The sequence below is a fragment of the Mucilaginibacter defluvii genome (genome assembly GCF_039543225.1).
GTDB lineage: Bacteria > Bacteroidota > Bacteroidia > Sphingobacteriales > Sphingobacteriaceae > Mucilaginibacter > Mucilaginibacter defluvii.
Window position 1 is genome coordinate 517,595 of record NZ_BAABJI010000004.1, and the last position, 115,343, is coordinate 632,937.

The 115,343-nt window shown below is 44.6% G+C and carries 107 protein-coding genes (2 of these 107 running past the window's edge); 70 read left to right on the plus strand and 37 right to left on the minus strand.

Going from position 1 to position 115,343, the window contains the following annotated elements:
* Positions 1-962, minus strand: partial view of a serine hydrolase gene (locus ABD960_RS19280; protein WP_345333846.1) — the 5' portion only. 568 nt of this gene lie to the left of the window's left edge; 962 of the gene's 1,530 nt are visible here — the first part of the coding sequence; the start codon lies at positions 960-962; the stop codon falls past the left edge of the window.
* 95 nt (positions 963-1,057) lie between these two features.
* Here ABD960_RS19280 and ABD960_RS19285 point away from each other — a divergent pair, with 95 nt between their 5' ends.
* Entirely contained in the window at positions 1,058-3,235 is a 2,178-nt protein-coding gene (locus tag ABD960_RS19285) for a S9 family peptidase (RefSeq protein WP_345333848.1), read from the plus strand.
* 79 nt (positions 3,236-3,314) lie between these two features.
* Here the strand turns inward: ABD960_RS19285 and ABD960_RS19290 are convergent, their stop codons facing one another.
* On the minus strand, positions 3,315-3,743 hold the full coding sequence (locus ABD960_RS19290) for a single-stranded DNA-binding protein (RefSeq protein WP_345333850.1): 429 nt from the start codon (positions 3,741-3,743) through the stop codon (positions 3,315-3,317).
* Between the two features lie 24 nt (positions 3,744-3,767).
* The gene (mutY, locus tag ABD960_RS19295) at positions 3,768-4,859 is read right to left on the minus strand and encodes an A/G-specific adenine glycosylase (protein WP_345333852.1); all 1,092 of its coding nucleotides are present in this window, start codon (positions 4,857-4,859) and stop codon (positions 3,768-3,770) included.
* Positions 4,860-4,979: 120 nt separating this feature from the next.
* Between mutY and ABD960_RS19300 the strand changes: the two genes are divergently transcribed.
* From ABD960_RS19300 to ABD960_RS19330, 6 genes are all read left to right on the plus strand, one after another.
* Positions 4,980-5,282 carry an HU family DNA-binding protein gene (locus ABD960_RS19300; protein WP_345333854.1) on the plus strand — a complete coding sequence of 101 codons (303 nt, stop codon included), beginning with the start codon at positions 4,980-4,982 and terminating at the stop codon, positions 5,280-5,282.
* A 20-nt stretch (positions 5,283-5,302) separates the two neighbouring features.
* On the plus strand, positions 5,303-6,154 hold the full coding sequence (locus ABD960_RS19305) for a tetratricopeptide repeat protein (RefSeq protein WP_345333856.1): 852 nt from the start codon (positions 5,303-5,305) through the stop codon (positions 6,152-6,154).
* Positions 6,155-6,386: 232 nt separating this feature from the next.
* The gene (locus tag ABD960_RS19315) at positions 6,387-7,937 is read left to right on the plus strand and encodes an Rne/Rng family ribonuclease (protein ID WP_345333859.1); all 1,551 of its coding nucleotides are present in this window, start codon (positions 6,387-6,389) and stop codon (positions 7,935-7,937) included.
* A 156-nt stretch (positions 7,938-8,093) separates the two neighbouring features.
* A complete protein-coding gene (gene radA / locus ABD960_RS19320) occupies positions 8,094-9,524 on the plus strand; it encodes a DNA repair protein RadA (RefSeq protein ID WP_345333861.1) in 1,431 nt (476 codons plus the stop codon).
* Between the two features lie 72 nt (positions 9,525-9,596).
* Entirely contained in the window at positions 9,597-10,076 is a 480-nt protein-coding gene (locus tag ABD960_RS19325; RefSeq protein ID WP_345333863.1) for a nuclear transport factor 2 family protein, read from the plus strand.
* Between the two features lie 32 nt (positions 10,077-10,108).
* Entirely contained in the window at positions 10,109-10,567 is a 459-nt protein-coding gene (locus ABD960_RS19330) for a DUF4920 domain-containing protein (protein ID WP_345333865.1), read from the plus strand.
* A 42-nt stretch (positions 10,568-10,609) separates the two neighbouring features.
* Here the strand turns inward: ABD960_RS19330 and ABD960_RS19335 are convergent, their stop codons facing one another.
* The 5 genes from ABD960_RS19335 to panC all read right to left on the minus strand — a co-directional run bounded on the left by ABD960_RS19335 (position 10,610) and on the right by panC (position 16,758).
* Positions 10,610-11,287, minus strand: a complete 678-nt coding sequence (locus ABD960_RS19335) for an acyl carrier protein (protein ID WP_345333867.1) — start codon at positions 11,285-11,287, stop codon at positions 10,610-10,612.
* Positions 11,288-11,323: 36 nt separating this feature from the next.
* Positions 11,324-14,140, minus strand: coding sequence for a carbamoyl-phosphate synthase large subunit (gene carB, locus ABD960_RS19340; protein WP_345333869.1), 2,817 nt, complete (start codon positions 14,138-14,140; stop codon positions 11,324-11,326).
* Between the two features lie 260 nt (positions 14,141-14,400).
* The gene (locus ABD960_RS19345; RefSeq protein ID WP_345333871.1) at positions 14,401-15,459 is read right to left on the minus strand and encodes a TonB family protein; all 1,059 of its coding nucleotides are present in this window, start codon (positions 15,457-15,459) and stop codon (positions 14,401-14,403) included.
* A gap of 29 nt (positions 15,460-15,488) precedes the next feature.
* Positions 15,489-15,839 (minus strand): aspartate 1-decarboxylase, encoded by a 351-nt coding sequence (gene panD / locus ABD960_RS19350; RefSeq protein ID WP_228953053.1) that lies wholly within the window; start codon positions 15,837-15,839, stop codon positions 15,489-15,491.
* An 82-nt stretch (positions 15,840-15,921) separates the two neighbouring features.
* Entirely contained in the window at positions 15,922-16,758 is an 837-nt protein-coding gene (gene panC / locus ABD960_RS19355) for a pantoate--beta-alanine ligase (protein ID WP_345333875.1), read from the minus strand.
* Between the two features lie 159 nt (positions 16,759-16,917).
* On the opposite strand from panC, the gene ABD960_RS19360 reads away from it, so the two are divergent.
* Both ABD960_RS19360 and ABD960_RS19365 read left to right on the plus strand, forming a co-directional pair.
* The gene (locus ABD960_RS19360; protein WP_345333877.1) at positions 16,918-17,742 is read left to right on the plus strand and encodes a glycogen/starch synthase; all 825 of its coding nucleotides are present in this window, start codon (positions 16,918-16,920) and stop codon (positions 17,740-17,742) included.
* 23 nt (positions 17,743-17,765) lie between these two features.
* Positions 17,766-19,127, plus strand: a complete 1,362-nt coding sequence (locus ABD960_RS19365; RefSeq protein WP_345333879.1) for a DUF4270 family protein — start codon at positions 17,766-17,768, stop codon at positions 19,125-19,127.
* A 52-nt stretch (positions 19,128-19,179) separates the two neighbouring features.
* On the opposite strand, the gene ABD960_RS19370 is transcribed toward ABD960_RS19365, so the two are convergent.
* Together ABD960_RS19370 and ABD960_RS19375 are read right to left on the minus strand one after the other, a co-directional pair.
* Complete coding sequence (locus ABD960_RS19370) at positions 19,180-19,908, minus strand: zinc metallopeptidase (RefSeq protein ID WP_345333881.1); 729 nt, start codon at positions 19,906-19,908, stop codon at positions 19,180-19,182.
* Between the two features lie 193 nt (positions 19,909-20,101).
* Positions 20,102-20,287: a CsbD family protein gene (locus ABD960_RS19375; RefSeq protein ID WP_345333883.1), complete on the minus strand. Its 186-nt coding sequence runs from the start codon at positions 20,285-20,287 to the stop codon at positions 20,102-20,104.
* 359 nt (positions 20,288-20,646) lie between these two features.
* On the opposite strand from ABD960_RS19375, the gene ABD960_RS19380 reads away from it, so the two are divergent.
* From ABD960_RS19380 to ABD960_RS19395, 4 genes are all read left to right on the plus strand, one after another.
* Entirely contained in the window at positions 20,647-21,081 is a 435-nt protein-coding gene (locus tag ABD960_RS19380; RefSeq protein WP_345333885.1) for a hypothetical protein, read from the plus strand.
* Between the two features lie 629 nt (positions 21,082-21,710).
* Complete coding sequence (locus ABD960_RS19385; protein WP_345333887.1) at positions 21,711-22,541, plus strand: sensor histidine kinase; 831 nt, start codon at positions 21,711-21,713, stop codon at positions 22,539-22,541.
* Complete coding sequence (locus ABD960_RS19390; RefSeq protein WP_345333889.1) at positions 22,507-23,148, plus strand: response regulator transcription factor; 642 nt, start codon at positions 22,507-22,509, stop codon at positions 23,146-23,148. The genes ABD960_RS19385 and ABD960_RS19390 overlap by 35 nt, the downstream gene beginning before the upstream one ends.
* A 29-nt stretch (positions 23,149-23,177) precedes the next feature.
* The gene (locus ABD960_RS19395) at positions 23,178-24,248 is read left to right on the plus strand and encodes a PA0069 family radical SAM protein (protein WP_345333891.1); all 1,071 of its coding nucleotides are present in this window, start codon (positions 23,178-23,180) and stop codon (positions 24,246-24,248) included.
* 325 nt (positions 24,249-24,573) lie between these two features.
* Here the strand turns inward: ABD960_RS19395 and ABD960_RS19400 are convergent, their stop codons facing one another.
* Together ABD960_RS19400 and ABD960_RS19405 are read right to left on the minus strand one after the other, a co-directional pair.
* Positions 24,574-25,317, minus strand: coding sequence for a zinc ribbon domain-containing protein (locus ABD960_RS19400; RefSeq protein WP_345333893.1), 744 nt, complete (start codon positions 25,315-25,317; stop codon positions 24,574-24,576).
* Positions 25,317-26,414, minus strand: coding sequence for a Nif3-like dinuclear metal center hexameric protein (locus ABD960_RS19405; RefSeq protein ID WP_345333895.1), 1,098 nt, complete (start codon positions 26,412-26,414; stop codon positions 25,317-25,319). Before ABD960_RS19405 ends, ABD960_RS19400 begins: the two co-directional genes overlap by 1 nt.
* A 141-nt stretch (positions 26,415-26,555) precedes the next feature.
* On the opposite strand from ABD960_RS19405, the gene ABD960_RS19410 reads away from it, so the two are divergent.
* Both ABD960_RS19410 and ABD960_RS19415 read left to right on the plus strand, forming a co-directional pair.
* A complete protein-coding gene (locus ABD960_RS19410; RefSeq protein WP_345333897.1) occupies positions 26,556-26,990 on the plus strand; it encodes a MarR family winged helix-turn-helix transcriptional regulator in 435 nt (144 codons plus the stop codon).
* 31 nt (positions 26,991-27,021) lie between these two features.
* Positions 27,022-28,287: an MFS transporter gene (locus tag ABD960_RS19415; RefSeq protein ID WP_345333899.1), complete on the plus strand. Its 1,266-nt coding sequence runs from the start codon at positions 27,022-27,024 to the stop codon at positions 28,285-28,287.
* Here the strand turns inward: ABD960_RS19415 and ABD960_RS19420 are convergent.
* Positions 28,284-29,390 (minus strand): mechanosensitive ion channel family protein, encoded by a 1,107-nt coding sequence (locus ABD960_RS19420; protein ID WP_345333901.1) that lies wholly within the window; start codon positions 29,388-29,390, stop codon positions 28,284-28,286. The genes ABD960_RS19415 and ABD960_RS19420 overlap by 4 nt on opposite strands.
* A 112-nt stretch (positions 29,391-29,502) precedes the next feature.
* Here ABD960_RS19420 and ABD960_RS19425 point away from each other — a divergent pair, with 112 nt between their 5' ends.
* The 9 genes from ABD960_RS19425 (at position 29,503) to ABD960_RS19465 (ending at position 37,857) form a co-directional block, all read left to right on the plus strand.
* Positions 29,503-31,701, plus strand: coding sequence for a bifunctional alpha,alpha-trehalose-phosphate synthase (UDP-forming)/trehalose-phosphatase (locus ABD960_RS19425; RefSeq protein WP_345333903.1), 2,199 nt, complete (start codon positions 29,503-29,505; stop codon positions 31,699-31,701).
* Positions 31,702-31,795: 94 nt separating this feature from the next.
* Positions 31,796-32,437, plus strand: a complete 642-nt coding sequence (locus tag ABD960_RS19430) for a hypothetical protein (RefSeq protein ID WP_345333905.1) — start codon at positions 31,796-31,798, stop codon at positions 32,435-32,437.
* Positions 32,427-32,738 carry a winged helix-turn-helix domain-containing protein gene (locus ABD960_RS19435; protein ID WP_232177831.1) on the plus strand — a complete coding sequence of 104 codons (312 nt, stop codon included), beginning with the start codon at positions 32,427-32,429 and terminating at the stop codon, positions 32,736-32,738. Before ABD960_RS19430 ends, ABD960_RS19435 begins: the two co-directional genes overlap by 11 nt.
* 51 nt (positions 32,739-32,789) lie before the next feature.
* The gene (gene creD / locus ABD960_RS19440) at positions 32,790-34,133 is read left to right on the plus strand and encodes a cell envelope integrity protein CreD (protein ID WP_345333909.1); all 1,344 of its coding nucleotides are present in this window, start codon (positions 32,790-32,792) and stop codon (positions 34,131-34,133) included.
* 93 nt (positions 34,134-34,226) lie between these two features.
* A complete protein-coding gene (locus ABD960_RS19445) occupies positions 34,227-34,961 on the plus strand; it encodes a ferritin-like domain-containing protein (protein WP_345333911.1) in 735 nt (244 codons plus the stop codon).
* A 7-nt stretch (positions 34,962-34,968) separates the two neighbouring features.
* A complete protein-coding gene (locus tag ABD960_RS19450; protein ID WP_345333913.1) occupies positions 34,969-35,400 on the plus strand; it encodes a hypothetical protein in 432 nt (143 codons plus the stop codon).
* A 35-nt stretch (positions 35,401-35,435) separates the two neighbouring features.
* Positions 35,436-36,857, plus strand: coding sequence for a 23S rRNA (uracil(1939)-C(5))-methyltransferase RlmD (gene rlmD / locus ABD960_RS19455; protein WP_345333915.1), 1,422 nt, complete (start codon positions 35,436-35,438; stop codon positions 36,855-36,857).
* Positions 36,858-36,912: 55 nt separating this feature from the next.
* Positions 36,913-37,305, plus strand: coding sequence for a hypothetical protein (locus ABD960_RS19460; RefSeq protein WP_345333917.1), 393 nt, complete (start codon positions 36,913-36,915; stop codon positions 37,303-37,305).
* Positions 37,306-37,347: 42 nt separating this feature from the next.
* Positions 37,348-37,857 (plus strand): phosphoribosyltransferase family protein, encoded by a 510-nt coding sequence (locus ABD960_RS19465; RefSeq protein WP_345333919.1) that lies wholly within the window; start codon positions 37,348-37,350, stop codon positions 37,855-37,857.
* Between the two features lie 242 nt (positions 37,858-38,099).
* Here the strand turns inward: ABD960_RS19465 and ABD960_RS19470 are convergent, their stop codons facing one another.
* Positions 38,100-38,552: a thioredoxin family protein gene (locus tag ABD960_RS19470; protein WP_345333921.1), complete on the minus strand. Its 453-nt coding sequence runs from the start codon at positions 38,550-38,552 to the stop codon at positions 38,100-38,102.
* A gap of 74 nt (positions 38,553-38,626) precedes the next feature.
* Positions 38,627-40,375, minus strand: coding sequence for a DUF6600 domain-containing protein (locus ABD960_RS19475; RefSeq protein WP_345333923.1), 1,749 nt, complete (start codon positions 40,373-40,375; stop codon positions 38,627-38,629).
* Positions 40,376-40,543: 168 nt separating this feature from the next.
* On the opposite strand from ABD960_RS19475, the gene ABD960_RS19480 reads away from it, so the two are divergent.
* From ABD960_RS19480 to ABD960_RS19510, 7 genes are all read left to right on the plus strand, one after another.
* Positions 40,544-41,506: an isopenicillin N synthase family dioxygenase gene (locus ABD960_RS19480; RefSeq protein WP_345333925.1), complete on the plus strand. Its 963-nt coding sequence runs from the start codon at positions 40,544-40,546 to the stop codon at positions 41,504-41,506.
* Between the two features lie 97 nt (positions 41,507-41,603).
* Positions 41,604-42,224 (plus strand): LysE family translocator, encoded by a 621-nt coding sequence (locus ABD960_RS19485; protein WP_345333927.1) that lies wholly within the window; start codon positions 41,604-41,606, stop codon positions 42,222-42,224.
* Between the two features lie 58 nt (positions 42,225-42,282).
* Positions 42,283-42,828 (plus strand): YceI family protein, encoded by a 546-nt coding sequence (locus tag ABD960_RS19490; protein ID WP_345333929.1) that lies wholly within the window; start codon positions 42,283-42,285, stop codon positions 42,826-42,828.
* Between the two features lie 37 nt (positions 42,829-42,865).
* Positions 42,866-43,930 (plus strand): sensor histidine kinase, encoded by a 1,065-nt coding sequence (locus ABD960_RS19495; protein ID WP_345333931.1) that lies wholly within the window; start codon positions 42,866-42,868, stop codon positions 43,928-43,930.
* Positions 43,931-43,978: 48 nt separating this feature from the next.
* Entirely contained in the window at positions 43,979-44,629 is a 651-nt protein-coding gene (locus tag ABD960_RS19500; RefSeq protein ID WP_345333933.1) for a DUF47 domain-containing protein, read from the plus strand.
* A 26-nt stretch (positions 44,630-44,655) separates the two neighbouring features.
* Positions 44,656-45,684, plus strand: a complete 1,029-nt coding sequence (locus ABD960_RS19505; RefSeq protein ID WP_345333935.1) for an inorganic phosphate transporter — start codon at positions 44,656-44,658, stop codon at positions 45,682-45,684.
* A 34-nt stretch (positions 45,685-45,718) separates the two neighbouring features.
* The gene (locus tag ABD960_RS19510) at positions 45,719-46,453 is read left to right on the plus strand and encodes a DUF4197 domain-containing protein (RefSeq protein ID WP_345333937.1); all 735 of its coding nucleotides are present in this window, start codon (positions 45,719-45,721) and stop codon (positions 46,451-46,453) included.
* On the opposite strand, the gene ABD960_RS19515 is transcribed toward ABD960_RS19510, so the two are convergent.
* Positions 46,450-46,842, minus strand: a complete 393-nt coding sequence (locus ABD960_RS19515; protein ID WP_345333939.1) for a hypothetical protein — start codon at positions 46,840-46,842, stop codon at positions 46,450-46,452. The two genes, ABD960_RS19510 and ABD960_RS19515, sit on opposite strands and share 4 nt — an antisense overlap.
* A gap of 64 nt (positions 46,843-46,906) precedes the next feature.
* Positions 46,907-48,724, minus strand: a complete 1,818-nt coding sequence (locus ABD960_RS19520) for a serine hydrolase domain-containing protein (protein WP_345333941.1) — start codon at positions 48,722-48,724, stop codon at positions 46,907-46,909.
* Between the two features lie 128 nt (positions 48,725-48,852).
* Between ABD960_RS19520 and mutL the strand changes: the two genes are divergently transcribed.
* From mutL to ABD960_RS19570, 10 genes are all read left to right on the plus strand, one after another.
* Positions 48,853-50,748, plus strand: a complete 1,896-nt coding sequence (mutL, locus tag ABD960_RS19525) for a DNA mismatch repair endonuclease MutL (RefSeq protein ID WP_345333943.1) — start codon at positions 48,853-48,855, stop codon at positions 50,746-50,748.
* A 40-nt stretch (positions 50,749-50,788) separates the two neighbouring features.
* A complete protein-coding gene (locus ABD960_RS19530) occupies positions 50,789-51,478 on the plus strand; it encodes a rhomboid family intramembrane serine protease (RefSeq protein WP_345333945.1) in 690 nt (229 codons plus the stop codon).
* A gap of 22 nt (positions 51,479-51,500) precedes the next feature.
* Positions 51,501-52,364, plus strand: a complete 864-nt coding sequence (locus tag ABD960_RS19535) for a rhomboid family intramembrane serine protease (protein WP_345333947.1) — start codon at positions 51,501-51,503, stop codon at positions 52,362-52,364.
* A complete protein-coding gene (locus tag ABD960_RS19540) occupies positions 52,354-53,460 on the plus strand; it encodes an endonuclease/exonuclease/phosphatase family protein (RefSeq protein WP_345333949.1) in 1,107 nt (368 codons plus the stop codon). The genes ABD960_RS19535 and ABD960_RS19540 overlap by 11 nt, the downstream gene beginning before the upstream one ends.
* Before the next feature lie 82 nt (positions 53,461-53,542).
* Complete coding sequence (cysS, locus tag ABD960_RS19545; protein ID WP_345333951.1) at positions 53,543-55,003, plus strand: cysteine--tRNA ligase; 1,461 nt, start codon at positions 53,543-53,545, stop codon at positions 55,001-55,003.
* 95 nt (positions 55,004-55,098) lie between these two features.
* Entirely contained in the window at positions 55,099-55,980 is an 882-nt protein-coding gene (locus ABD960_RS19550; RefSeq protein WP_345333953.1) for a DUF4440 domain-containing protein, read from the plus strand.
* A gap of 471 nt (positions 55,981-56,451) precedes the next feature.
* Entirely contained in the window at positions 56,452-57,762 is a 1,311-nt protein-coding gene (locus ABD960_RS19555; RefSeq protein ID WP_345333955.1) for an ammonium transporter, read from the plus strand.
* Between the two features lie 135 nt (positions 57,763-57,897).
* A complete protein-coding gene (gene modA, locus ABD960_RS19560; protein ID WP_345333957.1) occupies positions 57,898-58,617 on the plus strand; it encodes a molybdate ABC transporter substrate-binding protein in 720 nt (239 codons plus the stop codon).
* Positions 58,618-59,289 carry a molybdate ABC transporter permease subunit gene (modB, locus tag ABD960_RS19565; RefSeq protein ID WP_345333959.1) on the plus strand — a complete coding sequence of 224 codons (672 nt, stop codon included), beginning with the start codon at positions 58,618-58,620 and terminating at the stop codon, positions 59,287-59,289.
* Entirely contained in the window at positions 59,286-59,906 is a 621-nt protein-coding gene (locus ABD960_RS19570) for an ATP-binding cassette domain-containing protein (protein ID WP_345333961.1), read from the plus strand. The genes modB and ABD960_RS19570 overlap by 4 nt, the downstream gene beginning before the upstream one ends.
* Here the strand turns inward: ABD960_RS19570 and ABD960_RS19575 are convergent, their stop codons facing one another.
* The 3 genes from ABD960_RS19575 to ABD960_RS19585 form a co-directional block, all read right to left on the minus strand.
* A complete protein-coding gene (locus tag ABD960_RS19575) occupies positions 59,907-60,293 on the minus strand; it encodes a hypothetical protein (RefSeq protein WP_345333963.1) in 387 nt (128 codons plus the stop codon).
* A gap of 507 nt (positions 60,294-60,800) precedes the next feature.
* Entirely contained in the window at positions 60,801-61,781 is a 981-nt protein-coding gene (locus ABD960_RS19580; RefSeq protein ID WP_345333965.1) for a glycoside hydrolase family 43 protein, read from the minus strand.
* Positions 61,778-62,995 carry a DEAD/DEAH box helicase gene (locus ABD960_RS19585; RefSeq protein ID WP_345333967.1) on the minus strand — a complete coding sequence of 406 codons (1,218 nt, stop codon included), beginning with the start codon at positions 62,993-62,995 and terminating at the stop codon, positions 61,778-61,780. The genes ABD960_RS19580 and ABD960_RS19585 overlap by 4 nt, the downstream gene beginning before the upstream one ends.
* Positions 62,996-63,212: 217 nt before the next feature.
* Between ABD960_RS19585 and ABD960_RS19590 the strand changes: the two genes are divergently transcribed.
* The 3 genes from ABD960_RS19590 to ABD960_RS19600 are packed head-to-tail and all read left to right on the plus strand — an operon-like array spanning position 63,213 to position 66,351.
* On the plus strand, positions 63,213-63,899 hold the full coding sequence (locus ABD960_RS19590) for a 3-keto-disaccharide hydrolase (protein WP_345333969.1): 687 nt from the start codon (positions 63,213-63,215) through the stop codon (positions 63,897-63,899).
* A 47-nt stretch (positions 63,900-63,946) separates the two neighbouring features.
* Positions 63,947-65,680, plus strand: a complete 1,734-nt coding sequence (locus ABD960_RS19595; protein ID WP_345333971.1) for a GMC oxidoreductase — start codon at positions 63,947-63,949, stop codon at positions 65,678-65,680.
* Positions 65,681-65,691: 11 nt separating this feature from the next.
* Positions 65,692-66,351 (plus strand): gluconate 2-dehydrogenase subunit 3 family protein, encoded by a 660-nt coding sequence (locus ABD960_RS19600; RefSeq protein ID WP_345333973.1) that lies wholly within the window; start codon positions 65,692-65,694, stop codon positions 66,349-66,351.
* A gap of 4 nt (positions 66,352-66,355) precedes the next feature.
* Here ABD960_RS19600 and ABD960_RS19605 read toward each other — a convergent pair whose 3' ends face one another.
* The 3 genes from ABD960_RS19605 to rsfS all read right to left on the minus strand — a co-directional run bounded on the left by ABD960_RS19605 (position 66,356) and on the right by rsfS (position 69,618).
* Complete coding sequence (locus ABD960_RS19605; RefSeq protein ID WP_345334484.1) at positions 66,356-66,994, minus strand: LutC/YkgG family protein; 639 nt, start codon at positions 66,992-66,994, stop codon at positions 66,356-66,358.
* 60 nt (positions 66,995-67,054) lie between these two features.
* Positions 67,055-69,175 (minus strand): ATP-dependent zinc metalloprotease FtsH, encoded by a 2,121-nt coding sequence (gene ftsH, locus ABD960_RS19610; RefSeq protein WP_345333975.1) that lies wholly within the window; start codon positions 69,173-69,175, stop codon positions 67,055-67,057.
* Between the two features lie 68 nt (positions 69,176-69,243).
* A complete protein-coding gene (gene rsfS / locus ABD960_RS19615; protein WP_345333977.1) occupies positions 69,244-69,618 on the minus strand; it encodes a ribosome silencing factor in 375 nt (124 codons plus the stop codon).
* A 47-nt stretch (positions 69,619-69,665) separates the two neighbouring features.
* On the opposite strand from rsfS, the gene ABD960_RS19620 reads away from it, so the two are divergent.
* From ABD960_RS19620 to pfkA, 4 genes are read left to right on the plus strand one after another with little or no spacing between them, the layout of a single operon-like run.
* Complete coding sequence (locus tag ABD960_RS19620; RefSeq protein ID WP_345333979.1) at positions 69,666-70,442, plus strand: biotin--[acetyl-CoA-carboxylase] ligase; 777 nt, start codon at positions 69,666-69,668, stop codon at positions 70,440-70,442.
* Complete coding sequence (locus ABD960_RS19625) at positions 70,439-70,888, plus strand: protein-disulfide reductase DsbD N-terminal domain-containing protein (RefSeq protein ID WP_345333981.1); 450 nt, start codon at positions 70,439-70,441, stop codon at positions 70,886-70,888. Before ABD960_RS19620 ends, ABD960_RS19625 begins: the two co-directional genes overlap by 4 nt.
* Before the next feature lie 15 nt (positions 70,889-70,903).
* Positions 70,904-72,616 (plus strand): protein-disulfide reductase DsbD family protein, encoded by a 1,713-nt coding sequence (locus ABD960_RS19630; protein ID WP_345333983.1) that lies wholly within the window; start codon positions 70,904-70,906, stop codon positions 72,614-72,616.
* Entirely contained in the window at positions 72,613-73,593 is a 981-nt protein-coding gene (gene pfkA / locus ABD960_RS19635; RefSeq protein ID WP_345333985.1) for a 6-phosphofructokinase, read from the plus strand. The genes ABD960_RS19630 and pfkA overlap by 4 nt, the downstream gene beginning before the upstream one ends.
* Positions 73,594-73,656: 63 nt before the next feature.
* On the opposite strand, the gene ABD960_RS19640 is transcribed toward pfkA, so the two are convergent.
* Positions 73,657-74,187, minus strand: coding sequence for a 5' nucleotidase, NT5C type (locus tag ABD960_RS19640; protein ID WP_345333987.1), 531 nt, complete (start codon positions 74,185-74,187; stop codon positions 73,657-73,659).
* 149 nt (positions 74,188-74,336) lie between these two features.
* Between ABD960_RS19640 and ABD960_RS19645 the strand changes: the two genes are divergently transcribed.
* The 5 genes from ABD960_RS19645 to trmD all read left to right on the plus strand — a co-directional run bounded on the left by ABD960_RS19645 (position 74,337) and on the right by trmD (position 77,069).
* On the plus strand, positions 74,337-74,873 hold the full coding sequence (locus ABD960_RS19645) for a 30S ribosomal protein S16 (protein WP_345333989.1): 537 nt from the start codon (positions 74,337-74,339) through the stop codon (positions 74,871-74,873).
* An 80-nt stretch (positions 74,874-74,953) separates the two neighbouring features.
* Positions 74,954-75,478 (plus strand): ribosome maturation factor RimM, encoded by a 525-nt coding sequence (gene rimM, locus ABD960_RS19650; RefSeq protein ID WP_345333991.1) that lies wholly within the window; start codon positions 74,954-74,956, stop codon positions 75,476-75,478.
* A gap of 66 nt (positions 75,479-75,544) precedes the next feature.
* Positions 75,545-75,979, plus strand: coding sequence for a hypothetical protein (locus ABD960_RS19655; protein ID WP_345333993.1), 435 nt, complete (start codon positions 75,545-75,547; stop codon positions 75,977-75,979).
* 4 nt (positions 75,980-75,983) lie between these two features.
* Positions 75,984-76,184, plus strand: a complete 201-nt coding sequence (locus ABD960_RS19660; protein WP_345333995.1) for a helix-turn-helix transcriptional regulator — start codon at positions 75,984-75,986, stop codon at positions 76,182-76,184.
* A gap of 207 nt (positions 76,185-76,391) precedes the next feature.
* Positions 76,392-77,069 carry a tRNA (guanosine(37)-N1)-methyltransferase TrmD gene (trmD, locus tag ABD960_RS19665; RefSeq protein WP_345333997.1) on the plus strand — a complete coding sequence of 226 codons (678 nt, stop codon included), beginning with the start codon at positions 76,392-76,394 and terminating at the stop codon, positions 77,067-77,069.
* A 22-nt stretch (positions 77,070-77,091) separates the two neighbouring features.
* Here the strand turns inward: trmD and ABD960_RS19670 are convergent, their stop codons facing one another.
* Both ABD960_RS19670 and ABD960_RS19675 read right to left on the minus strand, forming a co-directional pair.
* A complete protein-coding gene (locus ABD960_RS19670; protein WP_345333999.1) occupies positions 77,092-78,747 on the minus strand; it encodes a M1 family metallopeptidase in 1,656 nt (551 codons plus the stop codon).
* A gap of 4 nt (positions 78,748-78,751) precedes the next feature.
* Complete coding sequence (locus ABD960_RS19675) at positions 78,752-80,626, minus strand: CocE/NonD family hydrolase (RefSeq protein WP_345334001.1); 1,875 nt, start codon at positions 80,624-80,626, stop codon at positions 78,752-78,754.
* A gap of 220 nt (positions 80,627-80,846) precedes the next feature.
* Here ABD960_RS19675 and lpdA point away from each other — a divergent pair, with 220 nt between their 5' ends.
* The gene (gene lpdA, locus ABD960_RS19680; protein WP_345334003.1) at positions 80,847-82,250 is read left to right on the plus strand and encodes a dihydrolipoyl dehydrogenase; all 1,404 of its coding nucleotides are present in this window, start codon (positions 80,847-80,849) and stop codon (positions 82,248-82,250) included.
* Positions 82,251-82,481: 231 nt separating this feature from the next.
* Here the strand turns inward: lpdA and acs are convergent, their stop codons facing one another.
* Complete coding sequence (acs, locus tag ABD960_RS19685) at positions 82,482-84,386, minus strand: acetate--CoA ligase (RefSeq protein WP_345334005.1); 1,905 nt, start codon at positions 84,384-84,386, stop codon at positions 82,482-82,484.
* A 201-nt stretch (positions 84,387-84,587) separates the two neighbouring features.
* Here acs and rpmB point away from each other — a divergent pair, with 201 nt between their 5' ends.
* The 6 genes from rpmB to bshC all read left to right on the plus strand — a co-directional run bounded on the left by rpmB (position 84,588) and on the right by bshC (position 89,648).
* Positions 84,588-84,821 (plus strand): 50S ribosomal protein L28, encoded by a 234-nt coding sequence (gene rpmB, locus ABD960_RS19690; protein WP_232177778.1) that lies wholly within the window; start codon positions 84,588-84,590, stop codon positions 84,819-84,821.
* 71 nt (positions 84,822-84,892) lie between these two features.
* Positions 84,893-85,075: a 50S ribosomal protein L33 gene (gene rpmG, locus ABD960_RS19695; RefSeq protein WP_232177777.1), complete on the plus strand. Its 183-nt coding sequence runs from the start codon at positions 84,893-84,895 to the stop codon at positions 85,073-85,075.
* A gap of 59 nt (positions 85,076-85,134) precedes the next feature.
* Positions 85,135-85,296: a DUF4295 domain-containing protein gene (locus ABD960_RS19700; RefSeq protein WP_232177776.1), complete on the plus strand. Its 162-nt coding sequence runs from the start codon at positions 85,135-85,137 to the stop codon at positions 85,294-85,296.
* Between the two features lie 293 nt (positions 85,297-85,589).
* Positions 85,590-86,555 carry a signal recognition particle-docking protein FtsY gene (ftsY, locus tag ABD960_RS19705; protein ID WP_345334008.1) on the plus strand — a complete coding sequence of 322 codons (966 nt, stop codon included), beginning with the start codon at positions 85,590-85,592 and terminating at the stop codon, positions 86,553-86,555.
* A gap of 108 nt (positions 86,556-86,663) precedes the next feature.
* Positions 86,664-88,001, plus strand: a complete 1,338-nt coding sequence (gene rimO / locus ABD960_RS19710; protein WP_345334010.1) for a 30S ribosomal protein S12 methylthiotransferase RimO — start codon at positions 86,664-86,666, stop codon at positions 87,999-88,001.
* Between the two features lie 45 nt (positions 88,002-88,046).
* Positions 88,047-89,648: a bacillithiol biosynthesis cysteine-adding enzyme BshC gene (gene bshC / locus ABD960_RS19715; protein ID WP_345334012.1), complete on the plus strand. Its 1,602-nt coding sequence runs from the start codon at positions 88,047-88,049 to the stop codon at positions 89,646-89,648.
* 10 nt (positions 89,649-89,658) lie between these two features.
* On the opposite strand, the gene ABD960_RS19720 is transcribed toward bshC, so the two are convergent.
* The 5 genes from ABD960_RS19720 to ABD960_RS19740 all read right to left on the minus strand — a co-directional run bounded on the left by ABD960_RS19720 (position 89,659) and on the right by ABD960_RS19740 (position 97,649).
* Positions 89,659-90,339: a hypothetical protein gene (locus tag ABD960_RS19720; protein WP_345334014.1), complete on the minus strand. Its 681-nt coding sequence runs from the start codon at positions 90,337-90,339 to the stop codon at positions 89,659-89,661.
* 109 nt (positions 90,340-90,448) lie between these two features.
* Complete coding sequence (locus ABD960_RS19725) at positions 90,449-91,540, minus strand: acyl-CoA dehydrogenase family protein (RefSeq protein WP_345334016.1); 1,092 nt, start codon at positions 91,538-91,540, stop codon at positions 90,449-90,451.
* Positions 91,541-91,548: 8 nt separating this feature from the next.
* Positions 91,549-92,166, minus strand: coding sequence for a nicotinamide riboside transporter PnuC (gene pnuC / locus ABD960_RS19730; RefSeq protein WP_345334018.1), 618 nt, complete (start codon positions 92,164-92,166; stop codon positions 91,549-91,551).
* 195 nt (positions 92,167-92,361) lie between these two features.
* The gene (locus ABD960_RS19735) at positions 92,362-94,776 is read right to left on the minus strand and encodes a TonB-dependent receptor (protein ID WP_345334020.1); all 2,415 of its coding nucleotides are present in this window, start codon (positions 94,774-94,776) and stop codon (positions 92,362-92,364) included.
* Positions 94,777-95,096: 320 nt separating this feature from the next.
* Entirely contained in the window at positions 95,097-97,649 is a 2,553-nt protein-coding gene (locus tag ABD960_RS19740; RefSeq protein ID WP_345334022.1) for a ligase-associated DNA damage response DEXH box helicase, read from the minus strand.
* A 64-nt stretch (positions 97,650-97,713) separates the two neighbouring features.
* On the opposite strand from ABD960_RS19740, the gene ABD960_RS19745 reads away from it, so the two are divergent.
* On the plus strand, positions 97,714-98,301 hold the full coding sequence (locus ABD960_RS19745; RefSeq protein ID WP_345334024.1) for a hypothetical protein: 588 nt from the start codon (positions 97,714-97,716) through the stop codon (positions 98,299-98,301).
* Positions 98,302-98,356: 55 nt separating this feature from the next.
* On the opposite strand, the gene ABD960_RS19750 is transcribed toward ABD960_RS19745, so the two are convergent.
* Positions 98,357-101,218, minus strand: coding sequence for a M16 family metallopeptidase (locus ABD960_RS19750; RefSeq protein ID WP_345334026.1), 2,862 nt, complete (start codon positions 101,216-101,218; stop codon positions 98,357-98,359).
* 180 nt (positions 101,219-101,398) lie between these two features.
* Between ABD960_RS19750 and ABD960_RS19755 the strand changes: the two genes are divergently transcribed.
* Positions 101,399-101,779, plus strand: coding sequence for a VOC family protein (locus ABD960_RS19755; protein ID WP_345334028.1), 381 nt, complete (start codon positions 101,399-101,401; stop codon positions 101,777-101,779).
* Positions 101,780-101,783: 4 nt separating this feature from the next.
* Here the strand turns inward: ABD960_RS19755 and ABD960_RS19760 are convergent, their stop codons facing one another.
* A complete protein-coding gene (locus ABD960_RS19760; RefSeq protein ID WP_345334030.1) occupies positions 101,784-102,581 on the minus strand; it encodes a carboxylesterase family protein in 798 nt (265 codons plus the stop codon).
* Positions 102,582-102,843: 262 nt separating this feature from the next.
* On the opposite strand from ABD960_RS19760, the gene ku reads away from it, so the two are divergent.
* The 3 genes from ku to ABD960_RS19775 all read left to right on the plus strand — a co-directional run bounded on the left by ku (position 102,844) and on the right by ABD960_RS19775 (position 105,176).
* Positions 102,844-103,614, plus strand: coding sequence for a non-homologous end joining protein Ku (ku, locus tag ABD960_RS19765; protein WP_345334032.1), 771 nt, complete (start codon positions 102,844-102,846; stop codon positions 103,612-103,614).
* Positions 103,615-103,790: 176 nt separating this feature from the next.
* Positions 103,791-104,348, plus strand: coding sequence for a YciE/YciF ferroxidase family protein (locus ABD960_RS19770; protein ID WP_345334034.1), 558 nt, complete (start codon positions 103,791-103,793; stop codon positions 104,346-104,348).
* A 108-nt stretch (positions 104,349-104,456) separates the two neighbouring features.
* On the plus strand, positions 104,457-105,176 hold the full coding sequence (locus ABD960_RS19775) for a DUF4184 family protein (RefSeq protein WP_345334035.1): 720 nt from the start codon (positions 104,457-104,459) through the stop codon (positions 105,174-105,176).
* Positions 105,177-105,239: 63 nt separating this feature from the next.
* Here the strand turns inward: ABD960_RS19775 and ABD960_RS19780 are convergent, their stop codons facing one another.
* Complete coding sequence (locus tag ABD960_RS19780; protein ID WP_345334037.1) at positions 105,240-105,395, minus strand: lmo0937 family membrane protein; 156 nt, start codon at positions 105,393-105,395, stop codon at positions 105,240-105,242.
* Positions 105,396-105,540: 145 nt separating this feature from the next.
* Entirely contained in the window at positions 105,541-107,337 is a 1,797-nt protein-coding gene (locus ABD960_RS19785; protein WP_345334040.1) for a M61 family metallopeptidase, read from the minus strand.
* Positions 107,338-107,513: 176 nt separating this feature from the next.
* Here ABD960_RS19785 and ABD960_RS19790 point away from each other — a divergent pair, with 176 nt between their 5' ends.
* From ABD960_RS19790 to ABD960_RS19810, 5 genes are read left to right on the plus strand one after another with little or no spacing between them, the layout of a single operon-like run.
* Entirely contained in the window at positions 107,514-108,593 is a 1,080-nt protein-coding gene (locus ABD960_RS19790) for an efflux RND transporter periplasmic adaptor subunit (RefSeq protein WP_345334042.1), read from the plus strand.
* A complete protein-coding gene (locus tag ABD960_RS19795) occupies positions 108,590-111,715 on the plus strand; it encodes an efflux RND transporter permease subunit (protein ID WP_345334044.1) in 3,126 nt (1,041 codons plus the stop codon). The genes ABD960_RS19790 and ABD960_RS19795 overlap by 4 nt, the downstream gene beginning before the upstream one ends.
* A gap of 8 nt (positions 111,716-111,723) precedes the next feature.
* A complete protein-coding gene (locus ABD960_RS19800; RefSeq protein ID WP_345334046.1) occupies positions 111,724-113,037 on the plus strand; it encodes a TolC family protein in 1,314 nt (437 codons plus the stop codon).
* Positions 113,038-113,076: 39 nt separating this feature from the next.
* The gene (locus tag ABD960_RS19805; protein ID WP_345334048.1) at positions 113,077-113,457 is read left to right on the plus strand and encodes a response regulator; all 381 of its coding nucleotides are present in this window, start codon (positions 113,077-113,079) and stop codon (positions 113,455-113,457) included.
* Positions 113,454-114,317, plus strand: coding sequence for an N-acetylglucosamine kinase (locus ABD960_RS19810; RefSeq protein ID WP_345334050.1), 864 nt, complete (start codon positions 113,454-113,456; stop codon positions 114,315-114,317). The genes ABD960_RS19805 and ABD960_RS19810 overlap by 4 nt, the downstream gene beginning before the upstream one ends.
* Here the strand turns inward: ABD960_RS19810 and lnt are convergent.
* Positions 114,289-115,343, minus strand: the 3' portion of a protein-coding gene (gene lnt, locus ABD960_RS19815) for an apolipoprotein N-acyltransferase (protein ID WP_345334052.1). The gene runs 589 nt beyond the window's last position; the window shows 1,055 of its 1,644 coding nt (coding positions 590-1,644); its start codon lies beyond the right edge, outside the window — the gene reads right to left on this strand; it ends in the stop codon at positions 114,289-114,291. The two genes, ABD960_RS19810 and lnt, sit on opposite strands and share 29 nt — an antisense overlap.

Genomic DNA, 115,343 nt, shown 5'->3' on the forward strand with positions numbered 1-115,343 from the left:
TCTTGCAAAAACCAGCCTAGGCCGTATAGCTGAAAATTTTTGGTACCGTCCAGGTGTTCGGCAGTGCCCACAATATCCTGTGGCTGGCGGGTGGCATCAATGGCGGCTTTAGCAATTACTTGCTTGCTGCCTACCTTACCATCGTTCAGTAAGGTCATTACCCATTTGCCCATATCAGCGGCTGTCGAACTGATTGCCCCGGCAGGCGCCATATTATCAAGGTTGGCATACGGTATGGCTAACAGCCGGTTATCGGTTATAGTGTGCCCGGCAGCGCGGTTAAAGGCCTTTGTCATGGCTACGCTAAGGCCAAGGGTGTTGCTCATGCCCAGCGGCGCAAATATTTTTTCTTTCAGGTAGATGTCCCAGTTCTGGTCGGCAACCTTAGGGATGATCTCTCCGGCGGTTAAAAAAGCCGAGTTGGTATATCCCCATGTGGTACGGAAGCCGTACGGCGCTTTCATCAGTGTCATCTTGCTCATTACTTCGCCGCGGGTAAGGTTGGTGTTGTAAAATGTAAAATCGCCCTGGAAGGTTTGAAAACCCAGGCGGTGGCAAAGCAAATCGCGTATGGTAAGCAACTCGGTAGCGGCCTTGTTGTCCAGCTTAAAGTCTGGCAGGTATTTGGTCACCTTATCGTTCAGCGAGAGCTTCTTATCCGCAGCCAGCATGGCAAGTGCGGTGGCTGTAAAGGCTTTGGTATTGCTGCCAATCATAAACAGGGTGTTCTCGTCAACCTTATTATTCAATCCCAGCTCCTTGATGCCAAAGCCTTTTACAAGCACAATGCGGTTATCTTTTACAATGCATACGGCCGCGCCCGGTATGCGCCAGTTGGTTAACGCGCGGTTGATGTACGCCTGAAGGCTATCCGCTATAAATTTGCTGCGGTTAGCATTTTGTGCCAGACTGATATTATTTAATAAAAAGAGCGTAATAATTAGGGGGAGTATTTTTTTCATTACAGATATAAGCGGCTTTTTATAAAAACACTAATTTAACGCAAAAATTAAAAGGGCATTACCCGATTTAAATTAATTGACCAAACAAAACTTACATGAAGCGTAAATTTTACTATTTACCCGTTGTGTTTATGGCGTTTATACTGTCGGTAGCATGGCAGGGCGCACAGGCACAATTCGGGAGCGGCACTAACTGGGCTAAGGACGGATACCGTTATTACAAAACTTTTGAGGGTGGCATTGCCGAATTTGACGTGCGTGATGCCAATAAGAAAACGGTAATAGCCACCGCGCAGGACCTTACCCCCGCCGGGCAAAAACCTATCAGCATCCGCCGGTTTAAAATTACTGACGACGGTAAAAAAATACTCATCAACACCAACACCAAACGTGTTTGGCGTTATGATACCCGCGGCGATTACTGGGTGTATGATGTTGCCGCAAAAAGCCTGAAGCAATTAGGCAAGGGTAAACCGGAATCATCATTAATGTTCGCTAAATTCTCTCCGGATGCCAGCAAGGTAGCTTACGTAAGCGGCCATAATGTGTATGTAGAAGACCTGGCTACCAACACCATCAAGGCGCTTACTACTGATGGTACCGACCGTTTGATTAACGGTACTTTTGATTGGGTTTATGAGGAGGAGTTTGACTGCCGGGATGGTTTCCGCTGGTCGCCTGACGGTAAATCAATCGCCTACTGGCAAATTGATGCCCGCAAGATAAAAAACTACCTGATGCTGAACACAACCGACAGTATGGTGTACTCCTATGTAGTGCCCGTTGAATATCCGACGGCGGGTCAGGACCCAAGCTCATGCAAGATAGGTGTGGTTGACATTGCTACCGCGCAAACTAAATGGCTTAACATCCCGGGCGACAACGTGCAGCATTATATTCCGCGTATGGAATACACCAGTAACCCGGATGAAATTATCCTGCAGCAGCTTAACCGCGCTCAAAACGAAAGTAAATTATATGTAGCCAAAGTATCGAGCAACACAGCAAAAGTTATCTATAACGAAACGGACAAAGCCTGGATCAATGCTAAAGAAGAGGCTACCGGCTGGGATTGGCTGAACAAAGGCAAAGAGTTTGTTTGGGCCAGCGAGAAAGATGGCTGGAACCACCTGTACCGTATCGGGCTTGATGGTAAGCAAAAGCTAATTACTAAGGGTAACTATGATGTTATGAGCGTATCGCTTATTGATGAACCGTCAGGCTTTATTTATTTCATTGCTTCGCCTGACAACCCTAACCAGGCTTACCTGTACCGCGTTAAGCTAAGCGGTGGCAAGGCTGAGCGATTAACCCCTGCAGATCAATCTGGCACGCATGGCTATGCCATTTCGCCGAACGGCACCATGGCTATGCACAATTTTTCTAATTCCAACACGCCTTACCAGAGCGAAACCATTAGCCTGCCCGATCATAAGCACTTAACAGGCAATGCTATTAAACCGGTAACCGATGCCAAAAACCCAGTTGAATTCTTCACGGTAAAAACATCTGAGGGCGTTGATATTAAAGGTTGGGTAAAAAAGCCTAATAACTTTGATCCGACTAAAAAATACCCGGTTGTATTTTATGTTTATGGCGAACCGGCTTCACAAACAGCTAAAGATGTGTACGGCGCCGGCCATAATGGTATGTACACCGGTGATATGGCTGCCGACGGCTATGTGTATATCTCAATGGATAACCGTGGTGCACCGGCTCCGCGTGGCCGTGAGTGGCGCAAGGCTATCTATAAAAACATCGGTGTGCTGAATATCCGCGACCAGGCGCTGGCGGCAAAAGAAATATTAAAATGGAACTACATCGACAGCAGCCGCGTGGCTGTTTGGGGATGGAGTGGTGGTGGTTCATCAACATTAAACCTGATGTTCCAGTATCCTGAAATCTATAAAACCGGTATAGCGGTGGCAGCCGTAGGCTACCAACTTACTTATGACAATATTTACCAGGAGCGCTACATGGGCGTTCCAACTGATGATGCCGGCCGTGAGCCGTTTATAAAAGGGTCGCCTATTACCAACGCCAAAAACCTGCAGGGTAATTTATTGTACATTCATGGCACAGGTGATGATAACGTGCACTACAATAACGCTGAGTTGCTGATAAACGAGTTAATTAAATATAACAAGCAATTCCAGCTAATGTCGTACCCTAACCGTACACACTCTATATCAGAAGGGCCAGGTACCGGGTTGCACCTGCGTACGCTATATACCAAATACTTAAAGGAGCATTGCCCTCCGGGTGGCAGATAGTAGCCAGCCTTTTACATAATAAAGCCCGGTTGTGCAATACAGCCGGGCTTTCTCTTTCTAATAATAAGTTTATTGCTGGTCAGAAAGGCAGATCGTCCGTTTCGTCAGCAGTATTGTAATCGGCGGCGCCATCTGTTTTAATTGCGCGTCCGTTGGCCTGGTTGTCCGTTTCAAAATCACTTTTGCGACCAAGCATGGTAAAGTTTTCGGCCACTACCTCAGTAGTGTATTTTTTTATGCCCTCCTTATCCTCAAAAGAGCGGGTACGCAGCTTTCCTTCTATGTAAACCAGCTTGCCCTTTTGCAAATATTTTGCAGCCACGTCGGCAAGGCTTCGCCACATAACAATGTTATGCCACTCTGTTTGTTCAATTTTTTTTCCGTCTTTATTAAAGGTTTCGGAGGTGGCAAGGGGGAAGCTTACTACTGATACACCTCCTTCCAAATATCGTATTTCGGGGTCTTTACCTAAATGCCCAATTAGTATTACTTTGTTTATTCCAGACATGGTTTAAATTAACGCAAAATTCTTCTACAAATTAAAAAAATATTTTAGAAATATAAAAATGATTTTAGGCAGTGCAAGATTGCTCAAATTTTCTACCTCTGTATAAAACCATTTTTGTTCTAATTTAACCTGATAGTCGCTTAATTTTATTAACCTAACAAATAGTTTTTGATGCGTAAGTATATGTTTATTAATTGGCGATACGTATTCCGCTTTAACGTTTTCGCCAAAAGCATATTGTATCTCGGATGAGTTAAGCGCCTCTTCTACAGAAATTAAGCCATTGGTTTCCAGCAACGGCAGGTCATACATATTGGCCCATATGTCATTATCTCCCCGCTTGTTCATCAGCAAAGTTTTGCCATCAGTAACTAAAAAGTAGTTCAGGTAGCGTTCCTTACTTTTAACCGTTTTTAGTTTTACGGGTAAATTGGTTGTTGCGTTGTGCTTAAATGCATAGCAACCAAGCCTTACGGGGCAAATGCCGCATCCGGGGTTTTTAGGTTTGCAAAGCAGCGCGCCGAATTCCATCATGGCCTGATTATGCAGCGCCGGGTTTTTCTTATTAATTAAACTGTCTGCAAGCTCCTGAAAAGTCTTTTTTGATTTGGGCGAATTAACCGGTTCGCTGATGCCAAAGTAGCGGGCGAGCACCCGGTAGACGTTACCATCAACAACAGCACGGTGCTCATTGGCGGAGAACGATGATATGGCCGCCGCGGTATATTCGCCAATGCCTTTGAGTTTGATCAGTGTATTATAATCTGTCGGAAAAACGCCGCCGTATTCCTGCTCAACCTGCTGCGCTGTTTTAAGCATGTTGCGCCCGCGCGAGTAATAGCCAAGCCCTTGCCACAGCTTAAGCACCTCATCCTCGGTTGCCGCGGCAAAGCTGCGCACATCCGGAAAACGCTCTAAAAAACGATGGAAGTAAGGCATGCCTTGCTCTACACGGGTTTGCTGCAATATTATTTCAGATAGCCATATGGTATAAGCGTCGGTTGTGTTGCGCCAGGGCAGGTCGCGCTTGTTTTGCTGGTACCAGTTAAGCAATTCATCGGCAAAATTCATAACCTCAAAAATAGGCAGCAAATGTGGTTGATGCGCTTTTTTCATCACGGTTTTGCAACGAACAAAAAAAATACACTAATTATTTTAGAGTTTGCCAATAAAGCGATACTTTTGCAACCCCAAAACAGTTAAGTATTTATAAAAAATTTTAAAGAAAAATAAGATATGACTAAGGCAGAAATCATAGCTGAAATCTCATCTAAGACAGGTATTGAGAAAGTTGATGTACAGGAAACTGTTGAGGCGTTTTTTAAAGTAGTAAAAGGCTCAATGGTTGCCGGCGAGAATGTTTACGTTAGAGGTTTCGGTAGTTTCGTTGTTAAAAAAAGAGCTAAGAAAACAGCGCGTAATATTTCAAAAAATACTGCCATAATCATTCCTGAGCACTTTGTGCCAAGCTTTAAGCCGGCAAAAACTTTTGTTGAAAAAGTAAAAAGCGGCAACAAAACTGCAAAAGCAAGCAAATAATTCAATAAGCACCCAGCCCAATGAAAAAGCCACAAATAGTTTTAATTATAGCAGTACTCGCTATTGTGGGCTATTTGTACGTACAACCTGTTAAGGGTTTGCAAAAGGCTGAGGATGCCAATCATGCTGATACCAAGGCAGCCGCCCCTGCTGCACAGGCTCAGGCCAATTTTTTGAGCGTTGAGCAGGTGTCAGAAACAGCCAAAAGCGCCATAGGCCAATCGCTTGCAGCCCCGATTACCGAATTGGAAGGCAAGCTTAAAGCCGCTGATGGCGACGCTAAAAAGGATATAGAAAAACAGCTGGCTACCAAGTGGGATGATGTAAACCAACCCGGGCCGGCTGCTTTTTATTATAAATCCGTTGCTGAAAGTGAAAAAACCGCCGATGCCTGGATAACAGCCGGTAACCACTTTAATGATGCATACAAGCTTACCCAGGATACCACTGCTCAGCCAACGTATCTAACAAACGCTGTACAGTGCTTTGAGCAGGCCCGCCAGTTGGCTCCGGACAACCTGGATGCTAAAACCGGTTTGGGTATAGCTTATGTAAACGGTGGTGCGCCCAGCCCTATGGCCGGTATAAGCCTGTTGCTTGAAGTGGTAAAGCAGGACCCAACCAATCGCAGTGCAAATCTAAATCTGGGCGTTTTCTCTATGAAATCAGGCCAGTTTGAAAAAGCGGTTGAGCGTTTTAAAACAGTTATTGCACAAAAGCCCGAGCTTGAACCATATTTTTACCTGGCCGAGAGCTACAAACAGCTTGGCCGTAAAAAAGAGGCTATTGAGGCTTATACCAAGTGTAAAACAATGATGCCTGACCCAGCTTTTGGGCAGCGCATTGATGAGTACATAAAGGAATTAAATTAATTAATCATTTTTAAAAAACATTAAAATTATGCCAAGCGGAAAAAAACGTAAAAGACACAAAATGGCCACCCACAAACGTAAAAAGCGTTTAAGAAAAAACAGGCATAAAAAGAAATAAGCTGTATTAACAGCTTATAGCCCGCCATTGTGCGGGCTGTTTTTATGTGTTGTTTTTTACCTTCTTATTAATCCCGCGGTTATACCATAGCCGCATTAAGAAATGGAGTAGCAATTGATAAAAGAATTAATTATCGATTCGTCCCCCAGCGGAGCTACCATTGCATTATTACAGGATAAACAACTCGTAGAACTTCACAAAGAGCAAACCACCAACAACTATACCGTTGGTGATATTTACCTGGGTAAAATCAAAAAGATAATGCCCGGGCTGAATGCAGCTTTTGTTGATGTTGGATATGAGAAGGATGCCTTTTTGCATTATCTTGATTTGGGGCCACAGGTGCAAAGCCTGTTAAAGCTAACCAAACAGGTACGTAGCGGGGGTTACCAGTCAAAGCTTTTAGATCATCTAAAACTTGAGGCTGACATTAATAAAGGTGGTAAGATATCTGAGATTTTAACAAAGGGGCAATTGCTGCCGGTACAGATTGCTAAGGAGCCAATTTCAACGAAAGGCCCGCGCTTAAGTGCTGATCTGTCAATTGCCGGGCGTTACGTGGTGCTGGTTCCTTTTTCGGAGGTGATATCCATCTCTAAAAAAATAAAAAGCAATACCGAACGCCAGCGTTTACGCAAAATTGTTGAAAGCATTAAACCCAAGCACTTCGGCGTAATTATACGCACAGTGTCTGAGGGTAAGGGTGTAACAGAAATGCAAAAGGACCTGCTTGACCTGATAGCCAAGTGGGAAACGCTGATAACCAAACTCCCTTCGGTTGAGCCGTCCAAAAAAATACTGGGCGAGATAGACCGTACCTCAACGATATTGAGGGACATATTGAACTCTGATTTTCAGAGCATATATGTGAATGATAACGGCATGTACGAAGAAGTAAAATCTTACGTACATGAAATATCTCCGGATCTGGAGAACATTGTTCGCCTGCACAAGCACCGCGACCCGATATTTGAGCATTATGGCATTGAAAAGCAGATTAAGGGGGCTTTTGGTAAAACAGTAAACCTTGCCGGGGGCGCTTACCTGGTTATTGAGCATACCGAGGCGCTGCACGTTATTGACGTGAACAGCGGTAACCGTACGGCCAATAAAGAGAACCAGGAGGAGAATGCCTTACAGGTTAACAAAGAAGCTGCTCGCGAAATAGCCAGGCAATTGCGCCTGCGCGATATGGGTGGTATTGTGGTGATCGATTTTATTGATATGCACAAGCCGCTTAACCGCAAGGAGCTGTTTGATTACCTGCGCGGCGAAATGGCGCATGACAGGGCAAAGCATACCATATTGCCGCCGAGCAAGTTTGGTTTGGTGCAGATTACACGTCAGCGTGTACGCCCCGAAATGAACATTGTTACCAGCGAGGTGTGCCCAACCTGCCACGGCACAGGGGCTATACGCCCAAGCATTTTGCTGTTGGATGATATTGAAAATAATTTCAACTACATCCTGCTTGAGCAAAATGAAAAAGACATTACGCTTTGCGTGCACCCTTACATTGAGGCTTACATTAAAAAAGGCCTTTATACGCGCCAGATGAAATGGTACTTTAAGTACAAACAATGGATTAAAGTTAAAAGCAATCCGGCGTATCAGATCACCGAGTTCCGCTTTTTCTCATCAAAGGATGAGGAAATTAAACTATAACAGCGCCAGGCGCCGATTATAAAATGCAGATGTTTGAAAAAGCATCTGCATTTTTTTTATTATCAAGTTGAATTGCCAAATATTTTAGCATTTTATCGTGCTATCTCAAAACAAATCCGCACATTTGCAAGTCTGTAATCAGCACATCTAAATCAAATGGCTAAAACCAGGATCGCTTACTTTTGCCAGAGCTGTGGCTACGAATCTCCCAAATGGCTGGGTAAATGCCCCTCATGCGGACAGTGGAATACTTTTGCCGAGGAGATATTGGAAAAGAATAATGCCTCGGTACCCGATTGGAAAGCCAACCCTTCAACCAGCCTGCAACGTGCTAACAAGCCGGTGCCGGTGTCAGAGATAACCTTTAGTGAAGAACACCGCCTGCTAACACCGGATGCCGAGTTTAACCGGGTGCTGGGCGGCGGCATCGTAGCCGGATCGCTGGTATTGATAGGCGGCGAGCCCGGCATAGGTAAATCAACCTTGATGTTGCAGCTGGCGCTTAATATGCCTAACCTCAAAGTACTCTATGTATCGGGCGAGGAAAGCGACAGGCAGATAAAAATGCGGGCGGAACGATTGACAGCCCCCCAACCCCCTGAAGGGGGAGCCGCTAATCAGGTGGGTAAGGGCGCTTATATACTGACCGAAACCTCAACTCAAAACATATTTAAGCAGATAGAACAACTGGAACCTGAATTGGTGGTAATTGATTCAATACAAACGCTCCATTCGGCGCATATTGAGTCAACGCCCGGTAGCGTATCGCAAGTACGTGAGTGTACGGCGGAGTTGCTGCGTTTTGCAAAGGAAACCTCTACGCCTGTTTTCCTAATAGGGCATATTACAAAAGACGGCATGATAGCCGGCCCCAAGATACTGGAGCATATGGTTGATACCGTTTTACAGTTTGAAGGCGACAGGCACCATGTATACCGCATTTTGCGAGCGGTTAAAAATCGCTTCGGCTCGGCATCAGAGTTGGGGATATACGAGATGTTGGGCGAAGGTTTGCGTGAAGTTTCAAATCCATCAGAGATACTATTATCACAGCGAGATGAACCCTTGAGCGGTGTAACCATATCAGCCACGCTGGAAGGCATGCGCCCTATGCTGATAGAAACCCAGGCGTTGGTAAGTACATCGCCGTATGGCACACCACAGCGTACCGCCACGGGCTTTGATACCAAACGCATGAATATGCTGCTTGCCGTGCTCGAAAAGCGCTGTGGCTTCCGCTTGGGGGCTAAGGACGTGTTCCTGAACATTACCGGCGGCATACGGGTAGAAGACCCGGCTATTGACCTGGGGCTTGCAGCGGCTATTATATCCTCACATGAGGATATCCCAATAGCTACCAAGGTGTGCTTTGCCGGGGAGATAGGATTGTCGGGCGAGATACGGGCGGTTAACCGGGTAGAGCAGCGTATTGCCGAAGCGCAGAAACTTGGCTTTGAGCAAATATTCATTTCCAAATACAACCTGCCGAAAGCGGGCGATAAAAAGCGTATCGACTTTTCAAGATATACAATTGACGTAAAAACGGTGGGCAATATTGAAGAGGTGTTTACGCTTTTGTTTGGATAAACGCCGTTCAGATTTACAACAACTGCAAACAAACAACGTTGATGAATATTAAATGCTCATTTACATTTAACTATGAAACGCGTTATTTTTTTTACTTTCAGCTTTGTATTTATCCTGATAAATAGCCAATCCATCGCACAATTATCTAAGGCATCGGCCGGGAAAACTTTATACAGCACCATTATCAACCTGGATAAGCAAGTATTTGATGCCTATAACAAATGCGACCTGGAAAAATTTGAGGATTACTTTGACGGCGATGTAGAGTTTTTTAATGACCGTACCGGCTACACATCTTCAAGGCGTGATCTGATGAAGTCAATGAAATCAATGTGTGAAAATGGCGGAATGGAGCGTGTTTTGGTTAGCGCCCAGGTTTATCCGTTGGATTTTTACGGCGCTGTTGAAACCGGTATGAGCAGGTTTTATAAAGTAACCAATGGTGAACGTAAGCTGATCTACACCGCCCGCTTTGTACACATCTGGAAGCAGGATGATGATGACGGATGGAAAATTGCCCGTGTAATTAGTTACGATCATAAAGCCAAATAAAACCATCATTCCCTCGTGTTGTTATCATAAGCATGAAAGCATGGCATTTACTTTTATCGATACTATTGGTTACCGCGGCTTCTCAATCTTTCGCGCAAAAGGTGGCTTTGCCTCATGGTATGGTTTTCGGAATTAAATCAGACACATCCAACGCCATTGAAGCGGATAAACTGCAAAGTTTTATGGGAGAAAAGAAACGGATAACCACCTCTGTTAAGGGTACCGTGGAAAAGGTAACGGAAGAAAAGGGGGGCTGGTTTGTTATACATGCAAGCAATGGAATGCCTATTTACGCGCACTTCAGAGATTTTAACGTTACTTTACCTAAACAAATCAAAGGCCGTGTAGTAATTATAAGCGGCGTAGCCAAGCGAGAATTTACCGCCGATGACCAGCAACACTTCGCGGGTGATGCCATTAATTACAGCACCACCTCAAAAATGAGCAAAGCCATTAATTTTGAAGTTAAAGGCCTGATGGTCTATAAATAAAAGAAGCCCTTGAATCAAATTCAAGGGCTTCTTTTATAGTTATCAGTTAAATGAGGCGCCTGATTTTAATACGGAAGCGTCGAGATCCAGATCATGCTGGAAAAGTTCACGTATTTTTTGATTAACCTCTTTACGGTTAACCGTTGCGGCATCACGGCGGCACTTCAGGTAGTGTTCGCGGGCTATCTTCTCAGCCAGCTGGCCTACCGTTTTAACAGCTAATTGTTTACCGCGTTTTATAGCCATGTATGATCCGGCGGCAAAGGCAGTTAAACCGGCCATGCCTATCTGCCAATTAAAATAGGTAGCAACTAACGATAGTATGAATAAAGCGGCGAGCCCAAATATTACAGCGTCTTTTGGCTGTAATACATTTAAGCGCAAGCCCATTTCCTGCTCTATATCGGCCACAAGCTGTAACCTTTCCTCTTCCGGAAATACATCCTTAAGGCAGGTGTTGGTATTGATGGCGCACCGGTCAATAGTAGTTGACGTGGTGATGGCGTTGCGCAGCATGTAAAAAGCATGCTGGGTGGTACAAGTGTCAAGGTGTTCAAGCTTTAATTTACTATGAACAAGGTTACAAAGATCACCAATGGTACTAACATTTTGAAAATCGTCCGGGTTAAAGGTTATCCCGAACGATCTTTCTATCTTTTGTATAACGTCATGAATATCCTCGCGATCGACGTTTTTTAGTTGTATTAACTTATGATCCATTAATTAAAGAACAAGTCCTAAAATCGGGAGAAACCGTTATTTACTTAAATACATTGATTTCTCTTTATACAAATGCCTGAAGTAAGGGTCTTGCAGATCAGGGATAAAGCGTATCGCCTCACCTGTCGACTTCATTTCAGGGCCAAGCTCTTTAGCCACTTCCGGGAATTTATCGTACGAGAATACCGGCTCTTTAATGGCGTAACCTTTTGGTTTACGAACGATGGTAAAGTCTTTCAGCTTGTTTACCCCCATCATTACTTTAGCGGCGATGTTGATGTACGGCACATCGTAAGCTTTCGCGATGAAAGGCACCGTACGCGACGCACGCGGGTTAGCCTCTATCACGTATACCTTTTCATCCTTAATGGCAAACTGTATGTTCAGCAAGCCGCGCACGTTAAGTGCTTTGGCCAGCTTTTCGGTATAGTCTTCCATTTGTTTGATCACATTGTCTGACAAATCAAACGGTGGCAATACAGCGTATGAATCGCCTGAGTGGATACCGGCAGGCTCAATGTGTTCCATCAAACCAATGATATGTACATCATCGCCATCGCTTATAGAGTCAGACTCTGCTTCGGCAGCACGGTCAAGGAAGTGATCGATCAGTACGCGGTTGCCCGGCAGGTTTTTCAGCAAGCTTACTACCGCTTTTTCCAGATCTTCATCGTTGATTACGATGCTCATGCCCTGGCCGCCTAATACGTAGCTTGGGCGTACCAGTACCGGATAACCAACATGGTGGGCAACTTCAAGCGCTTCCTCAGCACTTTCGGCAACGCCGTATTTCGGATATGGAATATCAAGATCCTTTAACATGTCTGAGAAACGGCCACGGTCCTCAGCAATATCCATGTTATCAAATGAGGTACCGATGATGCGGATGCCGTGCTCGTGCAGCTTTTCAGCCATTTTAAGGGCTGTTTGGCCACCTAGCTGTACAATCACGCCGTAAGGTTGCTCCAAATCGATAATCTCGCGTACGTGCTCCCAGAATACCGGTTCAAAATACAGCTTATCGGCCATGTTGAAGTCGGTTGACACGGTTTCGGGGTTACAGTTAACCATGATAGCCTCAAAACCGGCTTCTTTTGCTGCAAGCAGGCCATGCACGCAGCTATAATCAAACTCGATACCCTGGCCAATTCGGTTAGGGCCTGATCCTAATACAATGATTTTTTTCTTATCGCTCACTACCGACTCATTTTCGCCCTCGTAGGTTGAGTAGTAGTAAGGTGTTTTGGCAGGGAACTCGGCAGCGCAGGTATCAACCATTTTGTATACACGGCGTATACCCAGTTGCTTGCGGCGCTGGTACACATCCTCTTCGGTAGTGTTCGTCAGCACGTAAGCTATTTGCGCGTCTGAGAAGCCTTTTTGTTTCAGCGTGTAAAAGAAATCTTCAGGAATGTTGTTCAGGGAGTAACGGCGCAGCTCATTTTCCATGCTTACTACCTCTTGTATCTGGTTCAGGAACCAGCGGTCAATCTTGGTAGCTTTACGTACCGATTCAATCGGCACGCCGAGGCTTAATGCATCGTATATGTGGAACAGCCTGTCCCAGCTTGGGTGCTCAAGGCTGTGCATAATCTCATCAAGGTTGCGGCTCTGGCGACCGTCGGCACCTAAACCGGCACGACCGATTTCCAAACTTTGACAAGCCTTTTGCAGGGCCTCAATAAAGGTACGGCCGATGCCCATTACCTCGCCTACTGATTTCATTTGCAGGCCGAGTTCGCGGTTAGCACCCTTGAATTTATCAAAGTTCCAGCGCGGTATCTTTACGATCACATAATCCAGCGTTGGCTCAAAGTAGGCCGAAGTAGTTTTGGTGATCTGGTTTTCTATCTCATCCAGATTATAACCGATGGCCAGCTTAGCGGCAATTTTAGCGATTGGGTAACCTGTAGCTTTTGATGCCAGGGCCGATGAACGTGATACACGCGGGTTGATCTCGATGGCGATGATCTCCTCATTAGCCGGGTTAACCGAGAACTGTACGTTACATCCACCGGCAAAGTTGCCAATGGCGCGCATCATTTTGATGGCTTGGTTACGCATCTCCTGGTAGCAGCGGTCGCTAAGCGTCATGGCAGGGGCCACGGTGATGGAGTCGCCGGTGTGGATACCCATAGGGTCAAAGTTCTCGATAGAACAAATGATGATCACGTTGTCGCGGCTGTCGCGCAGCAGCTCCAGCTCATATTCTTTCCAGCCTAACACTGCCTGCTCAACCAAAACCTCGTGAGTTGGTGATGCTTGCAGGCCACGGCTAAGGGCAGCGTCAAAATCTTCCTTTTTGTGTACAAAGCCTGCGCCTTTACCACCCAGGGTATAGCTTGGACGTATTACCAGCGGGAAGCCAATTTGTTGCGCGGCCTCTTTACCCTCTAAAAATGAGTTGGCAATTTTTGAGGTAGCTACGCCTACGCCAATGTCAACCATCAGTTGGCGGAAGGCCTCGCGGTTCTCGGTTTTCTCGATAGCGGCAATATCCACACCAATTATCTTAACATTGTATTTTTCCCAAATGCCTTGTTCGTCGGCATTTATACAAAGGTTAAGCGCGGTTTGGCCACCCATGGTAGGCAGCACGGCATCAATTTGCTGTTCCTGCAAAATCTGCTCAATGCTTTCGCAGGTTAGCGGCAGCAGGTACACATTATCAGCAATAACCTTATCCGTCATGATGGTGGCGGGGTTGCTGTTAATGATGGTTACCTTAATACCTTCTTCTTTTAAAGAAAGTGCGGCTTGTGAGCCTGAGTAATCAAACTCGCAGGCCTGGCCTATAATGATAGGACCTGAACCAATAATCAATACCGATTTGATGGAAGCGTTTTTGGGCATAGGGCTTTTTTAATTCAAAAAGTTAAAGTTATAGCCTTCATCCGTTTAGACTGGATTTCCGGACTGTTTCCTATGCGCTGAAAGCGAGGATAAAACCGACTTCAGCGTCGGGGTGCAAAGATAGAACTTATTGAATTAAATGAGCGACAAAAATTTAAAAAATAATGCACTGTGTTGGAAAGTAAAAAGCTGTTATTTGTTTGGCTTTAACTTATTATTTAATTTTAAGTATCGCTAAAAAACTAAGCCTTAATTTAAATCTAAAATCCCGGTTGATATTGCTCAAACCAGTCATTAGGTGCTTTGGCTTGTCTCACAATTGGCCGGCCTATAAACTTAAGTTTTTCAGGCCCAAAATCTATCGGCACGGTAAGCTTAACTTTGCGATACACTCCCCGCTCTGATGCCGGTTTCCAACCCGGTGCATCAAAAATTACCCGCTCAGCCGCGGCAGACAGGTATTCATTCGGAGATCGCAATGTTCTTACAGAGTCAATCCTTCCGCTAAGGTCAACTGTGAATTCTACAAATACCCGTCCGTTAGTTTTGTTATTTTTTGACTTTGCGGTAGATAATAAGTTTTGCTGAAGATATTTGATGAAAGCCTCATATCCGCCGGTGTAAGAGGGCTGTACCAAATCCTGAGTCGCATAGGTATGCTTTATGCCCAGGTTATCAAAAGACATACCTGAAATAAAAAGGCCGTCTTCATATTTTTCAGTATAACTTACATTCAATGCTGTATCTACACCATTCCAATCGCCCTGGCGCTTACCATTTTTTACAAGCCCGGCTTCTAATAAGCCGTCAAACCGCTCTGTATAAACTTTATATAAACCAAAACCTTCATTTGCTAATGCCGTACCGTCTACATCATTACATATTAAAAGGTTGTAATTATTTATAAATTTTAAGTTGTTTCGGTCAGCATATTCTGTTGGCGTAGTAAAATAGCGGTGAGTGTAAAGTATGCCGTTCGGAAAATATTCATAAAAGTCTCCTGATATTTTGCCGTTCAAAAATTCAATTATATTTTGAATTTTTCCGTTCGAATAATACGTCAGTATTTTTCCCTGCGGAACAAAGCCCTTATCACTTAATGATTTACCAACAAGCTTTTTTTTATTGTCGGTATATAGTTCTGTAATGTTATACAAAACGTCGCCCGAGTCAGGTGCGCTAATAATCCTGATGTAATCAGCACTATCTTTATTATTTACTAACCTACGATCATTTTTAAGAAACCAAACGTTTTGCGCAAAAGTTACTTTGCACAACAGTATTAAAAATGCTATGATTACAGCAGATTTATTATACATGTGATGATTGGTGAAGGTTATTTGTTTAGTTACTTAATCAGCTTATTATCCGTATCCGGAAAAACCAACACCGGCTCATAAGCTTTAGCTTCTTCGCGTTCCATGTAAGCATAGCTCATAATGATCACGATATCACCCACCTGGGCTAAACGCGCCGTGGCGCCGTTAAGGCAAACGGTACCTGTGCCGCGCTCACCACGGATAACGTAGGTTTCAAAGCGTGCGCCGTTATTATTGTTTACTATCTGTACTTTCTCGTTGGCAATTATGTTTGCCGCGTCCATCAAATCCTCATCAATGGTAATACTGCCCACGTAGTTCAGCTCGGCCTGGGTGACCTTTACCCGGTGAATTTTAGATTTTAACACCTCAATAATCATGGCGCAAAGTTAGTGATTTGAATTTTAGTAAATGTTTAATAGTTGGCCGTGCGTTAATTATTTACAATGGGTTGATGCAGCACTAACGTATTATCATGTTATCAATTAAACGGGTAGCGCCCACCCTTGCCGCTACTAATGCAACAATGTTAGTGGTGTTTTGATTGGCCGGATGCAAAGTCTCCGCGTCGGCGATCTCAAAATAATCAAGTAAAACACCGGGCTCGATGCTGACGGCGGTTTCAGCCAGCTGTTTAAGCGTGTTTATATCAGTACTGCTAAAATTATTTTTAACCTGATTCAATGTTTTGGATAGAATGAGCGCACGCTCGCGATCGTTAGCCGTTAAATGCACATTGCGCGAGCTCATGGCCAGGCCATCGCTTTCACGTTCAATAGGGCACATTACAACCTGCACAGGCATCTTCAACATTTCAACCATACGGTTGATAACCAGCACTTGCTGAAAATCCTTCTGCCCGAAGTAAGCCTTATCCGGCTCAACAATGCTAAATAGTTTGTATACCACCTGCGTGACGCCCTGGTAATGCCCCGGGCGCGACTTGCCTTCTAGCAGATGTTCCAGCTCGCCAATATCCAAATGCCATTGCTCATTGCCGGCATACATTTCGGTAACATCGGGGTTAAATAATATATCACATCCGGCCTGCTCAAGTTTTGCTATATCAGCTTCAATAGGGCGAGGATATTTTTCCAGGTCCTTAGGGTCATTAAACTGCGTGGGGTTTACAAATATGCTGCAAATTACCAGGTCACATTCCTGCTTTGCACGCGCTATTAACGATAGGTGCCCTCGATGAAGTGCGCCCATTGTAGGAACAAAGCCTATGGTAGCGCCGGCGACTTTTTGAGCATGTAAATGTTGGCTAAGCAGCTGTTTGGTGGTAAAATTTTTCAATACGTTAAAGTGCTTAAAAAATCCGGCGAAAATGAGTAATTAATTAAAAATATCCAAACTTATGTTGCGCAATTCATTGATAGTTCATATTATATCCGTATATTTGTACTCTCAAAATTTTTTTTGACGTCTTATACTTACTAAATACAAATAATAGAGATGGGTAAATCTAAGCTTTTGTTTATAGCTCATGAAATGTCACCTTTCCTTGAACTCACAAAAATTTCTGAAATAGTACGTAATTTGCCGCAGGCTATGCAGGATAAAGGTTACGAGATTCGTATCCTGATGCCGCGTTTCGGTAATATTAATGAGCGCAGGAACCGACTACATGAAGTGATCCGTTTATCGGGCATGAACATCATTATTAATGATAATGATAACCCGCTGATCATCAAAGTGGCTTCAATACCTTCAGCACGTATGCAGGTATATTTTCTTGATAACGAAGAGTATTTTCAGAGAAAGCACGTGTTTACCGATAAGGACGGCAAGTTTTATGACGATAACGATGAGCGCATGATCTTCTTTTGCAAAGGCGCGCTTGAAACGGTTAAAAAACTTGGCTGGGCGCCTGACATGATCCATTGCCACGGCTGGATGAGCGCATTGGTGCCGGCTTACCTGAAAACCACTTATAAGGACGATCCAACGTTTAAAAATTCTAAGCTGGTTTACTCCATTTATGATAAAGAGTTTGCCGGGCAGTTGAATGCCGACTTTGCACAAAAAGCGGTAATGAACGGCATGACCGAGGCGCACACAGAAGTTTACAAACCTGCAGACAGCGCGGCACTTTACGCAGGCGCCATACACTATGCAGACGGTATCGTGCTTGCTTCCGAAAACATTGAGGAGGAAGTGTTAAATAATGTTAAAAACAGCAATAAACCTGTTTTAGATTACAATTCCACTTCGGATGTGGAAAATTATTACAATTTTTACGACGAAATTGCCACCGAAGAAATGGCACAGGTTGTATAAAGTTGGATAAGATATTTTAACATATGAGATTTTTCAGATTAGACTTATTAACCCTGTTGATAAGTCTTTTTATTTTAAATAGCTGCAAAAACCCCGACGGCGTGGGTTTGGATGTTGACGAGAACAATCAATTGAGCGGCACACTGATAGTTGATACCAATATAACGCTGAATACCGTTTTAGAGGATTCTGTCGCAGTTTCAGATTTGGGCCGCTCAACCCTTGGATATTTCAATGATCCGGAGCTTGGTACAACGGAGTCCGCATTAATTACCGATATTAACCTGCCGGGCGGCACCGCTTACACTAAGCCAACAGGCAATATTGTGGTTGATTCGGCTGTGTTAATGCTTAAATATTCGCCAACCGGTTTTTACGGTGATTCATTAGCGTCAACTTATAAAATTAATGTTTACCAGCTTAATGAAAAACCTTTGGGCGTTACTTACTTTAACAGTAAAACCTGGTCGCGCTCAAGCACGGTTTTAGGTTCAAAAACCTTTTTGGCCCGCCCGCATGATACCATTAGAGTTACCTCGATTGTTGATGGTGGCGCAGATACGGCTATACGTGTTGTTCCGCAGATACGGGTTAAATTAAATACCGAGTTGGTTTACAACTGGTTGAATTCATCGCAAGCCGCACAATCAAATCTTGCTTTTCAAAACCTTTCACGCGGGCTTTATGTGAATATTGACCGCACCGGAAGCACAGGAGCCGGCGGCATTATCGCCTTAACCACCGGTGATTCGATAGCGGTTTACACAACGGTTACCAACGGATCAACAAAAGATACCTCCATTGTAGGTTTGCCTATAAGCCGTTATATTAACGAAATTAAGCACAACTATAACGATAACGTGAAAGCCGCTTTAGCAAATACATCAAACAACCAAACGGCTTATGTTAAAGGCATGGGTGGATTGCGTGTTAAAATAGCCTTTAATAGAATTGCCGAAACACTGCCGAAAGATGTAGTTATAAACCGTGCTGAGTTGGTTATTGTTCCTAAGAATGGTACGTTAACGCCTTATGCCCCGTTGCCTAAATTAACTATGTATAAATCTGACTTGGCTAAACAGCGTACTTATATTGAAGATATGATCAACGGGTCAGCAAATTTCAGCTTGCTTTTTGGCGGAAATTTCGGCATCCCGGTTAAAAACGAATACAGGTTCCTGTTAACTTCTTACCTGCAAAACCTGGTCACCGGCAAGGTAAAAGATTATGGTACTTATATTGCCGCGGCAAATGAATCGCTTAGCACCACAAATACGGCACCGAGCATCGCCGCCACCGCTTATCCAACAGGGCGTACAATATTACTTGGTAAAAATTCACCTTACCGGGTTCAACTCAAAATAATCTATACCAAAATAAAATAAAACGAAAGAGGCTCGCAAAACGCGAGCCTCTTTCGTTTTATTTTATTTTCAATTAGTCTCTTCTGCCAAAAAGAAACTGGGCATAGTATAACAAAGTTGCCAAGGCACTCAATGCGGCTACTACATAGGTCATGGCTGCCCACCACAAAGCATCTTTAGCTTGAGCATGTTCTTCCTGGGTTTGCATTACATTATAATTGTTATTTAGCCAGGCTAACGCGCGGTTACTTGCATCAAACTCGACGGGCAACGTAATAAAGCTGAAAAGCGTAACCAGGGCTAATGCTGCAACACCTATCGCTAGCACCCAAGGAGTTTTCGCGAAAAACAGTAGTAATATACCTATGGTTAACGTCCATTGCGTAAGCGTTGAAGCTACATTAATTACCGGCACCATAGCTGAACGGAAGGTTAACCAGCTATATGCCTTGGCATGTTGCACAGCGTGACCACACTCGTGGGCAGCAATAGCTGCTGCGGCAACGCTACGGCTGTGGTAAACATCAGGGCTCAGGTTAACGGTTTTATCAGCCGGGTTGTAGTGGTCGGTCAACTGCCCTTCAACCGATATAATCCTTACATCGCTTATACCATGGTCACGCAACATGCGCTCAGCTATTTCGGCACCTGAAAGGCCCGACAGCAGGCCGATTTCAGAGTACTGTTTAAATTTGCTCTTAAAACGCCACTGCACAATAAAGCTGATAACGGCAATGGCAAGCATCAAAAATATAGCGGAATTATAAGTTATAAATCCGGTTACAAAAGCTAAACTCATCATCTCTTAAATTTTTATATTGAGGTATATTCAAAAAGCATTCCGTAAAATAATGGGTTATATAACTTGGGCTTTTTACTGGCTTGATAATCGGGATAGATACTGATGTGTCAGTAATTCATGTGTTTAATGCCAAAATAGCAGCCTTTATAATCAATTCCTAATAAAAAGCCCCCGGTAAACGGGGGCTGATATTTTATAAGCTGTTGATCCATTTTACCAGATCCTCCCGGCTTTTGCCGAGCTTTTGCTGTAAACGGCCAAGGGTTTCATCGTCCTTGCCATCCTCGTGCTTTAAATCGTCATCGGTCAGATCGCCGTAGGCTTGTTTTATCTTTCCTTTCAGCTCATTCCAGCCGCCTTTTATTTCCAACTTATCCATAAAATTTTTTATTTAAGATGTACCAGTATAACGTTCGGCAAGTAGAGTTGTTTGTAACGCTGCTCCATCTCTTTCAGCGCAAAAAAAAATCCTCCGTATATACATACGGAGGACGATTTTGTATAAGCAGAAAAAATACCCCTATTTTTTTTTGATACGGACCGGCATGCTGTCGCATATCAAATCTCTGCTGCTACAAATATCCGTTTGAACCCATCAATTGAAAATACCCACTTAACGGTATTTTGTACGCAGATATACCGCTTTAATTACCGTGAAAAAACGGTGCGGACTTTTTTTGTATGCTTTGTAGTTTTATTGCCTTTAAACCCCTTTTATAATTTTATATATTGATATTTATGAGTGAGAATTTTCAAAAGCCTGATGTATCCCGTGCCCAGCTTGAAACCCTGATTAAAACTTACCAGGAAACGGTAAAGCGTATACGCAAAGGTGATGACAGCGGCGTAGCCAGCGATTATGATCCTGACTTTGATTCGAAATCAGTATGGTTTCCGCGCAAGGCGGTCGAGGCATTATTTAATGACAATGATGCTGATGGCGTACGTATTTATTTTGGTGTGCATAATGCTGACGTAATACCAACACCATATGATGACCGTTTAACAGTCGTATTAGTTGCAACAAAGTTGGAAGACGGCAGAAACGTAGATCAGTTAAAAGGTGATGACGATAGTAATGATAACGATGATAAGGACTCCAATGATGATGGAGAGGGCGGACCGGGTTACGGCTTGAATCACGGAAAACTTTGCCCGCCTTATTGCGAATAAAGTACAACAATGTTTCAATATTTATATTTGTTTTTTGAGCTGATGGCGTTAACTTTTGCCGTAGTTCAGTACAAAAAAATGTCGCATACGCGGTATGCGGCATTTTTGCCGTATTTGCTGTTTATATGTTTATATGAATTAGGTTCTCTAAAAAACTTATTTCATATCCATCGCAACAACGCGTGGGTAAGTAATTATGTAATTATTATTGAATTCATTTTTTACAGTTTTTTTATAGCCGGATTACTGCCACCATCCTTAAAACGTACGGTTACGAAAGTCAACTTCGCCGTAATAGCATTTACAGCAATCGATATTGCTTTTATTCAAGGCTTTTGGAACCTCGCTACCGTCGGTATCATTATACAATATATTACATTGATAACGCTGGTGTGTATGTACTTTTACCATTTAATGCAGCAACAAACAGACGAACATATATCGCTTATCAACATGCCCGATTTTTGGGTTAATACAGGCTTACTGTTTTTTTGCTTGCTTGAGTTTTGTTTCTTTTGTGCTTTCTCTTATATGGTATCCCGCAGAAGTTATTATTACTTTGAATTATGGATGGTGATATCTAATATGGCCAATTTTATTTTGTATTCTTGCCTGGCAGTATCTTTCTTATGTTTCAGTCGCAAGAAAATCTCATACTCATCATAGTCGGTACCATTCTGCTTTTGCTGATGGGTATCTTTATCGTCGGCTTTATGTTCTTTTATCAGCGCAAGCATAATGCTTATGTTACCGAGCGCTCACTGATGCGCCTGCAGTTTAACGAGGAAATGCTGAAAGCGCAAGTGGAGGTGCAGGAACAAACGCTTAACCACATCAGTCGTGAGATACATGACAATATTGGCCAGGTGCTGTCATTTGTAAAACTTTCATTATCATCTCTTAAAACCCTGGATGACGAGCAGCGGCATAAAAAAATTGATGATAACCGCGAACTCATTGCCCAGGCGATAAGCGACCTGCGCGATCTTTCAAAAAGCCTGAGCTTTGAAAGAATAAAGGCTATCGGCCTCAAAGATTCTATAAACGCGGAACTTGAGCGATTAGAAAAAAGCGGACTAATCCAAACCGCTTTTAACATCGAGGGAGAGCCTTATACCTTAGGCCCGGAGCGCGAGTTGGTATTATTCCGTATATTTCAGGAAGCGATCAATAACTCTCTCAAGTATTCAAGGGCGCAAAATTTGAATATTGGTTTGAATTATACAACAAATCTGTTTATTTTGAGCATTGAAGACGATGGAGACGGTTTTTTGCTGGCCGAGAAGCTGAATGACAGTGGCGGCTCGGGCTTAAAAAATATCGGGAACAGGGCGGCTATTATAGGCGGCCATGCTGCGCTCGAAAGTAAACCCGGCAACGGTTGCTCTATAAAAATAACGCTTGACCCCTTAGCAGAACAAAAATATGTTAACCGAACCTATCCGGATCGCGCTGGTTGATGACCACAGGCTTTTTAGAAGCGGCATTGTTTCAATGATAAATAACCTGCCGGGCTTTAGCATATTGTTTGAGGCAGGCAACGGTGAAGAACTTACCCGTAAAATATCGCCCAAAAACAAACCCGAGATCGTTCTGCTGGATATCAATATGCCCGTAATGGACGGCATAGAAACTGCCAAGTGGCTGCGTACTAATTATCCGGATGTGTGCGTTATCGTTCTATCTATGTTTGAGGATGCAGAAAAGGTGCTTGCGATGGTAAAATTAGGCGTTAAAGGTTATTTACTGAAAGACGCCGAGCCCGCCGAGTTTGAAACGGCGCTGAAACGTGTTGCCGAAGGTGAGGTTTATTACCCTGATTTTGTTACCAAACACCTAATCAATAACTTTAATGAGGCGGCTGCCAACGTTAAGCTTAACAACCGTGAGCTTGAATTTTTACGCCTGGCAGGTACCGAGTTAACCTACAAGGAAATTGCCGACCAGATGTGCGTGAGTGTACGCACTGTTGATGGCTACCGCGATCAGCTTTTTGAAAAGTTGCAGATTAAGAGCCGCGTAGGGCTTGTATTATACGCCATAAAAAATAAGATGATCGAGTTGTGATTTGCTAATTAAATTAGCAAATTTGTACAATGGCATATCAGGATAATCAGGATTTTTTTAAGGGAAGAGGCGCACAGGTAAACACGCACAACAAATTTTTAAAAAGTAAATACGTACTTGAACATGTTGAAGGGCTTGATGAGCCTTTGCTAGGGAACACGGCGACGCAATTGTACGAGGAAACGCCGAAAAAGATAGTAAGCGAATCAAACAGCCCGGACCTTAGCCACATGCACTCCATTAACCCGTACCAGGGATGCGAACATGGCTGCATATATTGCTACGCGCGCAATAGCCACGAGTATTATGGCTTTAGCGCCGGGCTTGACTTTGAGCGCAAGATCATCGTAAAACGAAATGCGCCTGAATTGCTGGAACAATACTTTAATAAAAAGAATTATGAGCCGGTATGCATTGTATTATCCGGCAATACTGATTGTTACCAACCCATTGAGCGTAGGTTAGGCATAACACGCCGCCTGCTCGAGGTATTCCTAAAGTACCGCAACCCGGTAAGCTTTATCACTAAAAATAATCTGATACTACGCGATATGGATATACTGGCCGAAATGGCCAAGCATAACCTGGTGCATGTTAATGTATCTATCACCTCGCTAAAAGAAGACTTGCGGCAAAAGCTGGAACCACGTACGGTAACCGCCACAGGCAGGCTGGCGGTTATTCAAAAATTATCACAAATAAACGTACCGGTACGGGTAATGGCCGCGCCAATAATTCCGGGGTTAAATAGCAATGAGATACCCAATATTATTAAAGCCGCTGCTGACCGTGGCGCAGTATCTGCCGGGTTTACGGTTGTGCGGCTAAACGGCAGCATTGCTGAGATTTTTACCGATTGGATACAGAAAGCTTTCCCCGACCGTGCCGAAAAGGTGCTGAATATGATTCGCTCCTGCCACGAGGGACAACTGAACGACAGTAACTTTGGCCGCCGTATGAGCGGTGATGGCAAGATAGCTGAATCCATACATCAGATGTTCCGCATGGCCTGCAACCGTTTTATGGCCGGCCGGGAGATGCCGCCTTTTGATTATTCGCTTTTTACACCAAAAAATGGAAAGCAAACGAGTTTGTTTTGAGAATAGCTTAGCACGACTTCATTCCTATCATAAACTTCTTTTGTGCGAACAAAAGAAGCAAAAGTCGCCGGCTACGTCCTGCCCGGTGAAAGTTTATGCTTCGGCAGGGCTTGTGCTACTCCGGGCATTACTGATGCCGGTAATTGAGCTTATTTGCGGTTTGTGCTTGCTATATTGTTGAACGCTGTTTATCTGTATTCCGAACGAGTTCGAGGGGGAACCTATTCTTTGCCAATTATCGCGACAGATTCCTCCTTCGTCGAAAAGACAGAAACAAAAAAAAGCGCCTCGAGGGCGCTTTTCATTTTAATATCTAAACAGCAATTTATGCTTCTTCTGCTTCTAAAGCCATTTGCTCATCAACCAGGATACGGCCGCAATGCTCGCAAACGATGATCTTTTTGCGCTGGCGGATATCAGACTGGCGCTGAGGCGGGATCTGGTTAAAGCAGCCTGAGCATGAATCGCGCTGAATGGTTACCACAGCCAAACCGTTCTTAGCGTTTTTGCGCAGGCGGTTGTAAGCAGTGAGTAAACGCTCTTCAATATTAGGAAGAGCTTTTTCAGCCTGGCTAATCAGTTCGTTCTCTTCTTTTTCAGTTTCGGCGGTAATGGTACCCAGTTCCGCTTTTTTAGCGTCAAGGTCGGCTTTACGTGCCTCAAGGTCGGCAAGTGCTTTCTCGTAAACCTGGGTTTTGTTGCTGATCTCAAAACCAAATTCACGTATTTTTTTCTCGCTTACCTGTATGTCAAGGCCTTGTATCTCGATCTCTTTTGAGATAGCATCATACTCACGGTTGTTCTTAACATCATTAAGTTGCGCTTCGTATTTTTTGATGTTGGCCTGAGCATCTTTGATCAGGTTTTTACGGTTAACGATTTCGTCCTCCACATCATCAAGCTCGTATTTAAGCTTTTGGATGCGGGTTTCCAAACCGGCAACATCATCTTCCAGGTCGGCTACCTCAACAGGTAATTCACCGCGCACCTGGCGTATTCTATCAATTTTAGTATGTATTGTCTGAAGTTCGTATAAAGCTTTCAGCTTTTGTTCAACGGTTTGTTCCATTAAATAAAATATTTGACGGGGTTCGTATTTATCGTTGTTAAACGGACGGCAAAGGTAGCGAATTTTTTCTGAATAATTTCAAACAATAATTGCTGCGTAAATTGCTCACTTTCAAAATGTCCGATATCCGCTATTACTATCTTGCCATCGGCATCAAAAAACTCATGGTATTTATAATCAGCTGTCACAAAAACATCTGCGCCGGCGGCTATGGCCTGTTTTAACAAAAAACCTCCGGATCCACCGCAAACCGCTACCTTTTTAACATCACGACCGCGCAGTTGGGTGTGTTTTATAACGCCGGTAAGCATGTTTTCTTTCAGCATCTTTAAAAAGTCGTGCTCACTCAAAGCCATATCAAGCTCGCCTATCATGCCTGAGCCAATTTGATTGTGCTGATTACTGAGCGTATACAGATCGTACGCCACTTCCTCATAGGGGTGGTTTAAAACCAGGGCCATTAATATTTTGCTTTCCAGGTTGGCGGGGTAAACGGTTTCTATCCGCAACTCAGCTTCATGGTGGCGTGTGCCGGGCGTGCCAACATAAGGGTTAGTATCATCATTACCTTTAAAGGTTCCTGTGCCTTCGGTGCCAAAGCTGCATTCGCTGTAATTGCCGATGTTACCTGCACCCGCGTCAAATAGGGCATTCTTTACGCGCTCGGCGTCGTTAACGGGTACGTAGGTAACCAGCTTTTTAAGCAACCCGTTTTTAGGGGCAAGTATGCGGGTATTCTTTAAACCTAACATTTCGCATATTTTAGCGTTTACGCCCCCGGTTATGTTATCCAGGTTGGTGTGGATAGCGTAAATAGCAATATCGTGTTTAATGGCTTTTTCAACTACACGCTCTACATAGGTTCGGCCGTTAAATTTTTTCAATCCTTTAAACACGATGGGGTGGTGCGATATAATTACCTGGCAATCGGCGCTGATCGCCTCATCAACCACGGCCTCGGTACAATCCAACGATATCAGGGCCTGGTGTACTTCCTTATCCGGCTTGCCTACAATAAGGCCTGCATTGTCATAGTCTTCCTGGTAAGCCAGCGGCGCAAGGCTTTCCAGGTAGTTAGTTAGCTCTGCTAATTTCATTTAACTAAATTACCAATTAATGTAATTGCATGGCCTTGGTGGCATAATTTTTTGTGATCTGTTATGAAATGTACATGACAATAGATTGTTAAACAAGATGTAATTTTGTAAGGTAAACTTACAAGTTAGGCTTATAATTATATGGACAAGAATACTAGGCAACTGGCAGCACAACTGCGCGAAACAACCACCCGATTGGTAAAAAAGCTGCGTAAGCAATCGTCAACAGGCGAAAAGCTGTCGTTGACTGAACGTTCTACCATTGCCTTGCTCGATCAGCATGGACAGTTGCTGCCCAGTAAACTTGCCTCCATGGAAAAGATCACTACGCAATCCATGTCGCAGATATTGAACCACCTTTTTGAGTTGGGATATATTAACCGTGAGCCATCACAAACCGATAAGCGTAAAGTAATTATATCCTTGTCTGATGCCGGGCGTGAGGTGCTTTACCGGGTACGTAACGAGCGGGAGGAGTGGCTGTATACGGCTATAAGTGATTTGTGTACACCAGAAGACCGGGCATCGCTGAACAATGCACTAAGCTTGCTTAAAAAGATTATTGAACACGAATAAAATTAAATAAAACAGAGGCGACGGAAATTAGATGAACATTAGTACTTTCAACGCTTTTAAAAGCCGCAACTACAGGCTTTTCTTTTTTGGCCAATCATTCTCGCTAATTGGTACCTGGATGCAGAAAACGGCTGTAAGCTGGGTAGTATACGCCTTAACACATTCTGAATTTATGCTGGGTGTAACCATGTTCGCCAGCTTGTTCCCCTCATTTATACTCTCCTTTTTAGGCGGTGTTGTAGCCGATAGGTATGACCGTTATAAGGTATTGCTTATTACGCAAATTGCCTCAATGGTGCAGGCCTTGCTGCTTACCCTGCTGGTTTACTTTAAGCAATACGAGGTTTGGCAGATCATCTCATTGAGCGTGGTGCTGGGCATTATAAATGCCTTTGATGTACCTGCCCGGCAATCGCTGGTGTATGAGATGATCGATAATAAAGAACACCTGCCTAATGCTTTGGCGCTCAATTCATCTATGGTAAACCTGTCGCGGTTGATAGGGCCGGGCATTGCAGGTTTGCTGATAGAAAAATTTGGTGAGGATGTTTGTTTTGGCCTTAATACGTTAAGCTTTATAGCCGTAATAGGTTCATTATTAGCTATGCGATTACCTAAATACCAGCCTAAACCGCATGGCAAGGATGTGGTGGCCGATCTGAAGGAAGGCTTTACCTACATTAAAAATACACCATCCATAGGTTTTATACTGCTGATGCTTTGTTTAATGAGTGTTCTGGTGCTGCCTTTCAGTACCCTAATACCGGTTTACGCGCGCGATATTTTTAAAGGGACGGCATCAACCTTTGGCGTTATAGATAGTGTTATCGGGCTGGGAGCATTTGCCGGGGCTATCTTCCTGGCATCATTAAAACCGGGCAGTAATCTAAAATTGATACTGGCTATTAACACATTAGTTTTGGGCGCAGGGCTCGCGCTTTTCTCGCATGAGGAAATTTACCCGGTCGCGCTGGTGTTTGCCATGATCAGCGGCTTCGGTATGATGTCGCAGGTTACCATCAGTAACACGGTGATACAAACTACGGTTAGTCCGGATATGCGGGGCCGCGTGATCAGCTTTTATGCTATGGTTTTATTCGGCCTGCAGCCGATAGGCGGTTTGCTGATCGGTACGGTATCGCAATACATCAACGCGCAAAATACGCTTTTGGCCGAAGGTATTGCCGCCCTGCTGATAGGCGGCCTGCATTTATACTTTTTACGCAAGCGAAATACGGATAAAAACGCGCAGCAATTAAACCCGCCTGTTAAAATGCAGCAGGCGTTAAATACCTAAGCCGGCAGGCCTGTGGTGTCCTTATCCTGTTTAAAATTATCCTCGTGGCTAAGCATTACCCGTTGCAGCGGCAGGCTTTCCGGGTAATTATCTCTTAAAAAGTTGATCAGGTTTTCGCGAATGTAGCAACGCAGGTCAAACGCCTGCGATGAATTGCGCGCACTCATCAAGGCCCGTATCTCGATGGTATTCTCCTTGGCATCGGTAACCTGTATTACTTTAACCCGTTTATCCCAAAGCTTAGTTGCATCAAGCAAACGGTCAAACTCTGCCCTGATGGCATCAACCGGTGTATTATAATCCAGATATAAAAAAACGGTGCCTAATATTTGCGATGTGGTGCGCGTCCAGTTTTGAAAAGGTTTTTCAATAAAATAGTTAATCGGCAAAATCAACCTGCGCTGATCCCAAATGTTTAACACTACATAGGTTAAAGTAATATCCTCTACACGGCCCCATTCGCCCTCTACCACCAGCACGTCGTCAATACGCAGGGGTTGGGTAAAAGCAATTTGAAATCCGGCCAAAAAATTCGCTAATGATTTTTGTGCGGCGAAACCTATAATAATACCACCAATGCCGACACCCGTAAGTAAACCGGCGCCAATTTTACGTACGTTATCAAAACTCAGTAACACCACGGCAACTGCTACCAACACTATAAAAGTCACCAATATTCTCCGTATGAACTGCAGCTGGGTGCGTATTTTACGCTCTTTCAGGTTATCCTCTTTGTTTAAGTCGTATACATGATACATGTAATCTTCAAAAACCTTGATTGAGCTAACCAGCAGCACCGCGAACGAAATAATGAGCGATATCTCTATAAAACGGCTGAACGGTATGTAAAAACGCTTTTGCATATCCATCAGCGGCAGCATAAGGTTGAGTACCAGCAACGGCACAAAGTGGTTCATGGGCCTGCCGGTGTGCACAATAATGCTACGGAAAAGCGAATAATCATTTCGGTTTTTGTAGAAGTTAAGTATTGATTTTATAATCAGCTTTATAATAAGGCCGATGATTACCGCCGTAATAGTTATCAGTATATTCCATAGCCACGAGGGCATGTTATCAGACCAATTTTCTAAAACTTCTTTCATTCTTTTTCCTTTAGTAGTGTATAACTCAACAACGGTTTAATTGTTAGTTACATTTTTAAATGTGGCTAAAAAAGGCTATTTTATGGCTTTTGCACGTTAAAACATACTACTTATGAGTAAAACAATCATTGTTTCAAACAGGTTGCCTGTAAAGATATATGCGGATGATGGCGGCTTTAATATTGTAACAAGCGAGGGTGGCCTTGCCACCGGGTTAGGCTCTGTTTACCGGTCGGGAGATAACGTTTGGCTGGGATGGCCGGGCATTGAAGTGGCCGACGAAGCCCAGCAGGAACAGGTTAAGCAAAAGCTGGCCGAAAAGAGCCTGGTGCCGGTTTTTTTAAGCGCTGACGAGATCTCCGGTTACTACGAGGGTTTTTCGAACGAGATACTCTGGCCGATCTTTCACTACTACGCATCAACTTATTCAAACTACAAGCAAAGCAACTGGGAATATTACAGCGCCGTAAATAAAAAGTTTATGGCTGCCGTAATGCAGATTGCCGAGCCGGGAGATACCATCTGGATACACGATTATCAACTTTTGTTGTTACCCGGTTTGATACGGGCTGAGCAGCCGGACATCTCTATAGGTTTCTTTTTGCATATCCCGTTCCCCTCGTTTGAGATGTTCAGGCTTATACCATGGCGGAGTGAACTGATTGAGGGCATGCTGGGCGCCGACCTCGTGGGCTTTCATACCTTTGATGATGCCAGCCATTTTATTAATGCCGCTACCCGGTTGTTGCCTTATAATTCATCATCAAATATTATTACGGTTGACGACCGCCCGGTAGTGGTAGAATCGTTCCCGATGGGTATTGATGATGAAAAGTATGCCGCGCTAACTACAACCGAGCGTGTTAAGCAGGAAGCCGAACATCTGAAAGAAACTTTTAAGGACAAGAAGCTCATACTTTGTATTGACCGGCTCGACTACAGTAAAGGCATACTGCAGCGCTTGCAAGCATTTGAAATGCTGCTGGAAGCCCATCCAGAATATCGCGAAAAAGTAGTGCTGCACATGATTGTAGTGCCCTCGCGCGATGGCGTGCCACAATACAAAGAATTAAAACAAAATATTGACCGTAAGGTAGGCGATATCAATGCCCGCCACCGTACGATAGACTGGAGCCCGGTGAATTATTTTTATCGTGCCTTCCCTATTGAAACGTTATCGGCATTATACCATACAGCCGATATATGCCTGGTTACGCCTATGCGCGATGGTATGAACCTGGTTAGTAAAGAGTACGTTGCCAGTCGCACGCAGGAAACCGGCGTATTAATTTTAAGCGAAATGGCAGGCGCTTCCAAAGAGCTGATTGATGCCATAATTGTTAATCCAAGCAACATCAATTCAATGGCTAAAGCCATGGTTAAGGCTTTGAATATGCCGGTGTTTGAACAGCGCCGCCGCATGAAACTGATGCGCCAGGTGGTATCGAAATTTAATATTAAACATTGGGTACGCATATTTATGGAAAGTATTAAAGAGGTTAAGCAAATGCAGCAATCCATGCGCTCGCGCCATATTACGGATGTTACTGAGCAGGCCATTAAAAAGATATACAGCAAAACACAAAACCGGGTAATTTTTTTGGATTACGATGGTACGCTGGTTGGCTTTAAATCAGACATTAATGCCGCCAAACCCGATGACGAACTATATGCCCTGCTTGATGACCTGAGTGCCGACCCTGCCAACCATATTGTACTGGTGAGCGGACGGGGTTATGATTGCCTGGAAGAATGGTTTGGCCATACCAGGCTTACCCTGATTGCCGAACATGGCGCCTGGATGAAGAAGAACGGCGAGTGGGAGAGCATACCCGGCCTTAACGACCAATGGAAACAGGACGTATACCCGCTGCTGGAAATGTATGTTGACCGTACGCCGGGCGCGTTTATCGAAGAAAAAAATTACTCGCTGGTATGGCATTATCGCAAGGTAGAAAAAGGCCTGGGCGAATTGCGCACCAACGAGCTGATGAACAACCTGCGTTACCTTATTAACGATCGTGGCTTGCAACTGCTGCCCGGAAACAAGGTGGTGGAGATCAAGAATATGGAAATTAATAAAGGCAAGGCAACATCAGCCATGCTGCATAACAAGGATTACGATTTTATTATGGCCCTTGGCGATGACCATACCGATGAGGACATATTTAAAGCCCTGCCCGATAATTCGCTTACCGTAAAAGTGGGCAGTAATATATCGGCGGCGCGTTTTTACCTGCGTAACCATCACGAGGTAAGGCACCTGCTGCGTAGCCTGGTGCAACCTTTGCCGGTAACTGCCGATAAATAGTATATAGAAGCCTCAAATGGGGCTTTATTTTTTTCTCGAAAAATTTGCAGGGTAAATTATTAATTCTTTACTTTGAAAATAAAAGTACTTTCCAGTGAAAGAAAAGGAATTGCATGATGAGCTGAGCTCTATACGTAGTTTAATGGAGCGATCATCAAAATTTATATCGCTAAGCGGCCTGTCAGGTGTAATGGCGGGAGTGTATGCTTTGATAGGGGCGGCACTCGCTTATTATTACATTGCGTATGCCAACCAAGTTGGTTATTACCAATCTGACTCCCCTGTTGCAGGGTATTTTGCAGATGAAGCAGATTCAGTAATCAGGCCCTTATTTATCGTAGCCATGCTGGTTTTGGCCGCATCTTTATTAACAGGTGCTTATTTAACTAAACGTAAGGCAAAGCGTAAAGGGCAAAAAGCGTGGGGTAAAACCAGCAGAAATTTGCTGATCCATTTAGCGATACCGCTTGTTGCCGGCGGGTTGTTTTGTTTGATACTGCTTAGCAGAGGTTTCATAGGCTTTATAGCACCTGCAACACTAATTTTTTATGGTCTGGCCTTAGTTAGCGCAAGTAATTATACTTTTGGCGACGTAAAATACCTGGGTTTGCTGGAAATTACCCTTGGTTTAATTGCCGCCCTGCTGCCAGGATATGGTTTGTTGTTTTGGGCGATAGGTTTTGGCGTGCTGCATATTATTTACGGCAGCATAATGTATTTTAAGTATGACGGGTAATAATCCTTTCGAGAAACTTGACAAGGCTTTTGAGAACCGCGTAAGGCTGCAGATAATGAGTGTGTTGATGGCTAACGAACGTTATGACTTCAACTCGCTTAAAGAGCTGTTGGGCATTACGGACGGTAATCTGGCATCGCACCTTAAAGCTTTGGAGAAGGACGAATATATATTAGTGAACAAAACCTTCGTAGGCCGAAAGCCAAACACAAATTATGAAGCTACCAAAAAAGGAAAACAAGCATTTGAGCAACATTTAAACGCGCTTGAACAGTTGATCAGGTTGCAAAAAGGGATGTAATTTTTTTTGTGTATCCACTTTGAAATAAAAAGTACTTTTAATTAAAATATCATGAACTCAGAAAATCAATCATTTATGCCGGTATGGCAAAAATTATCCAGCACTATCAAGGCAGTTATTTTGGGTGTACTTACGCTGGTGCTGCTTATCCCGTCAATCTTTGTACAAAACCTTATTGAAGAACGACAGAACCGCAACCAGCAGGTTTTGGATGAAATATCAAACCAATGGTCGGGCAGCCAACTCATTAACGGGCCGGTATTGGTTATTCCTTACCGTTCGTACGAAAAATATGTAGATACCTTTAAACAGGTGAACGTACGCGAAACCATTGGTAAGCTGTATATACTGCCTGAACACCTGAACTATAAGGCAGATACAAAATCACAAAAACTACACAAAGGCATATTTTATGCTGCCGTATATAATGCTGACGTAAATGTAAACGGCGATTTTGGAAAAATTGACCTTACCGGCATGCAGATATCGCCGGCGCAACTATTGCCCGAGCGAGCTTACTTACTGTTTGGGCTTAGTGACACTAAGGGCTTAAAAAGCCTCCCCGAGATTAATATCAATGCTCAAAAAATAACCGCCCGCCCCGCTTTTAACGATACCCTTTTTGAAAACACGATGCAGGCCGCTTTCAATGCAACCGAATTATTAGAAAAGAGCGGAAAGTTCAATTACAACCTGCAGATAAAAGGCAGTAACGAACTTCAATTTCTACCGTTAGGAAAAGCGACTACAGCCCGTATATCGGGTAACTGGAATTCGCCGTCTTTTGATGGTTCGGTTGCTGCGGATAGTCGCAATGTTGATACCAGTGGTTTTACGGCTAGCTGGCATACCCTAAATCTGGGCCAAACCTTTCCGCAGCAATGGATAAACGTTGATAATGTATTTGCCAACAAACAAAAAGTTAGCGAGTCATCATTCGGTGTAAAAATGATCATCCCAGTTGATGATTATCAAAAAACCATGCGTAGCAGTAAATATGCCATCCTGATTATACTGTTAACCTTTGTGGCGCTATTTCTTACCGAAATTATTACACGTACAGTCATCCACACCTTTAATTACTTGTTGGTTGGGGCGGCCATGGTAGTGTTCTATATACTGCTGCTATCATTTGCAGAGCAGGTAGGCTTCAATATTTCATATGCGATAGCGGCAGTAGCTACAGTAGGGTTGATATCCTGGTTTATAGCATCATTATTAAAAAACAGGAAAGTAGCGGGTTTACTAACCTTTATACTCAGCGTGTTTTATGTATTTGTTTTCGTCATCATCCAACTGGAAGACCTTGCCTTACTGGTTGGCAGTGTAACCTTATTTGCCATCATCGCTATACTCATGTATTTCTCGCGCAAAATAAACTGGGATAACCAGTAAACATATCTCAACCTAACCTTATCACTCCGCCCGGCGGCCATTGCCGCCGGGTTTTACAAACAACATCAATCATCCTAACTACAATACAAAAACATGCACACAAGCAATTATTGGGTAGCGCATTTCAGGGCAAACGCCACGCAGCACCGTATTAATTGGGAGCAGCTCCCTTTGATAAGTCTTAAAGAAATTGATCATATACTGCCTTCGCTACAGGCCTGGCAGCTTGGCGAAACGTCTGAAGGCAAACAACTCATAGCCGCCGCAACACGTTATGCCGATAAAACAAATGATCCGGCGTACCTGGAGGCTATCAAACTATTTATTAAAGAAGAACAAAAGCATGGCAATAACCTGGGCAAGTATCTTGATGTGCTCGATCTGCCGCGCATCAAACATAACTGGGGCGACTCGCTTTTTCGCTTCGCGAGGCACCTAAATACCAGCATGGAGATGTGGACGTTGGCGGTTATTACGGTTGAAAGCACCGCGCAAATATTTTATCAGGCATTAAAAAATGCCACCAACTGCCCGCTGTTAAAGGAAATCTGTACCGATATTTTGATTGATGAGGCTTATCATATCACTTTTCAAACCGAGCGGTTGGATATGATATTCGCTAATAAATCAACTTTTTCAAAGGCATGGCGTCCTATAGCATACAAAGTATTTTACTACGCCACTATCATTACGGTTTGGATGGCGCACCGAAAGTTATTCAGGGCAGGCGGCGTAGGCTTTGTAGCTTACTTTAGAAAACTCCGGTATAAATATGCAAAAACCATCAAGAGTATAACCCATACATCAGGCTTTGTACAATTCGCTTAACATCATTATGTTTTACAGTTTAAAATATGCCTCGCAAGTTTGGCTGACCGGAGCGCTGCTCTCGCCAATATTTATACTACTATTCAACATCATGCCGTCAGAAGGCGCATCCGACTTTGTATTTGTTTACCTTATGGGAGCCCTTGCCGGATTGATCTGGTCCATTCCAAGCTTCCTGGTTTTACTGGTTTGCACTGCCGTCCTTTCTCATTACAAAATACGGAGTGTAGTTGCCAAATCGTGGCTTACCATTGCCGGCATTGCATTAACATGCCTGCCATTTTATATTATTGAACCTAATAAACCTGTGGTTCAGGATGAATTATTCAGCAGTATCATTTTAATTTATGCGGCTGTAATTTCCGTATCTATCTGGCTGTATCGCTTTACTATCGGCGGCAGCTTATATATTCAAACTGTGCCCGAGTGTGATATGTAGCTCATTTTAAATAATTGGCTTAACTTTGCAGCCTGATGAGCAGAGGTGCAAAAAAAAGTAAGTTCTTTGAGAACGTAGCTATAATTGATATTGCCGAAGAAGGCAAAGGTGTAGGCAAGGCCGATGATTTTGTGTTGTTTGTGGATAAAGCTATCCCCGGCGATGTGGCCGACGTAACCGTTTTTAAAAGCAAAAAGAATTTTGGCGAGGGTCGTATCACAGCGCTAAAAAAAGCATCCGAACACCGTGTTCAGGCTTTTTGCGAGCACTTTGGCACCTGTGGTGGCTGTAAATGGCAGCACATGACGTATGATGCCCAGCTCACCTTCAAACAAAAATCAGTAGCTGATGCCATTAGTCGTTTAGCTAAGTTGGATGCAAGCGGCATTATGCCTATTGTGGCTTCACCCGCTGATAAATATTACCGCAATAAACTGGAATTCACTTTTTCTAATAAGCGCTGGTTGTACGACGGCGAAAACCGCGACGACCAGCAACTGGATATGAACGCCCTGGGTTTCCACATCCCCGGCCGTTTTGATAAGATACTGGATGTAGAACATTGCTACCTCCAGGCCGAACCATCAAACGCCTTGCGCAATAGCATCCGCGATTTTGTAAAGCAGCATGGTTATAGCTTTTACGATCTGAAACAACACACCGGCGCGTTGCGCAACCTGATCGTGCGCACCTCATCAACCGGCGAGGTGATGGTGGTGGTAGTTTTTGCCTATGCTACTGATGACGAAGTGCAAAAACTGATGGGTTTTATTGATGTAGAATTCCCGCAGATCACCTCGTTGCTGTACATCATCAACCATAAAAAGAACGATACTATTTTTGACCAGGAGGTAGTTGCCTTTAAAGGGCCTGAATATATTTACGAGGAGATGCCATCGCCAAACGGGGTAATAAAGTTCCGCATCGGACCAAAATCATTCTACCAAACCAACTCTATACAGGCATTAAAATTATACGAGATAACCCGCGATTTTGCTGGATTTAAAGGCGACGAACTGGTGTATGACTTGTATACCGGCGCAGGCACCATCGCTAACTTTGTGGCGGGCCATGTGCGCGAGGTGGTTGGTGTTGAGTATGTGCCCTCGGCCATTGAGGATGCTAAGATCAATTCGCAGATAAACAACATCAGCAACACCAAGTTTTATGCAGGTGACATGAAGGATGTGCTATCGGCCGAATTTGTGGCTGAACATGGCAAACCGGAAGTAGTTATAACCGACCCACCACGCGCGGGCATGCACCCGGATGTAGTGGTCCGACTGATGGAAATTGAAGCGCCCAAAATTGTTTATGTAAGCTGCAACGCCGCCACTCAAGCCCGTGACCTGGTGGTGCTTAAGGAAAAGTATGACCTAGCGAAAATTCAACCGGTGGATATGTTTCCGCACACCCAGCACGTAGAGAATGTGGTGTTGTTAAGGTTGAGAGATTAGTGGTTGGTGATGAGTAGTCAGAGATTAGTATTTAGATTTTATAATTTCAAAATATATGAACCCTGAAGATCTGTTGAATGAGAACGGTGCGGAGAAGAAAAAGCAGAGTCCGCTGGTTAGTCTGGAGGTCGATCTGAAATTCTTCAGTGAATCCATACGTGAGGTAGCGGTTGAAATTATGGTTGAAGGCCTGTCGGCTTACCCGATATTTATTGCCCACCAGCACGATGTTAAACTGGGCGAGGTGATACTTGACCGCAATGAGCTTAATTCGGAGTGGACCATCAACGCGTCGACCTTGGAGGAATTTATTGAAAAGGGGGTAATCAAAAAAGAATTAAAGCAGCGTTTTATAGATAGCTTTAAAAACCCGCACGATTTTATGTGCGTTTTTGCCATAGTGCCTGAGGGTGCCAATTTTGTTTTCTTTCCGTATAGTAAGGAGTAAAGCATTTATATTAGCTCCGTAAATCAATAAAAAGCTGCCGCCATGCCCGAAAAAAAATTGCTGATACTAAACAGCCAGCAAATACAGCAGAAGATAGACAGGATTGCCTACCAGGTATTGGAAGATAATTTTGACGAGGAAGAGATCATGATAGCGGGCATTTTACCCCGCGGCAATATTATAGCGGAACGAATAAAAGCCATACTGGACGAAAAGGCGCCTTTTAAAAGCCGTTTGCTGAACATTGATATTGATAAACAAAGCACAACCCTGCAGGCCAAAACAGATTTTGATATAGAGGACTGCCGCGATAAAGTGATCATTATTGTTGATGATGTGCTTAACAGCGGTAAAACCCTGGCTTACGGGTTAGGTGTATTTTTAAATGTGCCTTTAAAGAAGATACGCAGCGTAATTTTAATTGACCGCAACCATAAAAGTTTTCCGGTAACTACTGATTTTTCAGGAATCGCATTATCTACAGTGATAAAAGAGCATGTAGATGTGCGATTAAATGAAACAAATGAGGCGGATGCGGTGTATTTAATATAATATCTTGTCTCCGCTGTTACCGTTTTTCCCATGTGGGGAAAATACTCCTCGCGTATTGGGGTAAAAAATACACGTTAAAACATATTTCGGCGTAAATTAAACTTAATTACATATTGAAATAAGTTCGTCTCCGGCCTTGGCATCACTTTTGGATATATAATAATACCCTTCTCAGAGGGTTTGTTTTTCATAGGTAGATGTAAGGCCGAGATACTGCGAGAGTGTTATCGGCCTTTTTTTATTTACTTGGCTGCCAAAGCCTGTTTGGCGAAACGTAATAACTCACCCGGCTCAATAAATCCAACGGTATGCAAAACGCGTTTGCCTTTTGAATTGAAGATAAGCAATGTAGGATAACCCTCAAGCGCCCATTGCGAACCTAACTCGGGCCCCTGCCCTTTTTCCATATCCATCGCAACATTAATGAAGTTCTTATTAAAAAAGTCGGCTACTTCTTTGTCCTTAAACGTAGTACGTTTAAGCATTTTGCAGGGTCCGCACCAAACGGCGTAAGCATCTACAAAAATATATTTATCCTGCCTGGCCGCTTGTTTTAAAGCTTCGCTCCAGGAGTTTTCAATAAAGTTGATGCTTGTTGCATCATTATCAACGGCGCGTTTGCCCTGGGCATTACATGCCAGGCTTGCACAGCACAGCAGCAATAGCAGTATGTTATATCGTAGGATAGCAATCATGGTATAAAAGTAAGGACAATTACTTTATGCAATTGTCCTTACCATCTAATATTAAGATAACGATTTTGTTATAATCAGTTACGGCCCGGGCGACCGCCGCCCCTGCTGCCGCGTTGTTCATCGCGCTGTTGCTGGCGTTGTTCTTGTTGTTGCTGTCTTTGCTGATCGCGTTGCTGACGCATTTGCTCTTGTTGCTGCTGACGTTGTTGGTCAGCCTGTTGCCGAGCTTGCTCCTGCTGCTGCTGGCGTTGCTGATCGGCTTGCTGACGACGCTGCTCCTCCTGCTGCTGCCTTTGCTGATCGCGTTGCTGGCGCATTTGTTCCTGTTGTTGCTGGCGTTGCTGATCGGCCTGTTGGCGACGCTGTTCGTCTTGTTGTTGCCTTTGCTGATCACGCTGCTGGCGCATTTGTTCCTGTTGTTGCTGGCGTTGCTGATCGGCCTGTTGGCGACGTTGTTCATCTTGTTGCTGGCGCATTTGTTCCTGTTGTTGCTGGCGCATTTGCTCCTGTTGCTGCTGGCGTGATTGATCTGCCTGCTGATCGCGTTGCTGACGTTGCGCATCACGTTGTTGGCGCATTTGCCCTTGTTGCTGCTGGCGTGATTGATCTGCTTGTTGATCACGTTGTTGACGTTGCACATCACGTTGTTGGCGCATTTGCCCTTGTTGCTGCTGGCGTGATTGATCGGCCTGCTGATCGCGTTGCTGACGCTGAACATCACGCTGGCTGCGATCGTTATTGCGTACATCGCCATCACGTTGTGGCCTTACACGTGTGTTATTATCATCGGTGCTTTCACGGCCACCTAATTGCTGGTCGCGGCGGTTTACGTTACTTCTTACAGCATCACCATTGTTGTTATCGTTCGTACGGTTGCGTATCTGTTCGTTACGGCGTGCGGCACGGCTTTCAGTCCTGTTCTCGTTAACCCTAACCAGGTTATTGTCAGGTTTTTCGCTGCGGGCAACCCTTGCCAGGCGGTCGGCGTTACCACGGCTAATGCCTGCTGATCTGTCGGCAATACGCTGATTCGGGTTTTCGCGCTGGTAAGCCGCTCCATCTATAACCCTGGCAGGCCTCGCATTTTCAACCCTGCGAACAGCGGGGCGATAAATATTTACACTATTATCGCGTATACCTGTCCGTTCAGGGCGGCCGCTATTGTTGATGTTATATATACGCACCGGCCTGCCTGTAATACGCTCAACATCATTAGCACGCGGCCCGCTGTAATACCTTCTGTTATTATATACATAGGTATTATTAATATAAGTGGTGCGGTTAATAATAGTTACCCTGCGGTTATAAGGCACGTAATAGTTATAGATATTAGGGCTGGTGATGTAAGCCTGAGGCGCGCATACCCAGTAGTTATCCGGAATATTATAGTTGCCGAATGACACGTTAATGTTTATACCCGGCGATAGCGGGGCCCAGCCATAATAACCACCACCCTGGCGCCATGCTACCCATGCAGGTGCCCATTCATAACCTGGTATCCACACCCAGCCATAGTAATTGTCAAAACGCCAGCGACCGTAGTGGAAAGGCGCCCAGCCCCAGTCATAGTCGGACACCCAGGTGTTGCCGTATGAGGTCATTGCCCAATGGCCGCGTGTAGCGTAAGGCTGAAATCCTTCATCAACATCGGGCACCCAAACGTTACCATAGTCAGGGTCGTACACCCAGGTACCATAAGGCTCAAGGCCATCGTAAAACTCCTGGTCGGTAACGTAACCCTGAGCATAGCTTTTATTTGGTGAGGCAAATGCCAGAATCAGCATCATGATACCTAAGCCCCATATTTTGTTAAACATCTTCATAACTGTATAATTGATAAACGGCTAACGCCTTTGTACTGTTATTGACGATGCAAACCCGAAAACGTTTAAACCGTTATTATTAATTATAAACATACCCGTGTAATAAACGGGCTAAGTGTAATTTTGTAACTTTATATATAGCAAACACAAATAATAAGCATCTGCAATATGAGCATTGTAAATATACCCAGGCTTGACCTGATCAATTATACAAACGGCTCGGCCGAGCAACGCCAGCAATTTTCGCAGGATATTGGCCGCGCCTTTAACGAAACCGGCTTTGTTACCGTAACCAATCACGGCTTGAGCAAACAACTTATTGAGCGCCTGTATGAGCAGGTTAAAGCGCTGTTTGCCATGCCCGACAACGTGAAAGAAAAGTACGAAATACCAGGCCTGGCAGGCCAGCGCGGCTATACCGGCAAGCAGAAAGAAACCGCCAAAGGGTTTACCAAGCCCGACCTGAAGGAATTTTGGCAGATAGGCCAAACCGTTGAAGATAACGACCCGGTGAAAGATATTTATCCTGACAATGTACAGGTGGAGGAATTACCGGAGTTTAACGCCGTAACCCTGGAGATATATAAAAAGCTGGAAGCTATTGGCAAGCAACTGCTGCGTGCTATAGCGGTATATCTAAACCTGCCGGAGAATTATTTTGACGATAAAGTACATAACGGTAACAGCATATTGCGTACGCTGCACTACTTCCCTATTGCTGACCCGGACGCTATACCTGATGATGCGGTACGTGCCGGCGCGCATGAAGATATTAACCTCATTACCCTGCTGATTGGCGCCAGTGCCGACGGATTGGAAGTGCTCACCCGCGAGGGCAGCTGGTACCCGGTAAAGGCACACGGTGAAGACCTGGTAGTAAATGTGGGCGACATGCTGCAAAGGCTAACGAACAACAAACTCAAATCAACCACGCACCGGGTGGTTAACCCGCCGCGTGAATTGATGAAAACGTCACGTTTTTCCGTGCCCTTCTTTCTGCACCCAAAATCAGATATGGACCTGACCAGCCTTGAATCATGCATCGATGCGGAGCACCCTAAGCTGTATACGGATATTACCGCGGGCGAGTACCTGGATGAGCGGTTAAGAGAGATAGGGTTGAAGAAATAAGCCGAAGGCATATTACTTCGTTATTGATGAGACATGTGTCATCTTTAGGTCGGGATTAGTATCTTCGCCGTTATTTCAAAGCAAACCAACGGGACGAATGATATTCCTGACCTTTTTTATCGGGCTGATAGCCAATTTTATCGGTTACATTCCGCCCGGTAACATTAACCTTACCTTAGTACAAATCACCATTAACCGCGGTATGCGGCATGCGCTGCAGTTTATCACAGCATTTTCGGTGGTGGAGTTCTTTTTTACCTTCGTGATCATGCACGGCGCTAAGTGGCTTTCGGAGCAGGCACACCTGGATACTATGATTGATTGGGTGATGGTTGTGCTTTTTGGCACCCTTGGTATTTATACGTGGATGGGGCGCAACAATCCGCCTAAGACAAAATACTCCAACCACGCCAGTATCAGGTACGGTATTATGCTTGGTTTTTTAAACCCCATGCAAATTCCTTTCTGGATGGTTACCGGCACCTACGTTATCACCCATGAGTGGATATTGGATGGGAACTTCGCGCTGGTTATCTTCAGTATCGGCTCGGCTTTGGGTTCGTTTTTGTGCTTGTACCTGTATGCAAAGTTCGCGCAATACATTCAAAGTAAGTTTGCGTTAAGCACACGGGTAATTAACAGCAGTATTGCCTGGCTGTTCTTCGCTTTTGCGGCTTACCACATTTGCAAGCAATTGTATATCATCTTTGTTAAATAACCATCTTTTTACAAACGCAATTGTATTGGGTAACCATTTGTTGCCGTTATTCGCATCATTGAAAACCGCATACACCAACCTGCTTAAAAGTATCGTCATATTATTTATAGCTTTTACCGGCTATAACACGCAAGCGCAAACGGCGATAACTCGCTCGTCACTTACTTACGAGGTAAAAAACCTGGGGATAAACACAACCGGTAAATTCACCGGTGTAAAAGCTAACATCAGTTTCAACCCTGCGCAATTGGGCGGCAGCAGCATTGAAGCCATAGTTGATGTGAATACCGTGAACTCGGATAACGAAACGCGCGACGAGCACCTGAAAGGCACCAAGTTTTTTGATGTCGCTAATTATCCAACTATCAACATTAAATCAACTTCGATACAAAAAAAGGGCAGCGGCTACCTGGGTAAGTTTAACCTTACCATAAAAGGAACCACCAAGCCGGTTGAAATACCATTTACTTATACCACTAACGGCGACAAGGCGCAATACAAAGGCAGCTTTAAAATAAACCGTAAAGATTTTAACGTCGGCGGCAGCAGCATGACTCTGAGCGACGAGGTAACCATCAACATTGATATAGAAACCGCTAAATAAGCCATTAACACCCAGGCAAAAACCGTAACTTTATGCTATGAAATTACGGGTACTGGTTTTTATAAACGCCTTTGCTGTGGCGGTAACCTTGTCAATTGCCAACTATTACTTTCAGCAAAGCTTGCATGCCGTTTTGGTAACCTTTTCGGCTACTTTTATCATCAGCTATATTATTTTCTATTACCTTATAGAAAAGTATATCTACTCCAAAATTAAGCTGATATACAAACAGATACATAACCTGAAGCTTGGCCGCGACCTGCGCGACGCCCTCGGCGAGCATGTATCTGCCGACCCGATAAGCGATGTTCAGCAGGAAGTGAAGGAATGGGCTAACCAAAAAAAAGGCGAGATAGAGGTGTTGCGTGCGCAGGAAAAATTCAGGCGCGAATTTTTATCGAACATATCGCACGAGTTTAAAACCCCGCTGTTTGCCATTCAGGGTTATATTGATGCCATTGAGGATGATGATTTTGAGGACAAGGATATGGCCCGCGAGTTTCTTCAAAAAGCGGCACGCAACGTGGAGCGTTTAAGTTTCCTGATTAAGGATTTGGACGAAATATCAAAGCTGGAGACCGGGCAGATCGCCATTAATTACACCAAATTCAAGATAAATGATCTGATAAAAGAAGTGCTTGAAAACCTGGAGATGAAAGCCAAAAAGCATCACATTAAACTGGTTTTTAAGGAAAAATATGATGAGTCGATCATGGTGAATGCCGACAAGCAGAAGATAACCCAGGTGCTTACCAACCTTATTGATAACTCGCTGAAGTATGGTAAAGAGGGCGGCACTACCGGTATCAGTTTGTTTGAGCTGCATGACCAGGTTTTGGTTGAAATAACCGACGACGGCATCGGCATCGAAGAGAAATACCTGCCCCGCCTGTTCGAGCGCTTTTTCCGTACCGACAGCAGCCGCTCCAGGCAAATTGGCGGTTCAGGCCTGGGTTTAGCCATTGTAAAGCATATTGTAGAAGCGCATGATCAAACCATTAACGTACGGAGCACCGAGGGTTTAGGCTCAACTTTTGGGTTTACATTACAGAAAGCTAAGCAACAAATCAACATCGCCGGCATACCTGTGTTAAAAAGTTAACATTAACTTAACATATCCGGATTACCTTTGCACCATTAATAAGCAACGATGTCATTAAACAGTATCTTCCAGTACTTTGTCCCAAAGGATAAAAAAGTATTTTTCCCTTTATTTGAGCAAGCATCAAGCAACGTGGTTGCTATGGCTACCGTTTTGGTTGAGGCAGTTAATTCGGCTAATTCCAATACCCGCGAAGAGCTGTTCAAGCAGATAGACAAACTTGAGAACAAGGGCGACGAAATTACCCACCAGATTTACCTGGAGCTGGGCAAGAATTTCATTACCCCGTTTGACCGTGAAGATATTCACTCCCTGGCCACCGCTATTGATGACGTTGCCGATTATATACAGGGCGCGGCTAACCGCATGATGTTGTACAACGTTGATAACATCAACGAGCCGATCAAAAAATTATCGGAGCTTATTCTGCAAGCCAGTATAGATTTGGAAAAGGCCGTTAAAGAATTGCGTGACCTGAAGAACGTACGCAACATTGCCGACTCGTGCATCCGCATAAACAGTGTTGAAAACCAGGCCGATTATGTGTTTGACCGTGCCGTGGGCGACTTGTTTTTGTACGAAAAGGACGCGATAAACCTGATTAAGTACAAAGAGATATACGCTGCGCTTGAAACCGCGACAGATATGTGCGAGGATGCGGCCAATGTAATGGAATCCATCTTAGTTAAAAACGCGTAAGCAATATATTTTTATTCCACAGATACATGGTTACCACCCTGCTTGTAGTTGTAATTTGCCTGGCAATTATATTCGATTTTATAAATGGTTTTCATGATGCCGCAAACTCTATTGCTACCATTGTATCAACCAAAGTATTAACGCCTTTTCAGGCGGTGCTTTGGGCGGCTTTGTTTAACTTTCTTGCCTTTATCGCAGTAAGATATTTTGGCTTTCACGGGGGCAACTTTGAAGTAGCCAACACCGTTGCCAAAACCGTACTCGAAGAGTTTATTACCATGAAGGTAGTATTAGCCGGTTTAGTTGCCGCTATTACCTGGAACCTGATTACCTGGTGGTTTGGTATCCCTTCAAGCTCGTCGCACACGCTGATTGGCGGTTTCGCCGGCGCGGGTATGACGAACGCTGCCTTTTTAGGGGTAAACGCTTTTAAGGCAGTTAATACATCCGTCGTGCTTAAAACTGTTGCGTATATATTTTTAGCGCCATTTATAGGTTTATTTATAGCCTATGTTATTACCATTATTATTCTGTACATCTGCAAAAATGCACGCCCTGCCTCTGCCGAACGCTGGTTCAGAACAGGGCAGCTGATATCATCGGCCGCGTTAAGTTTTGCACATGGCGGTAATGATGCGCAAAAGGTAATGGGTATTATTTATGTAGCCCTGTTTTCATCGCAGGTAATACAAAACGGCGACCCAATGCCAACCTGGATCCCGGTAGCCTGTTACAGTGCCATCGCCTTAGGTACGCTGTCGGGTGGTTGGAAAATTGTGAAAACCATGGGTAGTAAAATTACCAAGGTTACCCCGCTTGAGGGTGTAAGTGCTGAAACCGCGGGCGCTGTTACCTTATTTATTACGGAAAACCTGGGCATACCGGTATCAACCACGCATACCATAACCGGTTCTATTATCGGTGTGGGCTTAACCAAACGCGTGTCGGCTGTACGCTGGGGTGTTACGCTTAACCTGGTATGGGCCTGGATCATTACTATCCCTATTTCAGCCCTTATTGCTGCTATCGTATTCACTGCAGTAAAATATATTTAATAAACCTTTTGCCGTTAAGCAGGTTTAATCAGGTATGAAAAAGGTGTTACTTATCATCCCTGCACTTATTGGCATGTCCGTTATATCCGGCTGCGATACTTTGAACCAGGTAGCGCAAACTGCCGGGCAAACAATCGGCAATCCGTCAGCTTTTGAAATAGCTTCGGGACTAAAGCAAGCGCTTGAGCAGGGCACTACCAAGAGTTCTGAAGAGCTATCCGCTCAAAATGGCTTTTTCGGCAACGCGCTAATTAAGCTGGCTTTTCCGCCCGAAGCTCAAAAGGCAGAGAAAACCTTACGCTCGATAGGATTAAATTCGCTTTGCGATAATGTGATACTCTCCCTTAACCGCGCCGCTGAAGACGCTGCGAAAGAAGCGAAGCCCATTTTTATCAACGCTATAAAGCAGCTTACCTTACAGGATGCCACCAATATTTTATTTGGTGAAAAGGATGCGGCTACCCAATACTTTAAGCGCACTACCATTAACCAGCTTGCGGCCAAGTTTAAGCCGGTGATACAAAATAGCCTTACCAAAGTAGGCGCAACCCGCTATTATGGAGATGCGGTTACGGCCTACAATAAAGTTCCGCTGGTTACCAAGCTCAACCCCGACTTGAGCGACTATGTCACCCAAAAAGCTATTGAAGGTTTGTTTGTGGAGATAGCCAAAGAGGAACTGAATATACGCCAAAACCTATCTGCTCGCTCAACTACGCTCATGCAGCGGGTATTTGGTTACGCTGACAGTAAAAAAGCAAAAGGTTAAGCTGTTCGATTATCCGGATGCCTGAACATGATAAAGGCAAACAGCGAAGCCATCACCACATAAATACCGGCCAGTATAAATAAGCCAGCAGGTAGTTGCTGATTGCGTAATACTGATTTAACCAGCATAGCCCCGCCAATAAAGAATTGGGCGAAGTTGGCCATTACTAAAGGCTTGTTATAAATGCCGCCGATTATCGCTCCTTTTGCCATCCAGTTGAGTATAGCAAAACCGAAATAGGTTGCGCCTAATAACTGGGCGGTTATTCTTAATACTTCACTCGGCTCTGCAACAAAAACAGCTATGATATCGTCTGCTGCAAAAATTAATGCGATGCCAATAGCTGCTAAAAAGGCAGCAGATATAGTCATAATCAGTTTAGTATTCATCAGGAGAATAGATTACCCCGCAAACATACATTATTTGCATATCAGCGGGCTAACTATATTGGGTTTATAAACCCTTTTCAATGGCTTTGTAAACCACATCCTGTATACGTGGGCGGATACGCAAGCTGGATAATTTTTCGGTAACCTTTGGATGCACCCGGTTTGACAGGAAGATGTACACCAGGTTATATTTCGGATCAACCCAAACACAAGTGCCGGTATAACCGGTGTGTCCATAAGTTTGATCTGATGCCAGTTCGGATGGATAATGACGGGTTGCGATAGGATCCCAGCGGTCAAAACCCAAGCCCCGTCGACTAACCGCTGATTGCTTAGCCGTGAACTGCTCTACCGTTTCGGGTTTAAAATATTTTACGCCACCGTAAGTTCCTTTGTTCAGCATCATCTGGAACAATATGGCCAGGTCATTCGCGTCAGCAAATAAACCCGCATGGCCTGATACACCGCCGGCTAAAGCCGCACCCTGGTCATGCACATAACCCTCGAGCAGGGTATGCCTGAAATAGGTATCATCCTCGGTAGGTATTATACGGTCAACATTAAACCTGTTGCGTGGCAAAAAGCCCGCGGTTTGCATACCCAGCTTGTTATAAAACTCGGTTTGTACATATTTATTCAGAGGTTCAGCCGTGATAGATTCCACGATCTCCTTCATAAAATACATGCTCAGATCGCTGTACTCATACTGTCCGCGGGTACGTAAACCGGTTTTAAGCATGGTGGGCAGCATGTAATCACTATAAAACCCCTTACGCACGTAATAACCATCAGCCACTTTAGTATTAAATACCGCTGATGAATCGCCACTATGATCCGTAGGCTTTATACGATCATGAAACGGAATGTAAGGCACCAAACCTGCCTGATGCAGCATCAGTTCGCGTACGCGAATGTTGTTCTTATTAGTGGCGCGAGCTATCGGCAAGTAATCGCCCATGGTAGAATCGAGGCTCAGCTTACCCTGCTCGGTAAGGCGCATCACTTCCATGGTGGTCGCAGCAATTTTAGTAACGGATGCCAGGTCAAAAATATCGGCGATTTTATCAGGCTCATCGGCGCTGTAAGTGTGATAGCCGTATGCCTTATTAAAGATCACTTTACCATCCTTGGCCACCAATACCACACACCCCGGCGTTGCCTGCTGGCGCATGGCCTCGGCGGCAATATTATCAATTTCGGTCAGGTTGTTCGAATTTATCCCTGCTGCCTCGGGTATGGTGTATTGTAATCGTGTTTTAAGTGTAGCAAAGCCGCTGTTGGCTACATATTTGGGCGAAAAGGTTTGCTGTAGCTTTTGTGATAGCGGTACGCCGCCAAAAATAGCTTGTGCCACATATCCTGCGGACATTGGTGTTAACCTGCTGCTCCAGATAATAGGGTTTTGCTCATTATTTAATTTAGCCAGCGCGTTGCCGTTGCCGAATAATGCGATGACCACCTTTTTTAGCTTGCGGTTAAGGGCTATAAAATTGATAACCTGCGGATTGTTCAGATCAATATCAGTAAGCTGGATAACGAGGGTATTGTAAAACTTGAGATCCTGGGCCAGGTCATTAATAGTTTTTTGGCCAAGATAGTCTGCACCGTTAAATGAACGCACTTCGGCGTATTTGTTCAGCAGGCTATCAAACTGTGTGGCATATGTGTTTGAGAAATTTACACTGGCAATTTTTATACTATCCAGGTTTTTAAGCGGCACCAATTGGCTTTCGTTGTTAAGCAATACCGTGCTTTGTTCGGTTTGCTTTTCTTCGCTCAGGTAGGTTACGGCGCTCATGGGCGGGTTTTGCGCGCAGGCCGAATTGAACATTATAAACAGTGCTAACATACAGGGCATGGCGCCCCACTGGTTTTTTCTCATATACAATTAGTAACGGTATTTTTTACAGACTGATATTTACAGATACATGTTTTATTACAATCCACAAACCGTAAAGTTATGCCGTCAATTGATTAATTTTACACCCTGAATTTAATTTTTTCTATCTCATGCCCGATATTATACAGCTCTTACCCGATTCCGTTGCCAACCAGATTGCCGCAGGCGAGGTGGTGCAGCGCCCGGCGTCAGCTGTAAAGGAGCTGATAGAGAATGCCATTGATGCCGGGGCAGATAAGATACAGCTTATTTTAAAAGATGCCGGTAAGTCGCTGATCCAGGTGATTGACAATGGCTGTGGTATGAGCATGACCGACGCGCGCATGTGCTTTGAACGCCATGCCACGTCAAAAATCCGTAAGGCTGATGATCTGTTTGCCATTCGCACCATGGGTTTTAGGGGCGAGGCTATGGCATCCATAGCGGCCATTGCGCAGGTAGAACTAAAGAGCCGTCGACATGAGGATGAACTGGGTACGTGCATCACCATTGAAGGATCTGAAGTGATCAGCCAGGAACCCTGCGCTACTGCGACCGGTACATCCATCTCCGTGAAAAACCTGTTTTATAATACACCCGCCCGCCGTAACTTTTTAAAAAGTAACCCGGTGGAGATGCGCCATATTATCGACGAATTTCAACGCGTAGCGCTGGCTAACCCGCAGGTGTTTTTAACACTGCACCATGACGGGCAGGAAGTTTACCATTTGCCCGCGTCAGGCTTAAAACAGCGTATTGTACATTTGTTGGGTAACAACTACAACCAGCGTTTAGTGCCGGTTGAAGAAGACACCACTATTATAAAATTACATGGCTTTGTGGGCAAGCCTGAGTTTGCCCGCAGAACAAGGGGTGAACAATTCTTCTTTGTAAATAACCGCTTTATCCGCGATGCTTACCTTAACCATGCGGTGCTGACCGCTTTTGAGGAGTTGTTACCGGAGGATAGTTTTCCGTTATATGTGTTGTTTATTGATATCGACCCGGCTAAGATTGACATCAACGTGCATCCCACTAAAACTGAGATAAAATATCAGGACGAAAAAGCCATTTACGCCATCATCCGCTCAGCGGTAAAAAGGGCTTTAGGTAAGTATAACATTACGCCTACCATTGATTTTGACCAGGAGAACAGCATCGGCCACCTTATAACCGAAAAGCCGCTGGGCGAAATAGTACCGCCAACCATTACGGTAAATCCCGATTTTAACCCCTTTGCTTCTGAAGTAAGACAACCGGCGCGCGAGGAACACCCTTTTTTGCGCGACAGTAACTTAACCCGGAGCAATGGTAACGGAGGAGGAGGCAGCTACCGCCAGGCGCCCATACCGCAAAACTGGGATACGCTTTACCAGATCAGCAAGCGAGAGCAGGCCGTACAGCAGGATCTGCATACCGAGCAGCTGATAAGCGTTAACGAGCAGGATGTGAACAAGGCCAGCGAACGCCAGTTGTTCCAGGTACATAACCGTTTTATACTGTCGCAAATAAAATCAGGCTTTATGCTGATCAACCAGCAGGCGGCGCATGAGCGGGTTTTATACGAACGTTTTTTGCAGCAACTGGAAAGCCATTCGGGCACCAGCCAGCAAAGTCTTTTCCCGCAATCGGTTACACTAAACAGCAGCGATTTTGAGTTATTAAGGGAGTTGCTGCCTGATATAAAGTCACTGGGTTTTGATATACGTGAGTTCGGCAAAAATACGGTGGTGGTTGAGGGCATACCTGCCGACCTAAACAATGCCAGCGAGCACGAACTTTTAGAGCATTTGCTTGAAGGTTTTAAAAACAACCAGGCAGTTTTAAAGTTAAATAAACGCGATAACCTTGCCCGTTCATTGGCTCGTAACGCTGCCATAAAAGCGGGTACCAAGCTATCGCTCGAGGAAATGAATTTGCTGATCGATCAGCTTTTTGCCTGTCAGATGCCTAACGTGGCTCTGAACGGAAAACCGGTGATCAGCACCTTTACCATGAATGAAATTTTAGAGCGATTTGAAAAGTAACAACTTTTATAATAGCTATATTTATACAAAAAGGCTTAACATGCAATTTAATCTTACCCCGGCGGTAAAAAACCTGCTCATAATTAATGTAATCTTCTTTATAGCAACCATAAGCCTAAAACAATTAGGTTTAGTTGAGCATCTGTCCGCATTTTATTTCGACTCGCCTTTTTTTAAATTTTGGCAACCTATAACGTACTTGTTCATGCATGGGTCATTTGAGCATTTATTGTTCAATATGATAGCTGTTTTTATGTTCGGAACTGTGATTGAGCAAACGTTAGGCATCAAGCGCTTTATAGAGTATTATTTTATTACAGGCTTAGGAGCACTTGCATTACATATGTTTGTACAAGGGCTGGAGGTTTACTCCGTACTCGGATCGTTCACTGCAAATACAGTTAACGCCGGCAATGTTGATGATGTAGCTGGGCTTATAAAAGTAAGAGATATTTATAGCACCCCTGTATTAGGCGCCTCAGGAGCAGTGTTTGGCATATTGCTCGCGTTTGGATATCTGTTTCCTAATGCCGAAGTATTTATTTTCTTTATTCCGATTCCTGTTAAAGCAAAATATGTAGTTACGGGTTATATGCTTATAGAGCTCGTTCTTGGTGTGCGTAATTCTCCGGGCGATTCAGTTGCGCATTTCGCACACATAGGTGGTGCGCTGTTCGGATTTATACTGCTGAAAATATGGGGTTACCGCAGCTCAAGGAATTTCTATTAAAAACATACGGGAGTTATCAACCATGACACTCTGGCAAAATATATCTTATAAGATAAAATATACACAAAGTAAACTGTTCTTGCTGATCGGCATTAACGTGGCGGTTTATTTGCTGATTAACATACCAGCGGTGTTTGAACAGTTGTTTGTATCTGGTTTCGGAAATAGCAGGATTATTGCCTTCAGCCATGAATATTTACAACTGCCTGCCCAGTTCAATGAGTTATTGCATCGTTTTTGGACTCCGGTTACTTACATGTTTATACATGCCGATATTTTCCATATCCTGTTCAACATGCTGTGGCTATACTGGATGGGGCAAATATTTGAAGAATATCTGGGCCATAAGCGTACCATAGGCTTGTATTTGATGGGCGGATTAGCAGGAGCGTTCTTTTTTGTGTTAGCTTTTAATACCATACCGGCCTTTGAGGGCGCAAATGCGAGTGTTGTTGGCGCGTCCGCAGGAGTAATGGCTATTATTATTGCCACAGCCACCTTATTGCCTGATTATACCATCCATCTGTTTTTGTTCGGTCCGGTTAAATTAAAATGGCTGGCTATATTTTATATACTGATAGATTTTTTAAGCATGGCCGGTAGCAACGCAGGCGGTAGCATTGCCCATTTAGGGGGCGCGTTGTTAGGCTTTATCTATATAAAGCGCCTGCAACGTGGCAGCGATTGGGTGGGCAACGTTAACAACCTGTTTAAGCCGAAACCCAAAATGCGCGTGGTTTCAAAAAACCCCGAAAAAACTGCTTCATCCTACCCTGCACAGGACGAAATTGACCGTATATTAGACAAAATTTCACAATCGGGATATGACAACCTTACCCGCCAGGAGAAGGAAGTACTGTTCCGGGCCAGCAAGGATGAACGCTAAAAAAAAGAAAGCCAGTTTTTTTGACCGCATTTTTTTGTGGATAAATATCCTGCTTTGCGCGGCGTTGCTTATTAGCTACCTGGCGCCTATAATTAATCCGGCTAAAAGTTGGGTAATCGCTTTTTTTGGGTTGGCCTACCCTTTTATACTGCTGGTCAACATTCTTATTATCATATACTGGTTATTCCGCCGAAGCCGTTATGCGGTCATATCAATTGTCACTATAGCACTCGGGTATAATATCCTGTTCAATAACATCGGTTTTCGGGCATCAGGCGATAGTAAAGCTACCGCTAACAGCATGCGGGTGCTTACTTATAATGTGCACAATTTTAAGCCATACGGTTTTGAGAACGATTCGGCTACACGGCATGATATTTTGAAACTTTTGGCTGAGCAGCAAGCCGATGTAATTACCTTCCAGGAGTTTTTTACCCGCAAGCGCGGCAAGTATGCCCTTACCGATTCGCTTACAAAGCTGATGCAAAGCAGCCACTATTTTTTTAAACCCATACATTCCAGTCAGCAGGAAGATATCGGCATGGCTATTTTCAGCAAATACCCGGTACTTAATACGGGTTCTATAACCTTTACCAGTCAAAACACTGATAATCAATGCATATATGCGGACCTGGATTATAAAGGTAGAAAGATAAGGATTTACAATGTTCACCTGCAATCGGTAAATTTTGGCCCCGATGATTACCGCTACCTGGATACCGTATCGCAAAAAGGTAAAGCCAGCATGACGGCCAGCCGCCGCCTTGGCGGTAAACTCAAAACCGCTTTTATAAAACGCAGCGAGCAGGTTTTTAAAGTAAAGGAACATGCCTTGGCTTGTCCGCATCCTTATATCATCATGGGCGATTTTAATGATACGCCCACATCATTCGCGGTTAACACCATGGCCAAAGGATTAAAAAATGCTTTCAGGGAAAAGGGGTCGGGCATTGGCCGTACCTACAACGGCAGTTTCCCCAATTACCAGATAGACTACATACTGGCCAGCCCGCAGTTTGATATTGCCGGTTATCGCATCATCGAAAAAAAATTATCTGATCATTATCCGCTCTTTAGCGATGTGGTGCTGAAATAAACGCGCGCCTATCATCATACTTGTATAAAATATAGCAACGTTGGGCATACATTTAGAGGGGGTTTTGTAAGTTTGCGCTTATATGAAACAAAACTTATTTGTTTATAATACTTTAACACGTAAAAAAGAAGAATTTAAACCGCTTAACGCGCCTCACGTAGGCATGTACGTTTGCGGCCCAACTGTTTACAGCGATGTACACATGGGCAACTGCCGTACTTATATATCTTTCGATTTAATTTTCAGGTACCTGCAGCATTTGGGCTATAAAGTACGCTACGTTCGTAATGTTACTGATGCTGGCCACCTGGAGGGCGATGCTGACGAGGGGGAAGACAAAATTACCAAAAAAGCAAAGCTTGAAAAGTTGGAGCCTATGGAAGTGGTGCAGCAATACACGGTTGGCTTCAGAGAGGTAATGAAAACCTTTAACACCCTTCCGCCAAGCATTGAACCTACCGCCACCGGCCACATTATTGAGCAGATTGAGATGGTAAAAGGCATATTAGATAAAGGCCTGGCTTATGAGGTTGACGGATCGGTATATTTTGATGTAGAGAAATACAACAGCAGCCAGGATTACGGCGTACTTAGTGGCCGAAACCTGGAAGATATGCTGAACAATACCCGTACCCTGGGCGGGCAGGACGAAAAACACGGCAAACTTGATTTTGCCTTATGGATAAAAGCTAAACCGGAGCACCTGATGAAATGGCCGTCGCCCTGGAGTGTGGGCTTCCCAGGCTGGCACCTGGAGTGCTCGGCCATGAGCCATAAATACCTGGGCGATCAGTTTGATATCCACGGTGGCGGGTTGGATCTGGTGCCTACACACCATACAAATGAGATAGCGCAAAACATGGCTTGTTGCGGTAAAAATCCGGCGCGCTATTGGGTGCATGCCAATATGCTGACGGTTAACGGGCAAAAAATGTCAAAATCATTAGGTAACAGCTTTTTGCCGCATGAACTATTCTCAGGCAACAACCATATATTGAGCAAGGGCTACAGCCCGATGATGGTGCGCTTTTTTATGTTACAGGCACATTACCGTAGCACGCTCGATTTTGGTAACGAAGCCATGGAAGCATCCGAAAAAGGTTTTAAACGCCTGATGAATGCACTGAGTTTGCTCGACGGATTGAAAGCCAGCCCCTCGACTGAGGTGGAGATACAGCCACTGATTGACCGTTGCTATGATGCTATGAATGATGATTTTAATAGCCCGGTGTTGATTGCCGAGTTGTTTGAGGCATCGCGCATCATTAATTCGGTACATGATAACAAGCTGAAGATCGACACGAAAAATTTAGAGCTGCTTAAAAACATGATGCGCACCTTTGTGTTTGATGTTTTAGGTTTGAAAGACGAGCAAACTGAGAATGACGACCTGCCAAAAATAATGGACTTTATAGTTGACCTGCGTAATGAAGCCAAGGTAAATAAGGACTATGCCACGTCAGACAAAATACGCAACGGCTTGCAGCAAATAGGATTTCAGTTGAAAGACGGTAAGGAAGGTACTACCTGGAGCAAAGCTTAAACTGTTTATAAATTACAGGCAGATATAATTACGTATCATATTATTCGTTAAAGTTACATCTGTCAAATTAATCAACATACACCATACACATATTTATGAAAAAACTACTATTAGCCGCTGGTATTCTGTTTACCTGTAATGGCTTTGTGGCAGCACAAACCGCAAGCGCGCAAAGTGGTGCACCGGCCGAAGTAAAAACCGTTATAGCCGCAGAAAATGCTTTTGAAAAACTGATAGCGCGCAAAGGCATTAAAGATGGCTTTTTAGCCGTTGCCGATCCGGAAGGTATTGTTTTTAAACCTAACGCGGTTAAAATAAGTGAGTTTTATGGCACTATTGCCAAGCAGCCGGGTTTACTTACCTGGCAGCCTAAATTTGCACGTATATCTGCCAGTGGCGACTTAGCCTTTACCGCAGGGCCATACATTTATCAAAACAGTAAAAAGGATGACGATAAAATATATGGCGAATACGTATCCATTTGGCGCAGCGATGCCCAAGGTAAATTAAAATTACTGATTGATCTGGGCATTCAGCACCCAGAACCTACGAAGGAAACTATTGAGGATATAAAAGATCCGGAAGCTGTTAAGGCTTCGGCAAGTAAAGATCCGTTTAAAGGAAAAAATATCATTCTGGCTACTGACAAGCAATTTAACGATGCGCTTTTAAAATCGACCGCCGGCGCTTATAAGGAGTTTTTAAGTCCGGAAGGCCGTTATTATTTCCCGGGCTTTGAAGCCATGACCGGGCAGGATCAGGTTATGCGCTTTGTGCAGAACCAGGCTATATATATTACAGGCACCACTGTTAACGCAGGCCGTTCAGCAAGCAGTGATCTGGCTTACAGCTACGGTACTGCCCGTATAAAAAAAGGCAACATCGTAAGTAACTTTAATTACGTACGCGTTTGGGAGATGGATAAGAGGCACAAGTGGAATATTTTATTAGAGATATTTTCGGCAGTAGAAAACTAAACAGTAAGCCAACCGACATAAAAAGGGGATAAGCAAGAAAAGTTGCTTATCCCCTTTTTTATTCACAGGATTTTAGTTGATGATTACCGGTCGTTTGGGGTGTTGTTACTAGGGTATTTGTTGTTTAGTATTCAAAACGTCGAATTAAATGAGGCTTTTTTCAAAAATGATTGAATAAATTCTTGTATATTTTTAAAAATTTGTTAAAATTGACTGCAATTTTCAATAATTATTATCATATTGCATTATAAAATGTAATTGTCGCTACTTCAAAGAGTGATATTTAGGATATATTGCTATGTTTCGTGTTTTTATAAATAAAACATCGTGCTTGTGTGTAGATGTTCAAGTCCTAAATAATTGTTTTATGGTATTTTTGATTTTTAAAAATTGATTTTGAATGAATAGTAAATTGAATTAACCCCTTTTAAAATATAAATCCGATAAATTAACCCTAACTAAAAAACACAAATGAAAAAAATCTTACCTTTTTTACTGCTGGTGGTAGTTGTGGTGCTCGCACTGCTCTATCCATCTGTTGATGTAACCACTATTGCCGACAGCAAGATTGACAGCGGCGATACCGCATGGCTGTTAGTGAGTACCGCGTTAGTGCTCATCATGACCCCGGGCCTGGCCTTTTTTTACGGCGGTATGGTGAGCAAAAAGAACGTTCTTTCTACCATGATGCAAAGCTTTGTATGTATGGGCATCATTACTATCCTTTGGGTGGTATTTGGTTTCAGCCTTGCTTTCGGTAAAGACATGTTCGGCGGCTTCCTGGGCGACCCTTCAACCTTCTTTATGATGAAGGGAATGCTGGGTAATGACACCTGGCCATTGGCACCAACCATTCCATTGGTATTGTTCGCCATGTTCCAATTGAAATTTGCGGTAATTACCCCGGCGCTTATCACCGGTGCATTTGCCGAGCGTATCCGCTTTAATTCTTATGTAATCTTTCTTTGCCTGTTTATGGTATTCATCTACGCCCCGTTGGCACACGCCACCTGGCACCCGGAGGGTTACTTCTTTAAACTGGGTGTGTTAGATTTTGCCGGTGGTACTGTAGTACACATGTCGGCAGGTTGGGCGGCTTTAGCGTCAGCAATCTACCTTAAACAACGTACGGATAAAGCACATGCGCCTGCCCGTATCAGCTACGTGCTGTTGGGTACCGGTTTGCTATGGTTTGGTTGGTTTGGTTTTAACGCTGGTTCTGCTTTAGGTGCTAACGCACTTGCCGCTACAGCCTTAGGTACTACAACCACAGCATCAGCCGCAGCTGCTATTGCCTGGATATTTTTTGATATGCTGCGCGGTAAAAAGCCATCTGTTGTTGGCGCCTGTATTGGTGCGGTGGTTGGTTTGGTGGCCGTTACGCCTGCAGCCGGTTTTGTTACCATTCCACATTCATTAATTATCGGTATTGTTGCTGCGGTAGTAAGTAACCTGGTAGTGATCTGGCGCAGCAAAACCAGCATTGATGATACGCTGGACGTGTTCCCTTGCCACGGTGTTGGTGGTATGGTAGGTATGCTATTAACCGGTGTATTTGCCCATACTAATGTAAACAGCGCTAACACTACCGGTAATGGCCTGTTTTATGGTGATACCAAACTGTTTGTTACCCACCTTATCGCTTTAGTCGGCGTATCAGCATTCGCATTTGTTGGTTCATTCATCCTGTTGAAAGTTACTGACCTGATCTCAAAACTACGTGTTACCCCTGAAGAGGAAGCTATCGGCCTTGACGTTAGCCAGCACGACGAAGAGTTATAATCAAGATTTTTAATAAATATTAACTGACCATTGTATTTATTTACCGGCTGCGCCCTCCAGGTGCAGCCTTTTTTATTTACAGCCTTTTATATTTGTTGATGTATGATGTTGTATAAAAAGGGCTCTTTGTTACTAATGCTTGTCGCGTTGTCATTAATTGCAATGGCGCAGGATGTTAAGATAGCTGCCGCGGCAAATCTGCAAAGCGTTATAAAACCGCTTGCTGCCGAGTTTAAGAAGCAAACAGGCATCACTGTAACAGCCATACACGGTGCATCGGGTAAACTGACGGCCCAGTCGATGAACGGCGCGCCCTATGACATTTTTCTATCTGCCGATGTGGCCTTTACGCAAACATTATATAATAAGGGTTATTCCATTAACAAACCTATGGTCTATGCCTTGGGTAGCCTTATTTTATGCAGTCAACGGCCCTTTGATACAAAGAGATGGAAAAAATGGCTGACAGATAAATCCACGCAAAAAATCGCAATAGCAAACCCGTCAACTGCTCCTTATGGCAAAGCGGCTATACAGGTATTAAAAGCGGATGCTTTGCTGACAACCTTAAAACCCAGGCTGGTATATGGCGAAAGCATTGCGCAAGTAAATACCTACATTACAACCGGCGTGGTATCAGTAGGTTTTACAACCGAAGCTTTGATTAGAGACCCGCAATTGAAAACCAAACTATACTGGCTTAAAATGGATAACAACAACTATTCACCCATAAAGCAGGCCATGGTACTACTAAAAGCCGGAAAGAATAAAGCAGGTGCCCAAAAATTTTACGAGTTTTTGTTAAGCCCGGCGGCTAAGCGCATTTTTAAACAATACGGTTACCAGGTAAAATAAATGGATGCTGCGCCTATATGGTTATCACTTAAATTAGCAACAATAACAACTATATTGTTGCTGGTCATCTGCCTGCCGCTGGCATGGTGGTTGTCAAAAAAGCGCACTATATTCCGGATGCTGGTTGAGGTGCTGATCACGATGCCACTGGTATTGCCGCCATCGGTGTTGGGTTTCTATCTGCTGCTGGCTTTTAGTCCGCAACAGGGTTTAGGCGAATGGCTGCACGAAGCCTTTGATGTGCAATTGGTTTTTTCTTTCCCTGGTTTGGTATTAGCTTCAGTAATCTACAGCCTGCCGTTTATGGCCGGGCCTGTAAAGTCAGCATTGCAGCAATTGCCTCCCTCGTTAGCTCAGGCATCGTATACGTTAGGTAAATCGCAGTGGCAAACGTTTAAACATATTTTGTTGCCCAATATTAAACCGGCCTTGCTAACGGCCGCGGTATTAACCTTTGCACATACACTCGGTGAATTTGGCGTAGTGCTGATGATTGGCGGCAATATACCCGGTGTTACACGCGTAGCATCCGTAGCGGTATATGATGCCGTTGAGCAAATGGATTTTCTACTTGCCGCCAATTACGCGTTGTTACTGTTCGGCATTACATTTTTATTGCTGACCGGCGTGTTTATCTATAATCGTACACAAATCAAAACTCCGTTGGAATGATTGAGATAGACATCAAAAAAAAACTGAACATCGACAACGGCGGACAATTATTAAAATTTACCGGAAAACTGCCGTTACACACGGTTACTAAAATTACAGGGCCATCCGGTGCAGGCAAAACTACGCTGTTAAAGATAATAGCCGGGTTCATATCACCGGAACTCGGGCGTATTTCCGTCAATGGTTCTATTTGGTTGGATACGGAAGAAAAAATTAATCTATCACCTCAAAAGCGCCTTGCCGGGTTTGTATTCCAGGATTATGCGTTGTTTCCGCACATGACTGTACTTCAGCATTTACAATATGCTACAAAGGGCGCACAATGGATAAACCGGCTGCTGCACATGGCTGAACTAACAGCATTTGCTAATCACAAACCCATGCATCTGTCAGGCGGGCAACAGCAACGCCTTGCGGTTATTCGTGCACTTGCTACAAAGCCAAAGCTGGTTTTGATGGACGAACCATTTTCGGCATTGGATATCAAAACCAAATTGAGGTTTTTGCCGGCATTAAACGGATTGTTTGCCGAAATGCAAACTACCGCAATAATCGTTAGCCATTATCCGCATGAACTGGATGTTTTTGCAGGTAACGGAATCAGTATGGGAGAATGATCAGGGAGCTTTCGCTACTACAATTTTACTCAGGTTGTGCAGATATCGCCTGCCGGTTTTGTAATCTCTTGCAGAAAGCATCTGAATACTTTCAGGCATTACGTTAATATCAACGCCATTTTTTTCAACCAGCATAAATACAGTTTCACCAACAGCGGTGTTATACAACTCGTTCCAGGAGTAAACTACTTTATAACCATCACTTGCCACACAAACCAGGTAAAGCTCACTTAGCAGTTTGGGATTGCTAACATTAAACTTAGTATTGCTTAGTACATCCTTTAACAGAATGCCCTTCAGTTTTTCATCTTTATGCTTAAACGCGCCTGTGTGGCTAGTTGTGTTCAGGCTATCAATATATATGCCTTGTATTTTTGAGCGAGTCAACAGTAATTAATTGTTGTTTAGTTACCTCGCCGCTAATTACAAAGCTTTTGGTTTGTTGCGCGAAGCCTATGGTATGACACATCAGTGAAAGGCATAAAGCAAATAACTTTTTCAGCATCATACCGCTAACTTAATAAATTTACTGTCTTTTTGGAGATGAATTTTTTACCGGGAAAAGTACGTTGAAGAACATATAAAACGTTTTTACAACCAATTTTGCTAAAAGCTTGTTATTAACGGATAATAATATTAAATGAGAAAGTGTTATTATTACAATAATATTGCGCAAATAGAGTTACTTTTGTAGCAATTCAATCGATAACAGTATTGCTGTTTTGATTGTAATAAGTGTTCAGGTGGCGTTGAGTTATCCGTTATCCGAACCAAAATTTAGCTGCTGAATGCAGCATATTGATTTGGCTTTTTTTCAATAAAAAGTATAGTTTAATTTAATTGGTTACCCGCCAGGCGCGAGGCCCAGCGGGTTTTTTTATTTTAAACTGTTGTTTATTTTATCATTCGTGCCGGTACACCTTCGTTTGTTATTTTAACCGGTTTTATTTCTCCATTCTCGTCAAAATAAATACGGTCGATACAGGTTGCACGGTGATTGCCATCGGTTTCGGTAAGCGGGCGGCGGTGATAAATAATATACCACTCATCGGTACCAGGTATGTTTACCATAGCGTGATGGCCTGCGCCGGTAGCTATGGTTGGATCTTGTTTCAGGATAGTATTTATGCGTTTGAACGGCCCTACCGGAGAATCACCGATGGCGTAAGCTACGCGGTAATCAGGGCCTGTCCAGCCGCCTTCACTCCACATAAAGTAATATTTACCCTTGCGTTTAAACATTACCGGTCCTTCCACATAACCTTCAGGTGTTATTAATTTATAAGTTTCACCGTTTTCAAACGGAACTAAACCTGTAAAGTCCTTATTTAACTGGGCAATGTTACATTGCCCCCAGCCGCCGTAAATAATGTAGTACTTCCCATTGTCGTTAAATACGAATTGATCGATAGGCTGAGCTTTGTTGATAATCTTATCAATCAGCGGCTTGCCTAAAAGATCTTTAAACGGCCCGGCTGGATTGTCACTCACAGCTACGCCTATGCCACCATATTCGTTATTGTTCTGGATGTCATTCGCCCCAAAAAACAAATAGTATTTATTACCTTTTTTGGTGATGGCAGGCGCCCATAGCGCGCGCTTAACCCACTTTAAAGCGGAAGTATCAACAATGCTTGGATGCTTGGTCCAATGCACCAAATCCGTTGACGAAAAAGCGTCAAATTTTACCTGTTGATTGTACGGCGCCGAGTAAGTAGGGTATACCCAAAACGTTTTACCAAATATAGCCGCCTCCGGATCTGCGTACCATCCCTCAAATATAGGGTTGCCTGATGTTTCCTTTTTCTCCTGGGCTGATGCCAGTTGCGTTGATGCAGCAAGCACACCCATTAAAAGTATAGTTCTTAATTTCATTGGTTGTTTGTTGGTTTCTTTTTATTACCAAAGCGTTTGTTTTTACGCTTAAAATGGGGCTTCTTTTCTTCCGTTAATACGGGCGCTTCACCCAGCTCGGCAGGTATCGGCTTTTGCTCTATTGTTTTTTCTATGAGCGATTCAATGCTTTTAAAGCGGCGTAGGTCACGCTGATTTACCAGGGTTATGGCCGTACCTGTGGTAGCGGCGCGTGCTGTACGGCCTATGCGGTGTATATAATCTTCCGGATCAGGCGGTACATCATAGTTAATTACGAGGTCTATCCCCTCCACATCAATACCGCGCGAAAGGGCATCGGTACCAATGATAATCGGTAAGCTCTTGTTTTTGAATTCCAATAATATCTGCTCCCGCTCGGCCTGCTCCAAATCGGAGTGAAAGGCGCTGATCTTCAAATTGCTTCTTTTTAGTTCTTTATAAACCTCTTTCACCTTATCCTTGGTTGATGAGAATATGATGATGCTGTTATAGTTGCCATCGCGAAGCAACATTTTTACAAGGCCATTTTTTTGCTGATCGGAAATGTAGTATACCTGCTGATCAACCCCTACGGCAGGCTGCGATACGGCAAGGTTTATTTGCTGCGGATTATGTAGCACCGTTTTGGCCAAAGAGCGTATCCGCGGCGGCATGGTGGCCGAAAACAACAGCGTTTGCTTTTTTTTAGGCAGATAGCTGATGATGCGCGTAATATCGTCCTGAAAACCCATGTCGAGCATACGGTCGGCCTCATCAAGTATCAGGTGGCGTATGTGGTTAAGCTTTAATATGCCCGATGTAAGGTGAGCTATCAGCCTGCCGGGTGTGGCTATAATGATGTTTACGTTGTTTTGTATGCCACGGCGCTGTTGCTCATACACAATACCGTCGCCCCCGCCAAAAACTGCCAGCGAACTGATGCCCGTGAAATAAGCCAGTCCTTCAACCTGCTGATCTATTTGTTGCGCAAGTTCGCGTGTTGGGGCGAGTATAAGCGCTGTGGTGTAATGTTTATGCTCTTCGGTAATAAAATTTAATACGGGTAGTAAAAACGATGCGGTTTTGCCGGTACCTGTTTGGGCACAGGCTATCAGGTCATTACCTTCCATAATAACCGGAATGGCCATTTCCTGTATGGGGGTTGGCTTGGTATACCCCATGCTCAAAACGCCCTCTAATAAATCACTGTTAAAATTAAAATCCTCGAATGTCACGGTCTCTGCTTATGGGTGAGTGCTGCAAGATAACAAAATTTAATTTATACTATTAGCGAGGCTTTTACATACGCGATTTAATAACCTTGCGTTTATAAAATGGTATCTGTTTTTTTACATGCCCGCTTCCAAAATCTAAAGCATCTATTTAAAAAAGCAATATATTTACCGCACCTACACACTTGCACGCACACAAAAAAAACTTATTGAATAAACTATGAAGAAATTATTACCGGGCATTGCTGCTCTATTACTTTGCAACTCAGTACTTGCCCAAACGCCGGCCGCTAAGGATAAGAACGGCTGGACACCCCTGTTTGACGGAAAAACCACCACCGGATGGCACACGTACAATAAAGGCGAAGTAGGCAACGCCTGGACAGTTGTTGACGGCGCTTTAACACTTAACCCTGGTGCCGATGGCCGCGGAGATCTGGTAACTGATAAAGAATACGAAAACTATGAGCTTACCCTGCAATGGAAGATTGCCGAAGGTGGTAACAGCGGTATCATATTCGATGTAAACGAGGATCCTAAATACAGCTACTCATTTTTAACCGGTATTGAAATGCAGGTACTTGATGATGTTAAGGCTGAAGATAACAAAAAAGAAAACCACCTCGCCGGATCGTTATATGACATTATCGCTCCATCAAAAAAAGCAAAACCTGCCGGTGAGTGGAATACCATTAAAATACGCCAAAAGGATGGTCAGCTTACCTTTTGGATGAACGGCAGCAAAACAGTTAATGTTAAACTTTGGGGGCCGGAGTGGAAAGCGTTGGTTGAAAACAGCAAATTCAAATCGTACCCGGCGTTTGCTACCTATCATAAAGGCCACATAGCTTTGCAGGATCACGGTAATACAGTTTACTATCGCGATATTAAGATCAAAGAACTATAATCGGCTTTTTAGCTACTACTATTTATTTATGAGCCGGGAGGACAGGCATGAGTGAATTTCAGATAAAAAAATCGACCGTTGTTTATGACGCTGTGATTGTGGGTTCGGGGGCAGGAGGCGGCATGGCCGGTTATGTATTGGCTCATGCCGGTTTAAAAATATTGATGCTGGAAGCCGGGCCGTTTTACGATCCGGCTAAAAACTCTGATCAGCTGCGTTTCAGCTGGGAATCTCCGCGCCGTGGTGCAGGCACTACCCGCCCTTTTGGTGATTTTGATGCTGCATTTGGCGGTTGGGAACTGGAAGGCGAACCCTATACCACCAAAAACGGAACTGATTTTCAATGGTTTCGCTCACGCATGCTGGGCGGGCGTACCAATCACTGGGGGCGTATATCATTACGTATGGGGCCTAAGGATTTTAAACCTACCGACGGACTTACCGAAGAATGGCCCTTTACCTATAACGAGATTAAGCCTTACTATGATAAAGTTGACCGCCTGATAGGCGTATTCGGCACGGTTGAAAACATTGAGAGTGAACCTGATGGCATATTTCTGCCACCACCCAAGCCAAGGCTGAATGAACTTTTTATAAAAAAAGCAGCAATCAAAGCCGGTGTTACTACTATCCCAAGCCGAGGCTCAGTACTCACCGAAGCATTGCCGGGCAATAAGGACAGGAACGCTTGTTTTTTTTGCGGGCAATGCGGCCGCAGTTGTAAAATTTACGCTGATTTCTCATCATCATCTTGCCTGGTGATACCGGCTTTAAAAACCGGTAACCTGCAGGTTATATCAAACGCAATGGTACGCGAGGTGCTGACGGATAAGAACGGACAGGCCACCGGTGTATCATACGTAAATAAGGATGATATGCTGGAGTACCAAGTAAAGGCGAAGATTGTAATACTGGGTGCCAGCGCCTGCGAGTCGGCAAGGTTGTTGCTAAATTCCAAATCTGCCGCACACCCTAACGGACTGGCTAACGAAAGCAATGTAGTAGGCAAATACCTGCATGATTCAACCGGCTCAAGCGCGTCGGGTTTTTTGCCGCAACTGCTGGACCGTAAGCGCTACAACGAGGATGGTGTGGGCAGTATTCACATTTACTCGCCCTGGTGGCTTGATAATAAGAAACTCGGCTTTCCGCGTGGGTACCATATTGAGTACGGCGGTGGAATGGGTATGCCGTCTTACGGTTTCGGCTCGGGTATGCACTTAAAAAATGGGCTTGTGCCGGGTAAAGACGGTAAAATGAAAGAAGCCGGAGGTTATGGGGCATCATTGAAAAACGATTATCGCAGGTTTTACGGTACCGAGGTGTATATGGCCGGCCGTGGTACCGCCATTGCACGCGCTGATAACTATTGCGAGATTGACCCCGAAGTGGTGGACAAATATGGCATCCCGGTACTGCGTTTCCATTACAAGTGGGCAGTTGATGAGTATAAACAGGCCAAACACATGCAGGAAACCTTTAAGGAGATTATGCACAACATGGGCGCTTTAGGTGCAGAGTTTAAAGGTGTTGATACGGGCTATGGCCTTGAAGCGCCGGGTAAGATTATCCATGAGGTTGGTACGATCCGTATGGGCAACGATCCTAAAAAATCGGCGTTGAATAAATGGTGCCAGGCGCACGATTGCAAGAATCTTTTTGTGGTGGATGCCGCGCCTTTTGTGCAGCAGGGCGACAAAAACGCTACCTGGACCATACTTGCCTTGAGTATGCGTACAGCCGAATATATTTTATCGCAACGTAAAAAATTAAACGTTTAATTGGTGGGAATATGAACAGGCGCGACTCCTTAAAAGCCCTTGGTTTGGGCACACTGTCAACAACTTTACTGCTTGACGCATGCAAACCTAAACCCGAAAAAAAGGCCGCTGAAACCCCGGCGGCAGCACAACCTCAGGCTCAGCCGCAAGCTACGGATACAAACCCCGGCAGGCAGGCCTGGGAGATTGAGCGTGATAAACAATTAATGGCGCAGCGCTTTTTTACCGCTCAGGAGATGGCTGCCATTACTATTCTGTCAGATATTATTATTCCGAAGGATGATGTTTCAGGCAGCGCCTCTGATGCTAAGGTGCCTGATTTTATAGAGTTTATCGCTAAGGATCAGCCCGAACATCAGGTACCGCTTCGCGGCGGCCTGCGCTGGTTAGATGTACAGTGCCTAAACCGTTACAACGCTATATTCGCTGATTGTAAGCCGGAACAGCGCATTGAACTGGTTGATCAGATCGCTTATCCAAACAAGGCAAAACCTGCCATGCGCCAGGGTGTTGCCTTTTTTAACCGCATGCGCGATCTGGTAGCTACCGGTTTCTTCACTTCACAAATGGGGATGAAAGATATTGGTTATGCAGGCAACGCGCCTAACCCGCAATGGGCAGGCGTGCCCGCCGATGTGTTAAAGCAATACGGCTTTTCGAGCAATTCTTAACCTATCATCCATCCAGCAAAAAAACAAATAATTCTTTAGGGCCATGTGCCCCTAAAACTAACGTCTTCTCGATATCGGCTGTACGGCTTGGGCCGGTTACATTAGTTATCATGCTGGGCAGGTTATTGCCGTATTTTTGCTTTAACAGTTTAAAGCCGTCCTTTAAATCCAAAACCATTTGTGAGGTATAGGCTAATACGATATGCACCGGCGGATAGATACTTAGCCTGCGCCCGGCAGCGCCGGCGTTAGAGAGCAGAACGCTGCCATTACGCGCTACAAGCGCCTCGCACAAGGTAAAGCCTACCTGGGCCTGGTCAAAACCCTTATCGGTTTCAAAATACGGATATTCATACTGTTGCAGTATTTGCTGCAACGCCGGCTCCCAGCAATATATTTTGTGCCATTTACGCTCTTCGGCAAGATTAAGCAGGTTTTCTATAAACTGTACTTCATCCTCACAAAAAACAAACTGACCCGCTACAGCCGTAAACTGCTCAGCGAACATCACTTCCAGCATATCGTCGGCAGGCGGGTAAAGCGGCTGGTCTTCAAAGTTCGGGTATGGGTTCTCCCGCTTTTCAAGCAATGCTTTGCGTATCTTTTTTAACAGTTTTTCTTTAGAGGTAGTAATGTCTTTCATCAGTATAAACAACAAAGCCATCCGTTTTTAATGCGGATGGCTTTTTATGGGTTATTAATATTAATTACCGGTATTGGTACCGCTGGCGTCCTTTTCTTCAGGATTGCGATTAAAGGTACCTGAGTGATCGCTTATTCCTTCGTGCACAAGGTTTTGTGCAACGGGATCTTGGTTTGATTCCTGTGCACCGTTCACAAACTCATCATAAGTAGTGCGGTTATCAAACGGGCGCTTGCCCAGTATCTCTTCCAGGTCTGATTGGAAAAGAATTTCTTTTTCCAGCAGTTTGTTAGCCAGTTTTTCCAAACCATCGCGCTTGTCATTAAGCAACTGCTTGGTCATTTCATAAACACGGCCTATCAGGTTACGCACCTCTTCGTCAATCAGTTCTGATGTTTTTTCAGAGTATGGTTTATTAAACTGGTATTCGCCCTGGGTATCGTTAAATGATACGTTGCCCACTTTAGGATTCATACCATAAATGGTTACCATGGCGTAAGCCAATTTAGTAATGCGCTCCAAATCATTTTGCGCGCCGGTTGATATTTTGTTGAATACGATGTCCTCAGCAACACGGCCCCCCATCGTCATGCACATACCATCAAGCAATTGCTCGGTAGTGTATAAAAACTGTTCTTTAGGCAGATATTGCGCGTAACCTAATGCGGCAACACCACGCGGAACAATTGATACTTTAACCAGCGGATCGGCATGCTCCAGGAACCAACCTGCAATAGCATGACCGGCTTCGTGGTAAGCCACAATGCGTTTTTCTTCAGGGGAGATGATCTTGTTTTTCTTTTCAAGGCCGCCAATCACGCGGTCAATAGCATCCTGAAAATCCTGCATGTCAACAGCCTCTTTGTTTTTACGGGCAGCTATCAAAGCAGCCTCGTTACAAACGTTGGCAATCTCAGCACCTGCAAAACCCGGGGTTTGCGCTGATAGTTTTTTAGCATCAACACCTTCAGCCAGTTTTACAGGCTTCAAGTGCACTTTAAATATTTGTTCACGGCCAACCAGATCCGGTTTGTCGATAGATACCTGCCTGTCGAAACGACCCGGACGAAGCAAGGCCGAATCCAGTACATCCGGACGGTTAGTAGCTGCCAGAATGATGATACCGGAATCAGTACCAAAGCCATCCATTTCTACCAGTAGCTGGTTAAGCGTGTTTTCTCGCTCATCATTACCGCCTACTATATTGTTTTTACCACGGGCACGGCCAATAGCGTCAATCTCATCAATAAATATGATACATGGCGCTTTATCCTTAGCCTGGCGGAACAAATCACGCACACGTGATGCACCCACACCGACAAACATCTCCACAAAGTCTGATCCTGAAAGGGAGAAGAAAGGTACCTGCGCTTCACCGGCCACGGCTTTTGCTAATAGGGTTTTACCGGTACCCGGTGAGCCAACAAGCAACGCACCTTTAGGAATTTTACCACCCAGGTTAGTATATTTTTTAGGGTTTTTAAGGAAATCAACAATTTCCATAACCTCTTGCTTGGCTTCTTCTAAACCGGCAACATCATTAAAGGTAACAGTTACCTGCGCTTCCTTATCAAACAAGGTAGCTTTTGATTTGCCGATGTTGAATATCTGGCCGCCGGGACCGCCGCCCGCGCCACCGCTCATGCGGCGCATAATAAACATCCAGATAGCTACCAGCAATACACCCATAATGATGAACTGCAGTAACGGGCTTGACAGCCAGTTTTCGTGCTGAACGTAAACGATGGGTGTTTTTTGCTCATCAGGCAAATCTTTCTCCGCAGCGGTGATTGATTGCTTTAAACTTTCGTAAGAGGCATCAGTAAACGTATACTGCGGGCCGCCTGATCCAAGGCCGATAGAACGCTTGTCGCGCTTTACATCCTCATATTGTGGTTTAGTTAAGCTTGATTGTTTTATATAAACATCAGCATACACCAGCTCGCCGCTTTTGTAAACTTCTACCTTCTCCACATCGCGCTGCTTAAGCATCTGTGTTTCAAAACGCTTATAAGCTATCCGCTTGCCTTGTGATCCATCCAGTATGGTGGGCACAACCAGCACCGCTATGATAACGATTGCGTAAAGCCACATCAGATTGAACTTGGGCGGCTTTGGCGTTATCTTTTTGTTTGATAGTCTTCTTATAGGTTTTGGCTTATCCAATTTATTATCTTTCATGTGTTTTATACCTGCTCAAACTTACAATCAATATTTTAATAATAGCAATGTTAATATAGTTGTATAATTTAAGCGCTCCTGTAGCTTTTTATCTCGGCATCGCCCCAAAGGTCCTCAACGCCATAGTATTCCCTTTTGTCGGTTCTGAAAACGTGTACCACCACGTCAATATAATCAAGCAATATCCATTCGCTATACTCCAAACCCTCTTTGCGCCATGGTTCCTGGCCGGTGGCTTTGTATATTTCATCTTCAACGCTTGCTGCTATTGCGCGCACCTGTGTCGACGAATCGGCATGGCATATTACAAAGTAATCAGAAACTGAACTGAATATGTTCCGAAGGTCTAACCTCACTATATCATTCCCTTTTTTTTCCTGTATGCCGTGTATGGCTATCTCAGAAATGTAAGCGGATTCATTTATCGCTTTATTTTTTACCATTAAAAAGAATTAGTTTTGAACGATTTTAATATACAGAATATTATACATTGCAAAGTAACATATTTTCAGGATTATTTGTTGGCCGAAATTTAGTAACTCTTAAACAAGTTGACTCAACAAACACATTCCTAAAAAATCTATTGTCAAATTCCACGCCAGCGCCCGAGGGTACCGTCATTATGGCAGAAGAACAGTTTGCCGGCCGTGGCCAAAGGCAAAATACCTGGCACGCGCAGCCCGGTAAAAATATTACTGCCAGCATACTGCTCAACCCCGTTTTTTTAAACATACATAATCAATTCGACCTTAACCGCGCCGTTAGTGTGGGCATACAGCGTGCGCTTAAACCTGTATTAGGCGATAAATTAAAAGTTAAATGGCCCAATGATATATACTATGACGATTATAAGGTGGGCGGGATTTTAATTGAGAACATTTTATTTTCAAATACCATTAAACACTCCATTGTGGGTGTAGGGTTAAACGTTAACCAGGACGATTTTCCGGCAGATGTTACCAACGCCTCGTCGCTAAAGCAAATCTTACATACAGATTATGATTTGAAAGCTTTACTTTCAGACCTTTGCGGTGGAATTGAGGCTGCCTACCTTGAACTAAAGGCGGGCAGGGAGCAGGAATTGCGTAACGAATATGCTGGATACCTTTACGGATTAAACGAAAAGCGGCAATTCAAGTCAAATAATTATATTTTTGACGCCACCATAACCGGGGTTACGCCCAATGGTTTGCTGGTACTGCAAAATGAAAACGAAGAATTGACGTTTGACCTCAAAGAAATAGAATTTTTAAACTCGACTACATGAAAAAATTACTGGTATTATTTGCCGCCATCATGCTATCAGCAAGCGCTTTCGCGCAGATAGAAACCCCCGTTAAATGGAGCTATGCAGCTAAAAGAGTAAGTAAAACTGAAGCTGTTGTGTTTTTTAAAGCCACTATGGAAGACGGCTGGCACATTTACTCTCAAAACGTAAAAGAGGGTGGCCCTAACAAAACCTCGTTTACTTTTGCTGCTTCTAAAGATTTTACACCGGTTGGCAAAACAACAGAGCCAAAAGGTATTACCAAATATGAAAAGGTATTCGGCATGGATGTTACTTATTTTGAAAAATCGGTAATATTCCAGCAAAAAATAAAATTAAAAACGGCCAAAGCTACTACAGTAAAAGGCAAGTTGGAGTACATGACCTGTAACGATATGAAGTGCCTTCCGCCGGAAGAAGTGGCATTTAGCATTCCTGTTAAATAATTACGCCTTTAAACGATGAATACTCTCACAACGTCGCCAAAGCGCATACTATTTATACTGATTGTTAGCTCACTGTCGCTTGCGTTTTCAGCAAATGTAAAGGCGCAGGATACGGCCTCAACCGACGGCCTTGAATTTACTGACATCCCTACCGCTGCCGATAGCCTGGCTGCCGCCAAAGCGAAACAAAAAACGGATACAGTTAAAAAAACTGAAGTTGCCAAGACAGCGGTAAGCGCACCTAAAGAGGCTAAGCAAACCCTTTGGCAAATATTTATTGCTGGTTTTTTAGGAGGCTTGGTTGCGGTAAGCATGCCTTGTATATATCCTATGCTGCCGCTCACGGTTAGCTTTTTTACCAAAAAAGCGGGCTCGCGCGTAAAGGGTATAACCCAGTCCATGATCTATGGGCTGTCGATCATAATTATCTATGTGTTGTTGGGGATGCTGGTAACTTTAATATTTGGTGCCGACGCTTTAAATGCACTTTCAACCAACGGTATATTTAATTTTTTCTTCTTTCTGCTTTTGGTTGTATTTGGCATTTCGTTTTTGGGTGCGTTTGAAATTACTTTGCCCAGTTCACTCGCTAATAAGCTTGATGAAAGTTCAAATAAAAACGGCTTAGCGGGCATATTTTTTATGGCCGCAACATTGGTGGTAGTTTCATTCTCATGTACAGGCCCTATTATTGGTTCGTTGCTAATTGATGCGGCCTCGAAGGGAGCACGTTTAGGCCCGGCTATCGGCATGTTCGGCTTTTCGTTGGCTTTGGCTTTACCATTTACATTATTCGCGCTTTTTCCATCAGCCTTAAAATCACTGCCAAAATCAGGCGGGTGGCTCAATAGTATTAAGGTGGTATTGGGCTTTTTAGAGCTTGCCTTTGCTTTAAAGTTTTTGTCGAACGTTGATCTGGCTTACCATTGGGATTGGTTTGACCGCGAGGTGTTCCTGTCACTTTGGATAGCGATCTTCTTGCTGATGGGATTATACCTGATTGGTAAAATCAAGTTTTCTCATGATAGTGATTTGCCGCATTTGTCGGCTCCGCGCGCGCTTATCGCAATAGTGGTTTTCGCTTTTGTAGCTTACATGGTACCGGGTTTATGGGGTGCTCCGCTTAAATCGATCAGCGCGTTTTTACCGCCACCGGCCACGCAGGATTTTTATTTGTCAGACAATGCAGGTCAGGCTGCCCCGGTTGCTGCGCAACAATTATCAGTTGGTGAAAAAAAGTATGCCGAACTGTTTAAACGCGTACGCATAAAAGGTATTGATAGTTGGTATGATTACGATCAGGCATTGCTTGTGTCAAAGCAGTTAAAAAAACCTATCATGATTGATTTTACCGGCTGGAATTGTGTTAACTGCCGTAAAATGGAGACTGATGTCTGGGAAGATCCGGCGGTTTTTAAGCGCTTGCGGGACGAGTATGTTTTGCTGCAATTATATGTTGATGAAAAAACGGCGCTAAAGCCCAGCGAAGTATATATATCTGATTTCAGTGGCAAAAAAATTACTACATTAGGCGCAAAATGGCTTGACCTTGAGGGTAAGCGTTTTGGAGCGAATGCCCAGCCATACTATGTATTGCTGGATAGCGACGGCAACCTGATGAATGACGCTAACGGTAAGCAGATACAGCCATCGGGTGCTGATTTTAACATTGAGAGTTATATAAAATTTTTGGACAGCGGAATAGCTGCCTACAAGAATAAAAAATGAGTGAGATAAAAAATATTGGAGTATTTACGTCAGGCGGTGACGCGCCCGGCATGAACGCTGCCATCAGGGCGGTAGTGCGTACAGCTTTATATCATGACCTGCAGGTTACCGGCATACGCCGTGGTTACGAGGGCATGATTAACGGCGAGTACGAGCCCATGAACCGCAAATCAGTTTCAAACATTATACAACGCGGCGGTACTATCTTAAAATCAGCCCGCAGCGAGGAGTTTAAAACTCCAGAAGGCCGTAAGCTGGCCTACTATCAACTTAAAAAACACAAGGTTGATGCCCTGGTAGCCATAGGCGGCGATGGTACTTTTACTGGTGCCCGTTTGTTGGGTGAGGAGTACGGCATACCCGTTATTGGTTTGCCCGGCACTATTGATAACGACCTGATAGGTACCGATTATACCATCGGTTATGATACCGCCATCAATACCGTAATTAACGCGGTTGATAAAATACGTGACACGGCTGAATCGCACGACCGTTTGTTTATTGTAGAGGTAATGGGCCGCGATTCGGGTTTGATTGCCCTGCGTACAGGTGTAGCGTCGGGCGCCGAGGTGGTGCTGATACCTGAAAGCTCTGAAGACCTGCCCGCGTTGCTTCATCGCCTGGAGCATGGCCGCAAGGATAAATCATCGCGAATTGTAATGGTTGCCGAGGGCGACCGCGAGGGCGGCGCATTTGAGATTGGCAATATCGTTAAAGAAAAATTCCCGCAGATTGATACACGCGTATCCATACTGGGCCACATACAGCGTGGTGGAAAACCAACCTGTATGGACAGGGTATTGGCAAGCCAGGTAGGTTTTGCCGCGGTTGAAGCTTTGAAAGCCGGGCGCAAAGGCGAAATGGCAGGCATCATCAATGGCGAAATAACCTTCACACCGTTTGATCAGGCATGCAAAAAGAATTCGCATAAGCTGGATGCTAACATGGTGAAGCTGGTGGAGATACTATCGCTGTAGAAAATTACAAGCATAATAATAACAGAAGAGGCTTTGCATGTTGCAAAGCCTCTTCTGTTATTATTACAGTAGCAAATTGGCCACTTCTTTCCAGTTATTTACCCGTTCATAATCATGAATATTCAGGTTATGCGGCGAAGTAAACAGCAATTTGCGGCCCTCGAAATTTACAAAGTTTTTAATACGGTCGTCAATCATAATATCTACATCCACAATCTTATGTCCGCAGAAAACGATATTGGTCCATGAGATGAATGGGAAATGTTCATTCAGCCATTCCAGCTTGTCGGCCAAGGAGTTTTTGAACTCCATAGCCGCCGATACAATGTACAAGTCATACTTTTCGTGCAGTTTTTCAACCACTTCATAAGCACCTTCCATAACCGGAATGTCCCTGAAAAAGCCCGGCTCATTAATGTATTTGCGCAGGGTATCGCGTATTTCTTCGGGCAATACCTCGCGGAATTCTTTACCGGGCAGGTCGTCCAGTTTAACGGTAGTTTGATGCCGCTGTTCGTACACGGTTATAAATTTGCCAATGGTGTCGGCCAGTACCTCGTCCATATCAATGGCAAGTCGCAGTTTTCTCTCCATGGTGTTAAAAATACACGTTGCAGCGGTATTGTTTGCCATTTATTTTAATTTGAAAATAAGGCTATTACGAATTGTATTTTTTAGTACCTTTGCGTCCCCGCTGAAAGAAAACTCCGGGGGAATGTTGAATACATAATTTAAATTAAAACATGGCAACTAAAATCAGATTGCAAAGACATGGTAAAAAAGGCAAGCCTTTTTACTACATTGTGGTAGCCGACTCACGCGCTCCACGCGATGGCCGTTTTATTGAGCGTTTAGGTTCATACAACCCAAACACTAACCCGGCTACTATCGACATCAACTTTGACAAAGCTTTTGAATGGGTTGACAGTGGTGCACAACCAACTGATACCTGCCGCGCTATCCTTTCATACAAAGGTGTTTTATACAAAAAACACTTAAAAGGTGGTGTAACTAAAGGCGCTTTAACTCAGGAACAAGCTGATGCTAAATTTGCTGAGTGGGTTGACCAGAAAGAAGGCAAGATTACAGGTAAAAAATCAAACCTGGCTACCGCTAAGGATGATGCCCGTAAAGCCGCTTTAGCTGCCGAAGCTAAAAAGAATGAAGACAGAGCTGCCGCAATTGCCGCTAAAAATGCTCCTGTAGCCGAAGAAGAAGCTCCTGCAACTGAAGAAGCTGCTGAAACTGCTACTGAAGAAACAAGCGAAAACGCTGAATAATTACTCTTCACAAAAAACTTTAATGATGGCGATGTACCCTAAACGGTCATCGCCATTGTTGTTATATAGAAATTACGCCCATGAGTAAACAGGAAAACTTCAGGATAGGTACCATATCAAAAACCCGCGGACTAAAAGGCGAAATGCAACTCTATGTTGACTTTGATGGCCTTAATGCCATTAAGTTTAATTCGCTGTTTGTGGAGATAGCCGGCAAGCAGGTGCCATACTTTGTGGCATCCATTAAATACCCCATGCAAAACGTGGCCTACCTTAACCTGGAGGATGTGGATACTATTGAAAAGGCATCAACCCTGGTAAAAAAGGATGTGTACCTGGCCGGTAAGTTAAAGCCAAAAAAGAAAAAGGACGAATTCACGCTGATGGATGTTAAGGGCTTTATCGCTATTGATGACAACCACGGTGAGCTTGGCGAAATAACCGATGTGCTGGAATACCCGCAGCAGATCATTGCAACCGTGCGTTACAATAACCGGGAGGTACTCTTCCCACTTAACGAGGCTATCATTAAGGGCATCAATACCGAGGACGGTGAATTGTACATCGAGTTACCGGAAGGATTGCTTGACGTTTATATGGAATAAAAATGTCAAACATATTTGACATTTGTAAAGTTTGTTTTACTTTTGGTAAATCAAACTTTACATTATATGAAATCACGTTTTCTTTTTCCGCACAAATGGAGCCTGATCGGGGCTTTGCTTTTTATTATGGGTTTTGTTGTAGCTGCATTGAATTACCATTACAAAGACAGTATAGATGTAATGCAGGGAGACACTACCTTTCAAATCAATGAGGTATTGCATGATGTTGCTGTATTGCTATGGCTTGGCGGATTATTCCTCGTGGCTTTTTCAAAAGAAAGGATAGAGGACGAACAAATAGCCCAGCTACGCCTCGACTCGCTGCAATGGTCTATTTACTTTAACTATGCTATACTGGCATTGTGCATTGTATTTATTGACAAATGGCATGTTATGCTGGGCGTGGCGGCACATTTTATATTTACACCGTTGCTGTTTTTCATTGTTCGCTTTAAATGGGCTATATATCAACTCAACCGTTCACTAAAAAATACCGATTAAGCGCATGAAGAACAACCTGCGCGTAGAGCGCGCCATCAAAAACATGACCCAGGGTGAACTGGCCGAACTGATCGGCGTGTCGCGCCAAACCATAAATACCATCGAGAGCAATAAATACGTCCCCTCAACTGTGCTGGCCCTTAAAATTGCCCGCGTATTTGAAAAACCGGTTGAAAATATTTTTATATTGGAAGAGGAGGATTGAGTGATAGTGATTAGTGATTTACTTGAATATCAAATGTGCCGTTTCCAAAATACTGGGCGAAAAAAAACAAAATCGCCAGTAATGCTAAACCACAAATCAAAATCACTATATAACTCTTCCTCATTATTTAAATTTATCGAATTTACAATGTTTGAGCACCAACTACAAACTACTAACCACTGATCTCTAATCACTATCTTTGCCTCCATGCGTTTTGATATCCTCACCGTTTTGCCGGGTTTGCTCGAAAGTCCTTTTGCACATTCTATTTTGTTGCGTGCGCAAAAAAAGGGCATAGCCGAAATACACGTACACAACCTGCGCGATTATGCCACCAACAAGCATAAAAGTGTTGACGACTACCCCTACGGCGGCGGCAGCGGTATGGTGATGATGATTGAGCCCTTTGCGGCCTGTATCGAAAAACTAAAGGCTGAACGCGAATATGACGAGGTGATATTTATGACCCCTGACGGCGAAACCCTTAACCAGAATATTGCCAACCAGCTATCGGTAAAAGGCAACATCATGATACTCTGCGGGCACTATAAGGGGATAGACCAGCGTGTGCGCGATCTGTATGTTACTCGCGAGATGAGTATTGGCGATTATGTACTATCGGGTGGTGAGCTGCCCGCGGCGGTATTGGTTGACAGTGTTGTACGGTTAATACCCGGTGTGCTGAGTGACGAAACCTCGGCCTTGTCCGACTCCTTTCAGGGCGACCTGCTGGATGCTCCGGTTTACACCCGCCCGGCCGACTGGAACGGCCATAAGGTGCCCGATATTTTACTGAGCGGCAACACGCCCGAAATTGAGAAATGGCGGTTCGAGCAGGCTTTGGAGCGTACCAAAGCCCGCCGTCCTGACCTTTTGAATGAGTAAAAGCGTTATTGCAGGGATCTGATTATTCCTGCAATACGCCTATGTAGTAATTAAAGGTATCCACCTCAACATTATCTTTTGTAGCGCCATCAAGCGTAAGTGGTGATAAACGCTTATTAACATTCACCATTTTATATTCGCCACCTTTTACGCGGATGCGTACGGGCATAGCAAAACGTGGTGTTTCAGCAATCCAGCGGGCATATATTTTGCCGCGAACATCTACCAGTTCAAGCATGGGCAGGTTGCCATGTTTCAAATACTGCTCAAATACGGTCGATAGGTCAATGCCCGCCTGTTCGCTGATGTATTTGGTCACCTCATCATAAGTAACCGTTTTGTGGTAGAAGGTTTTGCCCAGGCCACGTAATATACCGCGCCATTTTTCATCATCGTTAATAATGGTACGTATCATGTTCAGCACGTTGGCACCTTTAGGGTACATATCGCCTGATCCTTCCTTATTCACATCATAGGGGCCAACAATAGGGCCATCGTTTGATATGCCTGTACGCTGCCCGTGTATATACTCCTGCCCGGCTTGCTTGCCCCAGCGGCTCTCGGTATAAATACCTTCGCTGTAAGTGGTAAAGCTCTCGTGTATCCACATATCGGCAATATCCTTTGAGGTAATGTTATTGCCAAACCATTCGTGGCCACTCTCGTGCACAATAATATAGTCCCACTTGGTGCCATATCCGGTGCCCGACATATCGCCTCCCAAATAACCCTTTTTGTATTTGTTGCCATAGGCTACAGCGCTTTGGTGTTCCATGCCCAGGTGAGGGGTTTCAACCAGTTTGTAGCTATCCTCGTAAAATGGATACGGGCCAAACCAATGTTCAAAAGCTTTAAGCATAGGTTTTACATCTTCGGCAAAATGAACCTTAGCTTTGGCCAGGTTGTAGCTCAATACCCAAAAGCTCAGGTCGAGCTTGCCTTTTTCGCCGGCATAGCTGTCTGTCCAGTTGGCATAATCGCCAATATTGGCGGCCACATCATAATTGTTGATCGGATTTTTAACCGCCCAGTCGAAACGGGTGTATCCGTCCTTTAATTGCGTTACCTTACGTAAGCGTCCGTTTGATACATCCTTTAAACCTTTTGGTACGCTGATGCTGATAAGCATACTATCCACCTCGTCGGCCTGATGGTCCTTATTGGGCCACCAGATGCTGGCACCCGCGCCCTGGCAGGCTGTTGCTACCCAGGGTTTGCCCAATGAGTCGGCCGTAAACACTACGCCGCCATCCCAGGGGGCATTTTTGGCGATGGTTGGATTACCTGAATAATAAACGGTAAACTCATCCTTGTTGCCTTTTTTGATGGCCTTCGGGAAGGTAACATACACCGCATTAAATTCCCGGGCAAAAGGCACCTCTTTACCTTTATAAGTTACCTTTTCAACTTTAAGGTTATCATACAGGTCAAACTGTAATTTGGTAAAATCAACAGTAGCCGTAAATTTAAACAGGTTGCTTCCGCTGATGAATTTTTGATCGATATTAAACTTAACATCCAGGTGATAGTAATTAATATCGTAACAGGTACGCAGCGGCGTAAGCATACCGCGCAGTGTATCGGCACGGGTAAAGTCGTTCTTTTTCTTCATTAACTGGGCCGAAGCGGTGCTGATCATCGTGCCGCAGGCCGCTAATAGTAATAAGGTTTTGCGCATGATTTTATTTTAATATCTGTACATCAATAAAGCTATCGTTAAATACGGTTTCGGTAGCTTTTATGTAATCGCTTTCGTTGGCTTTGTATGGATTCTCTACAAATTTTTGCGGGTTACGCGCCACTATCGGGAACCAGGTGCTTTGCACCTGTATCATGATACGGTGGCCTTTTTTAAAGGTGTGCAGCACATCCTGCAAGCGAAAGTTCACATCAGCCTTTTGCCCGGCAAACAGTGCTTCCGGTTTTTCAAAGCTCTTGCGAAAACGTGCCGGCATCACTTCCGACCGTACCATTTGCCAGTAGTTGCTCAGAATAATGCTCTTATTCGGCATAAAGGCATGGTTAGCCTCATCGGGCGGGTAAACGTCTATCAACTTTACAATAAAGTCAGCATCGGTACCGGTGGTGGCAATTTTAAGGTTGGCCATAATCTCGCCGCCAAGGGTAATATCATCCGTTAATACATCGGTTTGATAAACCAGTACGTCCGGCCTGCGGCCAGCAAAACGCTGATCCTCGCTCATATAATTAAACGGCGTAAAACCCATAGTGCTGGAGTTGTCCTCGGTATAAGGTACGGGTTTCATCGGGTCGCTGATGTAGCTCATGGAACCCGGTGTGGCTGGCTGCGTATCAGTTAGTTTACCGTCGGCAGCTAAATAGAACTTTTTGTGTTCGGCATTGGCAGCAGGCCATTTATCAAAGGTAGCCCATTCCTTTTTGCCGGTATTAAACATGTAAGCTTCGGGCAGGCCGGTAGCTTTATCGCCTTTGCCCTTTAAAAAGTGCCTGAAAAATTTAGCCTCTATCTCCTTTTGATAAAAGGTAGCTATGCTATCGCCAAAGTATACGTTGCTGTGCAGCGTATGGCCAGTTTCCTGCGACCAGCGCCCATGCCCAAAAGGCCCCATCACAATAGTATTATACGCTGATGGATTCTTTTTCTCGATAGTTTTGTAGATGTTCAGCGGGCCTGAAAGATCCTCGGCATCAAACCAGCCGCCAACGGTCATTACCGCGGTTTTTGATTTGTTGTTGAAATGTTTTAACAACCCACGCTTCTGCCAAAATTCATCGTAATTGGGGTGATCAATGGTTTCCTGCCAAAAAAAGTTGTCTTTGTAGTATTTATCGGCATTTTTTAGCGGACCTAAGTCAAGCAAAAACTGATAGCCATCGCGTGTGCCGGGATTGATCATTTTATTGGCGAACCATGACGCGCCGGTAGTATCGGCCTTGCCTTTAGGCACACCAAATACCGGGAAGGTGAAAAAATAACCCTCAATAAAAGCGCCGTTGTGGTGGAAATCATCAAACCAAAAATCGGATATAGGCGCTCCCGGTGAGGAGGCTTTCAACGCCGGGTGGTTGGACAAAATACCCGCCGCGGTATAAAACCCAGGGTACGATATACCGTATTGCCCCACACGGCCATTATTGCCGATAACGTTTTTGATCAGCCAGTCGATGGTGTCATACGTATCTGAACCTTCGTCCACATCTGTCTTGCCTTTTTTATTGTCGATAACCGGGGTCATGTTCGTCCAGGTGCCTTCGCTTTTATAACGGCCGCGCACATCCTGGTAAACAAAAATATAACCCTCTTTCATGATCTCGGAAGAAGGGCCAAGCCTTCCGGGGTATTTGTCGGGGCCATACGGGCCAACACTGTAGCAGGTGCGCTGCATCAGTATAGGATATTTGTTTTGCTTTGAGGCATCTTTAGGGATATAGATAGAGGTAAACAGCCTCACCCCATCACGCATGGTGATGTAAACATCCTTTTTGTTAAAGTGCTCCTTAACGTAGGCTTGCTGTGCAAAGGCGATATGGCATACTAACATCGCCGTTAAAAACATCAGGGTAATTTTTTTCACTTGGTGGAGAAATTTGAGTGTACAGTTAATGCATCTAAAGTAATAATAATATAGCAATATGGCAGGCTGTAGCATGGCCGTAGTAAATGTGTAACAAACAAATTATGTGGTACGCTGTCCTATTGTCAACCTGGGGTATAAAAGGGGTACATTAAGGGTGGTTTAGTTTCAATACCAGCATTTAATGTTTTAACTTTGCCCCGTAATAAAACACAGAACTATGCAATATGATGTTATCGTAATAGGGTCGGGCCCGGGTGGCTACGTGGCTGCTATACGTTGTGCCCAACTGGGTTTAAAAACCGCTATAATTGAAAAATACAGCACGCTTGGCGGCACCTGCTTAAACGTAGGTTGCATCCCGTCAAAAGCCCTGCTCGATTCATCTGAGCATTACCACAATGCCGCACATACTTTTAAAACGCACGGCATCAACCTTGATAACCTGGGCATTGACTTTGGCCAGATGATAAAACGTAAAGAGGAAGTAGTAACAGCTAACACCAGCGGCATCACTTACCTAATGAAGAAGAACAAGATCGACGTTCACCAGGGTGTTGGCTCATTCAAGGATAAAAACACTATAGTAGTTACCAAAGATGATAAAACCACGCAGGAGCTTACCACTAAAAACGTAATCATCGCTACTGGTTCAAAGCCATCTTCACTGCCTTTTATCAAGATAGATAAACAACGCATCATTACCTCAACAGAGGCTTTAGCGCTTAAAGAAGTACCTAAGCATCTGGTATTGATCGGTGGTGGTGTTATCGGTTTAGAGCTTGGTTCGGTTTATGCACGTTTGGGTGCCAAAGTATCGGTTATTGAGTTTATGGATGGCATCATCCCTACTATGGATAAAGGCCTGGGCAAAGAGCTACAAAAAGTGTTGAGCAAACTGGGCATGGAGTTTTATCTGGGCCATAAGGTTACCGGTGCTACTGTGCAAGGTGAAGAAGTTACCGTTACTTTTGATAGCCCTAAAGGCGAAAAGAAAGAACTTAAAGGCGATTACTGCCTGGTAGCCGTAGGCCGTATTGCTTACACTGATGGATTAGGACTGGAAAACATTGGCCTTACCGTTGAGGAGCGTGGCCGTAAGATCACCGTTGACGAACACCTGGAAACCAGCGTTAAAGGTGTTTACGCTATTGGGGATGTGATAAAAGGAGCCATGCTTGCGCACAAGGCCGAGGATGAGGGTACTTTTGTAGCCGAAATTATCGCCGGGCAAAAACCACATATCAACTACAACCTGATACCGGGCGTGGTTTATACCTGGCCTGAGGTTGCCAGCGTTGGTTATACCGAAGAACAACTGAAAGAAAAGGGCACCAAATACAAAACCGGGTCATTCCCGTTCAAGGCCAGCGGCCGTGCCCGTGCCAGCGGCGATCTGGATGGTTTTGTTAAGGTATTGGCCGATGCTGCTACCGATGAAATATTGGGTGTACACATGATAGGCCCGCGTGCCGCGGATATGATTGCCGAGGCCGTCTTAGCTATGGAGTACCGTGCATCAGCCGAGGACGTAACCCGTACCAGCCACGCGCACCCAACCTATACCGAAGCCATGCGCGAAGCCTGCCTTGCCGCAACCGGCAACCGGGCGATACATATTTAATTTTAAAGTAGCAGGAATTAGTAGCAGTTGTGGTAATAAGTTTAACATTAAGCTTACTACAACTGCTTTTTATTTATGGTATCTATAATAAATCATTCCGTCATTTCGAACAAGGTACGAGGAGAAATCTGTCGCCTGGTTGGAATAACGACAGATTCCCGCTACGCTTCGAAAAGACAGTACTCCATATTTGTTTAAAATCCTCCCCGATGGGGGAGGATTTAGGAGAGGCTATTTCAAAGCTCCCTGCTTAATTTCTTCCACCACTGCCGGGTCGAGCAGTGTTGATGTATCACCCAGGTTTGAGGTATCTCCCTCGGCTATTTTGCGCAATATGCGGCGCATGATTTTGCCTGAACGTGTTTTAGGTAATCCGCTTACAAACTGAATTTTATCAGGTTTGGCAATAGGGCCTATAATGCGCGATACAGTCATGATGATATCCTTGCGGGTAAGGTCAGCATCTTCGTGCATATCCGGGCAAACTACATAGGCATAAACACCCTGCCCTTTAATATCATGCGGGTAACCAACTACGGCCGATTCCACCACGCTGCTGTGCATGTTGATGGCATTCTCCACCTCGGCAGTACCTATTCGGTGGCCGGAAACGTTAAGTACATCATCTACGCGACCAGTTATGCGGTAGTAACCATCTTCGTCGCGCAGGCAGCCATCGCCGGTAAAATATAAATTATCGTATGTTGCAAAGTACGTGGTGCGGCAACGCTCGTGGTCGCCATAGGTGGTGCGTAATATGCCCGGCCACGGGAATTTAATGCAGAGGTTTCCGCTTACGCCGTTGCCTTGTATCTCCTGTCCGTTTTCGTTAACCAATACAGGCTGTATACCCGGTAAAGGCAAAGTGGCATAACCCGGTTTTGTTGGCGTAACGCCGGCTATAGGTGTTATCATGATGCCGCCGGTTTCCGTTTGCCACCAGGTATCAACAATAGGGCATTTATTGTGGCCAATGTTATCATCCAGCCAATGCCAGGCTTCCTCGTTGATTGGTTCGCCTACTGAGCCAAGCTTTTTAAGCGAGCTCAGGTCTTTATCCTTAACAAAATCAAGCCCGAAACCCATCAGAGAGCGGATAGCGGTTGGCGCCGTATATAAAATATTTACTTTATGCTTTTCAACAATATCCCAAAGCCGGCCGGCATCCGGATAAGTTGGCACGCCTTCAAACATCAGCGTAGTTGCCCCCTGCGAAAGCGGCCCGTAAGCAATGTACGAGTGCCCGGTTATCCAGCCGATATCAGCCGTACAGAAGTACACCTCGCCTGGATTGTATTGAAAAACGTTAGCAAACGTGTAACCCGCGTAAACCATATAACCACCGCAGGTATGGACTACGCCTTTTGGTTTACCGGTTGAGCCTGATGTGTAGAGGATGAACAGCATATCCTCGGCATCCATTTCTTCGGCCGGGCATTCGGGGTTACCCTGTGTTTCCACTTTTTTGATCTCATCTTCCCACCACACATCACGGCCTTTTATCATGGATACGGCAGTGCGGCTGCGGGTAAGTACAATGGTACGTTTAACCGACGGGCACTGTACCAGCGCGTCGTCAATCACGTTTTTCATTTGTATATCCTTGTTGCCGCGGAAAGCGCCGTCAGAGGTAATTACGATGTTGCAATCAGCATCCTTTATCCTGTCGGCAATGGATTGTGCCGAAAAGCCGCCAAATACCACGGAATGAATAGCACCGATGCGCGCGCAGGCCAAAACGGCAATGGCCAGCTCAGGCACCATAGGCATATAAATGCAGATACGGTCGCCTTTTTTAGCGCCGTTGTTTTTTAGTACGTTGGCAAACTGGCAAACCTTATCGTGCAGTTGTTTATAGGTTAGTACTCGGAAATCCTCAGTCGGGTCGTTGGGTTCCCAAATGATAGCCGGCGTATCGGCATTTTTCTCCAGGTGGCGGTCAAGGCAGTTCTCGGTAATGTTTAGTTTGCCCCCGCTAAACCATTTAACATCCGGATCTTTAAAGTTCCATTGTAGTACGTTGTCCCACTTCTTTTTCCAGGTAAAGTTATCGGCTACATCGGCCCAAAACTGCTCCGGTTGTTCAACGCTTTGCTTGTACGCCTGCTCGTATTGCTCAAACGAGGTGATCTTCATCGGTTTAATAAGTTAAAATCGGTTTATAAAAATAATTAGCTACGGGGTTAACTAACTCGCCTAAAATACACTTTTCAACATGCTTTTGTGCTGATTATAAAGATTTTTAAAAATTTTCCACATCGCTATTGTCTGTTAGTCAAAAAATTCTGATATTTGCACTCCTCTTTAAAACAGAGGTTGTAATTAATACGAATTGTCATGTCAAGAATTTGTGATTTAACAGGTAAAGGATATATGAACGGTTTCAACGTTTCAAACTCGAACGTTAAAACCAAGCGTAAATTTTATCCTAACTTAAAACTTAAAAAGTTTTACATCCCTGAAGAAGATAAATGGATTACTTTAAAAGTATCTACATCTGCTGTTAAAACCATCAGCAAAAATGGTATAACCGCTTGTATAAACAAGTTTGTTAAAAAAGGTTACATTTAATAGATTGAACTGGTAACAGGCTGCCTGCGCGTATAGTAAGTAGTAGCCCAATACCATAATAAAAAAATACCATGGCTAAAAAAGGCAACAGAGTTCAGGTAATACTGGAGTGCACTGAGCACAAAGAAAGCGGCTTGCCAGGCATGTCTCGCTACATTACCACCAAGAACAAAAAAAATACAACTGAAAGGCTTGAGTTGAAAAAATTCAACCCGGTTCTGCGTAAAGTAACAACTCACAAAGAGATTAAGTAATTAACCTGGTAACGTGGCTGTTGATTGGCTATCGTTATCGGCATAAAATTTAAACAGAGATGGCAAAGAAAGTAGTTGCGACCCTGAAAACAGGTAAAGGCAAAGAATATTCAAAAGTGATCACTGCGGTTAAGTCACCAAAAACAGGTGCTTACACTTTCAAAGAGATCATTGTACATAACGATCACGTTAAGGACGCTATTAGCGAAGCTAAAGCTTAATTCGTTTCTTTTCGTTCTGATAAGCTACAAAAGCCGTCTTGTATTTAACGAGAGGGCTTTTTTTGTTGTACCGGGCAATAGCAGAGGTCTCATCCTGAGCTTGTCGAAGGATGTGTGGCGGGGAAGCAGTCTGCTGATGCTTCGATAGGCTTAGCATGACATTCAAGCAATAAATTAGCAGCAAAGTTGTATAGCTGTAATGTAAAGATGTTTGCAGGTTGCGCGTTTTTAGCTTTTAATCCGCACATTTACATATCTGCATATTTTGCACATTATAATATCTGCACATTATTATGGGTTTATTTGATTTCTTTAAGAAAAAAGAGAATACCGTACAGGAACAGCAAGCGCTTGAAACAGGGCTCGAAAAAACCAAGGACAATTTTTTTTCCAAAATAACCAAAGCCATCGCCGGTAAATCAACCGTTGATGATGATGTGCTGGATGATCTGGAAGAAGTTTTGGTTACTTCGGACGTCGGCGTGAGCACTACCCTTAAAATTATTGAACGTATACAGGCCCGTGTAGCCCGTGATAAGTATGTAAATACATCCGAGCTTAATACCCTGCTGCGCGATGAGATACAAAACCTGCTTGCCGAAAACAACAGTAACGATTTTGCCAGTTTTGAATACGGCAGCCACAAGCCTTATGTAATTATGGTGGTGGGTGTTAATGGAGTAGGCAAAACTACGACCATCGGCAAATTGGCGAACAAATTAAAACAAGCAGGTAACCAGGTAGTGTTAGGCGCAGCCGATACCTTCCGTGCAGCGGCGGTTGACCAGATCAAGCTTTGGGGCGAACGGGTTGGCGTAAAGGTGGTGGCACAAGCCATGGGGTCTGACCCGGCATCTGTCGCTTATGATACCTTGCGCTCGGCAGTATCCAACGGTGATGATGTGGCGATAATTGATACCGCCGGCCGTTTACATAACAAGGTAGGTTTGATGAACGAGCTTACCAAGATCAAAAACGTAATGCAGAAGGTAGTACCCGGTGCTCCGCACGAGATATTGCTGATACTGGATGCCTCAACCGGCCAAAATGCCATTGAACAATGCAAGCAATTTACCGAGGCTACAGCCGTAAACGCGCTTGCCCTTACCAAACTCGACGGCACAGCCAAAGGCGGTGTAGTTATAGGTATATCCGATCAGTTTAAAATACCGGTTAAATACATCGGCGTAGGCGAGGGCGTTGACCACCTGCAATTGTTTGATCGCAAGAGCTTTGTAGACAGTCTATTTAAATCGTAATAAAAATAATTCCATTGTGAGGAGGTACGACGAAGCAATCTTAACCTCGCACTATATGGCAAATACAAAAAGAGATTGCTTCGTTCCTCGCAATGACGGGTTGGCAATATGAAGACTAAGGAAATTAACAGATCAATACCATCAATAAGTAAACCGCGCGTAAACGTGGTTACGTTAGGCTGCTCAAAAAACATCTACGACTCAGAGGTGCTGATGGGCCAGCTTAAAGGCAATGCTTTTGATGTGGTGCATGAGGCCGATAAGGTAAGCAGTAATGATATTGTGGTAATTAACACCTGCGGTTTTATTGATAACGCCAAGCAGGAATCCATCGATACCATATTACAGTACAGCGAACTGAAAGAGCAGGGCAAGGTAGGTAAGGTTATTGTTACCGGATGTTTATCTGAACGTTATAAACCCGAACTTCAATCAGAGATACCTAATATTGATGCCTATTTCGGCACTAATGACCTGCAGGATGTATTGAGCACTATTGGCGCTAACTACCGTCATGAGCTGATTGGTGAGCGTTTGCTGACCACACCGTCGCATTTCGCTTACTTTAAAATCGCGGAGGGCTGTAACCGTCCGTGCTCATTTTGCGCCATTCCACTGATGCGTGGCAAGCACGTAACCAAACCGATGGAGGAGTTGGTTAATGAGGCTAAAACATTGGTAAGAAACGGTACTAAAGAGTTAATACTTATAGCGCAGGATCTGACCTATTATGGCCTTGATCTATACGGCAAACGAAATTTGGATGAATTGATCCGTCGCTTGTCTGACGTTAATGGTGTAGAGTGGATCAGGCTGCAATATGCCTACCCTTCCGGATTCCCGATGGAGGTGCTGGATGTAATGAACGAGCGTAAGAACGTTTGCAAATACCTGGATATGCCGTTGCAGCATATTACGGATAACATGCTTAAATCCATGCGCCGCGGTATCACCAAGCAAAAAACAATTGACCTGGTGAACGAGATCCGCGACAGGGTGCCAAACATTGCCCTTCGTACCACTTTAATTACCGGCTACCCTGGCGAAACCGTACAGGACTTTGAAGAAATGGCACAATGGGTTGAGGATACCCGTTTTGATCGCCTGGGCTGTTTCACTTATTCGCACGAAGAAAAAACCCATGCCCATAGCCTGGTGGATGATGTACCTGATGAAGTAAAGCAGGAACGCGCTGATGCCATTATGGAAATTCAGCAAGGCATATCATTTGAGAAAAACCAGGAGAAGATTGGCAATACCTACCAAGTACTGATCGACAAAAAAGATGGCGGCTACTTTGTTGGTCGTACCGAGTTTGATTCTCCCGAGGTGGATAACGAGGTATTGGTTGATGCCAATGTTAATTACGCTACCGTAGGCGGCTTTGTTAATGTTAAAATTGACAATGCTGAGGACTTTGACCTTTATGGACAAATTGTAAAATAAATTAAACGTTCGGTTCTTTTATCTTAATCGTTTACATTTGGGCTGATGGATGCTAATTGTATCAGCTATAAGGATACCGGTTTCTTTTCGCAAACGGTAATTGATTACGTGGACGATGCCCCGGCACTTCGCCCGTTTTATGGCTACCGTCCGGATATGGGTGGCTTTGCCAAACTGCTGGCCGCTAAAACCGTAACTGCCGACAGGCAGGTATTGGTTGATATACTCACCCACCAGTATAATGCCATTACGCATATTGATGGCGAGCTGACAAAAACCCCGCTTGAACGTATAAAAGAACTTTTATCGGTAGATACTTATACGGTTACTACCGGCCATCAGCTTAATATTTTTGCCGGTCCGCTTTACTTTATTTATAAGATAGTAACGGCCATTAAGCTTAGCCAACAGCTAAAAGCACAATTTCCGGATAAAAACTTTGTACCCGTTTACTGGATGGCCAGTGAAGATCATGATTTTGCCGAGATAAACTATACCAATATAGGCGGCAAAAAGGTACACTGGTGGTATGAAGCATCGGGCGCTACAGGGCGTATTAACCCGGATAGTATGCGCCAGGCCCTTAACCAATACAAAGGTGTGCTGGGTTTGGAGAACCATGCCCTGCCATTAGCACAGATAGTTGAAAAGGCCTACACTGGTTTTGATAAACTGGCCGATGCTACCCGTTACCTGGTGAACGCCTTGTTCGGTCAATATGGCTTGGTGGTTATTGACGCGGATGATATCGCCTTTAAAAAACAATTTGCGCCGATAATTGAGCGCGATATTATTGAACAAAACAGCTTTAAACTCATCAGCGCTACCAACGTAGAGTTGCAGAAACTGGGTGTAAGCATACAGGTAAACCCACGCGAGATCAACTTTTTTTACCTGTTGGATGGCTTGCGCGAACGCCTGGTTTTTGAGGATAATGCTTACAAAGTACTAAATACTGAAATAGCTTTTAGCGAGGCCGAATTGAAAGCCGAAATTGCGGAGCACCCTGAACGTTTTAGTCCGAACGTGGTAATGCGCCCGCTTTACCAGGAATGTATTTTACCCAACATTGCCTACATTGGCGGTGGTGCTGAGGTGGTTTACTGGCTCGAACTAAAATCAAATTTTGAACATTACGGGGTTGATTTCCCTATACTGATACTGCGTAACTCCGGCCTGGTAATTCCTAAAAAAACATCCGTCAAAATTGAGCAGATGGAGCTTTTGGCGGCCGATCTGTTTAAACCTACCGACCTGATCAAAAACGACTGGGTAAAAAAGCATAGCGATCATACCCTCTCCCTTAACGAGGAATGGCAGGAGCTACAAGCCGTTTTTGAAAAGATAAAACAACGCGCCCAAAAGATCGATCCAACCCTTGCCCCGTCAACCGAAGCGGTAAGCTCAAGGCTTAAACATGCTATTGATAACCTGGAGAAAAAACTGGTGAAGGCCGAAAGATCAAACTACCATACCCGGTTGGAACAGGTAGAGCAGATCAAGGCAGAGCTATTCCCTAAAAACAGCTTGCAGGAACGTGCCGAAAACTTCGGTTTGTTCTATGTAAAGTGGGGGCAACAATTTATCGATGAGTTGATCAAACACTTTGAGCCGTTGGAGTTTAAATTTACCGTGCTATCGGAATAATAATTTAGTTTCAAAGGTTGAAATGTCTTTTGTAAGCTTCGGGATAAATTTCTATTTCTGGATGATGTCTTTTTTCAATCTGTATAACTAACTTATCTACGTCTTTAAAATACTCAATTGCATTTTGAGAAGCAATAGCAGCTTGCATTTCGCCATGGGCAACAAAGAAATACTGAGGCTCTACTGTTCCAGTTTGTAAAGGCTGCGATCCATCGAGTTTTCCAAAGCCAAAATTTACGGGATTAGAACCCTTGAATATCTTAGCTTTTTCTCCATGACTGTAAGCATTACGAAATTTATTTTTAAAATCTTTAAGCTTATTGTATTCATCTAAATTGATAATACCCCTATCCTTAGCTTCATTAATGGTCTGATTAAGCATCAGACTATCATATTTTTTTGCTGCTGTTTCATATTTCGAAAAAACAGTTGGATCGTTGAGCTTTGAAGTACCTAAATCATTAATAATTAGACAGTCTTTAAGAAGTAACTCTAAAAGATGATTTGTTAAAGTAATACTGGCTTGAAACAATTGAAATGTAATACATTTCATTATTTCATCTCTAATATGATCGTAATTTCCATGCAGAACAACCAAATAGGAATCTCTTATTTTCTCATAAGCCTCCCAAGATGCATTTGAGAAATTTGCTTGAACTTCTGCTTGAAGTTGTTTCACATCTATATTCATAAGATTTAGTTGAGTAACTAAAATACACTTTAATACCTTGAGTTTTTAAAGTATTATCAAATCTCAATAAACTCTTTAGCAAAGCATTCTTACGATTACCTTCCCGCTATCAATCAGCAAAAGTAAATAAACTATGCTGGCTGGCCGTATGCAGATCGCGCCATACCTGGTTGATCTCCGTATCCGGATTGGCGGCTATCAATCCGCAGTAAGGATATAACTCATCTACTATATTCCGGGCAAGTGTAGCCAAGGTATGCGATGTTTTGCTGACAGCCTGTAATGCCCCGGCACTGTCAGTCTTTTGACTTACAGCCTGCCACGATGCATCAACCGCCCGGTAAAAATCAGCGCGTGTCTGGTTTAATTTAGCAATGCTTTCATGTAATAGCTGCTGCACTTTGTGCTGCTGCGCGGCATTGTACCGGCCACGAAAAGGCTTGTCGGCAAACAGGGTTTCGCACAGATCAGTAAAGTGAATGGCCATGCCGCTCATGTTGGCGGTCAGTGTGGCTTCGGCTAACTGCATAAAGGGATAGTAGTACAACGCCCCATCTACCTTAGCTGCTGATGCATCTATCTTAAAACAACGGTTAGCTTTTACAAACAGGCTATCTACCCGATAAGCATCGCTGCCGGTAGCCATCATGCCCACATACTTCCATGCCGATTGTATGTTAACATCCTCCCGGTTAAATACAAATGGCAGTATCAGCGGCGAGCCATCAGCATTCAATACAGTTTCATCGCCTTGTTTAATTACGCAGTTGGCGGTTACATGGGTAGCGTGCTGTATGCCGCTGGCATATTTCCATTCGCCGTTAATGATATAGCCGCCCTCCGTAATTGTAGCCGTACCGCTTGGCGCGCCGCTGCCTGCCAGGCAAAGCTGCGAGTGAGCGAATATCTCCTGAGCGGCATCCGGCTCAATAAAACCACCAAACCAGCCCGCGCCGCTGCATAGGGTAACAACCCAGCCTAAACTGCCGTTGGCCCAGGCCAGGCTCTCCTCCAGGCGTACCTGGTCGGGCAGGTTAAGTTCGAGGCCCGAATAGATTGCAGGTACCAAAAATTTGAACCAACCCTGCTCATGCACCAGCGCCAACTGCGCCGGGTGCAGCTTACCGCTCTTTTCGGCTTCAGGAACGTGGCGGCGTATGGTATCAACCCATTCGGGTTTTAACAAGGTAGATGGATGCATATGTGATTTTAATTAGCGGCTACGTTGATCTTGCCGTCCAGCTTTTTCTTCCAATCGATATAGCCAAATATGGCCACCACGAACAAAAAGATGGTTAGGCAGGCAAAAAGCGGTAAACCTTTATAAAATAACAGGGGTACCGCAACAAAATTACTGATGTTGAGCAATACCCAATTCTCAATTTTCCGCCTGGCCAGCAACCACATACCGGCCCACGCGGTTGACGATACAAAGGAATCCAGTATCGGCACATCCGAAGGGGTAAAGTATTTTAACAACAGGTACAGTACGGCCCATCCCCCTAAACTGATGGCAACGGTAACCATCCATTCGCTGCGGTTAGCATAGCTGATCTGCACAGGCGGTTCGTCGCGCTTTCGCGTCCAGTATATCCAGCCGTAAATACTCATCACCAGGTAATACATATTTAACGCGGCCTCGGCATACAGCTTAACATCTACCAACAAATACAACGACAATACAATACCGACGATACCCGCCGGATAAAGCAGTATATTATTCCGCTTAGCCAGCAGCACCTCGGCCATGCCGAATATGGTGGCAACCCACTGCAGCGGGCCGGTTTCTTTTATTTGTGTTATGAATAGTTCTATCCAGTGTTGCATTTACCCCTCCCAAATTAAATCCATTGTCATTTCGACCGAAGTACGAGGAGAAATCTGTCGCTTTGTTATTGAGCGCGTGCGGATTCCTCTCTACCGTTCGGAATGACAAGTAATACTTAGATTCATAACCCCAGCTAACATCCCACAAAAGAAGACTATTAAGTCCTCCCCAAGGGGGAGGATTAGGAGGGTTTACTAAAACGCTAAACTCAACGACGCCAGGAAATTCCTGGTGGCTTGTACGTAGAAATAATTATAGTTATAAATATTACTGCCGCTCAAACCTGGATAAGTAGCGCCGTTGGCCTCGTATTTTTTGTTGAACACGTTATTTACCAGTAAGCCAATGCCGATATTTTTAACCGCCTTAGTGCTAAAGTTATAGCGCAGGCGCACATCGCTTACAAAGTAGCCGCTTATTTTACGGTTAGCGGCGTAAGGGTTGCTTATGTTTTCCTCGTCAATGGTATAACCCGCCGGGTTGGTATTCATGGTATTGTCCAGAAACTGGCTGCTGATGTATTTGCTCAGCAAAGCGATCTCCCCGCCTTTTATGGGCGAATAGCTCACCTCGCTCGATCCGATGAACGACGGCGAAAAGGCGATAGTAGTTTTCTTTAGCTGTAGTTCAACAAGGCTGTTATCATCATAATTAGTAAAAAACTGACCATAGTTCTTGATCTTGTTGGTGCTCACGGTAGCGGTTGCGCCCCAGGCTAACTGATCGGTAATTTTTACACGGCCATCAAACTCAACACCGGCACGGTAGCTGTCCTTTACGTTACGGCGAATGGCGGAGCCTACATCATTAAGCTGACCAGTTACGATCAACTGGTTTTTGTAAAGCATATAAAAACCGTTAATGCCACCGGTAAAGCGTGATGTGCTGATGCGATAACCGGCCTCAAAATCCTTCAGGTTCTCATGCTTAGGGCGGCTTTGGGGCGATGAGTTGGTATAATCATTACGGTTAGGCTCACGGTTGCCTACCGCAAACGAGGCGTACACGTTGCTTTGATCGTTGATCTTATAAGTAACACCAGCTTTCGGGTTAAAAAAGTTGAGCGTCGCGCTTTGCTGCACATTGTTCAGGTTAAAATCAAACCCTAAAAACGAATAGTAGATGTAGCGGTACTGCATATCGGCATATAACAACCATTTATCCAGGTTCCACTCGGCACGGGCGAAGATGTTAAAATCATTCTTTTTGGCGTCATCACGATAGTACTCATAGTTATATGGTACGTTAATGGTATTGCTGCTGTTGATGATATTGCCGTAGTGGCCACCTTTGTACTCGTTATACGCACCGCCTAAAGTCATGTTCAATTGATCTGTAGGCAGATATTTTAAAGCGTAAGTAACGCCATAAAAATCGTTATCCAACCAACGCCTGCGAACAATATTGCTGGTATTCAAAGTATCGGCACCATAAATAACCGGCGTTAAACCATAGTTTTTTACCGAATCCGCTTCTTTAAACTCTTCGTAATACCCTTTGCCTTTGGTATAGTGCAACGCCCCGCTGAATGATAGCTTATCAGATATACGCTGATCTACCAATAGCTGGTAATGGTTTTGGGTGTAGTTGTCTACCTGATCTTTATAGGTATATTCGTTATACCGGCGGTTGTTCAGTATCTCGTAATCAGGCACGCCATTCCACGCTTGGTAAGTACGCTCATAGCCGGTAAATACGTTGGCACGGATGGTGGTGTTTTTACCATAATAAGCACCTGTTAAAAAATAAGATTTCAGGTTAGAAAAAGCCCGGTCGATATAACCATCAGAGTGTATGCGCGACAGTCGGCCATCAAAACTGAAATGATTACCCAGCAAACCCGTACCCACGCTCACGGTGTTTTTAACGGTATTGAACGAACCTGCGGAGTTGTTCAGTTCAACGTAGGCAGTATCACGACGGGTAGCTGTTTGCACGTTGATGCTGCCGCCGAATGCACCCGCACCGTTGGTTGAGGTACCAACACCGCGCTGTACCTGTATGTTATTTACGGATGAGGCGATATCCGGAATATCCACAAAGAATGATCCCTGGCTTTCCGAATCGTTATACGGAATGCCGTTGATGGTTACGTTGATACGTGAGGGGTCAGACCCACGGATGCGGATGCCGGTATAACCCACCCCCGCGCCGGCATCAGATGTTACCACTACCGATGGTGTTTGGTTAAGCAAAAAAGGCAGATCCTGGCCAAAATTGTTCTTTTCGAGATCCTTTTTACTCAGGTTAGTGAAAGCCGTAGGCGAGTTTTTGCTTGCCCGGGTTGCGGTAACCGTTACTTCCTCGGTGGTATAGTTTGATGATACCAGGGTAAAATTTAATGTTTGATTACCACGAACCGCGATGCTTTTAGTTGTTTGCTGATAGCCAATGTAGTTAACCACAACCGCATAAGTACCCGTTGCCAGGCTTACCTTGTACTGGCCGGAGCCATCAGTTACGGTGTTTTGTTGTGCTGATGCAATGCTTACCGTTGCGCCGGGTAATGCCTCACCATTTTGGTTAGTTACTTTTCCGGATACGGAAAACTGGGCCGATGCCACGTAAGGCAACAGCAGGGCGAACACCGCCGCAAATAAATTTTTCAATGTGTTTTAGTACAAATATTGCGTTAAACCATCTGCAAGCCAGGGCGAACATGCAGTACACTTAACTTATTACCTCTCCCTACGCCGGCATTATCCGGATCAGGTGTATACTCAAGTGAAGGTTGAATAGTGAGTGGTGAATACTGCCACTGCTACTAATTCCTGCAACTTTAAGTAATGGGTATGATCTCAGCCTGTCTTTCAGTTTGGCAAACTAACTGCAGTTAGTTTATTTGACCAAAGCAAGGCACCCCTTGAGAATTACGTTGGCAAATATAGTTTTTTATATCAAAAATCAGCTATGCGGAAAATTTAAGCACCTAAAAGCCCTTTTTACGGACGATTCCCTGCCTGCGTGAGGGGCGTTTGGCCTGCGGTTCATCATCATCCAGGTGGTAGCGGCGAGCCATTTTGGCTACGCGTTCTTCTAGGGTTTCGGTAGTTAGTTTATCGCGGCTCAGGTTATCCACCATAATGGGGAACGCGAAAGGCGTTGGCTTTTCCAAGTGTTTTAAAATAATGTTTTGCCCGGCGATGCGCTGCAAGGCGGCACGTAAACGGAATTCTTCCAGTTGGAAAGATAGCGCCTCGTTATACGCCTGCCGGATCAGCAAGTTGTCCGGCTCGTACTCAGTAAACACCTCGAACAACAACGATGTCGATGCCTGCAAATGTTTGTTCTTGATCTGCTGGCCGGGATAACCCGTAAATACCAGACCACCGATATGGGCGATATCCCTGAACTTACGGCGTGCCATTTCATTGGCGTTAAGGCTGTTATGAATATCATCCAACAGGTTATTCAAAGAGAAAAAATCGGCATCTTCTAATATCTCCTCGATTGCGATATCTTCATCAGCCAGCAGCTCAAAGCCATAATCATTCATGGCGATGGAGAAACTGGCGGGCTTAACTTTGGTGATCCGGTAAGCCAATATGGATGCCATACCCTCGTGCACCAGTCTGCCCTCAAACGGATAAAAAAGCAGGTGATGCCCGTCTCGTGATTTGAACGACTCAATTAAAAACTCGTTGCTTTGCGGCAAGTGCGAAAGTTTGTTTTGCATCTCAAACAAGGGTTTCAACGCTTTTACCTCAATATCTTTTTCTACACCGTGCGATACCTCATCCAGCTTATCCCGAAATACGGCCGATAGCTGTGACGACAGTGGCATCCGTCCGCCCGCCCAACTGGGTATCAGTCCTTTTTTTGCTGTTGATTTTTTTACGTAGGCGGTCATTTCCTTCACCCGCACAAACTCCAGGCTACGCCCCGCGAACCAAAAGGTGTTGCCTGGTTTCAGTTTGGCTATAAAACCCTCTTCAATAGTACCCAGCGAGCCGCCACTCAGCCAGCTTACCCGTATCGTCATTTCGCTGGTGATGGTGCCAATGCTGAGCCGGTGGCGCATGGCTACCCGCCTGCTGTTAACTTTATATAGCCCGTTCTCTACTTCTACTTTTAAAAACTCATCGTATTGTGCCAGGGTTTTGCCGCCGCGGGTAATAAAGTCAAGCAACTGGCCATACTCGTTAGCGGTAAGATCGGCAAAGGCGTAGGTAGTTTTAACCTCCTCAAACAATTCATCAGCTCGAAACCCATCTGACACGGCGAGGGTGACCATGTATTGTACCAGCACATCCATGGTGAGCAGCATGGGGTCGCGGCTTTCAAATACGCCACGTTTAATGGCCTCTTTCAAGGCTGCTCCTTCCAACAATTCCAGCGAGTGCGTAGGTACAAAATACGCTCTTGATACAGCACCGGGGTGGTGCCCGCTTCGTCCGGCCCGCTGCATAAAACGCGCCACGCCTTTCGGACTACCAACCTGCACCACCGTATCAACCGGGCGAAAATCAACCCCCAAATCCAGACTTGAGGTGCATACCACCAGCTTCAATGCTTCGGCATGCAGGGCTTGTTCTACCCAATTGCGCAGCTCATTATCCAGTGAGCCGTGATGCATGGCCATTACACCGGCGTATTCGGGGTAGTTATCTAAAATGGCATGGTACCATATCTCCGACTGTGAGCGGGTATTACAAAATATAAGTGTTGTTTTGCTTTTGGCTACAATATCCATCACCTGCGGCAAAAGCTTCACACCAATGTGGCCTGTCCACGAGTAATTTTCGATATTGTCCGGTATCACCGAGCGTATATCGAGTTTTTTCTCAATATTGGCCCTAACCATACGGATGTTTTCCTTCGGGAAGGTATTGCCTAACAATACTTCGGCGGCTTGTTCCAGGTTACCTATGGTAGCGCTGATGCCCCAGATGCGGACCCCTCCCCGGCCCTCCCCGAGGGGGAGGTCCCTACCCAGGTGCTTCAACCTACTCAACCCCAACTCCACCTGCACGCCGCGTTTGGTGCCCAGCAGTTCGTGCCACTCGTCGACCACTACTACCTGCAGGCTCTTGAATATTTTAGGATATTCCTTTTGGGCCAGCATCAGGTGCAGGCTTTCTGGAGTGGTTAGCAGCACTTCGGGCAGCTTTTTTTTGAGAGCCTGTTTTTCGGCGGCGGAGGTATCGCCGGTACGGGTGGCTATTTTCCAGGGCAGGCCGATCTCGTCGCAGGCCTCCTGCATGGCCTTGCGGATATCGTTGGTAAGCGCACGCAAGGGGGTAATCCACATCATTAGCAAGCCATTATCCTTACGGGTTTGCCAGGTATCCGGATATTGGTTGATGTAACCTGCCAAAAAAGGCAAAAACAAAGCATAGGTTTTACCGCTGCCCGTTGGCGCGTTCAGCAACCCCGAATAACCGTCCAGGTAAACAGCCTCCATCTCTTTTTGAAACGGAAATTGCTTCCAGTTCTTTTGCTTGTACCATTGCTGAATAACCTTTTGGCCGGGCGTGCTCATATATTAATGCAAATAACAAAATAAGCGGCAAATGGTTATTACATCCACACCAATTCTGTTATTCATGAAAAAACTGTTTTTGATTATGATGGTGCCTTTACTGTTTGCCTGTAATAGTCCGGCAGATAAGAAAGCGACCGACAGTGCGACAACAGATACGACTGTCGCAATTGAAACTGAGGTTAAGCCTGAACAATTAATCTCCCCCGGAAAAGGCGTCGGCCATCTTACAATTGATCTACCCGTAGATAGCGCCATCGCCAAGCTGGGTAAACCTGACTCATCCGACGCAGCTATGGGCAGCAGTCTGATGGCTTGGTACAGTAAGGATGAAAATAAGTACCGTACCGCCGTTTTTGCGCGCCGCGATATGGGTAATGACGAGGTGAGCCGGATAAAACTCATCATGGTTACTTCACCATGGTTTAAAACTGAAAATGGCGTTGCAACGGGCACACCGCTTACCGATATAGAGAAAAGCTATCCGTTAAAGCCTGTTGATAATGCCACCGCTGCAAAGAAGGGTTTGCTTGTGTTTGATGATAATGCAAAAGGAATAACCTTTGATATTGACAGTGCAAGCAAAAAATGCGTGGCTATCACTGTGCATCAAGCTAACGAAAAGCCAGAATCGTACATCGATATGCATTAATAAAAAAAAGCGGCAGACCTTGTGGATCTGCCGCTTTTCGACCTTTATAGATGCCTTATTTCTTTTCAGGCATCAGGATTAGTTTGATCAGGTTTTTACCGCTCAGGTATTTGTTAGCGGCATCCTTTGTGCTTTGCACCGTAACTTTCTCGGCAGTTTTAGGGTAATACAATATGCGGTGAGGAGGCAAATCATACTGCGATCCGCTGGCCAGGTAGCCCGCCCAAAAGTAGTTTTCGCGCAGCTGTACTTGTTTCGAGCGCATATCCTCAGCTTTAAATTTCTGAATATCGGTAGCCTGTGCGCCGTTGGTTTTAATCTTATTGATCTCGTCCATCGTGGCGGCTATCAGTTTATCTACATTCTCGGGAGCGCATCCAAAGCTTATCGTAACGGTGTATTTGCCGGCAGGTATTTTTTGGTAGATAGACCGTACGCCGGGTGCGTAAACGCCGCTTTCCTGTTCACGCAGGCGCTCGATAAGCTTGATATTCAGTACTTCCTCAAGCGCGTCGAGCTGCATGTTGTTTACCTCACTATAATCATAATCTCCACTGAATACCAATTGCACAGTACTCTTTTCGCCGATGCCTTTGTTAACTGTTTTAGAAACCAGGCCGGCGGGCGGGTACATGCCGAGGTCTTTATAAGTTTTTTTAGTTTCGGATGATGGCAGGCTGCCGAGGTAGGTGGCCAGTAACGGTTTAATAGCGTCGATATCAAAGCTACCTACAAAGGTGAACACAAAACCATTTGCATTGCCAAAACTGCTCTTATAAAAATCAAAAGCCTTATCAAGCGATGCAGTGTTAAGCCGCTCAGTGGTCGGAACCATAGCGCGCATGTTATAGCGGTTCAACACGGCCGATACGGTATCCTGAAACACGCTGTTCGGGTCGAGGTTCCGGTTTACCAGCAATGAACGGTATTGGCTCATGTTTGATTCCCAAATGTCCTTATCCTTACGCGGCTGTGTAAAATACAGGTAAATAAGCTGTAGCGCCGTACCCAGATCCTTAGTGGTTGAATTACCGCTAAAGCCCTGTGTATACTCGCTAATGTAAGGCTCAATCGATACGCTTTTGCCGGTCATCATTTTTTGCAGCTGTATCTGACTAAACTCGCTAACACCGCTGTTGCCAACCACACTTGATGCCATGCTGGCCGAAGTATATTCGGCATCGCTTACCAATGATGTGCCGCCAAAACTGTAACCGGTAAGTATTACCTGGTTATTTTTAAAATCGGTAGGTTTTAAAATAGCCTTAACGCCGTTTTTAAAGGTAAGTGTGGTTACGCCGATAGAGTCGTCGCGCGTTTGGTCAACAATTTCACCTGCATCAGGTATATTTTCAATTAACGGTTTAGTGCTTACGTTATCTACGTAGGCGGTCAGGTTTTTACCGGCTTCAACTATCCATCCCAGTAAAGCCGCTTCGGTTGGCAGTTTTGGCTTTTCGTTATCGGGTGCTTCAACAATAATGCTGCGGCTTTGTCCGGCAATAACGCGGGCGGCCATAGCATTCATCTGCTCAAGCGTGATCTTGTCGATATTGTCCAGGTAAAACTGGTATTCCCAGGCTATGCCTGGTATACCCGATCCGTTTAAAAAGTGCTGCTGGTACTCATTTACAAAGTTTGATGAACGTGTTTTATCACGCTCCTTATAAGCATCTCCCATTTGCACCAGGGCATTTTGCTTGGCGCGCTCAAACTCCGTTAATGTGAAACCGAATTTGCGGGCACGCTCTGTTTCAGCTACCAGGGTCTTAATAGCGGTTTCTAATTCGCCGGGGCGGGCTACTACCGTCGCGGTAAAGGCATCCTGCTTACCGATGAAATTGCCGTAAGTTGCGCTGCCATATAAAAACGGCGGATTTGATTTTTGAAGCAGCTCGTTCAACCTTGCGTTCAGCATCTGGTTAAATAAACCGCTGCGCATGCTTTGCAGGTATTCGGCTGTGGTACGCACCTGGGTGCCCGGCATCTTAACAATAATCTGCGCTACGGTGTATGGAAATTCAGGATCGGTAGCGAATTTAACGCTGGTGCCGGGGGCCGCGGTTACCGTATACTCGGTACGTGGTTTTGGCGATGCCGGGTTTTTCAGCTGCGAAAATTTCTCTTTAATCAGTTGCTCCACCCTTTTCGGATCAAAATCACCAACGGCTATTACCGCCTGCAAATTCGGGCGGTACCAATCCTCGTAAAAACTTTTGATGGTAGCCAGGTTGAAGCTTTTAATAACCTCCTCTTTACCTTTTGGTAGGCGAGTGGCATAACGCGAGTTGTTCAGTATAACCGGTAAAACCTGCTGTTGCAAACGCTCCTGGGCGTTTTTGCCACGCAGGCGAAGCTCCTCTAATATAACACCGCGTTCCTTATCCAGTTCAGCCTGATCAAACGAAACAAAACCCGCCCAGTTGGCCAGAATATCAAAACCACGCTCAAAAACCTTTGCGCTGTCTGTTGGCAGGGGTAATTGATAAACAGTTTCATCAAACGAGGTAAAGGCGTTAAGATCAGCACCAAAGCGTACGCCTGAACTTTGCAGGAAATTCACCAGCGCGTTCTTCGGGAAATCGCGCGTGCCGTTAAAGGCCATGTGCTCGGTAAAGTGCGCCAGGCCCTGCTGGGCATCGGTCTCTAAAATCGATCCGGCTTTGTTAATCAGGTATAGTTCGGCGCGGTTTTGCGGCAGACTGTTTTGCCTGATATAGTAGGTTAAGCCGTTTGGCAACTTGCCGATGATAACATCCTTATCAACCGGTAGTGTTGACGCTTTAATCTGTACTGCCGGGTCAGTTGGCTTTTGTTTTGGCGATGGTGCAGATTTCTTTTTTACCTGCGCGAAAGCTCCGGTTGAGGCAACGCACAAGGCCAGTGCTGCAACCGATAGTTTAAAATCAATACGCATATTTAATTAAGGGACATGTATCTAAAAACGAAAATCTTAGTTCCGAAAATTAGTAAATAATACGCTATCTTAAAACATTAAGCAAAAAAGTTACTGTTTAACAAACCTTATATTGTCGCTTCAAAAAATTAACACAACAGAATGTTGTTGTAGCTGTTAAAACAGTACAAACCACCCGTTATGAAAGAAGTAAACATGCCCGAGGGCTACCAGGCGGTAATGCCTTACCTGATTTTAAAAGATGCGCTGAAATTTTATGATTTTACCTCGGCTGTTTTTGATGCCGAAAAAAAGAGCCGTACCCTGCGGGATGACCAAACGCTGATGCATGGCGAGGTAAGCATATTTGGCAGTACCATTATGTTTGCCGAGGCTACTGACGAATACAAGGTGCAGAATGCCGGTATGTTTGTTTACGTAGCCGATTGCGATAATGCTTACCAGCTTGCGCTTGACGCAGGTTCGCAAAGTATTATGCCACCGGCCGACCAAAGCTATGGCCGTAGCGCGGGTGTTACCGATCCGTTCGGCAACACCTGGTGGATAACATCGGCCCTATAAAAAATTATTTTTTGTGCGAGAACAACCATGGCAGCAGATCGGGCTCAGCAAAAGCCTGAGTCCAGCTGTCGTGGGTGGCATTAGGATAAACGGTATAGCGCGGGTCGCCTCCGGCTTCGCGGATAGCGGCTACCATCACCTCGGAGTGATCCGGTGGCACAATATTGTCTTTAGCGCCGTGGAAAATCCATAGCGGAACTTTTTTAGCGTATATTTTTGCGTTGAGCGTATTATCACCGCCGCAAATGGCAAACGCGGCTGCAAATATTTTTGGCTTGCGGCGCAGCATTTCGAATGTGCCCATGCCGCCCATGGAGAGCCCGCCAATGTATACCTGCTTTTTATTTACGTAAGGTTTTTCAAGTAGTTCTTCAATTAAACCCATCAGCGCTTTCATCGCCTTGGTTGGTTCAGCCTTGGCATCCTGGAAATAAAACTTGCGTTTGCCGGACACGGAGTCTTTCCGGATATCAACGTTTGACCAATAACTATCAGCCGGGCATTGCGGGTAAACCACAATGGCCTGGTGCTGCTGCCTTACTTCCTGTGATAAAAATAGTTTAGGGCCATACGCCAGTTGCGACTCATTATTATTGCCACGCTCCCCCGCGCCATGCAGCACAATTATCAACGGGTATTTAGTATTCGGGTCAAATTGTACAGGGAACAGTATGCGGTATTTCAGGGTATCGCCTTTTTCGGCATAAAGACCTTTATCAAACGCGGTTTTATCCTGCGCATGGGTAAATGCGCTTGTTAAAAATATCAGTGCACAAAGCAGGCTGCTTAATTTTTTGATCATGCTATGGTATTAAGTTGAGTAATCGATCCGGAGATCGACAAGTAAACGTAATAAAAGGTAATAAAATTGCCAACAACCCCGGAACAGCTTAACATGCAGAGGCGAAATAGGTTTGAAATGCTACACTTATACTGCTAAATCACGAATTTGCTTCTTGCTGATGAATATACCTGCGGAAATAAAGCCTTGTTCAAAAATGAAATGGCGTATTTAAAACTCTTTGTTGTGTACGATAGTTATAACAAGGCATTAATCGCTTGTTATGAGATCAATATGGAAAGGCTCAATAGGGTTTGGGCTGGTAAGCATTCCCGTTAAATTGTATTCGGCCGTACAAAGCAGTTCGCTTGACCTGGATATGCTCGACGGGCGCGACCACTCGCGTATAAAATACCAGCGCGTGAACGAAAAAACGCATAAGGAAGTACCCTACGATAAAATTGTAAAAGGCTACAAGCTTGACGAAGAATATATTATACTCGAAGAACGTGACTTTGAAGATGCTGCTCCCGAAAAAAGTAAGGTGATTGAAATTGAAAGTTTTGTTGACATTGCCGACGTTAACCCGATGTTCTACGAAACATCATACTACACCGAGCCCGATACCAAGAACAATAAAGCCTATGCCTTGCTGATGCAGGCATTGGTTAAATCAAAAAAAGCAGGGCTTGCCCGCTTTGTATTGCGCAGCACCGAAACCTTGTGTATAGTGCACCCGGTAGAAAATGTGTTGGTGGTAACCAAGATTCGTTTCGGGCAAGAGATACGCAGTACCGAAGACCTGAATATTGCCGATGACGTAAAGGTAAGTAAAAAGGAACTGGACGTAGGCTTAGCCCTCATCAACCAATATGCTGAAGATTTTGATGTATCAAAGTTTAAGGATGAATATCACGAGGAACTACTAAAAATCATCCAGGCTAAAGCTAAAGGAAAGCGCCCGACCATCAAAAAACTCAAGCCTCAAAAAACTAAGGGAACCGATTTGTACGAACAATTAATGGGCAGCCTTAAAGCGAAAAAAGGAGCCTAAATAAAGTGTACAACTTTGTAGAATAAAACGGACATTGCTTAACGCAACAGAATTATTAAGATCAAAAGCTTTCATAAGCTTGAAGCGCTTATAAAAATAATTTAATATATATCCTATTAGTTAAATAAGTGGCATGATATTAGCCGCTTTTTAGGTGATTAAAACATCTATCAATTATGGCAACCACAAAAGCAAAATCAAAAAAAGCTGAAACCGAAACCACAGAGATCGCGGAAGAATCAGCATTGAACGAATTATTTGTTGACGAGTTAAAAGATATTTACTGGGCAGAGAAGCACCTGGCTAAGGCGCTGCCTAAAATGGCCAAAGCCGCAACATCTGAAGAGTTGCGTGCAGCTATCGAAACACACCTGGCAGAGACTGAAAACCAAATCATCCGCCTGGAGTCGGTTTTTGAATCTATTGAAGAAAAAGCCTCTGCTAAAAAATGCGACGCGATGGAAGGTTTGCTGAAAGAAGGAGAATCAATTATTGAAGATACCGAGGATGGCAGCATTACCCGTGACGCTGGGCTCATCTCAGCAGCTCAAAAAATAGAGCATTATGAAATTGCCTCATATGGTACATTGAAAACATTGGCTGCTACCTTAGGTTATGACGAGGCCGTTGAATTGCTTGACGCTACCTTACAGGAAGAAAAAAAGACTGATGGTTTATTAACCGAGCTTGCTGAAGCCGGCATTAACCAAAATGCTAAAAGCGAAAAGAAATAGTTTTAGCGATTAATTTGATTTATGAGTGGGCCGCTTCTGTTAAGGAGCGGCTTTTTTATTGAAGCAATAATCTGATTGCTTTTTATACGTTTACATTTAAAATAACGAATGCCTTTTACAGCTGCCCACCCTGCCATTGTATTGCCTTTGAACAAGGCATTTAAAAGATACGTTTCACTTACCGCTTTAGTAATCGGGAGCATCACACCCGATTTTGAGTATTTCTTTCGTATGCAAGTCAAGTCGGTATACAGTCACACAATGGCTGGATTGCTATATTTTGATCTGCCTGTAGGGTTAGCAATATTTATGCTGTATAGTGCTTATATTAAAGATGTATTGATATCAAATCTGCCGATGTTTCTAAAGCGCCGATTTTGGTCGTTTAAAAATCATCATCTAAATGAAATGTCATCAAAGCAATGGCTTATTGTAGTTGCATCTTTAATTATCGGCGCGGCAAGTCATTTGTTTTGGGATGCATTTACTCACCCTACGGGGTGGTTTGTTGAGCATAGCGATGTTTTAATGAAAGAGACTTTAAGTGTGCCCTATTTTAAGTTGTTACAACATGCCAGCACGTTAGTTGGCTTTTCCGTTATTTTTTATAATGTGTTACAATTACGTCAAACTTCTGCTCGTTTTAACACAAACTATTCTAAATTTTGGATGGCTTATGCATTGATATTTAGCTTGATATCCTTGACAAGGATTGCTTATTTGATAATACATCAACAGCCATTAGCTATAGGATTGATGATAGTAACGTTAATATCAGCTGCGTTACTTGCCTTGCTTATTCAGTGCTTGCTAATGCGCTTTTTTTAAAATGGGACATAGCTAACAAAAAAGGGAGCAACAGCTCCCTTTTCAATTTTATTTAGCGGTAGTTTATACCGCCGTATCTCTGCGGATAATACCCAGTAGAAATGCTATAATAGCAATTACCAGTAAAGCGTGGATTAAACCTGTTGCAGTGTAAGCGAATACGCCAATTGCCCAACCAATGATCATGATCACAGCAATAATATACAATAGAGATCTCATAGTTTTTTATTTTTATAGTTAAACATAGATAGATATCAATTTAATACCATAAACTGTGCCGAAACCGTTTGTAAGCGTATTTGGTAATAAAAAAAGGCCATTAGCGCTTAGCTAACGGCCTTTTTTGCAAACACTATGGTTGTAATTACAGATTCAGCCATTTCTTTCTGACAGCCAACTGTTTTTCTGTAGCGTTGTCTGCCGGTTCAACTTTATATTTTACGCGGTTGCTTTTCAGCAGGGTAACAGGTAACATTAACTGCTTACCGTCGCGAATAACGGTCACATTTATTTTATCACCTACCTTTTTATTGGCGGTAATAGCTGCCGCATCAGTAACCGGGTTGCCGTCAGCAGCTGTAATTTCATCATTCACATTTAACCCGTCAACCCAGGCTGATGACCCGCGGCTTACGGCGGTTATTATGATGTGGTTATTCGCGGCTGAAGTAGCTATGCCTAACGCGGGTGTGTTGCTGCCGGCAAGCTCATCAGTCACTTTGTAACCGGCATAACCTAAATAAAGCGCATTGTCGGGCAATTCAACACCGGTTACATACTTTTTATAAAAATCGTCCAGGTTTTTGCCGGCAAATTTTTCGAGGCCAAGCTTAAACTCGGCATCGGTATAACCGCGCCTTTTTAACTTATAATACTCATTGTACATGTATTTCATTACATCATCCAGTGAGTATTTGCCGTTGGAGCTATTGATGATCTCCAGATCGAGCATATAGGCAATAATGGCGCCTTTGCCGTAATAGGATATAGTTGAGTTATTCGAGTTTTCATTAGGGCGGTAAAACTTGATCCAGGCATCAAAGCTCGACTCTGCCGCTGATTGTATTTTGCTACCCGGCTGATTATCGTGATTGCTCAGGCTGGTTGCCAAAGTATTTACGTGGCCATCGGCTGGCAATAAACCGGCATGGCGCATGGCCTTAGCCTCGTAATAAGCGGTAAAACCCTCGGCTATCCAAAGGTTGGTAGTATAGTTCTCGTTCTCATAATCAAACGGGCCAAGCGCTATCGGGCGCAGGCGTTTTACATTCCACAGGTGAAAATGCTCGTGCGATACCAGTTCTAAAAAACCAAGATAACCACGTTCCGTACTGTAAGCATCGCGCGAGGCGCCCAATACGGTAGAACTCAAATGCTCCAGGCCACCGCCACCACGCTGAAAATTGTGGACAATGAATACATAACGCTTATTCGGGTTTTCTCCGAATATTTTAGTGTGCTGCTCAATTACTTTTGGCATATCCACTTTAAGGCGTTCCTTGTCGTAGTTGCCGCCGCCGTACATGGCCACCTCGTAGTTTACGCTGCCCACTTTAAAACCGAAAACATCCTGCGTGCCTACTTCTATCGGCGAATCAAATAAGATATCATAGTTAGGCGCAGTCACGGTAAACTGGTCACCACCTACGGTTTCCAGGCTGGTTGATACGGTTGTCCAGCCCTTGTAAGGTACAATTTTAATGGTTGATGGCTGGTTAAGCATTCCCTGTGGGTACAGGAACAAACCTGAGGTTGACAGGAATGCGTGCGATGCATCAATGAAAGCCGTACGTACCGATATTTCATTAGCGTAAACGCGATACTTCACTTTAAGCGCGCTTATGCCGGCAGTATTTATACGCCAGGTGTTTTTATTTACTTTGCCGGCCGGTATTTCTTTGCCACCGTTCCAGGCGGTAAAGCCTTCAACGTTTTTGGCAAACTCGCGTACCAGGTATGATCCGGGTGTCCAAACCGGCATTTTGAGGTTAGTTGTTTTTTGTGCCAGTCCGCTGATGTTCATTTCAATATCAACGTAGTGCGCCTGTGCTTCAGGGAAGGTAACCGTATAGCTGATCTTGGCGACGGGTGCGGCTTCGGCCGTAATGCTCATTAAATTCAGTATTAAAAAAGTATAAACTAATGATAGAAAATTTTTCATCCGGCAATTTATAAAAAATTGCCCTCAGCAATAAAGTTTTTGTAACACAAATGAGATGTAAAATGGTTGATACATAAAACTTTTTGTAAGCCAATTGCGATTATTTTGCTGTGAGTAGTACCGGTTAAAAATGCCCGGTAACAACTTCGCTAAGCCTTTGGGGCATATTGTAAATTATGAAGATCAGATATATCATTTATACCCTGCTGGTACTGCTGGTTGGCTATTTATTGTACAACAAATTTTTTGGCGCAGGAGCGGCAAAAAAAGAAGGCGGGGCAGGTGGAGGCAAAGGAAGCCGCGGGGGCGGCCCGGTGCCGGTTAACGTGCTGCTGGCCCATGATACCACCCTTAACACCGTTATTGATATTACCGGAACCATAAGTGCTAATGAGCAGGTTAACCTGGTAGCCCAGGCATCAGGCGATGTAACGGGCATTTATTTTAACGAGGGCAGCCGTGTTAAAAAAGGACAGTTGCTGGTAAAAATTTATAACCAGGATTTGCAGGCGTCGCTGGCGCAAAATAATTACAATGTAACGTTGGCCCGCGAGAACGAAAACCGCAACCGCCAGCTTTTTGAAAAGGAAGCTATCAGCAAACAGGAGTACCAAACCTCGCTGGCATCATACAACGCGCTCAAGGCGCAAACCGATGCGATTAATGCGCAGATAAAACGTACCGAAGTACGTGCGCCATTCTCCGGTACCATTGGTTTGCGTAATATCAGTCCGGGAGGTTATATATCCCCGCAAACGCCAATAGCTACGCTGATTAATATTGATCCGGCCAAGCTCACCTTTTCGGTGCCCGAAAAATACCTGTCGTTGGTTAAAGTGGGTAACAAAGTAAAGTTCACTACCGAAAGCACTGCAAAAACATATAACGCAACCGTTTATGCTATCGAACCATCGGTTGATGTAAACTCACGTACCATAACCGTGAGGGCGCGTGCGGCTAACCCTGATAACGAGCTTACCGCAGGCAGCTTTGCTAAAATAAGCCTGGCGCTAAACCAGATACCTAAAACCTTTATGGTGCCTACCCAAAGCGTAATTCCGGATATAAAAACAAATTACGTTTTTGTGGTGGATAGCGGTATGTCGGTACAGCGTGAAGTAAAAACCGGCTTGCGTACCGATACGCAAATAGAGATTACCGAGGGCCTGAAAAACGGCGATAGCGTAATTGTATCGGGCATTATACAGTTGAGGCAGAAAGCGCCTGTTAAAGTTCAAAAGGTGGTTAAGAAATGAGTTTATCGTCAATTAGTATAAAAAGGCCGGTGCTGGCGGCCGTAATGTCGGTAACCATTGTGATATTCGGTATTGTGGGCTACCAGTATTTAGGCGTGCGCGATTTTCCTTCGGTTGATCCGCCCATTATCTCGGTATCTACCTCTTATTCTGGAGCTAACTCGGATGTTATTGAATCGCAAATTACCGAGCCGCTCGAAAAGGCTATTAACGGTGTACAGGGTATTCGTAACATCTCCTCAACCAGCTCGGTAGGATCGAGCAACATCACAGTGGAGTTTGATCTGGACGCCGACCTGGAAACCGCCGCCAACGACGTGCGCGACAAGGTATCGCAGGCGCAACGCCAGCTACCGCAGGACATTAATGCTCCGCCTGTTGTAACCAAAGCCGATGCCAATGCCGACAACATCATTACCCTGATTGTAAGCAGCAACACGCGTAACATTATGCAGATTAATGATTATGCCGAAAATGACCTTCAGGAAGCTTTACAAACCATACCCGGAGTAAGCTCTATTAACATACTCGGCCAGCGCCAGTACGCCATGCGCTTATGGATCGACCCTAACAAGCTTACTGCAATGGGGCTTGCCGCTACCGATATCAGTGCTGCCCTTGCACAGGAGAACGTGGAGCTGCCCGCCGGTAAACTGGAAGGTAATAACACCGAGGTTACCATACGCGCCATCGGCAAACTGCGCACGCAGGATGATTTTAATAACATGATCATCCGTGCCGATAGTAATAAAGTGATACGCCTGCGCGATATTGGTTACGCCATTTTAGGTTCGGCTAATGAGCAAACCGCGCTTAAAGAGGATGGCGTTCCTAAAGTAGGCCTTGGTCTGGTACCACAACCCGGAGCTAATTATGTAGAAATTGCCGACGAGTTTTACCGTCGTTTGGAGCAGATCAAAAAGGACGTGCCGCCCGATATTCAACTTAAGGTAACGATGGATAATACCAAGTTCATCAAGCAATCCATCAAAGAGGTGGAAGAGACGCTGATCCTGTCGTTCATACTGGTGGTTATCATTATCTACCTTTTCTTTCGCGACTGGCTTATCGCTTTTCGTCCGCTCATTGATATACCAGTATCATTGGTAGGTACCTTTTTTGTAATGTACACCCTTGGCTATTCCATCAATATACTTACACTGCTGGGCATTGTACTGGCAACCGGCCTGGTGGTTGATGATGGTATAGTAGTAACCGAGAATATCTTTAAAAAGATTGAAGAAGGCATGGCGGTTCGTAAAGCGGCCTTCGAGGGCTCAAAAGAAATATTGTTCGCGGTTATTTCAACTTCAATAACGCTTGCTGCAGTATTCCTCCCTATAACTTTTATGCAAGGCTTTATCGGACGGTTGTTCCGTGAGTTTGCCGTTGTGGTAGCGTGTGCAGTGTTGATATCGGCGTTTGTATCACTATCCTTAACGCCGATGTTGAGCGTGATCATGATCCGCAAGGATCAAAAAAAATCCAAATTCTACTTAAAGACAGAGCCGTTTTTTGAGAAGATGACCAGCGGATATCATGAAACGCTTGTTAATTTCATGAAGCGCAAATGGGTGGCCGTTACGATTTTAATAGCGTCGGTTGGTGTAGCTGTGTTTTTCCTCACGTCTAAAACCATTCCCTCAGAGCTGTCGCCTTTAGAAGACCGCAGCATGCTGCGCTATAACGTTACCGCAGTTGAGGGCGCTACCTATGAGTACATGACCAAGTATATGGACAAGGTGGCGCAGCTGATCACCGACTCTATCCCTGAAGCGAATGTAAACCTCGAGATCATATCCCCTTCGCGTGGCGGGGCGGGATCGGCCAACTCGGGTTTTGGCCGGATCGGTCTGGTGCTGCCTGATGAACGGGAACGATCACAGCAGGAAATCGCCGACTGGCTAAACGCCAAGCTGGCTAAAATGCCCGACGCGCGTGCTTTAGTGTCACAAGAACAAACCATAAGCGGCGGCGGTAGCGGTGCACGTAACTCGCTGCCGGTACAATACGTAATCCAGAACCAGGATTTTGAAAAGATTCGTAAGGTACTGCCCGACTTTTTTGCTGAGGTGCAGCGCAGCCCCGTTTTTCAGGGTACTGATGTTAACCTGAAATTTACCAAGCCCGAACTGCGTGTAACTACTGACCGTGACCGTGCCCGCGACCTGGGTGTCTCTGTTGCCGATATAGCGCAAACCCTGCAGCTTTATTACAGTGCCGGCCGGCTCGACTACTTTTTGATGAACGGCAAGCAGTACGAAGTAATAGCCCAGGTTGACCGTGCTAACCGCGATCAGCCGCTGGATATGAAATCCATATATGTACGTAGTGCGCGCGGCAATTTAGTGCAGTTGGATAACGTGGTAAAGGTAGCTGAGAGCTCGGCTCCGCCGGCCATGTATCACTTTAACCGTTATAAATCTGCCACGGTACAGGCGGGGCTGGCCCCGGGTAAAACCATTGGCGATGGCCTTGATGAAATGGATCGCATCGCTAAGAAATATCTTGACCCTACATTTAGTACCGCTCTTAGTGGCCCTTCAAGAGATTATGCAGAAGGCGGGTCGGGCATCCTGTTCGCGTTTGGTTTTGCGCTGGTACTTATTTACCTGGTGCTCGCCGCGCAGTTTGAAAGTTTCCTTGATCCGCTTATTGTAATGTTTACAGTGCCGATGGCGTTGGCGGGAGCTATGCTTTGCCTGTGGCTTTTCAATCAAACGTATAATATATTCGGGCAAATAGGTATCATTACCCTGGTGGGCCTGGTAACCAAAAACGGTATCCTGATAGTGGAGTTTGCCAACCAGCGTATGGAACATGGCGTATCAAAATACGAGGCCATTGTTGAGGCGGCAACCTCACGCCTGCGCCCGATATTGATGACCAGTTTGGCCGTTATTTTAGGCGTGGTACCTATTGCCTTCGCGCTGGGTGCCGGGGCAAAAAGCCGGGTTTCGTTAGGTATTGTTATTATGGGTGGCATGCTGTTCTCGCTGGTGCTCACGCTCTACGTTATACCTACCATGTACCTCATTATGGCACCTAAAAAACGCCGCGATCCTGACCATGAACCCGAAGAAGAACCCGTACATCAACCTAAACTGATAGAGAACCTGTAATGATTACGATGAAAAGATTAGGTGTTTTACTTTTATTTATATTTTGTGCAGCCCAGTTAACTGCACAGCAAGCGCCGCCTAAGCTTACGTTACAGGAGGCTGTGGAGTTGGCGCTGCAAAATAATTTCAACATTAAGCTTTCACAAAACAATGCTGCCATAGCCAAAAATAATGTGAGCGTTGGCAATGCCGGTATGCTGCCGTTTGTTACGGCCGATGTAACCTCAAGCAACAGTATACAAACCACCCGGCAAACACGTGCCGACGGCAGCGTAAACAATATTACCAATGCCCGTAATACGGGTATTACCTATGGCGTAAACCTCGACTGGACTATTTTTGATGGCTTTGCCATGTTTGCCAATTACGACCGGTTAAAGGAGCTGAACAAATTGGGCGAGCTTGGTTTGCGCGATACGGTGCAGAGCATGGTGGCAAACGTAATAACTACTTACTATAATTTAATAAGCCAGGACGCACAGATCAGGGCTTTAAATGGTGTGCTGGCAACATCGCGCACGCAGGCTCGGTACGCCAATGACAAATACCAGGTTGGTGCGGCGTCGCGGTTGGAGCTTAATACAGCACTGGTAAATGCCAATTTAGATACCGCCAATTTAATTAACCAGATACAGCAGTTCAGGTACACAAAAATCCAACTCAACCAGTTATTAATGCGCGATGTACAAACCGAATTTGTGGTTGCTGATACCATTATTGTTGATGAAAACTTGAAGCTTGCAGACATCATTAACGAAGCGCAAACCCAAAACCCGACCATACTGGCTGGGCAAATTAACAAGCGTTTAGCTGAAATAAGTTTAAGGCAGGTAAAAGCTACCCGTTACCCGCAAATTGCCGTTACATCCGGCTATACTATTAGCGATAGCCGAAACCCGGCAGGCTTTGCCAGGGTGCAAAACGCGCGTGGCTTTAACTACGGGGTTACCGCTTCGTTAAACATTTTTGATGGCTTTAATCAGTGGCGGCGCGAGCGTAACGCCAAACTGCAAATACAAAACGCCGAATTGAACTATAAGCGAACACAGCAGGAAATCGAGGCGACCATCAGCAACTTTTTTATTAGCTATGCTTCGGGGCTTGAATTAATTAAAATAGGGCAGGCCAACAAGGATTTGGCTAAGCGCAACCTGGAGCTTTCGCTCGAAAAATACCGATTGGGCAATATTACACCGCTCGAGATACGTGAAGCACAGCGCGCTTACCTGGATGCGCAATCGCGTTTTTCGGCTGCGCAGTATCAATCAAAACTGGCCGAAATAACATTAAAGCAACTGACTAACAGGATAGATATTAAATAAAAATATATAAGATGTTATTTAAAACATTAAATTTGGTTAATGTTCGCCCCGTTCAAACTATGTTTATTGATTGACGATAATTACATCGATAATTTCGTTACGACCAGAATGTTAGAGTCGGCAAGCTTTGCCGAAAAGATAGTGGTTTACCAATCGCCGGCTGAAGCTATTGACGCGCTCAGGGATGGCACGGTTAAACCGGACGTGATTTTTTTGGATATACGCATGCCTGTTATGAGCGGGTTTGAGTTTTTGCAGGAATATGATAAGCTGAATATTGATAAGGAAAATATTAAGCTGTATATGCTGTCATCATCGCTCGATCCGACGGATATCCGTAAATCAACCGATAATAAATACATCACACAATTTATTCATAAGCCGCTTACCTTCCAGGTACTCGAGGATATTTGTACATGATATTAGTTGCTGATAGCGGTTCATCAAAAACGGATTGGCTGTTGGCTATTCCGGGCAAAGAACCCAAACCATTTAAAACTGACGGATTAAACCCATATTTTTTATCGGAGAAGGAGATCGTAAAGATCATGCAGAGCCAGGCCGAAAGCCTGATTGGCTATGCCGCCGATATAAAGGAGATATACTTTTTTGGAGCCGGCTGCTCCAGTCCAGACAGGCATGAGATCGTATCGAACGCCTTAAGCCAGCTTTTTCCGGATGCTTATGTGAGTGTGGATAGCGACCTGTTAGGGTCGGCCTATGCTACCTGCGGGCACGAAAAAGGGCTTTGCTGTGTGTTGGGTACGGGCTCAAACATTTCTTTTTTTGACGGTACCGATATCCATGAAGGGCAACATGGGCTTGGCTACGTATTGGGCGATGAGGGATCCGGCACGGCGTTCGGTAAAGCGCTGATAACCGATTACCTTTACGGCAACATGCCTGCCGAAGTGCATGCGCTTTTTAAGGATACTTATAAGCTAACCAAGGCCAGCGTGATTAAGAATGTGTACCGCATGCCCAAGCCTAACTCATACCTTGCCTCATTCACCCGCTTTTTGTACAAGGTGCGTGCTTCGTATTATGCACAGGACCTGATCGGGCGGTTGTTGCAGGATTTTATCGATACCAACATAAAGCCATATCCGCAGCATCATCGTTATAAATGCCATTTTGTTGGTTCGGTAGCTTTTGTATTTGCTGATGAGCTAACCGCTTTGCTGGCTGAAAACAACATCAAAACAGGCAAAATAATCAAGCAGCCGATAAATGATCTGCTCGACTTTGTGCTTACCCGCGAGCAGGAGCAGTTGGATTGATGCGCTTCCTGAATTTCAGGTTAAATATTACATAAAATATCCCGATGACGGTTAACAGGCTTGCCCCTTTTGGCAAGTAATCACCAAAGCGAGTGTAGAAAGTAAGGTCTGAATTTAAATTAATATCCTGTTTAAGGACCGCCTGTACCCACCAGCCGCTGTGCTGCACTACATCGCCCCGCTGATTAATAAACGCGGATATACCCGTATTGGCTGAACGAGCCACCCAGCGCCTGGTTTCAATAGCTCGTAGCTTGGCATAATCCAGATGTTGATCTTTACCGGATGTGTTTTCCCACCAGCCATCATTGGTAATTATGGCGATAAATTGCGCCCCTTTTTTAACGGACTGAGCCACATACTCACCCCAGATGGATTCGTAGCATATAACCGGATCAACCCCAATGCCACTCTGCGAATAAAATACACCGGCTTCGGCCTGTTTTCCGTAACCACCTGTACTGCCGCCCAGGTGCTCAAACACCGGTTTCAGGAATGACAGGTAATCGCCAAAGGGCAATTCCTCCGCCCCGGGCACCAGTTTCGATTTATGGTAAATCTGTACCTCGGCCGAGTTCTCAATGTTTAAGGCCGTATTAAAACTATCGAAAAACAGCCTTCCGCTTGGATCCGCCGGCCGCGCGGACGTAGTTTTACGGGTGTTGTAAAGTTTATGGGTTTCGGCACCGGTTAATACGTTACCGTTACGGTATTTGCTTATAAATTGCTGCACCTGCTCAAACTGAGGGTTGTGGCGAATCGCATCTTCATCCATGTCGGCAGATAAAGCCGTTTCGGGCCATATAAAATACTCTGTATTGGGTTGCGCCAACGAATTAGACAAGTGCGTTAATATCCGTAATTGCTCGGCATGCGGTACATTTCCCGATTTTCCGTACGGATCGATATTGGGCTGTACCACTACAACATTTGAGGGATTTGGCTGCTCTTCATAGCTATAGTAACGATATAGTGAAAAAGACAACGGCAATATGAGAACTGCTGCTGCCATGGCGCTAAGTTTTA

Bases quoted from the DNA above. Each gene is read 5' to 3' on its own strand.
- ABD960_RS19285 (WP_345333848.1), top strand. From the start codon at position 1,058: ATGAAGCGTAAATTTTACTATTTACCCGTTGTGTTTATGGCGTTTATA.
- ABD960_RS19290 (WP_345333850.1), bottom strand. From the start codon at position 3,743: ATGTCTGGAATAAACAAAGTAATACTAATTGGGCATTTAGGTAAAGAC.
- mutY (WP_345333852.1), bottom strand. From the start codon at position 4,859: ATGAAAAAAGCGCATCAACCACATTTGCTGCCTATTTTTGAGGTTATG.
- ABD960_RS19300 (WP_345333854.1), top strand. From the start codon at position 4,980: ATGACTAAGGCAGAAATCATAGCTGAAATCTCATCTAAGACAGGTATT.
- ABD960_RS19305 (WP_345333856.1), top strand. From the start codon at position 5,303: ATGAAAAAGCCACAAATAGTTTTAATTATAGCAGTACTCGCTATTGTG.
- radA (WP_345333861.1), top strand. From the start codon at position 8,094: ATGGCTAAAACCAGGATCGCTTACTTTTGCCAGAGCTGTGGCTACGAA.
- ABD960_RS19325 (WP_345333863.1), top strand. From the start codon at position 9,597: ATGAAACGCGTTATTTTTTTTACTTTCAGCTTTGTATTTATCCTGATA.
- ABD960_RS19330 (WP_345333865.1), top strand. From the start codon at position 10,109: ATGAAAGCATGGCATTTACTTTTATCGATACTATTGGTTACCGCGGCT.
- ABD960_RS19335 (WP_345333867.1), bottom strand. From the start codon at position 11,287: ATGGATCATAAGTTAATACAACTAAAAAACGTCGATCGCGAGGATATT.
- carB (WP_345333869.1), bottom strand. From the start codon at position 14,140: ATGCCCAAAAACGCTTCCATCAAATCGGTATTGATTATTGGTTCAGGT.
- ABD960_RS19345 (WP_345333871.1), bottom strand. From the start codon at position 15,459: ATGTATAATAAATCTGCTGTAATCATAGCATTTTTAATACTGTTGTGC.
- panD (WP_228953053.1), bottom strand. From the start codon at position 15,839: ATGATTATTGAGGTGTTAAAATCTAAAATTCACCGGGTAAAGGTCACC.
- ABD960_RS19360 (WP_345333877.1), top strand. From the start codon at position 16,918: ATGGGTAAATCTAAGCTTTTGTTTATAGCTCATGAAATGTCACCTTTC.
- ABD960_RS19365 (WP_345333879.1), top strand. From the start codon at position 17,766: ATGAGATTTTTCAGATTAGACTTATTAACCCTGTTGATAAGTCTTTTT.
- ABD960_RS19370 (WP_345333881.1), bottom strand. From the start codon at position 19,908: ATGATGAGTTTAGCTTTTGTAACCGGATTTATAACTTATAATTCCGCT.
- ABD960_RS19375 (WP_345333883.1), bottom strand. From the start codon at position 20,287: ATGGATAAGTTGGAAATAAAAGGCGGCTGGAATGAGCTGAAAGGAAAG.
- ABD960_RS19380 (WP_345333885.1), top strand. From the start codon at position 20,647: ATGAGTGAGAATTTTCAAAAGCCTGATGTATCCCGTGCCCAGCTTGAA.
- ABD960_RS19385 (WP_345333887.1), top strand. From the start codon at position 21,711: ATGTTTCAGTCGCAAGAAAATCTCATACTCATCATAGTCGGTACCATT.
- ABD960_RS19390 (WP_345333889.1), top strand. From the start codon at position 22,507: ATGTTAACCGAACCTATCCGGATCGCGCTGGTTGATGACCACAGGCTT.
- ABD960_RS19395 (WP_345333891.1), top strand. From the start codon at position 23,178: ATGGCATATCAGGATAATCAGGATTTTTTTAAGGGAAGAGGCGCACAG.
- ABD960_RS19400 (WP_345333893.1), bottom strand. From the start codon at position 25,317: ATGGAACAAACCGTTGAACAAAAGCTGAAAGCTTTATACGAACTTCAG.
- ABD960_RS19405 (WP_345333895.1), bottom strand. From the start codon at position 26,414: ATGAAATTAGCAGAGCTAACTAACTACCTGGAAAGCCTTGCGCCGCTG.
- ABD960_RS19410 (WP_345333897.1), top strand. From the start codon at position 26,556: ATGGACAAGAATACTAGGCAACTGGCAGCACAACTGCGCGAAACAACC.
- ABD960_RS19415 (WP_345333899.1), top strand. From the start codon at position 27,022: ATGAACATTAGTACTTTCAACGCTTTTAAAAGCCGCAACTACAGGCTT.
- ABD960_RS19420 (WP_345333901.1), bottom strand. From the start codon at position 29,390: ATGAAAGAAGTTTTAGAAAATTGGTCTGATAACATGCCCTCGTGGCTA.
- ABD960_RS19425 (WP_345333903.1), top strand. From the start codon at position 29,503: ATGAGTAAAACAATCATTGTTTCAAACAGGTTGCCTGTAAAGATATAT.
- ABD960_RS19435 (WP_232177831.1), top strand. From the start codon at position 32,427: ATGACGGGTAATAATCCTTTCGAGAAACTTGACAAGGCTTTTGAGAAC.
- creD (WP_345333909.1), top strand. From the start codon at position 32,790: ATGAACTCAGAAAATCAATCATTTATGCCGGTATGGCAAAAATTATCC.
- ABD960_RS19445 (WP_345333911.1), top strand. From the start codon at position 34,227: ATGCACACAAGCAATTATTGGGTAGCGCATTTCAGGGCAAACGCCACG.
- ABD960_RS19450 (WP_345333913.1), top strand. From the start codon at position 34,969: ATGTTTTACAGTTTAAAATATGCCTCGCAAGTTTGGCTGACCGGAGCG.
- rlmD (WP_345333915.1), top strand. From the start codon at position 35,436: ATGAGCAGAGGTGCAAAAAAAAGTAAGTTCTTTGAGAACGTAGCTATA.
- ABD960_RS19460 (WP_345333917.1), top strand. From the start codon at position 36,913: ATGAACCCTGAAGATCTGTTGAATGAGAACGGTGCGGAGAAGAAAAAG.
- ABD960_RS19465 (WP_345333919.1), top strand. From the start codon at position 37,348: ATGCCCGAAAAAAAATTGCTGATACTAAACAGCCAGCAAATACAGCAG.
- ABD960_RS19470 (WP_345333921.1), bottom strand. From the start codon at position 38,552: ATGATTGCTATCCTACGATATAACATACTGCTATTGCTGCTGTGCTGT.
- ABD960_RS19475 (WP_345333923.1), bottom strand. From the start codon at position 40,375: ATGAAGATGTTTAACAAAATATGGGGCTTAGGTATCATGATGCTGATT.
- ABD960_RS19480 (WP_345333925.1), top strand. From the start codon at position 40,544: ATGAGCATTGTAAATATACCCAGGCTTGACCTGATCAATTATACAAAC.
- ABD960_RS19485 (WP_345333927.1), top strand. From the start codon at position 41,604: ATGATATTCCTGACCTTTTTTATCGGGCTGATAGCCAATTTTATCGGT.
- ABD960_RS19495 (WP_345333931.1), top strand. From the start codon at position 42,866: ATGAAATTACGGGTACTGGTTTTTATAAACGCCTTTGCTGTGGCGGTA.
- ABD960_RS19500 (WP_345333933.1), top strand. From the start codon at position 43,979: ATGTCATTAAACAGTATCTTCCAGTACTTTGTCCCAAAGGATAAAAAA.
- ABD960_RS19505 (WP_345333935.1), top strand. From the start codon at position 44,656: ATGGTTACCACCCTGCTTGTAGTTGTAATTTGCCTGGCAATTATATTC.
- ABD960_RS19510 (WP_345333937.1), top strand. From the start codon at position 45,719: ATGAAAAAGGTGTTACTTATCATCCCTGCACTTATTGGCATGTCCGTT.
- ABD960_RS19515 (WP_345333939.1), bottom strand. From the start codon at position 46,842: ATGAATACTAAACTGATTATGACTATATCTGCTGCCTTTTTAGCAGCT.
- ABD960_RS19520 (WP_345333941.1), bottom strand. From the start codon at position 48,724: ATGAGAAAAAACCAGTGGGGCGCCATGCCCTGTATGTTAGCACTGTTT.
- mutL (WP_345333943.1), top strand. From the start codon at position 48,853: ATGCCCGATATTATACAGCTCTTACCCGATTCCGTTGCCAACCAGATT.
- ABD960_RS19530 (WP_345333945.1), top strand. From the start codon at position 50,789: ATGCAATTTAATCTTACCCCGGCGGTAAAAAACCTGCTCATAATTAAT.
- ABD960_RS19535 (WP_345333947.1), top strand. From the start codon at position 51,501: ATGACACTCTGGCAAAATATATCTTATAAGATAAAATATACACAAAGT.
- ABD960_RS19540 (WP_345333949.1), top strand. From the start codon at position 52,354: ATGAACGCTAAAAAAAAGAAAGCCAGTTTTTTTGACCGCATTTTTTTG.
- cysS (WP_345333951.1), top strand. From the start codon at position 53,543: ATGAAACAAAACTTATTTGTTTATAATACTTTAACACGTAAAAAAGAA.
- ABD960_RS19550 (WP_345333953.1), top strand. From the start codon at position 55,099: ATGAAAAAACTACTATTAGCCGCTGGTATTCTGTTTACCTGTAATGGC.
- ABD960_RS19555 (WP_345333955.1), top strand. From the start codon at position 56,452: ATGAAAAAAATCTTACCTTTTTTACTGCTGGTGGTAGTTGTGGTGCTC.
- modA (WP_345333957.1), top strand. From the start codon at position 57,898: ATGCTTGTCGCGTTGTCATTAATTGCAATGGCGCAGGATGTTAAGATA.
- modB (WP_345333959.1), top strand. From the start codon at position 58,618: ATGGATGCTGCGCCTATATGGTTATCACTTAAATTAGCAACAATAACA.
- ABD960_RS19570 (WP_345333961.1), top strand. From the start codon at position 59,286: ATGATTGAGATAGACATCAAAAAAAAACTGAACATCGACAACGGCGGA.
- ABD960_RS19580 (WP_345333965.1), bottom strand. From the start codon at position 61,781: ATGAAATTAAGAACTATACTTTTAATGGGTGTGCTTGCTGCATCAACG.
- ABD960_RS19590 (WP_345333969.1), top strand. From the start codon at position 63,213: ATGAAGAAATTATTACCGGGCATTGCTGCTCTATTACTTTGCAACTCA.
- ABD960_RS19595 (WP_345333971.1), top strand. From the start codon at position 63,947: ATGAGTGAATTTCAGATAAAAAAATCGACCGTTGTTTATGACGCTGTG.
- ABD960_RS19600 (WP_345333973.1), top strand. From the start codon at position 65,692: ATGAACAGGCGCGACTCCTTAAAAGCCCTTGGTTTGGGCACACTGTCA.
- ABD960_RS19605 (WP_345334484.1), bottom strand. From the start codon at position 66,994: ATGAAAGACATTACTACCTCTAAAGAAAAACTGTTAAAAAAGATACGC.
- ftsH (WP_345333975.1), bottom strand. From the start codon at position 69,175: ATGAAAGATAATAAATTGGATAAGCCAAAACCTATAAGAAGACTATCA.
- rsfS (WP_345333977.1), bottom strand. From the start codon at position 69,618: ATGGTAAAAAATAAAGCGATAAATGAATCCGCTTACATTTCTGAGATA.
- ABD960_RS19625 (WP_345333981.1), top strand. From the start codon at position 70,439: ATGAAAAAATTACTGGTATTATTTGCCGCCATCATGCTATCAGCAAGC.
- ABD960_RS19630 (WP_345333983.1), top strand. From the start codon at position 70,904: ATGAATACTCTCACAACGTCGCCAAAGCGCATACTATTTATACTGATT.
- pfkA (WP_345333985.1), top strand. From the start codon at position 72,613: ATGAGTGAGATAAAAAATATTGGAGTATTTACGTCAGGCGGTGACGCG.
- ABD960_RS19640 (WP_345333987.1), bottom strand. From the start codon at position 74,187: ATGGAGAGAAAACTGCGACTTGCCATTGATATGGACGAGGTACTGGCC.
- ABD960_RS19645 (WP_345333989.1), top strand. From the start codon at position 74,337: ATGGCAACTAAAATCAGATTGCAAAGACATGGTAAAAAAGGCAAGCCT.
- rimM (WP_345333991.1), top strand. From the start codon at position 74,954: ATGAGTAAACAGGAAAACTTCAGGATAGGTACCATATCAAAAACCCGC.
- ABD960_RS19655 (WP_345333993.1), top strand. From the start codon at position 75,545: ATGAAATCACGTTTTCTTTTTCCGCACAAATGGAGCCTGATCGGGGCT.
- ABD960_RS19660 (WP_345333995.1), top strand. From the start codon at position 75,984: ATGAAGAACAACCTGCGCGTAGAGCGCGCCATCAAAAACATGACCCAG.
- trmD (WP_345333997.1), top strand. From the start codon at position 76,392: ATGCGTTTTGATATCCTCACCGTTTTGCCGGGTTTGCTCGAAAGTCCT.
- ABD960_RS19670 (WP_345333999.1), bottom strand. From the start codon at position 78,747: ATGCGCAAAACCTTATTACTATTAGCGGCCTGCGGCACGATGATCAGC.
- lpdA (WP_345334003.1), top strand. From the start codon at position 80,847: ATGCAATATGATGTTATCGTAATAGGGTCGGGCCCGGGTGGCTACGTG.
- acs (WP_345334005.1), bottom strand. From the start codon at position 84,386: ATGAAGATCACCTCGTTTGAGCAATACGAGCAGGCGTACAAGCAAAGC.
- rpmB (WP_232177778.1), top strand. From the start codon at position 84,588: ATGTCAAGAATTTGTGATTTAACAGGTAAAGGATATATGAACGGTTTC.
- rpmG (WP_232177777.1), top strand. From the start codon at position 84,893: ATGGCTAAAAAAGGCAACAGAGTTCAGGTAATACTGGAGTGCACTGAG.
- ABD960_RS19700 (WP_232177776.1), top strand. From the start codon at position 85,135: ATGGCAAAGAAAGTAGTTGCGACCCTGAAAACAGGTAAAGGCAAAGAA.
- ftsY (WP_345334008.1), top strand. From the start codon at position 85,590: ATGGGTTTATTTGATTTCTTTAAGAAAAAAGAGAATACCGTACAGGAA.
- rimO (WP_345334010.1), top strand. From the start codon at position 86,664: ATGAAGACTAAGGAAATTAACAGATCAATACCATCAATAAGTAAACCG.
- bshC (WP_345334012.1), top strand. From the start codon at position 88,047: ATGGATGCTAATTGTATCAGCTATAAGGATACCGGTTTCTTTTCGCAA.
- ABD960_RS19720 (WP_345334014.1), bottom strand. From the start codon at position 90,339: ATGAATATAGATGTGAAACAACTTCAAGCAGAAGTTCAAGCAAATTTC.
- ABD960_RS19725 (WP_345334016.1), bottom strand. From the start codon at position 91,540: ATGCATCCATCTACCTTGTTAAAACCCGAATGGGTTGATACCATACGC.
- pnuC (WP_345334018.1), bottom strand. From the start codon at position 92,166: ATGCAACACTGGATAGAACTATTCATAACACAAATAAAAGAAACCGGC.
- ABD960_RS19740 (WP_345334022.1), bottom strand. From the start codon at position 97,649: ATGAGCACGCCCGGCCAAAAGGTTATTCAGCAATGGTACAAGCAAAAG.
- ABD960_RS19745 (WP_345334024.1), top strand. From the start codon at position 97,714: ATGAAAAAACTGTTTTTGATTATGATGGTGCCTTTACTGTTTGCCTGT.
- ABD960_RS19750 (WP_345334026.1), bottom strand. From the start codon at position 101,218: ATGCGTATTGATTTTAAACTATCGGTTGCAGCACTGGCCTTGTGCGTT.
- ABD960_RS19755 (WP_345334028.1), top strand. From the start codon at position 101,399: ATGAAAGAAGTAAACATGCCCGAGGGCTACCAGGCGGTAATGCCTTAC.
- ABD960_RS19760 (WP_345334030.1), bottom strand. From the start codon at position 102,581: ATGATCAAAAAATTAAGCAGCCTGCTTTGTGCACTGATATTTTTAACA.
- ku (WP_345334032.1), top strand. From the start codon at position 102,844: ATGAGATCAATATGGAAAGGCTCAATAGGGTTTGGGCTGGTAAGCATT.
- ABD960_RS19770 (WP_345334034.1), top strand. From the start codon at position 103,791: ATGGCAACCACAAAAGCAAAATCAAAAAAAGCTGAAACCGAAACCACA.
- ABD960_RS19775 (WP_345334035.1), top strand. From the start codon at position 104,457: ATGCCTTTTACAGCTGCCCACCCTGCCATTGTATTGCCTTTGAACAAG.
- ABD960_RS19780 (WP_345334037.1), bottom strand. From the start codon at position 105,395: ATGAGATCTCTATTGTATATTATTGCTGTGATCATGATCATTGGTTGG.
- ABD960_RS19785 (WP_345334040.1), bottom strand. From the start codon at position 107,337: ATGAAAAATTTTCTATCATTAGTTTATACTTTTTTAATACTGAATTTA.
- ABD960_RS19790 (WP_345334042.1), top strand. From the start codon at position 107,514: ATGAAGATCAGATATATCATTTATACCCTGCTGGTACTGCTGGTTGGC.
- ABD960_RS19795 (WP_345334044.1), top strand. From the start codon at position 108,590: ATGAGTTTATCGTCAATTAGTATAAAAAGGCCGGTGCTGGCGGCCGTA.
- ABD960_RS19800 (WP_345334046.1), top strand. From the start codon at position 111,724: ATGAAAAGATTAGGTGTTTTACTTTTATTTATATTTTGTGCAGCCCAG.
- ABD960_RS19805 (WP_345334048.1), top strand. From the start codon at position 113,077: ATGTTCGCCCCGTTCAAACTATGTTTATTGATTGACGATAATTACATC.
- ABD960_RS19810 (WP_345334050.1), top strand. From the start codon at position 113,454: ATGATATTAGTTGCTGATAGCGGTTCATCAAAAACGGATTGGCTGTTG.